The organism is Nonomuraea sp. NPDC003707, from assembly GCF_053587055.1.
In genome coordinates this window covers 170033-281021 of record NZ_JBSFNK010000014.1, presented here as the reverse complement: position 1 = coordinate 281021, position 110989 = coordinate 170033, and the positions used below count along the sequence as shown (strand labels likewise).

Genomic DNA, 110989 nt, shown 5'->3' with positions numbered 1-110989 from the left:
CACGCAACAAGGAGGACGCCCGGCGCCTGACCATCAAGCGCAACACGGTGGCCGTCGTCACCGACGGCTCGGCCGTGCTGGGCCTGGGCAACATCGGCCCCGAGGCCGCGCTGCCGGTCATGGAGGGCAAGGCGGCGCTGTTCAAACGCTTCGCCGGCATCGACGCCTGGCCGATCTGCCTCGACACGCAGGACGTCGACGAGATCGTCCGCACGGTGCAGGTGATCGCGCCCGGGTTCGGCGGGATCAACCTGGAGGACATCGGCGCGCCGCGCTGCTTCGAGGTGGAGCGGCGGCTGCGCGAGCTGCTCGACATCCCCGTCTTCCACGACGACCAGCACGGCACGGCGATCTGCGTGCTCGCGGCGCTCACCAACGCGCTGCGGGTCGTCGACAAGGACATCGCGACCGTCAAGATCACCATGGCGGGCGCGGGCGCGGCCGGCAACGCGGTGCTGCGCCTGCTGCTGGCCGCCGGCGCGCGCAACGTGGTCGTCTGCGACTACCTGGGCGCCGTCCACCGCGGGCGTGACGACCTCGACGAGTCGCTGCAGTGGATCGCCGACCACACCAACGCCGAGGGCTACTCGGGCGACCTGCGGGGGGCGGTCAAGGACGCCGACGTCTTCGTCGGCGTCTCGGCGCCGGGCATCCTGACGGGCGACGACATCGCGACGATGGCCAAGGACGCGGTGGTGTTCGCGCTGGCCAACCCGGAGCCCGAGGTGTCGCCGGACGACGCGCGCGAGCACGCGGCCGTGGTGGCCACGGGGCGCTCCGACTACCCCAACCAGATCAACAACGTGCTGGCCTTCCCGGGCGTCTTCCGGGGGCTGCTGGACGCGCAGGCCAACGGGGTGACGCAGGAGATGCTGCTGGCCGCGGCCGGCGCCCTCGCCGCCGTCGTCACGCCGGAGGAGCTGGGCCCCAACTACATCGTCCCCAGCGTCTTCCACCCCGACGTTGCGGGCGCCGTCGCGGCCGCGGTGCGCGAGTCGGCGGGTGGCCGGGCGCGCGGCTTCACCGAGGCATAACAAGCATCGTTCTTTACGGCGGAGCACGGGCGGCGCCAACCGCCGTCCGTGGCGTGAGAAGCATCGTTTTTTACGGCGGAGCACGGGCGGCGCCTACCGCCGTCCGTGGTTGAGGGGCCTCCAGGGGGACGGCCGCTGACCCGCACGTGGCCGGCCGCCGCTACGGCGATCCTTTGACCGGCTCCGTGGCACCCGCCCGTCCCGCCGCCGTGCTCCTTACGCCGGGTTCCACCGTGCGCCCGTCCCGCCGCCCGCGTTGCGCCGGGCTCCGCCGCACGGGCTGTTCGCCGCACCGCCGCGCGTGAAGTGGTCGCCGGACCCGGGGCCGGGAGGTGGGGTGTCAGGCGGGTTGGGTGGTTATGGCTGGGATGAGGTGGTAGCTCTCCTGGAAGACGAGGTTGTGGGCGTCGCCGGCGGCGATCGCGCGTAGCGTGTCGAGCTGGGCCTCGGCGTCCGCACGGCCGAAGACGTTCAGCGGCCAGTCCCCGACCGTGTTGCCCCGCAAATGCGGGTGGTGGAAGTCGCAGCCGTAGTGGGCGACGATCGCGATCGGCTGGTTGTGGGTGGCGCGCTGTTCCGGCCACGTCAGCGACCACATCGCGTTGAGCCCGCCCTCGCGCGACCGGGTGACCCCGCTGGCCACCACCTCACCGGTGCCGAGCAGCAGGTCGGCGTTGAGCTCGTCGAGGGCTCTGCGTGCCACCGGGTCGAGCAGCTCGGCCGCCGTGGCGAAAACGTGTTCCTTGTCCTCCCGCGTGACGGCCCCTCCGTGGTCGCCGTCACGCAGGTCGCGGAAGTGCCTGAGCAGGGCTTCGTTCATCGGAGTGCACATGACTACCCCCTGCCCAGATCCGGGTCAGGTGAGCAGGGCGGCGATGCGATCGCGCACGTCAGGCGTGTCGAGCCCGCGTACCGTCAGCGTCGTGCGGCGGCGTACGACGTCGTCCACCGTGGCCGCCCACTCGCGGTCGCGCGCGTAGACCGCCTGGGCCCAGATGTCGGGGCCGTCCGGGTGGATGCGCTCGCCGAGGGCGGGGTCCTCGCGGATGAGCCGGGCCAGGTCGAACGCGATCGACCCGTAGTGCGTGGCCAGGTGCCTGGCCACCAGCGGATCCATGCGCGCGCCCGGGTCGCGGTCGGTCCACAGCCGCAGGGCCACCGCGTCGGGGCTGGCCAGGCCCGGCAGGGGTACGGCGGGCAGGATGTCGGCCAGGTCGTCGCCCAGGGGCCGGCCGGGCAGGTGGGCGAGCGTGTCGAGGACGTGCCTGCCGATGTGGCGGTAGGTGGTCCACTTGCCGCCCGCGACCGAGAGCATGCCGCCCGCCCCCCTGGTCACCACGGTCTCCCGCTTCGCGGCCGTCACCTGCCCGGGGCCGCCGGGCAGGACGCGCAGCCCGGCGAAGGCGTAGGTGATGTCCTCGCGGCTGAGCTGGGCGTCGCGTACGGCGTGGCCGGCCTCGTCGAGGATCTGCGCGATGTCGGCCTCGGTGGCGCGCACCCCGCCCGGATCGCCCTCGTACGCCTCGTCCGTGGTGCCGAGCAGCAGGTGGTCCTCCCACGGGATGGCGAACGACACGCGGTACTTGTCGATCGGCGTGGTCAGCGCCGCCTTCCACGGTTCGTGGCGGCGCAGCACCAGGTGGGCGCCCTTGGACAGCCGGATGCTGGGCGCGGCGTCCGGGTCCTCCATGCGCCGCAGGTGGTCCACCCAGGGCCCGGTGGCGTTCAGGACGAGCCGGGCGGAGACCCCGAACTCGGCCCCGTCGAGCCGGTCGCGCAGGTCGGCCCCCGTGACCGTGCCGCCCGTCTTGCGCAGCCCGACGACCTCGGCGTGGTTGAGCACGACCGCGCCCGCGTCCGCGGCGGCCCGTACGGTCATGACCGCGACGCGGCTGTCGTTCATCTGGTGGTCGCCGTAGACGGCGGCGGCCCGCAGCCCCTCGGTACGCAGCGCGGGCACCTTGGCCAGCGCCTGGTGGGGCGTGATCACCTTGCCCATGCCGTCGCCGAACACCGACAGCGCCGAATACAGGAACACCCCCGCGCCCAGCTTGGCCGCCCCGTGCGGCCCGCCCTTGTAGATCGGCACCAGGAACGTCAGCGGCTTGACCAGATGCGGCGCGATGTCGGCGGCCAGGGCGCGGCGCTCGCGGTGGTTCTCGGCGACCAGCCGGACGTTGCCGGTCTGCAGGTAACGCAGGCCCCCGTGGACGAGCTTGGAGGAGGCGCTGGAGGTCGCGCCGGCGAAGTCGCCCGCGTCGACCATCGCCACCCGCAGCCCGGCCTGCGCGGCCATCCAGGTCACGGAGGTGCCGAGGATGCCGCCGCCGATCACGAGCAGGTCGTAGGCGGTGCGCGAGAGCTCCTCACGGGTCTGCGCGCGGTCTGCGGCGGTCGTCGTCGTCATTGCCATGCTCCCTACCTGTTGACCTACTGCTCGACCCAGTCGAGGGTCCGGGCCACGGCCTTCTTCCAGTTGCGGTATTCGTGCTCGCGCGCGGCCTCGTCGATGGCCGGGCGCCACTCGGCGGCCTTGTGCCAGTTGGCGCGCAGGCTGTCGACGTCGGGCCAGTAGCCGGTCGCCAGCCCGGCGGCGTAGGCGGCGCCCAGGGCGGTGGTCTCGGCCACCATCGGCCGGATCACCGGCACCGCGAGGACGTCGGCGAGGGTCTGCATGAGCAGGTTGTTCGCGGTCATGCCGCCGTCGGCGCGCAGCGTGGTCAGGTCGAGCCCGGAGTCGGCGTTCATCGCGTCGACCACCTCGCGGGTCTGCCACGCCGTGGCCTCCAGTACGGCCCGCGCGATGTGCCCCTTGGTGACGAACCCGGTCAGCCCCGCGATCACGCCGCGCGCGTCCGAGCGCCAGTGCGGCGCGAACAGCCCTGAGAAGGCCGGTACGAAGTAGCAGCCGCCGTTGTCGTCGACCGTCCTGGCCAGCGTCTCGATCTCGGCCGCGCTGGAGATCAGGCCCAGGTTGTCACGCAGCCACTGCACCAGCGACCCGGTCACCGCTATCGCGCCCTCCAGCGCGTACGTGGCCGGGCCCTCGCCGATCTGGTAGCCGACCGTGGTCAGCAGGCCGTGCTTGGAGACGACGGGCTCGTGGCCGGTGTTCATCAGCAGGAAGCTGCCGGAGCCGTAGGTGCTCTTGGTCTCGCCGGGCGCGAAGCACGTCTGGCCGAACAGCGCCGCCTGCTGGTCGCCGAGCGCCGAGGCGACGGGGACGCCCGCCGCGGTGCGGCCGTAGACCTCGGCGGACGGGCGGATCTCCGGCAGCATCGCGCGGGGCACACCCAGCGCGTCGAGCAGCTCGTCGTCCCAGGCCAGCGTGTGGATGTTCATCAGCATCGTACGGCTGGCGTTGGTCACGTCGGTGACGTGGCGGCCGGTGAGGTTCCACAGCAGCCAGCTGTCCATCGTCCCGAACAGCACCTCGCCGCGCTCGGCCCGCTCCCGCAGCCCCGGATTCTCGTCCAGCAGCCAGCGGATCTTCGGCCCGGAGAAGTACGTCGCCAGCGGCAGCCCGGCCTTCTCCTTGAACAGCCCCTCGTGCTCGGCCAGCGCCCGGGTCAGCTGATCTGTGCGGGTGTCCTGCCAGACGATCGCCGGGCAGACGGGCCGGCCGGTGGCCCGCTCCCACAGCACGGTGGTCTCGCGCTGGTTGGTGATGCCCAGCGCGGCGATCTGGCCGTCCTCGATGCCGGCGCCGCTGACGGCCTCGGCCAGCACGCCCTGCACGGCCTGCCAGATCTCGGCCGCGTCGTGCTCGACCCAGCCGGGCTTGGGGAAGATCTGGCGGTGCTCGCGCTGGGCGACGGAGATGATGTTGCCGGCCTGGTCGAAGACGATGCAGCGGCTGGAGGTGGTGCCCTGGTCGATGGCGGCGACGTATTGAGTTCGAGGCACGGGGTTCCTCGCTTGGTTCTGGTTCGGCAATGCCGAACGAATGCTATTTCCTGGTCTTAGGGATGTTCAAGTGAGCGGGTGATCGCGCGGGCGGCGTCCCGTACGTACGAGACGAACTCCATGTGCAGGGCGCCGCCGGGGGCCAGCCGCTCGACGGCGCCGCGGATGCCGATGGCGCCCACCACCAGGCCGCGCGGGTCCTTGATGGGCGCGGCGATGGCCACCTCGCCCTCGGTGAGTTCCTCCGTCTCGGAGGCCCAGCCGCGCGTCCTGACCAGGCCGAGCTCCTTCTCCAGCGCCGCGGGGTCGACGATCGTGTTCTTCGTGTACGGCTGCAGCGGCGGCGCGGGCGGCTCGCCGTACGGGTCGTGGGCGAGCAGGACCTTGCCAAGCGCGCTGGCATGGGTCGGCAGGTATGTGCCCACCTGGAGCGTCTGCATGCTGTCGTCGGGCCGGAACACGTGGTGGATCACCAGCACGTGGCCCTCGTGGAGGGTGCCGATCCAGGCGCTCTCCCTGCTGCGCCCCGCGAGGGCGTCGGCCCAGTTGATGGCGCGGGTGCGCAGCTCGTTGACGTCGAGATAGCTGCTGCCGAGATGGAGCAGCGTGGCGCCGAGCCGGTATTTCCCGCTCGCCGGGTCCTGCTCGACGAACCCGACGTGGACCAGCGTGCGCAGGATGCCGTGCAGCGTGCCCTTGGGCAGGCCCAGCGCCCTGGCCAGCTCGGCCACCCCGAGCTGGCGCGGCCCCGAGGCCAGCAGCCTCAGGATCGCGGCCGCCCGCTCGACCGACTGAATCGTCTCTCCCACAGCCCGCACCATAGCGCAGATTCGTTCGGTATTGCCGAACGGTCGAAGGGATGGAACCGATCTTCGCATGGCCGCGTCCAGAAGGTGGGGGAAATGCGCCGTCAATCCTTAATGGGATGACAGTTCCGTTAAAATGGAACGTTGCGACAAGGAGCGTAGATGGACCAACCTTCCCGTTCGGCGGGAACCGTGCGGCCAGGGGGCCGCACGGCGCGGGTGCGCGCGGCCGTCATGGAGGCCACGCAGGACGAGCTGGTCGAGCACGGCTTCCACGGCCTGACCATGGACCAGGTGGCGGCCAGGGCGGGCGTCGGCAAGACCACGGTCTACCGGCGCTGGGGGAGCAGGGCGGGCCTGGTCACCGATCTCATGACCGAGCTGGCCAACCAGTCCACGCCCCATGCTGACACGGGCGGCGTCGAGGCCGACCTGCGGGCCAACGCGCTGTCCGTACTGGGGGCGATCAACGACGGGCGGCTCGGCGCCACGTTCCAGGCGGTGATCGCCGCCGCCACCAGCGATGAGCAGGCCGCCGGCGCGCTGCGCGCCTTCTACCTGCGCAGGATCGCGGAGTGGGCCAACGTCGTGGACCTGGCGGTCAAGCGGGGCGAGCTGCCCGCGGGCACCGACGGCGCGGAGGTGATCCGCGCGATCTCCGCCCCGCTCTACTACCGGCTGGTGGTCACCAGGGAGCCGGTGACCAAGCAGGACGCGGAACGGTCCGTGGCGCGCACGCTGGCCGCCGCCAGGGCCGGCGCGTTCGTCGTGGAAGAGCCCTAGCTCACGGGGTCGAACGCGGCCAGATGGAGCCGTACCACCACAGGATGCCGCCCACCACGATCAGGCCGCCCGCCGTCGCCAGCTTCCCCATGAGGTCGGCGGGCGGGCCGGTGAAGGGCAGGTTGTCCAGGTGGTGGCCCCAGGGGCAGTCGTTCTTGACGCGGCTGGAGTCGACGAGCGTTTCCCGCTGCGGGTCGCCCAGCGAGTACGCCTCCACGTCCGCGGTGCTGCCCTTGGCCACCGTCACCTGCCTGACGATCGACTTGTGGGCCGGGATGGCCCCCTTCGCCACGCTGACCCCGTCGGCCTGGACGTCGAAGCGGGCGGCCTCCTGGGTCAGGTTGTGCAGGGTGACGTGCGCGCGCCCCGAACGGCAGTGAACGTCGTCAACCGTCATCGTGAACGGGTCGCCGTGATCCTCATGCCAGGGCCACGCCTGCGCGCTCTGGGGGAGGAACAGGACCGCACAGACCGGTAGTGCGGCCAGCACGAGACGTGTCCTGATATGCATGAGCTCCCCCCAACGAGTGATCTTTGCTACAGAAGGTGCCCAAGTGACCACGAAAAGTAACATCGACGCACTGGGGGAGCGCGAGCCTCGCGAACCCTTCATGATGGAGGTATGGCGGAAGCGATCTACGTCGGCGGTTTGTTGGTGGCGACGCCGCTTCTCGACGACCCCAACTTCCGGCGTAGCGTCGTGCTGATCCTCGAACACGACCACGACGGCGGCACCCTGGGGGTGGTGCTCAACCGGCCGAGCGACATCTCCGTGACCCAGGTGCTGCCCGTGTGGGATCCGCTGGTGACCGGGCCCTCCGTGCTCTTCGAGGGCGGGCCCGTGCAGACGGACAGCGCGCTCGCGCTGGCGGCGGTCCCCAGCGGCGAGGAGCCGCTCGGCTGGCGCAGGCTGCACGCGGGCACCCCGGCCGTCTCCAGGATCGGGACGGTGGACCTGGACGCGCCGCCCGAGATCCTGCAGGGGGAGATCGCGCAGATGCGCATCTTCGCGGGGTACGCGGGCTGGTCGTCGGGCCAGTTGGAGAGCGAGATCGCCGAAGGCGCCTGGTACGTGGTCGACTCGGAGGTCGGCGACACCTTCCACGCCGATCCCCGCGCGCTGTGGCGGCACGTGCTGCGGCGGCAGCCCGGCGAGCTGGCCTTCGTGGCGACCTGCCCGGACGACCCGACGATGAACTGACTAGCGGTCCCAGCCGGGCCGCAGCGAGCGCTCGGCCAGCTCGATCGTCTCCGCCATCCGCTGCGTGATCTCCGGCAGGCCGCTGTCGCGGCGCGGGCACTCGAAGCCGACGCGCAGGGTGCAGGCGGCGAACGCCACGATCAAGGGCGTGAGCATGTCCTCGTCGGGGTCCACGCCCCTGCGTGCGGCGATCACCTCGATGAGGCGGCGCTCGGTCGCCGCGCCCCTGGCCACGGACATGCCCACCAGCCTCGGGTGGTCCTCCATGAGCCGCCGCAGCTTCAGGAACCTCGCCCTGTCCTCGCCCGTTGAACCCTCCAGGTCGCCGACGACCGCGCGCATGGCGTGCATGAGCGAGGTGAAGGACGACTCATCCTCCGGGCGGGACGCCAGCGTCTCGAGCATGATCTCCTCGCCGTGGTCGTGGTGCCACAGCGCCAGGTGATCCTTGCTGTTGAAGTAGCGGAAGAAGGTGCGCGGGGAGATTTCGACGGCCCCCGCGATCTGCTCCACCGTGGTCGACTCGTATCCTTGTTCGAGGAACAGGTCGAGCGCGGCGTCGAGGATCGCCAGGCGCGTCTTCTCCTTCTTGCGTTCCCGTAGACCCACAGCAGTCACTCCCTCGAAACCTTTCTGTCACAGTGTGCCATAAGTCATACGACGACGAATAAAACTCGTTTGTCATTAGTCAGCGACTGTCATAGATTACCTGAGGCTTACGAGATCTATGCCCCGGTATGGGGCGGTTCGTGTACTTAGGGGGACTTCATGGCTCACGCGAAGGCGGTGGATGCGCCGTCATCGCACGGCCCGGTGAAAACGGGGGCCGGCGGCAATCCTTGGCTCGTGCTGCTGGCGGTCAGCTTGGGCGTCATCATGGTCATGCTCGACGGCACGGTCGTGGGCATCGCCAACCCGTCGATCCAGGCCGACCTCAAGGCCTCGCTGTCCGACCTGCAGTGGGTGACCAGCGGTTACCTGCTGGCCCTGGCGGTGTTCCTGATCACCGCCGGCAAGCTCGGCGACCTGTTCGGGCACAAGCGGGTCTTCCTGATCGGCGTGGCGGGGTTCGCCGTCTCCTCGGTGGGCATCGGACTCAGCGCCGAGCTGGCCGACATCATTCCCGGCCTCTCCCCGGTGGGCGCGCTGATCGCCCTGCGGGTGCTGCAGGGCCTGTTCGGCGCGCTGCTCCAGCCGGCCGCCCTGGCGCTGCTGCGTGGAGCGTTCCCGGGTGAGAAGCTCAACCAGGCCATGGGCGCCTGGGGTGCGATCATCGGCCTGTCCAGCGCCGCCGGCCCGATCGTGGGCGGCCTCCTGGTCGAGAACGCGAGCTGGGAGACGGTCTTCTTCATCAACGCCCCCGTCGGCCTCGCCGCCCTCGTCCTCGGCACCATCCTGATCAAGGACAACCGCGCGCAGACGCTGGCGCGGATCGACTGGCTCGGCGTGCTGCTGCTGTCCGGCGCGATGTTCTCGCTCGTCTGGACGATCATCAAGGCTCCGGAGTGGGGCTGGGGCGACAGCACGACGCTGACCTTCGCGGGCCTGTTCGTGGTGCTGATCGGCGCGTTCATCTTCTGGCAGAGCCGGGCGAGCCAGCCGCTGGTGCCGCTGTCGCTGTTCAAGAACGCCTCGATCTCCATCGGCACCGTGCTGATGATGATGGTCGCGTTCGCCATGTTCGGCGCGATGTTCTTCCTCGGTTTCTTCTTCCAGGGCGTGCACGGCCTGTCCCCGCTGGAGGCCGGCCTGCGCATGCTGCCGATGAGTGCCGGCATGATCGTCGCCTCGCCGCTGGCGGGCATGGCGATCGGCAGGCTGGGGCCGAAGATCACGATGGCCACGGGCCTGCTGATCACCGCGTTCTCGATGTTCCTCATGTCCCAGCTCAGCATCGACGCGTCGTTCATCGAGAGCGGCATCCCGTTCCTGCTGCTGGCCTTCGGCATGTCGCCGGTGTTCGTGGGCGCCACGGAGATCATCGTGGGCAACGCCCCGGTGAATCTGACCGGCGTCGCGGGTGGCTTGCAGCAGTCGGCCATGCAGGTCGGCGGCGCGCTCGGCACCGCGATCCTGGGCGCCGTGATGGCCGGTGAGATCTCCGACAAGCTGCCCGGCTACCTCGGCCCGGCGGCCCAGGCCATCCCGCCCGCCCAGCTGACGGGGCTGGAGAAGGCCGCCGCGTTCGGCTCCGTCCCGCCCGGCCTGCCGCAGCAGATCGGCGACGCCGTGCACAACGCCTTCATGGACGGCATGCACGTGGCCTTCCTGGTCAGCACCGGCATCGCGGTGCTGACGGCCGTACTGACGCTGTTCGTCAAGGCCGGCAGGAAGACCGAGAGCGCGCCCGTCCACATGGGCTGAGCCTGATTCCACGTACGGCCCTCGCCACGCGGCGGGGGCCGTATCGCTATATGGGGGACCTGGTCGTCGTCGGGCATAAACTCTGTGGGGTGAGCACGACGAAGATCCTCCCAGAGCAGGAGACCACGCCCCGGACGTCGCACGGCGACGGCGATCACGAGCGGTTCGCCCACTACGCGGACAAGCACAAGATCACGGAGAGCATGGTCACGGGCACGCCCATCCGGGCGCTGTGCGGCAAGGTCTGGGTGCCCAGCCGCGATCCGAAGAAATATCCGGTATGCCCGGAGTGCAAGGAGATCTACGAGGGCCTGCCCCCGGGTGGCGGCGACGGCGGCGACAACAAGCAGTGAGTGTTGCTGACCGGTAATCTCCCCAGGTCAAGCTACGGTCGGTAGCCATACCGGCTCGATACGTAGTGGGGGGATTGCATGGTCCGGCGCGTGACCGCCGTCTCGTTGGCATGTCTGCTCGCGGTCGGGTTCACGCCGCCGCTCCGTACCGAGGCGGCGCAGGCGTCGCGTTGCGCGGGCCACGTCCCCCGCAGGACGGGGCCGCGCTCGCCCAAGCCCGAAGACGTGGCCAAGGTCCTCGTCGAGCTGGGCAAGCGGCTCGCCGGCGTCACGACGCCCACCCAGGTCACCGTGCCCACGCGCGTGCACGTCATCACGCGCGGTGAGCGCAAGGTGACCGACGACGACGTCAAGGCCCAGATCGACGCGCTCAACTCCGCGTACGGCGGCACCTACGGCGGCGTCGACACCGGCGTGCGCTTCCGCCTGGATGGCATCTCGGTCACCGACAACGCCCTGTGGTTCAACGACCCCGTCGGCAACGAGCGGCCGATGAAGGTGGCGCTGCACCACGGCGGCGCCGACACGCTCAACCTCTACATCGCCCAGCTCAGCGAGCAGATGCTGGGCTTCGCCAGCTACCCGTACTGGTATGACGAGACGCCCAGGCTGGACGGCGTCGTGATCGACTGGCGCAGCCTGCCCGGTGGCGCGATGACCAACTACAACCGGGGCTTCACCGGCGTGCACGAGATCGGGCACTGGCTGGGCCTCTTCCACACGTTCGAGAACGGCTGCGAGCTGCCCGGCGACGGCATCGCCGACACCCCGATGGAGGCCCGGCCGACCGAGGCCTGCCCGGCGGACAAGGACAGCTGCGCGCAGCACCCCGGCCTGGACCCGGCGCACAACTTCATGGACTACGCGCACGACAAGTGCATGTCGGAGTTCACCGCGGGGCAGGCGGAGCGCATGCATCAGATGTGGGCGGTGTACCGGAACGCGACCACCCCGGCAGCCTAGATTTCCGGCAAATTACGATATGTAGGTGACAGGTCCAAAGGCACTCGACACTCCCTACGAATCCACCCGCATCCTCAGCCCCGAATACCGCGTCGCGACAGTCGGCATCGTGCTGACGATCACCCTGGTCGCCTTCGAGGGCATGTCCGTCGGGGTCGTCATGCCGGCGGTGGCCCACGAGCTGAACGCCCTCGACCTGTACGGGATCAGTTTCTCCGCCTTCCTCATCGCCAGCCTCTTCGCGAACGTGGTGGCGGGCCTCTGGTCGGACCGCCGCGGCTACCAGGTGCCGTTCCTGTCAGGGGTGGTGCTGTTCGTGGCGGGGATGGCACTGGCCGGGGCGGCGCACTCGGCGGGGATGTTCCTCGTGGCGCGGGCCGTGCAGGGGCTGGGCGCGGGCGCCTCGATCGTGGCGCTGCTCGTGATGATCGCGCGGGTCTATCCGGAGGCCCTGCGGCCCAAGGTCTTCGCGGCCGTCTCCGCCGCCTGGGTGGTGCCCGCCATGGTGGGGCCGGCCGTGGCCGGGTTCGTGGCCGTGCAGTGGGGCTGGCGGTACGTCTTCTACGGGATCATCCCGCTGGTCGTGCCCGCGCTGGTGATGCTCGTGCCCGCGCTGCGCATGCCGTCCTCCTCCCATGAGCCGTCCACCGGCCCGCGCTCCAGGCCGGTCGCGATGACGCTGGCCGCCACCGCCACGGCGGGCGGGGCCGGGGCGCTGCTGCAGGGCGTGGACCTCCTGCACAGACGTCCCGTGGTCGGGGCACTGGAGGCCGTCGCGGGCCTGGCGTTCCTGGTCTACGGGCTGTACCGGCTGCTGCCTCCCGACGCGCTGCGGTTCGCGCGCGGGCTGCCCACGACCGTGCTGATGCGGGGCTTCTTTTCAGCCGCCTTCTTCGGGGTGAACTCCTTCATCCCGCTCGCGCTGCAGGAGGTGAAGTCCTTCGACCTCAAGCTCGCGGGGATCGCGCTGACGACCGGGGCGCTGGGGTGGTCCGCGGGGTCGTTCCTGCAGAGCAGGCGGGAGGGGGAGGCGTACAGGCGGATCCGGCTGGGGGCGGGGTGCGTCACCGTCTCGATCCTGATCTGCATGCTGTGCGTCGTTCCCGGGGTGACCGGCTGGGTCGCGGTGCCCGCGTGGATCGTGGCCGGGTTCGGGATGGGGTTCGGCATGACCACGGTCAGCGTCACCGCGTTGCGGCAGTCCCCTCTGAACGAGCAGGGGGCGAACTCCGCCGCCCTGTCGGTCACGGACATGCTCGGGTCCGCCCTGGCGATCGGGGTCGGGGGCGCGCTGGTCAATCTGATCGGTCACGCCCCGGACGAGATCGCCACCGGGTTCGTCGTGATCTCGTTCCTCATGGCCGCCATCGCCCTCGGCGCCACGCTCCTCGCCGGACGCACCCGCTGATTTCCGCCCCTCCTGTCACACCGATCACGGTTCTCCTGACCATCGTCGCGCGGGGTGATAGGACAGCGGTCAGGGAGGTGCCATGGAGGATGACACCGAGGACGACCGCCGGGTCTGGCCGCCTCAGCCCGCTCCCAGGCATCGCCGTACTCCTCCGCGGTACGCGTGGGGCGCGCCCCACGAGGAGGAGTCGCGGCGGGGGCGCACGGGCCCTCTTGAGGCCGTGCCGGACCCCGACCCGGAGCCGGTACGGCGGCATGCCCGGTCCAGCGGTCCTGAGCCGGTCCGCGGCGAGCCCGACCCGCTGGACCTCGGGCCCGAGGAGTCGTGGAACCCGCAGATCCGCAGGACCGCCTCGTACGGCCTGGACCGCGAGTTCGAGCCCTGGGAGTCGCTTCCCCCGTCCGCGCGCCTCTACGGCTCTCCGGCGGACCCCGGGCGGCGCACGGGCGTGTCCGGGAGGACGCTGCGGCGCTGGGTGGTCGTGTCGGTGGCCCTGCTGGCAGGCGTGGGCCTGGTGGTGGGGGCGACCGTCGTGACGCTGCGGATCACCGCGCCTTCGGCGGAGAGCGGGCAGCTGAGCGACTCCCTGGCCAAGGTGTCGGTGGCGCTGCCACAGGGGTGGAGCCAGGCGCCGGTGCCGCCCGTGACGGGCTTCACCTCCGTGGCCAGGGACGGCGGCGGCGGGCTCGTCATGGCCAGGCCGGTCACAGGGGCCGTGGCGGACGCCAAGAAGGCCACGGCGGAGGCGGCGGAGCTCTACTCCCGGCTGCTGCTCAAAGGAGACCGGGTGACCGTCGTCGAGGACAAGGAGCTCCCCGGAGGGCACACCCGGGCGCTGCGGGCGGAATATCAGGATGTGGTCAACCGGCCGGCGTTCCTGAGAGTGACGCTTCTCACTCGCGCGGGCTCCGCGGTCATGCTCCTCGGGCTGCTCCAACCCGAGGAAACCGCACGCAGACAGGCCCTCGACACGGTCATGACGAAGATCAAATGACCCGCATAGCACGCGGGGAAGAGCTTGGCCAGAATCCTCAACTCACGGCACGTCTTGTCGGTCGGCCCGATTACTATCGGGTCACTGTGAGAGAGCGAAGCACACTAACCCCAGAGGTGATGCGGTGAGCACCTTCGCCGCGTCCCACCTTTCGCCTTCCTATCCCGACCGAGCAGCATGGGGCACCGCCCCCAAGCTCCGTGCGTGGCAGCAGGAGGCGTTCGACCTCTACTTCAGGCGCGAGCCGCGTGACTTCCTCACCGTGGCGACCCCGGGGGCGGGCAAGACGACCTACGCCCTGCGCATCGCCAGCGAGCTGATCGCCAACGGCGTGATCAGGTCGATCACGATCGTCACGCCCACCGAGCACCTCAAGCGGCAGTGGGCCGACGCCGCCGCGCGGGTCGGCATCGGCATCGACCCCGAGTTCAAGAACAGCCAGGGCACGACCTCGCGCGACTACACCGGGGTGGCGGTGACGTACGCGCAGGTCGCCATGCACCCCGCGCTGCACAGGGCGCGCACGGAGGCGCGCAAGACGCTGGTGATCTTCGACGAGATCCACCACGCGGGCGACGCCAAGTCGTGGGGCGACGGCGTGAGCGAGGCGTTCGAGCCCGCCACGCGCCGCCTCCAGCTCACCGGCACGCCGTTCAGGTCCGACGACAACCCGATCCCGTTCGTCGGCTACGAGGAGGACGCCGAGGGCCTCAAGCGCAGCGTCGCCGACTACTCCTACGGCTACGGCCCCGCGCTCGACGACGGCGTCGTGCGCCCGGTCATCTTCCTGGCCTATTCCGGCGAGATGAAGTGGCGCACGCGGGCGGGCGACGAGATCGCCGCGACGCTTGGCACGCCGCTCACCAAGGACCAGCTCTCGCAGGCGTGGCGGGCCGCGCTCGACCCGAAGGGCGACTGGATCCGCCAGGTCATGCAGGCCGCCGACCGGCGGCTCACCGAGGTGCGCAGGGGCGTGCCCGACGCGGGCGGCCTGGTCATCGCCACCGACCACGAGACGGCCCGGGCCTACGCCCGCCACCTGCGCAACATCACCGGCGAGGGCGCCACCGTGGTCCTCTCCGACGACCCCGGCGCGTCGAAGAAGATCAAGCAGTTCACGGCCTCGCCGGACCGCTGGCTGGTGGCCGTGCGCATGGTGTCGGAGGGCGTCGACATCCCCCGCCTGTGCGTGGGCGTCTACGCCACCTCCACCTCTACCCCGCTCTTCTTCGCCCAGGCCGTGGGCCGCTTCGTGCGGGCCCGCAAGCGCGGCGAGACCGCCTCGGTCTTCCTCCCCTCGGTGCCCACGCTCATGGGGCTGGCCAACGAGATGGAGGTCGAGCGCGACCACGTGCTCAACAAGCGGCCTCCCGAGGACGGGCTCGACGACAGCCTCCTGGAGCAGGCCAACCGCCAGAAGGACAATCCCGACGTCCTGGGCGACGAGCTCCCGTTCGAGACGATGGAGACGTCGGCCACGTTCGACCGGGTGCTGTTCGACGGCGGCGAGTTCGGCACGGGCGCGGCGGTCGGCTCGGCGGAGGAAGAGGACTTCCTGGGCCTGCCCGGGCTGCTGGAGCCCGACCAGGTGGCGACGCTGCTGCGCAAGCGGCAGTCCGACCAGCAGGCGGCCAGGCGCAAGCAGGAGGAGGAGCAGCCGCGCGAGACGCTGGCGCCGCACGAGCAGATCGCGGACCTGCGGCGCGAGCTCAACGGCCTGGTGGGCGCCTGGAACCACCGCACGGGTCAGCCGCACGGGGTCATCCACTCGGACCTGCGCCGCTCGTGCGGCGGGCCGCCGATCGCGCAGGCGACGGCGGAGCAGATCCAGGAGCGGATCGACACCATCCGCCGCTGGGCCACCCAGCGCCGCTAGCCGGCGCGCTCAGCCGAGCTTTCTGACGAAGATGCGGCACAGCTCGGGCCGGAGCTCGAGCCCGCCGTTCGGGTGGTAGACGACGTCGGTGGTCGCCACCTCGCCGTGCGGCCATTCGGCGTAGCCGCGGCGCTGGTACAACCTCAGGGCGTCGGGGTTGTCCAGGCCCACGCCGAGGGCGACCTGGTCGTGGCCGTCGGCCAGGAGCCGCTCCTCGGCGGCCCAGAGCAGCGCGGTGCCGATGCCCCGGTTGCGCATCCGGGGCACGACCTCCAGGTGCGTGAGCAGCGCCACGCCCGGTAAGTGGGTACGCAGCTCGGGCTCCTCCGCGGGCCCCAGCCACATGTAGACGTCGCCGACCGCCACCCCGCGCTCCCAGGCGACGAGCAGGGCCCCGTGACCGGAGTCCTGCCTGGCGAGCCGGTCGGTGAAGTAGCCCTCCTGCCCGAGCGAGTCGACCATCGCAGGGAGGTCCGTATGGACGGCCTGACGGATATCACGTGGCCCCACGGACGACAGATTCCCGGTTCGCCCACTTATGAATCAAATGAGGTCCACTGGCGCAATAGTGGTGCACCAGGTCTGACCAGCCATTTCATGGCATCGGCCACGCTCGGCCCGAGTTGCGGGATCCTGGCGAAGTGATCGGCCCACTGGTCGCGGTCCGCCGCCCACGCCTCCAGGTACTTGACGCAGAACTGCGGCGTGATGCGGTTGAGGCGGCCCAGCGCGGCCAGCAGGGACTCCTCCATGGCCCGGCGGCTCGTCGTCGCGTCCGGCGAGAGCTCCCTGACGCGGCGCAGCACGTCCTTGACGAAGTCGCCGCGCCTGGCGAGGGCGCCGACCCAGTACGCCGGATCGGCGGCGGCCTGCCAGCCCGTGCCCCCGCCCCCGTCGAGCAGCCAGTAGACGCCCTCGGCCAGCACGTCGCCGAGCTCCTGGTCCCGCGCGCGCATGGAGCGGTCGAAAGGGTCGTACGGGCGCTGCTTGACCATCCCCGTGACCGCGAGCGGGCGCACCGACTTCTCGCCCAGCAGGTAGAACCAGTCCTCGTTGTAGATGTTCGGGAAGAACGAGGGGCCGCGGGTCGTCTCGACGGCCAGGGCGCCGCCGCCCACGAACGACTCCTGATGCCCGCCGGTCAGCCGGTGGGCGTGGCACACCACCGAGTTGTCCGGGTAGCCGCCGATGTGCATGCCCACGGCGTCGTACGAGTCGAGCAGGGCGGCCGCGTGCGCGACCTCCTCGTGCCCGCCGACCTCGATGTCGTCGTCCAGGAAGACGATGCGCCGCCAGCCCATCAGGCGGGCCAGCAGCAGCCCCGTGTTCCGCTTGGCGCTGAGGTCGGTCGCGCGGGCGAACGGCGTGCCCTTCAGCAGGGCCGTGGTCGCGAAGTCCGGCAGGTTGAGCCGGGCCACGTTGTCGATGTCCACGGAGATGAACTGCAGGCCGGCCGGCATCAGGAGGAGGTCCGGTTTGCTCCACTTGCTGTGCAGGGTCACGAGGGGGCAGTCCAGGGCGATCGCCAGCCGGATCGCGTGGCTCAGCCAGACCGGGTGCCTGATGGTCGGCACGACGATGGCGTCGACGCGGCCGGACTTCGCGACTCGCGGGTAGACCTCGATCAGATCCCGGTGGGAGCCGTGGTGATGCTCCGATCCGACCTCAGTCCCCACGAGAGGGCTCCGACCACTCATGCAGCCGGAACGTGTTCAGGGTCCAATCAGGAGTGACGACCACGCGGTCCCTGATCCTGACGCGCGTGAGAATGCTGTAGGCCGCGGCGGTGCCGAAACGTGCCCGCAGATAGACGGCGTTGCGGTCGCGGAATCGCTCGTCGGTCAGGGCCCGCACCGCACCGTAGACGCCTCTGCCGTACATCCCATTGCAAATGGTCAACGTGCGCTCGACATTGTCGGGATTGACGCCGCGGTAGAAGAACCCGACGTCCTCAAGGAGTTGCAGATTATCGCCGGACCCGGCGGTGACGGTGTAGTGCCGGCGCGTGTCGCCCCCCTCGATGACCTCGAAATACGGACCCTTTTCCCCCTCCCAGTCGGGCACCTGCCGCACCGGGAGTTCTGCTTGCGCGAGCACCGCCCCGGTCACCGCGTTGTAGTCGACGCCGCCCAGGAGCACCACGTGCGTCGTCAGGTCGTCGGAACGCAGATCCTCGGTGGAGACCAGCTTCACCGGGCTGCGCGGATTCGCGGCCCGGAGATGGCCCCACAGCTCGAAGAGGGAGTCGAGGTCGGAGTACTTGTACAGCTCGATGTAGTCGGGGCTCGACGGGTCCGCGTACGGGATCTTGGTCCGGTCCTCCTCCGGGACCTGCGAGCAGATGACCGTGATCGGCTCCCCGTCCCGGAAGTGCCAGGGGCCGGCCTGGAGCGCGTCCCGCGCCGCCGGCTCGGCGTTCTCACCCGACGCCTGGGACTTCAGCGCGGCCTGGCGCAGCCGGTCCAGCTCGGCGAGCAGGTGGCGGTGGTCCTCGAGCTCGCCCGCCGTCAGGTCGGACACGGGGAGCACGCGTGCCGTCCCGTTGGAGATCGATCGCTTGGTCGCGAAGAACGCGGCGTACTTCTCCAGCCGGTGTAAGGGCGGGATCTTGCTCGCATGAGCCGACTCCCACGACGAGATCAGCGCGACGCTGACCTGGAACGCCTCGCGCAGCTGTGCCTGGGTGACGCGCCGGTCAGGCCAGTGGCTTTCGCGCAGCTCGCGCAGTCGGCGCGCCAGCGCGGAATTGACGCCGCTCATGCCAGCCCCATTGGTGTGAACTTCAGTAATCTCTAGTGAACATCAACCTGGCGGCGGAATCGATGAAGAATCCGCAGCTAAGGCCTAACAGAACAGCCAACGTGCACAAACGGGTGAGCACAAGAGCCATCAGTCTAACCATTCAGCTGTCACCGCCGTGTACGAATAGGGCGGTTCAGTCGGGGTAAACCTCTAATTGGAGAAGATTCACTGAAGTTAGCTGAATATGGGTGGAGGTGGTTCGTGGCGAGGGTCCGATGAGCCACACCCGGCAGGAGCGGCATCCCCATGCAGAAAGACAGCGGAACACCCCCGCGACGAGCCCAATCATCGGCGGAGGTGCCCGCGAGCGAGGTTTCTGTCAGAGCGCGTCTCCGCACCAGGGAAAACCTTCATGACCACACTAGTCCTCCACCTCTCGGTGGCAATACCAACATCAACCGATACCAGAGCCTTGACCCTCTTCCTCCTGACGGCCTTGATCACACTGGCAGCGGCGGCCATCCGCTGGATGGTGAAGCGGGCGAACGTCGTCATGGTGATCAGCGGCACGGGCGTCCTGGTGATCGTCCTGTCCGTGCTGCTCGCCGCCTACGTGATCACCTTCGGGACAGCCTGAGGGAGCCGTCGCGCGTGGCGCTCCGCCCCCCGGCGCTGCGCGTGCCGGTCGCGTGTGACGATGGGTGACTCTGTGCGTTTGGCCACAGAGCGGCGCTCATCTGTTAGAAACTCGACGGAAGAGGCAACAACCACTCTTGGCTTGTCTCGGGATACGCAGAAGGACTTTGCCCATGTCGTCTGAGGTCACCAGAAAGCCGATGCTGACCGTGACTTCCGGCCTCTCACGAAACGCCGTCATCCTCAAGCTCGAGGGCGAGCTCGACGTCAACGTCCTGCAGGTGCTGCGTGAGCACCTCGAACCCGTCTGGGCCCTTCCTCCCAGGCCCTTCCTGATCCTGGACCTGGGCGAGCTCTCGTTCTGCGACTCCATGGGGATGAACGAGCTCGTCGGCGTCATGCAGCGGTGCGAGTCCAGAGGGACCCGGCTGCTGCTCGGTGGGGTTCAGGGGGTCATGGCCAGGGTGCTGTCGATCACCGGGCTGCGGCACGCGTTCGAGGTCTTCGCCCGGCTCGACGACGCGCTGCGGCTCGCCGTGGCCAAGCCCTGACTACGTCTGGGGGATGCGCCGCCCGGTGCGGCCGTCGGTCAGGACGTAATCCGGCTTCTCCCGCAGGGGAAGCTTCAGCGCGGCCCGGCCGCTCTCGACGCGCACCGGCAGCGTGAACACGCGCTGGTGGTGGCCCGTGAGCGCGGCCGGGTGGCTGCCGACGTTGGGCCCCTCGTACAGCCATAGACGCAGTTTGCGCCCCTCGGCCCGGACCACGACCTCGGCCGCCCCGCACTCCTGCGGCGCCGCCGCCCAGGTCAGCACGATCTCGTGGGCCACCTTCGCCGAATGGGGGACCGGGACGCGCTCCTGGCAGGAGGCCACGAGGTTGGCCACGATCGCCGGAGGGGCGGGGGCGGGCCGCTCTTCGGCGCCCATCGCGATCGTCCCGCCTTCCAGCAGCGCCAGCGTGACGACCGCGGCCACCCGCTCGCCGGCGCTTCCCCGGACGAGCAGCCACAGGCAGAGAGGGCCGAGGACGAGCCAGGCCGCACCCAGGGAGATGGCCAGCATGAATCTACCTCCCGCGAAAAGGAGTTTGTGACTCTCCGTATTACTACGGCTCCGGAGGGGGTTCGTCCTCTTGAATATCACATGAACGCAGCGTTGCCTACCGCATACGCCTCGTGATCAATGGTGATCCCGGTCACCCCAGAACGGGCGCCCCCCGGAGGGTGGCGCCCGCGTCCTTCAGCGCCGCCAGCGCCGCCTCCGTGGTCGTCGGGGCCACGCCGGCCGTCAGGTCCAGCAGCACCCGCACCGCCAGCCCGTGCTTGACCGCGTCGAGCGCCGTCGCGCGCACGCAGTGGTCCGTGGCGATCCCGACCACGTCCACCTCGTGCACCCCGCGCTGCCCGAGCCACTCGGCCAGCGGGACCCCGTCGCTCGAAAGGCCCTCGAAACCGCTGTACGCGGCGGCGTAGGCGCCCTTGCTGAACACCTCCTCCACCTCCGCCACGTCGAACGACGGGTGGAAGTCGGCTCCCGGGGTCCCGGCCACGCAGTGCGCCGGCCACCTGGAGACGTAGTCGGGCGATTCGGCGAAGTGGTCGCCGGGCGAGATGTGGTAGTCGCGGGTCGCCACCACGTGGTCATAGCCGTGTTCGGCCATGTGGCGAGTGATCGCCGCCGCCACCTCCGAGCCGCCGGCCACGGGCAGGCTGCCGCCCTCGCAGAAGTCGTTCTGCACATCGACGATGATCAATGCGATCCCCATATTCAGCACTCTAATAACACGGCCCGCCGTCCGACCCGGCACCCCGCTGCCGCAGGGAGGGTCAGGCGAACTCCGTGGGGATGGCCGCGTACCCCCTGCCGAGGTGCAGGGCCTCCTGGGGGAGGGTGGCGACGGCGGCGGCGTGGCGCTCGCGGGCGGCGGGCAGGGGCTCCCTGCCCACGACCTGCCCGTCGCGCACCAGCTCGTGCAGCAAGGGGATGCCGCCTTCCGGGGCCAGGCCGCCGGTGGTGATCAGCTCGGTCTCCACGTTGCCCACGTCGTCCAGGAGCCGGTACGCCTGCTTGCGGCCCCCGCGCGACGGCTTGCCCACCGAGCGCTTGGCCACGGCCTCCAGCTTGCCCGTGGCCGTCTCCCTCGCCACCAGCTTGTACACCAGGGCCGCCGTGGGCACGCCGGACCCGGTCACCAGCGACGTGCCGACGCCGTAACCGTCGACGGGGGCGGCGGCGAGCGCGGCGATGGCGTACTCGTCCAGGTCGGAGGTGACCAGGATGCGGGTCTCGAAGGCCCCGAGCGCGTCGAGCTGCTCGCGCACCTCCTGCGCGGCGGCGGCCAGGTCGCCGGAGTCGATGCGGACCGCGCCCAGCTCCGGCCCCGCCAGCTCCACGGCCGTGCGCACCGCCTCGGCCACGTCGTACGTGTCCACCAGCAGCGTCGTCTTGCGGCCGAGCGAGGCGATCTGGGCCTCGAACGCGTCCTTCTCCGAGTCGTGCAGCAACGTGAACGCGTGCGCCGCCGTGCCGGCCGTGGGCACGCCGTAGGCGTACCCGGCCATGAGGTTGGAGGTGGAGGCGAAACCGGCGATGTACGCGGCCCGGGCGGCGGCCACGGCGGCGGCCTCGTGGGTGCGGCGCGAGCCCATCTCGATGATCGGCCGCTTGCCCGCGGCGTTGGTCATGCGGGAGGCCGCTGAGGCGATGGCGCAGTCGTGGTTCAGGATCGACAAGGTGAGGGTCTCGAGCAGCACGGCCTCCGCGAAGGTCCCCTCCACGATCATGATCGGGGAGGCGGGGAAGTAGAGGTCGCCCTCGCGGTAGCCGTAGACGTTCCCGGAAAACCGGTAATCGGCGAGAAACGCCAGAGTGTCGTCGTCGACGACCTGCCTCTTCCGCAAATAGGTGAGTTCTTCCTCACTGAAACGGAAGCGTTCTAGCTCGTCCAGGACACGTCCGGTCCCGGCGACAACCCCGTAGCGCCTGCCACCCGGCAGATGTCTGGCGAACACCTCGAAAACGGCGCGCCTGTGCGCCGCTCCGCTCCGGAGCGCCGCCTGCAGCATCGTCAGCTCATAGTGATCTGTGAGCAACGCAGTGCTCATGGTCATTGTCACGACTCGAAGACTACGGCCCAGATAGGGCAGACTCGGGGATGTGGGTAGCACCGCTCCAATCGCCGTTGAGCGTCCGTCATCGGACGTCCGGCCCGATCTGCCATGGGTGACCATCGTCTGGAACGACCCGGTCAACCTCATGTCCTACGTGACCTATGTCTTCCAATCGGTCTTCGGCTACACGAGAGAGAAGGCCGAAAAACTCATGCTGGACGTACACCACAAGGGCAAGGCCGTCGTGTCCAGTGGCACGCGGGAAGAGATGGAACGCGATGTGCAGATTCTCCACTCCTACGGCCTGTGGGCGACGGTCCAGCCGGACTCGGTCAAGTGAGGCACATGAGGTCAGTGAGGCGGCACGCGTGACATCGGGGTTTTCGTCGGGCAAGGGCGGCGTCGTCGTCGCGGAGTTCGAGGCCGCGGAGGTCTCGCTCCTGCGCTCGCTCGTGTCGATGATGCTGGGCATCGTGGAGCCGGGGCGGACCAGCGACGACCCGCTGGAGCGGGCGCTGGGCATCGGCGGGGGAGAGGCGCCGACCGACCCGGTGCTGGCCAGGCTGTTCCCGTCGGCGTACGAGGACGAGAAGGATTCGGCGGAGTTCCGCCGCTACACCGAGGCCACCCTGCGCGACGGCAAGCGGGCCGACGCGCAGACCGTCTTCGACACCGCCAGGTCGGGCCGCGCGGAGCTCTCGCCCGAGCAGGCCCAGGCCTGGCTGCGCTCGCTCAACGACGTGCGCCTGACGCTCGGCACCAAGCTCGACGTGACCGAGGAGGTCCACGACGAGATCGCCGTGATGTCCGAGGACGACCCCCGCTACCCGGCCTACCTCACCTACGACTGGCTGACCTACCTCCAGGACAGCCTGGTCCGGGCGCTCTGGTAACTTCCGGGCATGCTGTCGATCTCGCAGGAACTGGTGGACAAGATCGTCGCCCATGCCCGTGCCGACCACCCCGACGAGGCGTGCGGGGTGATCGCCGGCAGGAACGGTGTCCCCGAGCGGTTCGTCCCGATGGAGAACGCCGAACGCTCGCCCACCTTCTACCGCTTCGACTCCATGGAGCAGCTGCGCGTCTGGCGTGAGATGGACGACCGCGACGAGGAGCCCGTCGTGATCTACCACTCCCACACGGCCACCGAGGCGTACCCGTCGCGCACCGACGTCTCCTATGCCTCCGAGCCGGACGCCCACTACGTCCTGGTCTCCACGCGGGACGAGGACAAGGTGGAGTTCCGCTCGTACCGGATCCTCGACGGAGTGATTACCGAGGAAGAGGTAAGGTTTCTCCCATGATGGTCAGGCCGGTGCAGAGTTTCCTCTTCGCGCATACTCCTGCCGTCGTCGTCTACGACTGTCGCATGCGAGACCTGCAGCTCCACTGCCGCTAAGGCGGCAGCCCTGACGAGCAGGTTTCTTACCGGAAGATCCCGCGGAATCCGCATGTAGCCATCGGTGTTCTGCCGATGGGACGACGACCTGATCTGAGGAGACTGAGCGCGATGGCCATCGAGGTTCGCATTCCGACCATCCTGCGTAATTACACCGGCGGCGCCAAGGCCGTCGACGCCGAGGGCGCCACCCTCGAAGAGCTGATCAGCAATCTGGAGTCGCGCCACCCCGGCATCAAGGAGCGCCTGGTCGACGCGGGCAGCCTGCGCCGCTTCGTCAACGTCTACCTGAACGACGAGGACGTGCGCTTCCTGGGCGGCCTGGGCACGCCGCTGTCCGACGGCGACACGGTGACCGTGCTGCCTGCCGTCGCCGGCGGGTGACATGCGGTTCGACTCGCTGATCGACTCGGTCGGCCGCACGCCCCTCGTGGGGCTGCCGAGGTTGTCGCCCTCCGCCGACGTGCGGATCTGGGCCAAGCTCGAAGACCGCAACCCGACCGGGTCGATCAAGGACAGGCCCGCCCTGTGGATGATCCAGGAGGCCGAGAAGGACGGCCGGCTCACGCCCGGCTGCACGATCCTCGAGCCCACCAGCGGTAACACGGGCATCTCGCTCGCCATGTCGGCCAAGCTCAAGGGCTACAAGCTGATCTGCGTGATGCCCGAGAACACCTCGGAGGAGCGCCGTCAGCTCCTGCGCATGTGGGGCGCGGAGATCATCTCCTCGCCCGCGGCGGGCGGCTCCAACGAGGCCGTGCGCGTGGCCAAGGAACTGGCGGCCCAGAATCCCTCCTGGGTGATGCTCTACCAGTACGGAAACCCGGCCAACTGGCGCTCGCACTACGAGACCACCGGCCCGGAGATCCTCGAGGACCTGCCCACCGTCACCCACTTCGTGGCCGGGCTCGGCACGACGGGCACGCTGATGGGCGTCGGGCGGTTCCTGCGCGAGCGGGTGCCCGGCGTGCAGATCGTCGCCGCCGAGCCGCGCTACGGCGAGCTGGTCTACGGGCTGCGCAACGTGGACGAGGGCTTCATCCCCGAGCTCTACGACGAGTCCGTGCTGACCACCCGCTTCTCCGTGGGCTCGGCCGACGCGCTGCGGCGCACGCGCGAGCTGCTGGCCTCCGAGGGCATCTTCGCCGGAGTCTCGACCGGCGCGGCGCTGCACGCGGCGCTGGGCGTGGCCAAGAAGGCGGTCAAGGCGGGCGAGCGCGCCGACGTCGCGTTCGTGGTGGCCGACGGCGGCTGGAAATACCTGTCCACGGGCGCCTACGAGGGCACCCTGGAGGAGGCGGAAGAGCGCCTCGAAGGCCAGCTCTGGGCCTGACACAGCAGGAAACAGGCGGCCGGTCCACAAGGGGCCGGCCGCTTGTTCCGTTCGTCGCTCAGTTGAACAGGACCCGCAGCGAGAACGTCGCCTCGGTGTCGGTCTGCGTGCCGCTCATCCCGACGGCCCGCAGCACCTGGAGGTTGGCCTTGTCGTCGCCCTGCATGGACTTGAGGTAGAGGCTCTCCACCTTGTCCAGGTCCACGAAGACCGCGTAGTTGGCGTCGTCCGCGTTGGGGATCGCCGTCTGGAACGTCTCCGAGTCGCCCAGCGTGCCCTCACCGGCCAGCTGCTTGGCGTACTCGTCCGACGTCGCCACGGTGAAGACGCCGTCGCCGGCGACCTTGGCGATCTGCGGCGCGCCCTGCCCCAGCGCCTGCTGGACCTTGTCGACGATGGCCTGCGCCTTGGCCGGGTCGGTGACGATGCGCACGCCGCCCTTGATCTGGTCGCCGCCCAGGCCCTGGCTGTCCACGGCGAGCGTGAAGTTCTTGCCGAAGACCGTGGCCAGGTCGCCGGGCAGCTGAAGCCCGAGCTGGCTCTGCGCCTGCTCCAGCATCTGCTTGACCTCGGCGCCGCCGCTCGCCGCGGCCTGCTTCTGGATCTGGTCCCACTGCTTGGTGACCATCTGGTCGAGGCCGGAGATCGACACGGCGCCCGCCGTGGTGGCGGGCAGCGTGCCCAGGTTGGCCTTGGGCAGGTCACCCTCGGGGGTCATGCCCTTGGCGCCGCGCACGAGGCCGGCGAGCTCGACGTACGCGCTGTCGAAGCGCAGCGCGCCGGCGAACCTGGCGTCCTTGACCTGGTCCACGAGGGCGGCCTGCTCGGCCGGGACCTCCTTCTTGGCCACCTCCATGAGCCCGCCCATGTCGGCCCAGAACGACAGCACGCCCTGCTCGCCGACCGCGCCCATGTCGTCGCTGAACTCGGCGTTGTCGGCCAGGCTGCCCTCGGACTTCGCGAACTTGTCCGCCAGCGCCTGGGTCGAGCTCAGCAGCGCGTAGTCGTCACGGAAGGCGAGGCCGTACTTCTCGCCCTTCATCAGCTTGGCGATGCCGGCCTTGGCCTGCGCCTCGTCCTTGATCTGGACGGCCACCGCGAAGTCGGGCTCCTCCTTGCCCGACGGCACGGCGGCGAAGCCGACCCTGCTGCCCAGCCAGGGGTCGACGTCCTTGGCGAAGTCGACCTTGGAGTCGGAGTCGGAGTTGATCGTGTCGAAGAGCGCCTTGCGCGGGTCCTCGCCGGTGAAGGAGTCCTTGGTGACCGTGAACTTCCTGGCGATCTGGAACAGCGCCAGCTTCTGGTTCGCGGCCGGGTCCAGGTCGAGCCGGGCGTAGGCGATCGAGTTGGCGGGCAGGACCTCGTTCGGCTGCGTACCGCCGCCGCCGATGGCGCCCATGGCCCACACGGTGCCGCCGCCGAGCAGGATCACCGCGAGCGCGGCGGCCGCGGCGATGATCCAGGTCTTGCGGCCCTTCTTGGCCGGTTGCGCCGGGCCGAACCCCTCGGGCCCCTGCTGCTGCCAGCCGCTCTGGGCGTACTGGTCGTTCTGCCAACCTTGCTGCTGCTGTTCCTGCTGCCAGCCCTGGCCCTGCTGTTGCCAGCCCTGCTGCTCCTGCTGCCAACCCTGCTGTGGCTGCTGCTGTTGCCAGCCGCCCTGGGCCTGCTGGCCCTGCTGCTGGCCCTGCTGCCAGTTCTGCTGCTGGCCGTACGAACCCTGCTGGCCGTAGCCGGCGTCGTAGGTCGGCTGCTGCTGCCCGTACCCCTGCTGGGGGTCGTACGGCTGCTGCTGCTGTCCGTAGGACGCCTGCTGGCCGTAGCCCCCCTGCTGGTAGGGCTGCTGCGGCGGGTACGGCTGTCCCGATGACTGAGGCATCGTCGGGGGGTTCTCCGGCTGCTGCCCCTGGTTCCAGTTGTACGCCGTGGTCCGGTCAGGATCTTGGCCGTAGGGGGGATTATTCGCAGACATCACTCAACTCACAATGTGGACTTTTGACCACAGAGAAGTTAGCTGATGTTGCTAGACGGGCGCTTGCAATGTGCTGAAGTGAGATTCAGACTCTGCTGAGTTCCTTTCTGAGCGCATTGATGTGGACCTCGCCGCTTCCGTAGTCGACCACGCACGACCACGGCACGAATGTGCAGCCCACATAGACCAGGCGGGACAGCGAGCGGGAGAGCCAGGATGCGCGGCCCTGGTTCTCCCGGGTGAGGCCGAGCAGCAGCGGCGCGCGGCGGCTGGAGACGATCAGCCCGTAGACGGTGTGGCTCTTCTGGAGCTCGCCCCTGTGCTTGATCACGCGGATGTCGACCACGTGGCCGACCCATATCCCGTCGGAGTCCCAAACGGACTGACCGAGGAGTTCGGTGACACTTGCCATGATCGAACTTTCTCAACCGAATCATGTTTTCGCAGGTAGGCACGCTGATAGGGGGATGCCATAGACTATGCGGGCGCTAGAACATAATTCCGGAGTTGAGGCGGGCGCGGATGACCAAGTTCGACGAGGCGACTCAGGCGATCAGGATCGACGAGGGCACGTACGACGTGTGCCTCGACCCCGGATACGCCATCGGCGGCCCCCTCAACGGCGGCTACCTCATGGCCGTGATCCTGCGCGCGGCGGTGGACGCCTCGCCGTTCGAGCATCCGGTGAGCACGACGGCGCAGTTCCTGAAGGCGCCGGTCGCCGGGCCCGCGCAGATCAGGATCGAGCCGCTCAAGGCGGGCAGGACGGCCGCGTTCGCCAGGGCCACGCTCGTGCAGGACGACGTGGCGCACATCGAGGGGCTGATCACGACGGCCACGTTGCACGAGGTCGAGCCGATTTATGCCGAAAAATCGGCGTACGAGATGCCCAGCATCGAGGACTGCACCAAGCTCCCCGACCCCAAGCCCGAGTCGGGCATGAACCTGAACGCCCGGATGGAGCTGCTCTTCGACCCGCCCACGATCGGCTGGCTGAAGGGCGAGCCCTCCGGCAGGCCGGAGTCGCGGGCGTACTTCAGGATGGCCGAGCCGCAGGACCCGGACCCGTACGTGCTGGCGCTGGCCGTGGACGCGCTGCCGCCGGTGGTGTTCTCGGCGGGCGCGCGGGGCTGGGCGCCGACCGTGGACCTCACCTGGCACCTGCGGGCGCTGCCCGCCCCCGGCTGGCTCACGCTGCTCGGCAGCGGCCAGCTGGTCTCGGACGGCTGGTTCGACGAGGAGGTCGAGGTACGCGACTCCACGGGCCGCCTCGTGGCCCAGTCGCGCCAACTCGCCCGGGTCGGACGCGGCTGACCGGCCCGAATGTGACCAAGACAACACCCCCCGCACGCCGCCGTGTCGTACCTGTGAGCATTCTTACGCAGAGTTGATCGTGCAGGTCGCCTACCCTCTAGAGCGTGCCGGACGCGAGTATTGGGATCTTCGACAGCGGGGTCGGCGGCCTGACGGTCGCGCGCGCGATCATCGACCAGTTGCCCAATGAGTCCATTACGTACGTGGCCGACACGGCCCGTCAGCCGTACGGGCCGAAACGCATCGCCGAGGTCCGCGCCTACGCCCTGGAGGTGATGGACCACCTCGTCGACCACGGCGTGAAGATGCTCGTGATCGCCTGCAACAGCGCCAGCGCCGCCGTGCTGCGCGACGCCCGCGAGCGTTACGACGTGCCGGTCGTCGAGGTGATCCAGCCCGCCACCAGGCGAGCGGTGCGCGCCACCCGTACGGGCAGGGTCGGCGTGATCGCCACCAGGGCCACCATCGCGTCCATGGCCTACCACGACGCCTTCACCGCGGCGCCCGACGTGCAGCTCACCGGCGTGGCCGCCCCACGCCTGGTGGAGTACGTCGAGCGCGGGGAGACGATGAGCGACGAGCTCATCGAGGTCCTGGGCGAGTACCTGGAGCCCATCAGGGCCGCCGGGTGCGACACCCTCATTCTCGGCTGCACCCACTACCCGCTGCTCACCGGCGCCATCTCCTATGTCGTCGGCGACGGTGTCACGCTGGTCTCCAGCGCCGAGGAGACGGCCAAGGACGTCTACCGGATCCTGCACGACCGCGATCTGGCGGCAGGAGGCGAGGCCACCCCCCGGCACCGCTTCCGCGCCACCGGCGACTCCCTGCTCTTCGCCCGGCTCGGGCGACGGTTCCTGGGGCCGGAGATCGATGTGGTCGAAGTCGCACCAGTGGGGGGTACTACCTCTAACGGCCACTCGGCCGCGCCGGTGTCGGGACTGACGAGCGACGACACCGGATTCCGGCGGCCGGGTAGCGACGCGGAGCGTCGCATCGGGAAGGAGCCCACATGAAGGTGACCATCGTCGGGTGTTCGGGCAGCTTCCCCGGGCCCGACAGCCCCGCGTCCTGCTACCTCATCGAGGCGGACGGGTTCAAGCTGCTGCTCGACCTCGGCAACGGGTCGCTCGGCGCGCTCCAACGCCACATCAGCGTGTACGACGTGGACGCGATCTGCCTGTCGCACCTGCATGCCGACCACTGTCTCGACCTGTGCTCCTACCACGTGGTCCGCACGTACGGGCCCGGCGCGCCGTACCCCACCCTGCCCGTCTACGCGCCGGCCGACGCGCCCGCCCGGCTGTCGGCCGCGTACGGGATGCCGGACGAGCCGGGCCTGGAGACCGCGTTCGACTTCGTGCCGCTGGCGCCGGGCTCGTTCGAGATCGGGCCGTTCACGCTGACCGCCGGGCTGGTCAACCACCCGGTCGAGGCGTACGGCTTCCGCGTGACCGGCGGCGGCCGGTGCGTGGCCTACTCCGGCGACACCGGCGAGTCGAGCGAACTGGTGAAGCTGGCCACGGGCGCCGACCTGCTGCTGTGCGAGGCGTCGTTCGTGGAGGGGCCGGACCTGCCCGCCGACCTGCACCTGACCGGCCGCCAGGCCGCCCGGCACGCGGCCGAGGCCGGCGTCGGACGGCTCGTGCTCACCCACCTCGTCCCGTGGAACGACCAGGCCACCGTGCTCGAGGAGGCGATGGGAGGCGGTTTCGACGGCCCGATCGAGCTGGCCCGCAGCGGCGCGGTCTACGACCTGGCCTGAGCCTGGGTGAAGTCGCGCATGCGGGGCAACGGGGAGAACAGCAGCGGCACGAAGGTCAGCAGCCGGGCCCCCATGATCACCCACAGGGCCTCGCGCACCCCGATCTGCTGGGCCAAGAGCCCGCCGAACAGCGCTCCCAGCGGCATGATGCCCCAGGTCATGAACCTCACCGACGCGTTGACCCGGCCGAGCAGATGCTCGGGGGTCACGGTCTGGCGGTAGGTGACCTGGCCCACGTTCAACAATGTCGCGCTCCAAGTGAGCGCGATCGAAGTGATCGCGAAGCACACCACCCGCCAGTCGGCCTGCGTCATCGGCAGCAGCAGGCCGAAGGGCGAGCCCAGGATGACCGCCAGCCAGGTCATCCTGGCGGTGCCGTACCGCCTGGACAGCCAGGAGCCGGTGAAGCCGCCGATCAGGCCGCCGATGCCGCCCGACATGAGCAGCAGGCCGATGGTGCTGGGGGGCAGCTTGACCACCTGGGCCAGGAACAGCACCGACAGGCCGAGCACGGCGCTGGTGCACAGGTTTCCGGCCACCGTCGAGGTGGCTAACATGCGCAGCAGCCGGTCGCGCCACAGGAACGACAGGCCCTCGCGGATGCCGCGCAGCAGCGGAGTGCGCTCGGTGACGGCGGGCGGCTTGTCGGGGGCCTTGATCGTGCCCAGGAAGACCACCGAGGCGAGCGCGCCGAGCGCGGTGGCGAACAGCGTGCGCGGCGCCCCGAGCAGCTGCACCAGCGCGCCCCCCACGGCCGGCCCGGACAGGAACGAGCCCGACCGCACGATCTCCAGCTTGGAGTTGCCGTCGGTGAGCTGCCCGGTGCCGACCAGCTCCGGCAGGTACGTCTGGTCCGCCACGTCGTTGAAGACCTGGGCCACGCCGGCCAGCAGCGCGATGGCGAACATCAGGCCGATCGTCAGCAGCCCCAGCTCCGCGGCCAGCGGGATGCTGGCGAGCAGCAGGAACCTGGCCAGGTCGGAGGCCAGCATCACGCGCCGCCGGCGCATCCGGTCGACCCACACCCCCGCGGGCAGACCGATCAGCAGGAAGGCCGTCGTCTGCAGTGCTGACAGGACCCCGATCTCCACCGGACCGGCGTTCAGCGCGAGCACGGCCGCCAGCGGAAGCGCAACACGGGAGATATTCGCGCCTAGTTCACTGGCAACGTGCGAACTGAGGAACCGCAGGAAGTCAGGGTTACGCAACACCCCCGTTGTCATTGCGTAAGGATCCATGTGGCGGACACATTTGGTCAAGGGTGTGGTGGCGCGGAGATAGGGTGATCTGCATGTCCCGACAGGATGGCCGCAACCCTGACCAGCTTCGTCCCATAACCATCACCAGGCAGTGGCTTGCTCACGCCGAGGGATCGGTGCTGGTCGAATTCGGCAACACGCGGGTGCTGTGCGCGGCCTCGGTCCAGGACAGCGTGCCCCGGTGGCGAAGGGGCAGCGGCCAGGGGTGGGTTACGGCCGAATATGCCATGCTGCCCCGGGCGACCAATACTCGTAACGATCGCGAATCGGTCCGCGGCAAAATCGGCGGCCGGACCCACGAGATTTCCCGGTTGATCGGGCGTTCCCTCCGCGCTTGCGTCGATTACAAGGCGTTGGGGGAAAACTCCATTCTGCTCGACTGTGACGTGCTGGACGCCGACGGCGGCACCAGGACCGCCGCGATCACCGGTGCCTATGTCGCGCTCGCCGACGCGATCGCCTGGATGCGCGAGCGCCGGATGTGCCCGGGCGAGCCGCTGATCGGCTCGGTCGCGGCCGTGTCGGTCGGGGTGGTCGGCTCGGTGCCGCTGCTCGACCTCTGCTACACCGAGGACGTGGCCGCCGAGACCGACATGAACGTCGTGATGACCGGCGAGGGCAGCTTCGTCGAGGTGCAGGGCACCGCCGAGGGCGCCCCCTTCGACCGCGCGGCGCTCAACCAGCTCCTCGACCTGGCGACGGCCGGCTGCGAGGAGCTCACGCTGATCCAGCAGGAAGCCCTGGGCTCATGAGGATCGTGCTGGCCACCCGCAACGCGGGCAAGATCGCGGAGCTGCGCCGGATCCTGTCCGGGTTCGACATCGTCGGGCTCGAGGAGTTCCCCTCGATCGGCGACGTCGCCGAGACCGGCGTCACGTTCGAGGAAAACGCGCTGCTCAAGGCGCACGCCGTGGCTCAGGGGTCGGGGCTGCCCGCGGTGGCCGACGACTCGGGGCTCTGCGTCGACGTGCTGGGCGGCATGCCGGGCGTCTTCTCCGCCCGCTGGTCGGGGCGGCACGGCGACGACCAGGCCAACCTGGACCTGCTGCTCGCGCAGGTCTCCGACGTGCCCGCCGACAAGCTGACCGCGCACTTCGCCTGCGCCGCCGCGCTGGCGCTGCCCTCGGGGGAGTCCCGGGTGGTGGAGGGCGCGCTCCAGGGCCATCTGATCTCCGCCCGCCGGGGGTCCAACGGGTTCGGGTACGACCCGATCTTCGTGCCCGACGGCGAGGAGCGCACGACGGCCGAGCTGTCGCCGGAGGAGAAGGACGCGATCAGCCACCGGGGCCGGGCCTTCCGCGCGCTGGCGCCCGTCGTGCGCGATCTGCTCAGCTCGTAACCACCGTGTAAGAACCGCTCGGGGCCGGGCGGCGTAACGTCGGACTGTGCAGAGTAATTCGGTGGTGCCCGCCTGGGCGCGGGCCCTGATGGGGCTGGTGGCCGGGGGCGTGGCTCTCGGGATCGCGCAGCTCGTGGCCGCGTTCGCCGGGGCCAAGTCGTCGCCCGTGGTGGCGGTGGGCGACGCGACGATCGACCTGACGCCTGCTCCGGTCAAGGACTTCGCGATCAGGACGTTCGGCGAGAACGACAAGACGGTCCTCATCGCGGGCGTGCTGATCGTGGTGCTCGGCGTGATCGCGCCTCTCATCGGGACGCTGGCCGTCCGCAGGCTCGCCTACGGCTTCGCCGGGCTGGCCGTTTTCGCGGCGATCGGCCTGGCGGCGGTGCTGACCCGGCCGGAGGCCGGGATCCTGGACGCGCTGCCGACCTTGGTGGGGGTGGCGGCCGGCGCCTGGACGCTGGGATGGCTGGTACGACGGGCAGCAGGCGAGCCCCTCACCCTTCCGGCGTCCCCACCCGCCAACGCCACCCAGCCCCCCGGCACCGCCGCGATCGGGTCCGCCGGTGTCGCCGAGTCCGCCAATGTGACCGAGTCCACCGAGCCCACTGACGCCCCCCAGCCCACCGGCGCTCCCCAGCCCACCGGTGCCACCGAGTCCGCCGGTGCCAGGAGGGACGGCAGCGGTGAGGCCCGTGACGGAGTGGAGCGGCCTGCGGTCATGCTGGCCGGGGCGGACCTGTGGACGTTCGACCGGCGGCGGTTGCTGACCGGAGCCGCCGGTGGGGCGGTGGTCGCGATCGGCGGCGCCATGCTCGGGCAGGCGCTCGGCGGGCGGCGGGCCGTGGACGCCGCGCGGGTGAGGGTGGCGCTGCCCAGGCCCGCGACCCCCGCCAAACCCCTCCCGGCAGGCGCAGACCTCCACATCAGGGGCTTGTCTCCATTTATTACGAATAACCGGGACTTCTATAGGGTCGACACGGCGCTGGTCGTCCCCCAGGTGGATCCCAACTCCTGGACGCTGCGCATCCACGGCATGGTCGACCGGCCGGTCGAGCTCACGTACCAGGAGCTTCTCGGCATGCCGCTCACCGAGGCCGACGTCACGCTCACCTGCGTCTCCAACGAGGTCGGCGGCGAGTACGTCGGCAACGCCCGCTGGCTCGGCGTCCGCATGGCCGAGGTGCTGCGCCGGGCCGGGCTCCGGTCCGGCGCCGACATGCTCCTGTCCACCTCGGCCGACGGCTTCACCTGCGGCACCCCGGTTGACGTGGTCATGGACGGCCGCGACGCGCTGTTCGCGATCGCGATGAACGGCGAGGCCCTCCCCGTGGCCCACGGCTTCCCCGTGCGCCAGGTGGTGCCCGGTCTGTACGGGTACGTGTCGGCCACCAAGTGGGTCGTGGACATCAAGGTGACCAGGTTCGACCAGGACGAGGCGTACTGGACGCCGCGCGGCTGGGCGGCCAAGGGGCCCATCAAGACGCAGTCGCGGATCGACGTGCCCAAGTCGGGCGACTCCCTGAAGGCCGGGCGCGCCACGATCGCCGGTGTGGCCTGGGCGCAGCACACCGGGGTGGACGCCGTGGAGGTCAGGGTCGATCGGGGGCAGTGGCGGCAGGCGAGGCTGGCCCAGGTGCCGGGGCCCGACACCTGGCGGCAGTGGTCGATCGACTGGGACGCCACGGCGGGGGAGCACACGATCCAGGTGCGGGCGACCGACGCCGCCGGGCGTACCCAGACCGACCAGGAGGCCCCGCCCCCGCCCGACGGCGCCACCGGCTGGCACACCATCACGGTGAAGGTGACCTGAGTCCCGCTTGTCCCTGTTTCCGCAGGTACGGCCCATGGTTCTGGCGGAGAATCTTGCCGACTTCCCCTCCCTGCCATGGCGACCCCTCTACGATCGGTCGTCGAGCAGGACAGGGGGTAGGACGTGTTCCGCGAGCGCAAGCCGGGCGTCCGGTGGGTCCTTCCAGACGGACAGTACAACCCTGTGGTGGCGGAGGGGGTGCGGTGGCTCGACTACGAGCGCGCCGCCGAGACCGGCACCGCTCCCGCGCGCTCTTCGGGAGGCCCGGCCACCTTAGAGCCCGGAGCACCCGCCGACCCTCGAACCGGTCCCGATCCCCGATCCGACCGCGATCCTCAGTCCGACCGCGACCACCGGACCGGGGACCGCGATCCTCGGTCCGATCACGATCGCCGGACGGGGGACCGTGATCCTCGATCCGACCGTGACCACCGGACCGCGGATTGTGATCCTCGGTCCGATCGTGATCGCCGGTCCGAGCGTCCTGACATGTCCGATATGCCGGGGGACCTCCTCGACGCCGAGGAGGGCGACTGGTTCGACCGGACGCGCCGGCCGTCCAGGCTCGCCGACTCCAGGCCGTACGGGATGCCGGGTGGGCTCGCACAGCCGGATCCGCAGGTGGAGCAGGACCTCGCCGAGGCGCTGCGGCCCGGCGATCGCTTCCCCGACCCGCGCGGCACCTGGGTGCGGCTGATCAACGGCGGCGGGCCCGCCGACGACCCGTTCCGGGCCTCCAACGCCGCCGACTGCGCGCTGGCCGTGCTGTCCACCTGGCACGGCGAGCCCGCCGCGGCCGCGCCCAGATTCCCGGAGTACGACCGGATCGGCCGGCCCCTGCTGACCGGCGAGGAGGGGAGCCTGGCCAGGATCGAGCGGTGGGTAGGGCAGCGCTTCCAGTGCGCGGGGCAGGGGCGGCACGCCTATCCGATGATCGCGCGGCGGCTGCGCGACGCCGGGCACGGGGCCGCTGCCGCCATCGTGGTGCGCTGGCCCGGAGGCGGCTCCCACGCCTGGAACGCGGTGAACTACGACGGCGAGGTGATCTGGATCGACGCTCAGCGGGGGCACATGTCCGTCGAACCGGCCTATATGACGGTGACCGGGGTGTTCTGCGTGATTCTCGACCGGCAGGGATGGCCGCGATGAACCTCGACCAGGCCCGGGCGCTGGCCGAGGAGTACTTCAACGGCGTGCTGGCGTCCGACGAGGCGGTGCCGGTGGGGGTGCATGGGTTCCGCGACGGATATGTGGCGTGGGTACGCGAGCTCGAACCCGACGACCCGGCCACGCTGCCGGAGACGATCGGGGGCGGGTGCATCGTGATCGACCGCGCCACCGGTGAGGTGGTGGCCCGCCCGCTCCTCGACCCCGAGTCGGTCGCCGACCTCTGGCCCGGACGCACACCACGCTGAAGAGGCCGCAGCCCCGCGCACGAGAGGCCGGGGCTCCGCGCACGAGAGGCCGGGGCTCCGCGTACGAGAGGCCGGGGCCGCAGGGTCAGCCGGCGGCGAGCGAGCCGACGATCGAGGCGCGTGCCGCGCGGCGGGCCGGGAGCACGGCGGCCAGCACGCCGGCCGCCCCGGACAGCAGCACGAACAGCGCGATCTGCCCGGTGGGCACCGACAGGACGGCCCCGTCCAGCATCACCCTGATCGCGGCCCAGCCGAAGACCCCGCCGAGCACCACCCCCACCAGCGCTCCGATCAGCCCGAGCACCAACGCCTCGACGGACAGCATCCGGCGCAGCTGCGGCCGGGTCAGGCCCAGGGCGCGCAGCAGCGCCGACTCCCTGGTGCGCTCGTGGACCGACAGGGAGAGCGTGTTGGCGATGCCCAGAAGCGAGATCAGGATCGCCAGCCCCAGCAGCCCGGTGATGATCATGAGCAGCATGTCCAGCGTCTCGTCGAACTGGCCGCGTACCTCCGTCGAGCTGGACACCTGCACGGTCGGGTAGGCCGCGACGGCGGCGTCCACCACCTTGCGGGCCCGCTCGGGCGCCACGCCGTCCTTGATGTTGATCAGGACGCGGGAGTCGGCCAGAGCGCCGAAGTACGTGTCGAACGCCGCCTCCGCGACCATGACCGACGGCAGCGTCGACTGGGCCCCGTCGAGCAGCGCCACCACCTTCAGCGAGACGACCCCGGCCTCCTTGGTCTTCAGCGAGACCGAGTCGCCGAGCCGCACACCCCGCTCCGTGGCCACGTTGTCGGCCACCGCCGCCTGCCCGGGGCCGAAGCCCTTCATGGAGCCGGCGGTCACGGACGGGTCGATCGCCCCGCTGAACGTGCCGACCTCGAGCCGCCGGTCCGAGAATTCGGCTTTGGTGGCGCGCACCTGCGCCACGGAGGCCAGCTCCGGCCTGCCGCGCAGCTCCGTGGCCACGGACCGGGGGATGACCGCCTCGCGCTGCTGGCCGGCCAGCATGTAGTCGATCGGGAACTGGTCGTCCAGCTTGGCCGTCAACGTCAGCCTGGTGGACGCGGTGACCACCGAGATCAGCGTCATGAGCGTCACGCCGATGGTCAGCGCGACCGTGGTGGTCGCGGCCCGCTTGGGGTTGCGGCCCGAGTTGTCCACCGCGAGCCGTCCCGGCACCCCGAAGAGCCTGCCGGGGATCCAGCCGACCAGCGTGCTCAGCGGCTTGACCATCACCGGGCCCAGGATCAGCACGGCCAGGAACGTCAGCGCGCCCCCGGCCATGACGACGAAGAGCGAGACCTGCTGGCCGGGCGTGAGCGCGAAGACGCCGACGGCCGTCGTGCCGAGCCCCGCCACCAGGAAGAGCGCGGCGAAGACACCGCGTACGAGGCTCGCGCGGAACGTCTGCTCCTCGGCCTGGCTCCGCAGCGCCGCGATCGGCGCGACCCGGGTGGCCGACCTGGCGGGCAGCAGGGCCGCGCACATCGTGACCGCCAGGCCGACGGCCAGGCCGATCCCGATCGTGGCGGGGCTGAGGGTGACGGCCGCGTCCGTGGGCAGCGGGGCGTCGAACGAGGCCAGGACCGTCAGCGTGAGCGAGGCCAGGCCGTACCCGATGACCAGGCCGAGCGCGGAGGCGATCAGCCCCACCACCGTGGACTCCAGCACGATCGAGCCGAACACCTGCCCGCGCGTGGCCCCGATGCACCGCAGCAGCGCCATCTCCCTGGTGCGCTGCGCGACGAGGATGTTGAAGGTGTTGTAGATGACCAGCGCGGCCACCATCATCGCCACGACGCCGAACATCAGCAGGCCCAGCGTGAACATGCGGGTCTCCACCCCGGCCGCCCTGGCCAGGTCGTCGGCCAGCTCGCCGCCGGTCTTGACCACGTACGCGCCGCCCACGGCCGCCGCGACGGCCTGCTTCAGCCCGGGGGCCCGCCCCGCCACGTCGATCTCGCGGTAGCCCTCCGCGCCCGTCATCCGCTGCGCGGTGGCGGTGGTGAAGCCGACCGCGCCGGTGTAGGAGAGCTCCTGGTCCACGCCGGGGTCGAGCAGTCCGACCAGCCTGAACTGGTGCTTGCGCTGCTTGGCGTCGAGCACCGTGAGCGTGTCGCCGAGCTTGAAGCCCTGGGCCTTGGCGGTGTTCTTGTCGAGCACGGCGGCCTGGTCGTCGGTGCCGGGGCCGGTGCCCGAGACGATGTCGGTCCGGTCGAGCGGCCCCCGGACGATGGACAGGGCCGTGGTGGGGGCGTTCCCGACGGTCTTGCCGTCCTTGCCGAGCACCGGCGCGGTGGCACGGATCAGGCCCTGCGCCTCGGTGACGCCGTCCAGTGCGCGCACCTGTTCCAGGACGCGCTCCGGCAGCACCGCGCCGGGGCCCTTGGGCAGCACGGCCACGTCCACCTTGCCCGCGTCGGCCGTGACACGCTGCGCGAACCCGGCCTGCACGGTGTCGTTCAGCACGAACGTGCCCGCGATGAACCCCACTCCCAGCGTGATCGCCAGCGCGGTGAGCAGCAGCCGGAGCTTGTGCGCGCGCAGCCCGGCCAGTGCCGTCTTCAGCACCCCGTCACGCCCTTTCCAGCTGCACGAGCGTGTCCAGCACGGACTGCGGCGTCGGCGCGCCGATCTCGGTGACCAGCTCGCCGTCGCGCAGGAACACCACGCGGTCGGCGTACGAGGCGGCCACCGGGTCGTGCGTGACCATGACGATGGTCTGGCCCAGCTCGCGTACGGAGGTGCGCAGGAAGGACAGGACCTCTGCCCCGCTGCGGGAGTCCAGGTTCCCCGTGGGCTCGTCGGCGAAGATCACCTGGGGCTTGCTGATCAGCGCCCTGGCCACGGCCACGCGCTGCTGCTGGCCGCCGGACAGCTCGCTCGGCCGGTGCCCGAGGCGGTCCTTCAGCCCGACGGTCTCGATCACCCGGTCGAACAGCTGCTGGTCCGCCTGACGGGCGGCGATGTCCAGCGGCAGGCGGATGTTCTGCTCGGCGGTGAGCGTGGGCAGCAGGTTGAAGGCCTGGAAGACGAACCCGATCCGCTCGCGGCGCAGCAGCGTGAGCTGCCGGTCGGTCAGCCCGGTCAGCTCCACGTCGCCGATGTGCACGGTGCCCGAGGTGGCGGCGTCCAGCCCGGCCAGGCAGTGCATCAGCGTGGACTTGCCGGAGCCCGACGGGCCCATGATCGCGGTGAAGGCCCCGGTGGCGAAGGACACGTTCACCGCGCGGAGGGCGTGCACCTGGGCGTCGCCTTCGCCGTACACCTTGGTCAGATCTCTGGCCACCACCGCGGGCGGGGCCTGGCGCCGGGTATCGGTGAGCGTCACTTTCACTCCTTGTCGCGGTTTTTCAACGCGAACCACGCTAGGAGTGGAAAGTTCAGGATCTGTGGGACCTGCGGATGGACTTCGTGTAGGACTACAGATGACTCCGGTCAGACTTTCGGCCGATGACTTCCGGCCGATGACTTCCGGGTCGATGCGACGGCACGATCAGCCCGGCCTCGTACGCGTACACCACGACCTGGGCCCGATCCCGCAGCCCCAGTTTGGCCAGCACCCGCCCCAGGTGCGTCTTCACCGTCGCCTCCGCCACCTGCAGGCGGCCGGCGATCTCCATGTTGGACAGGCCGCGGGCCACCATGAGCAGCACCTCCCGCTCGCGCGGTGTCAGGTCGGCCGTCGCCACCGGGTCGTCCGTCGGGAGCTGCGCGGCGAACCTGTCCAGCATCCGCCGTAACGTGCTCGGCGACACCACCGAGTCGCCCGCGTGCACGATCTTGATCGCGTCGACCAGGTCGGCCGGCGGCACGTCCTTCAGCAGGAACCCGGCCGCGCCCGCCTTGACCGCGGCGAACGCGTACTCGTCGAGGTCGAACGTGGTCAGGATCAGCACCTTCGGCCCCTGGATGCGGCTGGTGGCCTCGACGCCGTCCATGACCGGCATGCGCACGTCCATGAGCACGACGTCCACCTCGATGGTCTCCAGCCGCTCCAGCGCCGCGGCGCCGTCGCCGGCCTCGGCCACCACCTCGATGTCCGGCTGGGCCGCGAGCACCATCCTGAACCCGGCGCGCAGCAACTCCTGATCGTCGACCAGCATCACGCGAATCACCCGGCCACCTCCTCTATGCCGCCTTGACCATGGGCAACCTGGCCAGCACCTCGAACCCGCCGCCCCGCAGGGGCTCCGCCGACACGGCGCCGCCGTACATGCCGACCCGCTCGCGCATGCCGATCAGGCCGTGACCGTCGGCGCTCCTGGGAGCCGCCGCGCCCCTGCCGTCGTCGGTCACGCGTACGACGAGCTCGGGGCCGCTGTAGTCGATCTCCACGAGCGCCTGGGCGCCCGGGCCGCCGTGCTTGAGCGCGTTCGTGAGGGCCTCCTGGACGATGCGGTAGACCGCGAGCTGCTGGCCCTCGGGCAGCTCGACGGGCACGCCGCCGACCTGGAGCCGCGCGGGCACGGCCGAGCCGCGTACCAGGTCCTCCAGCTGGCCGAGCCCCGGCTGCGGGGTGTAGTCGGTGCCGTCCTGCTCGCCCTCGCGCAGGACGCCGACCAGCCTGCGCATCTCGGCGAGCGCGGCGCGGCCGGTCTTGGAGATGGCCCGGACGGCCTCGCGGGCCTGCTCGGGATCGCTGTCGAGGGCGTAGCCCGCGCCGTCGGCCTGCACCACCATCACGCTGACGTTGTGGGCCACGACGTCGTGCAGCTCCCTGGCGATCCTGGCACGCTCGGCCGCGGCGGCCATCCTGGCCTGCTGGTCGCGCTCGCGCTCCGCCCGTTCCGCGCGCTCTTCGAGCCCTTCCAGGTATCGCCGGCGCGTGCTGGCGTACAGGCCGGTCAGCCAGACCGTCACCGTGAAGATCGAGGCGCTGAGGAACATCCCCAAGGTGGGCGTGTCCCACCTGGCCAGGGCCAGGAACACCCCCAGCTCCGTCACCAGGCCCGCGGCCAGGCTCCAGCGGAACGAGCACCGGTACGCCACCGCCCAGAGCGCGACCAGCACGGCGAGGTTGGCGGCCAGCGGGTTGACGCCCGCCAGCCACTGCCCGAAGCTGATCAGCGCGATCGCGGCGAACGAGGCGACCGGGCGGTCGCGCCAGAGCAGCGGCAGCAGCAGCACCGCCGAGAGGGCCAGATATCCGGCCACGCCGAGGTACGGGCCGACGGTCGCGGTCGGGGAGACGGTCGCGTACGGGATCGCCAGGATCGCGCACAGCGTGGCGAGCGGGGCGACCCGGAGGACGCCCGCCAGCTTCTCGTGGCGTCTCGACCACGCCCGCACCTTGCCGAACACACCATCACGATATGTACCGCCGTCTGACCGTTGTTCCGCCTGTAGGTGGAAGTGCGTCTACGACCCAGGTCTTACGTGGCGGGGAACAGGTCGGGGTCTTACGCCGGGCTTACGGTGACTTGGGCATTCTTGTCTCTGGGAGCGCCCCTCTAGTGGGCGAGTAAAGGGAGATCGTGATGGCGGATCATGATCGCGACGCCGGGTCGCGCGGTGAAGAGGAAGCACCGCGCGACCCGACCCCTGACGACGATCTTCACGATTCCGGGGCGCGGAGCCGGCTGAAGTACGGCGAGGCCCCTCCGGGCCCCGGATTCACCATGCCTCTCGCCCCGCCGCGGCATCCCGACTCCTACCGGGAGTTCTTCCGCCAGAAGCAGGCCCAGGTCCTCGGCGCCGGACTCATCGGCCTCGTGATCGGCGCCCTGCTGGGCGGCACCGCCGTGGCGGTGGTCAGCGGATTCGCGCACCGGGACGAGGTGCACGGGATGTACTGGCAGGAACCGGACCGGATGCCCAGGCGTTTCCAGGTGCCCGAGCGCCTCGACTCCGCCTGCGAGGAGAACGGGAAGGACCGCGTCTTTTGCAGCTGGGTAGTGCCGAAGGCCCCGCGTTCTGACGTCCCCCCGGCCCCGATCCCGGTCCCGACCAGCAGCGGCTAGCCATTCTTTTCGCCAGGCCCGCAAATCATTCGCATATCGGCCACTGTTTTCAGGGAAATGGCCGGTCCGGTGCACAGGTGTGCGGGCGGGGGGACTCGAACCCCCACGGTGTCACCACCAACAGGACCTAAACCTGCCGCGTATGCCATTTCGCCACGCCCGCGCAGCCCCCGCTAATGCGGGCCTGACACAGTTTAGCGCTCTCAATGAGGAAGAGGAGCGTATGTGAAGGCGGGCGCGGGCCCTGCGGGAGGGCCCGCCGGGGTGGTCAGCTCAGGCCGAGCTTCTTCTTGAGCCCGGCCACGTGGCCCGTGGCCTTCACGTTGTAGAGCGCCTGCTCCACCTTTCCGTCCGCGTCGATGACGAACGTCGAGCGGATGACCCCCACGACCTCCTTGCCGTACAGCTTCTTCGGGCCGTACGCGCCGTAGGCCTGATGCACGGTCAGGTCGGGGTCGGACAACAAGGGGAAGGTCAGGGCGTCACGTTCGGCGAATTTGGCAAGTTTTTCCGGTTTGTCCTTAGACACGCCGAGAACGACGAAACCTTCGGCCGTCAACTGGCCGAGGTTGTCGCGGAAGTCGCAAGCCTGCTTGGTGCAGCCGGGAGTCATCGCGGCAGGGTAGAAATAGAGGATCACCCGCTTGCCGCGGTAGGCGTCAAGCGAGACGGCCTCGCCGTCGGCGGTGGGTAGCGTGAACTCGGGCGCGGCGTCGCCGGGCGCGAGCTTGGTTTCGGTCAATGGGCCCTCCTGAGTTCCTTCCCGCCAACCTACCGGCCTGGCCGCCGTGCCGTACGGCGCGCCGACCTGACAGACTGATCAGCACCACGAACGACGGAGCTCGCACGGCACGCGGAGCGGGCGCGGCCACGCATGAGGCCGGGAGGAGAGCCATGGCTGACACCGATCCGGACGAGTTGGAGCGGCGGATCGCGCGGACACGCGCGGAGTTGGCGCAGACGGTCGACGCCATAGCCGACCGGGTGAGCCCCAAGCGGGTCGCCGAGCGCACGGTGTCCGACGTCAAGAGCAGGGCCACGCACTTCGTGGCGTCCGTGGGCGACGCGCTGGGGGTGACGTCGCGGCCGGTCGAAGCCGGCGAGCATCCCGATGAGATGTGGGAAGAAGAGCGGCCCGACCTGGCGCCGGTGCTGATCGGGATCGGCGCGGTGCTGGTCGTGGGGGCGGCCGTCATGCTCTGGCGCCGCCGCCGGCGCCGCTGACCCGCAGGGGGCTCGCCGGGGGTCGTCAGAGGAAGGTCCGGCCCTCGCCCCGGTACGTGGGCACCGACTCCACCAGTGTGTCGCCGTCGATGAGGTGGAGCGCGTCGAAGCGCTCGCACATCTCGCCCGCCTTGGCGTGCCTGAACCACACCCGGTCCCCGATCCGCAGGTCCTGGGCCGCCTGGCCGAGCAGCGGGGTCTGCACCTCGCCCGCCCCCTCGTCCCGGGCGTAGTGCAGCCCGGCCGGCAGGTACGGCTGCGGCAGGCGGCTCTGGCCCGGCGTGCCCGAGGCCAGATAACCGCCGCCGAGCACGGTCACGGTGTCCACGCTCGGGCGGCGCACCACCGGCAATGCGAAGAGCGCGGCCGGGTGCCCGGTGAAGCGGCGGTAGAAGTCGAACAGCCTCGGGTGGAAGAAGCCGGATCCGGCCGCCACCTCCGTGATGGCCTTCTCGCGTACGGTGCGCTCGACGGACCCGGTGCCGCCGCCGTTGACGAACTCCAGGTCGGTGATCTGGCGGACGGCGTTCACGATGCGGCCGCGCCTGAGGACGAGGTCCCTGGCCGAGCGGGCCTGCATGATGCGGACGGCGCGGGTGTAGGCGGCGTTCGCGGGCGGGTCGTCGCCGAGCCCGGCGATCTGGGCCTCGTACGCCATCAGCCCGGCCACCCGGAACCCGGGGCGCTTGGCGACGGCGGCGGCCAGGTCGGCGGCCTCGTCCGGCTCGCGGATCGGCGAGCGGAGCACCCCAGCCCGAAATTTCCCGCCAAAGGCGATATATCCGGCGTCGATGTCGATGCAGGTCCGGATCTCGGCCCGGGGGCTCACCCCGGCCACGGCCGCCTCGGTGAAGTCCAGGTGGGCGGTCGAGTCGATGGCCAGGGTGATGTGCCTGGCCGCGTTCTCGTCCCCGGCCAGTTCGGCCAGCGCGTGCCGGTCGGCCGTCGGGTAGGCCACCAGGATGTCCGTGAACCCGTGGGAGGCCAGCCACAGCGCTTCGGGGAGCGTGAAGGCCATGATGCCGCGGAAGCCGTCCATGGCCAGGATGCGTTCGAGCACGGGGCGGCTGCGGACCGACTTGCTGGCCACCCGGATCGGCTTGCCCGCCGCCCGCCGTACGAGGTCCGCCGCGTTGGCCCGCATGGCCGCCAGATCGAGGATCGCGAACGGCGGCTCGAGGACCGCTGTGGCGCGGTCATAGCGCTGGCGGTCGTCCATATGGGCAGCGTAACGGCATATCGGGCAAATGAATATGAGTGTTGTTCACCTTGTTGGCCGCCCCGTAATGTTCGGGCAAACGGGCGGCGGGGGCGCGGTTCCGGCCCCGGGGGACCCGTGTACGTGTGTCGTTGTGATGACCACGCTTCAGCAGACAGTCCCCGGCGCCGCCGTCCCCGCGCGGCACACCGGGCTGCGCCGGGCGAGCAGGGCGCTCAGGCCGGCGCGAACCCTCCCTGGAGCCCTCGTCGCGCTCACGCTGGCCGCCGGGCTGGGGGCGACGGCGGCCGAGATCGTGTCAGGGCTGCTCGGCCACCGGCTCGGCTGGGTCCCCGTGAACAGACTGGTCGAGCTCGCAAGCAGGACCACCTGGCCCGAGCTGGCCACCGCCGCCGCGGGCATGGTGGGCGCGGGCACGTTCATGCTGCTGCTGGCGATCGTGCCCGGTCAGTCGAGGCTGGTGCCGGTGGAGACGTCCGACCCGCGGACCGTCATCGGCATCACCCGCTCGGGCCTGCGCCGCACGCTCCGCGCGGCCGCCCAGCAGGTGCCGGGGGTGGACCGGGCCAGGGTACGGCTGCGCAGGAGCACCATCGAGGTCACGGTCATGACGGGGACGGAGAGCTCCGGCACGATGCTCAGGCAGGTCGGCACGGCGGTGGGCGACCGGCTGGCGGGCGTGGGCACGCTGGGCACGGGCGAGGTCGTGGTCCGGCTGCGCAGAAAGGGTGCCTGATGCCCGAACGCACCGAGAGGCCCCGGCCACGCGGAGAGGCGGCCTGATGCCCGAACGCACCGACGCGCAACGGACACCCCCGCGCGGCAAGGGGGCCGCGATGCGGCAGTACGCGGGCAACCGCGTCGGCCTGGCCATCGTGGGCGGCACCCTGCTGGGCCTGGGCATGTACGCCTGGCTCCGCGGCCACGGCCGCTTCTTCGACCTGCCCGCCACCGCCAAGGTCCTCCCGAACCAGGTCCGCCGGGTGCTGGCCGACGAGCCGTGGCCCCTGTGGGTGCTGGCCCTGAGCTTCCTGCTCCTGTCGCTGGTCTCGCTCCGCTGGCTCCTGCTCAGCCTCGGCTGGGGCCGCCGCGGCGCCCGCAACGGCACGGGCACCGCGATGCTCTTCGTCGGGCTGAAGGGCGTGGAAGGGCTGGGCCGGTCGGCGGTGCGGGTCACCGAGAACGGCCTGCGCGTCACCCTGACGTGCCCGTCCACCGCGGATGTCGGCGCGGTGGTGAGCAAGCTGGACCACGACATCGTCGGCAGGATCCGCCGCGAGGTCCGCGACGACGAGGCGAGCACCGTCGTTCGCCTGCACGTCCGCCGCTGACCCGGCGGCCGTCAGGGTGAGGTCAGCACTCGATCACGTTGACGGCCAGGCCGCCGCGTGAGGTCTCCTTGTACTTGTCCAGCATGTCCCGCCCGGTGTCCCGCATCGTCTTGATGGCACGATCCAGCGGCACGAAGTGGCGGCCGTCGCCGCGCAGGGCGATCCGGGCGGCCGTGATGGCCTTGTTGGAGGCAACCGCGTTCCGCTCGATGCACGGGATCTGGACCAGGCCGCCGATCGGGTCGCAGGTCAGGCCCAGGTTGTGCTCGATGCCGATCTCGGCCGCGTTCTCGACCTGCTCGGGCGTGCCGCCGAGGGCCTCCGTGAGGCCGGCCGAGGCCATCGAGCAGGCGGAGCCGACCTCGCCCTGGCAGCCCACCTCGGCGCCCGAGATCGAGGCGTTCTCCTTGAACAGCACGCCGATCGCGCCCGCCGTCAGCAGGAAGCGGACCACGCCCTCCTCGTCCGCGTGCGGGACGAAGCGGGTGTAGTACGTCAGGACGGCCGGGATGATGCCGGCGGCGCCGTTGGTGGGGGCGGTGACGATGCGGCCCCCGGCGGCGTTCTCCTCGTTGACCGCCAGCGCGAACAGCGCGACCCAGTCCATGGCCTGCAGCGGGTCCTTCTCCGCCGGCTCCGACTGCAGGCGGCGGTGGAGCTGGTTGGCGCGGCGCTTGACCTTGAGACCGCCGGGCAGGACGCCCTCCTTGGAGATGCCCCGGCGCACGCACTCCGACATGACCGCCCAGAGCCGCAGCAGGCCCGAGCGGATCTCCTCCTCGGTGCGGCCGAACGCCTTCTCGTTCTCCAGCATCAGCGCCGAGATCGACAGGCCCGTGTTGGAGCAGTGCTTGAGCAGCTCCTCGCCCGTGGTGAAGGGGTAGGGCAGGACGGTGTCGTCCGGCTTGATGCGGTCGGCGCCCGTGGCCTTCTCGTCGACGACGAAGCCGCCGCCCACCGAGAAGTAGACCTTCTCCCTCAGCGGCCCGCCGTCGGCGTCGTACGCGGTGAAGCGCATGCCGTTCGGGTGCTCGGGCAGCGAGATCTTGCGCTCGAAGACGAGGTGCTCGCCCACGACGAAGCGGATCTCGTGCGTCCCGTACAGCTTGACCGTGCCCGACTCGCGCATCTCGGCCAGGCGGCCGTCGATGGAGTCGACATCGACGAGCTCGGGCTTCTCGCCGGACAGGCCGAGCAGGACCGCCTTGTCGCTGCCGTGGCCCTTGCCGGTCAGGCCGAGCGAGCCGTACAGGATGGCCTCGACCCGCGCGACCCGGGAGAGCAGGCCGTCGTCGTGCAGCCCGCGGGCGAACTTGTGCGCGGCCGCCATCGGGCCTCCCGTGTGGGAGCTCGACGGGCCGATGCCGATCTTGAAGAGGTCGAAGACGCTGATCGCCATTGATGGCGCCTTTCATGCTGGTGCCGGGGCCCGTCGCAGGGCCCCGGCAAAAAGGTCAGGAATCGCCTGAGGTGAGTGCCTTGTACTCCTCGGCGGAGAGCACGTCCTCGGCGTCGCCCTCGACGCGCACCCGGAACATCCAGCCGTCGCCGTACGGGTCACTGTTGACCAGGCTCGGGTCGTCGACCACGGCCTGGTTCACCTCGACGATCTCACCCCCGACGGGGGTGTAGATCTCGTTCACCGACTTGGTCGACTCCACCTCGCCGACGGATTCGCCCGGCTCGACGCTCGAGCCGACGTCGGGGAGCTGCACAAAGACGACATCACCAAGAGATTCGGCGGCGAAGGCCGTGACGCCGATGGTCACGGTGAGGCCGTCGTCGAGGCCGGCCACCCACTCGTGCTCCTTGGTGTAGCCCAGGTCGTCAGGGATGTTGCTCACTTGTTCCTCCTGTAGAAGGGCAGCTCTACCAGGTCCATAGGTTCATGGCTGCCCCGGATGTCCACGGCCAGGCCTGACTCGGCCTCGGTGTCCACGTAGGCCATCGCGATGGGCCTGCCCAGGCTCTGGGAGGGCGCACCGCTGGTGACCTCGCCGACGACGGCGCCGTCTTTGGTGACCGGGTAGCCGTGGCGCGGCACCCGGCGTCCCCGCGCGACCAGGCCGACGAGCCGGCGCCGGGGCGGGTCGTCCTTGACCGCCTCGAGCGCCGACCGGCCGACGAAGTCGCCCGGCTTGTCGAATTTCACCACTCTGCCCAGCCCCGCGTCGAACGGGGTCAGCTCGACGCTCAGTTCGTTGCCGTAGAGCGGCATGCCGGCCTCGAGCCTGAGGGTGTCGCGGCTGGACAGGCCGGCGGGCTTGAGGCCGTGCGGCTCGCCCGCCGCCATGAGCGCGTGCCAGAGCGGCACCGCGTCCTGGTTGGCGACGAACAGCTCGAACCCGTCCTCGCCGGTGTAGCCGGTGCGGGCGATCAGCGCCTGCCGCCCGTCGACCAGGTCGGGCAGGCCCGCGTAGTACTTGAGCCCGTCGAGGTCGGCGTCGGTGAGCGTGGCGAGGATCTCCTGGGACCGGGGCCCCTGTACGGCGATCAGCGCGTACTGGTCCGACCGGTCCTCGACCAGCACGTCATACGCCTTCGACCGCTCAATCAGCTCTTTTGCCACTTTTTCGTAGTTCGAGGCGTTTGCCACGACCATGAACTCGTCGTCGTCGAGCCGGTAGACGATGAGGTCGTCGAGCACCCCGCCCCGCTCGTTGACGATCATCGTGTATCTGGCCCGCCCGGTCGCCAGCGCCGACAGGTGGCCGACCAGCGCGTAGTCGAGCGCCTGCCCGGCCTGCGGCCCGGTCAGGAAGATTTCGCCCATGTGGGAGAGGTCGAACAGCCCGGCCGCCTGGCGAACGGCGTTGTGCTCCGCGGACTCGCTCCCGTACCGGAGCGGCATGAGCCACCCGGCGAAGTCGGTGAGCGTGGCGCCGAGGCTCTCGTGAACGTCTCGTAGCGGTGTTGGTCGGGACATTTGTCGCACCTCTGGACAGGATTGGATGCCAGCATCCTCCCCCTCTGTCATCGATGCCTGAGAGCTTCGCCCGAGTTTTGCCGGACTTTCACCTTCGGCGAGGCCCCGTGGGCCTGCTTTCCAGAGGTCACCATAGGCCGTGCGGTCCTTTGCCTTGAGAGGTTTGCGGGGAGGGCTTGCTCCTTCAGGGACCCTGACCGGCTGTCAGGGTGCTCTCCCGCACGGTTTCGCCGGTGATGTCCGCCAGCCTAGTGCCGCGATGGGGTTGTTGTCGCGTTCTGAGGGCTCATGAACCACTCCGGGGGTCACCGACGTCGAAGGGGTATGAATCGGCGAACGGCGGCCCTCGGCCTGCTGACCACCCTGGCCCTGGCGGGCTGCGGCGCGTCGGAGGCGGCGGCCCCACCCCGGTACGAGGCCAGCCTGACGGTGCTCGAAGGCGGCGGTCACGGGCCGCAGCTGTGCATGATGATCATGGAGTCGCTGCCACCGCAGTGCAGCGGTCCGGACGTCGTCGGCTGGGACTGGAACAAGGTGGATCACGAGTCGCAGGGCGGCGTGAAGTGGGGCGACTACCGCGTCGTAGGCACCTGGGACGGCGCCCGGCTGACGCTGACCGAGCCGCCCGGCCCGTCCGCGAAGGCGGCCCCCGCTCGTCAGGTGGACTTCACCAGCCCGTGCCCGGCGCCGGAGGGCGGCTGGCGGCCCGTCGATCCCGCCAAGGCCACGCAGCAGGCGATGGAACAGGCGATGTCGCGGGCCGGCGCGGTCGAGGAGTTCGCGGGCGCCTGGATCGACCAGAGCTACATGGAGGGCAAGCCCGCGGAGTCACCCGAGGCCAACGACCCGCTGCGGCTGGTGCTCAACCTGAAGTTCACCGGCGACCTGTCCGGTCGCGAGGCGTGGATCCGCGAGGTGTGGGGCGGCGCGCTGTGCGTCAGCGGCGCGGCGCGCAGCGAGAGCGAGCTGCGGGAGATCCAGCGGCAGGTCGAGGCCGAGCTGGGCGGCGGTCTCGTCTCGGCCTCGACCAACGTGCTGCGCAACCAGGTGGACGTGCTGGTCTGGGCGGCCACCGACGAGCAGCGCCGCGGCATCGAGGCCAAGCACGGCGCCGGAGCCGTGGCGCTGGACGGCGTGCTCAAACCGGTGGCGTGAGGCGCTCCGGCTGATCAGCAGGCCTCGACGAGCGCCTCGAAGAGGGCGCCGTCCTCGGCCGCCTCGGGGTGCCACTGCACGGCCACGGCGAAGGGGGCCGAGTTCAGCTCGACCGCCTCGATCGTGCCGTCGCCGGCGGTGGCGGTGACCGTGAGGCCGGGCGCGAGCCGGTCGATGGCCTGGTGGTGGTAGTGGGGGACGGTCACGGGCTCCGTGCCCAGCGCCTTGGCCAGGCGGCTGCCGGGGACGGGCGTGACGGGCAGCGGGCCGAACCTGCCGGGGGCGGGGGAGTGGCCGGTGTGCCCCACGACGTCGGGGAGGTGCTGGTGGAGGCTGCCTCCGAGGGCGACGTTGAGCACCTGGAGGCCGCGGCAGATGCCGAGGTACGGCAGGCCGGCGTCGAGGGCCGCCGCGATAAGCCCAAACTCCGCCTGATCCCGAAATTTGCGGATATAGCCGGTTTGATCCCCAGGCTCCTGCCCGTACCGGGCCGGGTCGACGTCCCCGCCACCGGCCAGGATCAGGCCGTCCAGGCGGCCGACGACCTGCGCGGGATCGCCGGCCGGCGGCAGCACGATCGGCTGCCCGCCGGCGCGTACGACCTGCTCCACGTACATGTACGGCAGGAGCGCCACGGTCATGTCCCAGACCGTGAACCTCGCCGGCTCCACGTACGACGTGATGCCGATGACGGGACGCTGCACGATATGACCCCCGAGAAACCAGACCGGACCAGAGCTAGAGCGGCGTGACGTAGGCGCCGGAGATGCCCCCGTCCACCAGGAACTCACTACCCGTGATGAACGACGCGTCGTCGCTGGCCAGGAACGCCACCGCCGCCGCGATCTCCGAGGCCTCGGCGAAGCGCCCGACGGGGATGTGCACCAGCCGCCGCTGCGCCCGCTCCGGGTCCTTGGCGAACAGCTCCTGCAGCAGCGGCGTGTTCACCGGTCCGGGGCACAGCGCGTTCACCCTGATGCCCTCCCGGGCGAACTGCACGCCCAGCTCGCGCGACATCGCCAGCACGCCGCCCTTGGACGCCGTGTACGAGATCTGCGAGGTCGCCGACCCCATGACGGCCACGAACGACGCGGTGTTGATGATCGAGCCCTTGCCCTGCCGTCGCATGTACGGGATGGCGTGCTTGCAGCAGAGGTAGACGCTGGTCAGGTTCACCTCCTGGACCCGGCGCCAGGCGTCGATGCCGGTCTCCAGGATCGAGTCGTCGTCGGGCGGCGAGATGCCGGCGTTGTTGAAGGCGATGTCCACGCTGCCGTAGGTGTCGAAGGCGGTCCGGAACATCCTGACGACGTCGTCCTCGTCGGTGACGTCGGCCTTGACGAAGAGGCCGCCGACCTCGTTCGCGGCCTTGACGCCGGCCTCCTCGTCGACGTCCACGCAGACCACCTTGGCGCCCTCCTCGGCGAACCTGCGTGCCGTGGCCAGCCCGATGCCGCTGCCCGCGCCGGTGATGACGGCCACCCGATCCTGCAAACGCTGCACTTTCACTCCCAGGAGATGAAGACGTTCTTGGTCTCGGTGAACGCCGCGAGGGCGTCGGGGCCGAGCTCCCTGCCGAGACCGGACTGCTTGAAGCCGCCGAAGGGGGTCCAGTAGCGGACCGACGAGTGCGAGTTGACCGAGAGCGCGCCCGACTCGACGGCCCTGGCCACGCGTAGCGCCCGCCCGACGTCGCGGGTCCAGATGGAGCCGCTCAGGCCGTACGGGGTGTCGTTCGCGATGCGTACGGCCTCCGCCTCGTCTTCGAAGCGCACCACGGACATGACAGGACCGAAGATCTCCTCGGTGAAGGCCGGGTCGGTGAGCTCCGGCGTCAGCACGGTCGGCGGGAACCAGAAGCCCTTGCCCTCGGGGCAGGATCCCTGCAGGTAGGGGGTGCCCTGGACGAAACCGCGCACCCGGTCGAGGTGTTCGGCGCTGATCAGCGGGCCCATGTCGGTGCCCTCGTCGAGCGGGTCGCCGACCGTGACGCCCCGCACGGCCGCCGTCAGGCGCTCCATGAACTCGTCGTACACCGCGGCCTGGACGAGGAGGCGGGAGCGGGCGCAGCAGTCCTGGCCCGAGTTGTCGAAGACCGCGTACGGCGCCGTCCTCGCGGCCCTGTCGAGGTCCGCGTCGGCGAAGACGATGTTGGCGGACTTGCCGCCCAGCTCCAGCGTGACCCGCTTGACCTGCCGGGCCGCCTTGGCGGCGATCTCCTTGCCCACCTCGGTCGAGCCCGTGAACACGATCTTCGCCACGCCGGGATGCTCGACGAGCCGGGCCCCCGCGACCTCCCCTGCCCCAGGCAGCACCTGGAGCACCCCCTCGGGGAGGCCCGCGGCGAGGGCCAGCTCCGCCAGCCTCAGCGCGGTCAGCGGGGTCCATTCGGCCGGCTTGACGATCACCGTGTTGCCGGCCGCGAGCGCCGGGGCCACGCCCCAGGTCATGATCACCATGGGGAAGTTCCACGGCACGATGACGCCGACGACGCCCAGCGGCTCCTGGAACGTGATGTCCACGCCGCCCGGCACCGGGATCTGCTTGCCGTGGTTGCGCTCGGGGGCGCCTGCGTAGAAGTGCAGCACGTCGCGGACGTTGCCGGCCTCCCACCGGGCGTTCCCGATCGGGTGCCCGGAGTTGGCCAGCTCCAGCCGCGCCAGCTCCTCGCCGTGCTCGTCCACCAGGCCGGCGAACCTGCGCAGCAGCCGCGCCCGGTCCCCGGGCGACACCTCGCGCCAGGTCGCGTACGCGGCCCTGGCACGCTCCACCGCCCGGTCCACCTCGGCGGCGTCGGCCAGTTCGACGTCGGCGAGGACGTCCTCCGTCGCCGGATTAACGATCTTCATGTGCTTCTTTCACATCCGCTCGAAACCACGGAACAGCTCCCAATCCGTCACCGCCGCGTCGAACGCGGCCAGCTCCACGCGCGCGTTGTTCGCGTAGTGCTCGACCACGTCCTCGCCGAACGTCTCGCGGGCCAGTTTCGACCCCTCGAACAGCGCCAGCGCGTCCCGCAGCGTGTGGGGCACGCTCTCGGCGCCGGAGTCGTAGGCGTTGCCCTCGAACGCGCTCTCCAGCGGCAGCTCGTTGTCGATGCCGTGCAGCCCGGCCGCGATCAGCGCGGACACCGCGAGGTACGGGTTGACGTCGCCGCCCGGCACCCGGTTCTCCACGCGCAGCGACGGGCCGTGGCCGACGAGCCGGAGCGAGCAGGTGCGGTTGTCCACGCCCCACTTGACGGCCGTGGGCGCGAAGCTGCCGGGGACGTAGCGCTTGTAGGAGTTGATGTTGGGGGCGTACAGGAGGGTGAGCTCGCGCAGGCAGGCGAGCTGCCCGGCGATGAAGCGGGCGCCGAGCGGGGAGAGCCCGTGCGGCCCGTCGCCCGCCATCACCGGATCCCCGTCGCCGCCGCGCAGCGAGATGTGGATGTGGCAGGAGTTGCCCTCGCGCTGGTTGGGCTTGGCCATGAAGGTGATCGACCTGCCCTCCTGGGCGGCGATCTCCTTCGCGCCGTTCTTGTAGATGACGTGGTGGTCGCAGGTCCTGAGCGCCTCGTCGTAGCGGAAGGCGATCTCGTGCTGGCCCAGGTTGCACTCGCCCTTGGCGGACTCGACGTACAGGCCGGAGCCTTCCATGTTCTGGCGGATCCGCCGCAGCAGCGGCTCGATGCGGGCGGTGCCGAGCAGCGAATAGTCCACGTTGTAGAGGTTGGACGGTGACATGTCCCGGTAGCCGCGCTTCCAGGCGTCCTCGTAGCTGTCCTCGTAGACGATGAACTCCAGCTCGGTGCCCACGTACGCGGCCAGTCCCCGCTCGGCGAGGCGGGCGAGCTGTCTGCGCAGGATCTGCCGGGGCGAGGCGGTCACGTCGCCGCCGCCCTCCCAGGCGAGGTCGGCCATCAGCATGGCGGTCCCCTCGTGCCACGGCACCCTGCGCAGCGTCGCGAGGTCCGGCTTCATCACGAAGTCGCCGTAGCCCCGCTCCCAGGACGACATCGCGTAGCCGCCGACGGTGTTCATGTCCACGTCGACGGCGAGCAGGTAGTTGCACCCCTCGGAGCCGTGGTGCAGCACCTCTTCGAGGAAATAGCGGGCGGACAGCCGCTTGCCCTGCAGCCTGCCCTGCATGTCGGCGATCGCGAGGAGCACGGTGTCGATGCGCCCGAGCGCCACCTCGTCGCGCAGCTCGCTGACGGAAAGGAACCCGGTGCTCGATCGCTCGCTCACGCTATCCCCGCTCCGATCTGGTCAGAGGCGCTTTCCCGTTGATTGGGCTAGTCTTAGACCATTGATGTGTACGCGGGATCCGTTGTCAAGACCTGAGGACACGTTGGACGAGTCGGCGCGTTTGATGACGGTGTTGCGCCCGGTGCGGGCCGGCAACGCCTTCGAGGAGACGGTGGAACGGCTGCTCCAGGCCATCAAGCTCGGTGTGGTCCCGCCCGGCGACAAGCTCCCGCCGGAGCGCGAGCTGGCCGTGCGGCTCGGCATCAGCCGGGTCACCCTGCGCGAGGCGATCCGCGCGCTGTCGGACGCGGGCTATCTCGACGTGCGGAGGGGCCGCTACGGGGGAGCCTTCGTCACCTACGTTCCCCCCAAACCGGACGCGGGCGAGCTGCGGCAGGTCGTGGCGGAGATGGGCAGCGACGACCTGTCGGACGCGCTCACGTTCCGCCTGGCGGTGGAGTGCGGGGCGGCCCAGGTGCTGGCCGCGTCCCGCCTCGCGGAGGACAGGCGGGAGGTGCTGCTCCGCCGGCTGTCGGAGCTGAACGAGGCCCCGATCGAGGACTACCGCCGCCTCGACACGGCCTTCCACCTGTCCATCGCCGAGCTGACCGGCTCCACCCTGCTCGCCACGGCGTGCGCGGACGCCCGCTCGCGGGTGAGCGACCTGCTGAACGCGATCCCCATGCTCCAGGTCAACCTCGATCATGCCGCAAGCCAGCACCAGGCGATCGTGGACGCCATCCTGGCCGGGGACCCGGACGGGGCCCGCCGGGCGGTCACCGAGCACCTGGAGGGCACAGCTGCCCTTTTGCGGGCCTTCCTCGCTTGACGGTCTAGAAGGTGCAGGAGCCCTCGTACCATCTCTTTCTAGAGTCATGGGGAACTGGTTCGAGCACAACATCGTCGCTACAGGACGGCTGCCGCTGTTCTGTTATTTCGTCACGCTCATCGTGGCGTTCATCGCCACGCGCATCAACGTCCGCCTGATCAGGGCGAAGATCGGCTGGTTCCGCAACCTGAACGTGGGCGAGATGCACATCCACCACATCGTGTTCGGCGTCGTGCTGATGCTGGTCGGCGGGGTCAGCGGGCTCATCGTGTCCTCCGCCTCGCAGGTCGGCTACGCCGTCGCGGCCTCCGTCTTCGGCATCGGGTCGGCGCTCGTGCTGGACGAGTTCGCGCTGATCCTGCACCTGCACGATGTGTACTGGGAGGAGGAGGGGCGCACCTCGGTGGACGCGGTCTTCATCGCGATCGCCGTCACCGGCCTGCTCCTCATCGGCCTGCGTCCCCTGACCTGGGACTACGGCACCCTGGTCAACCCCGGCGCGCTCATCGTGGCCAACCTGGCGCTCGCCGTCGTCACCCTGCTCAAGGGCAAGATCTGGACGGGGATGGCCGGCCTGTTCGTGCCGCCGATGCTGGTGGTGGGCGCGCTACGGCTGGCCCGCCCCGGCTCCCCGTGGGCCCGCTGGTTCTTCGCCCAGCGCTCGCCGCGCAAGATGGCCAAGGCCATCCACCGGGAGGAACGGTGGCGGCGGCCGGCGATCAGGGCCAAGATCGCCTTCCAGGAGTTCCTCTCAGGGCGTCACGATCTCCCTTCCACGCGGCGCGGCCGTCGGCACACCTGAGCCGGATGACGGGGACATCGGCTACGACGACCCGGATGTGCCGGACATCGGCTGACCTCCGGCGATCATCGGGGTGAGCAGCGGGCGTTTGGCGGTGCGGCCGTCGCCGGAGGACCGGCCGCGGAGGCGGCGGCCGATCCACGGGCCGGCGAAGGTGGCCAGCCAGCGCAGCTCCGTCGACGCCGCGCGCCAGGCGCCCGGGGCGGGCAACGGCGTCAAAGGTGCCATCCACGTGTCGTCGCTGCCGGGCAGGTCCAGGGCGTGGGCGACGGCGGCGGCGAAGCGGGTGTGCCCGGCCGGGCTCGCGTGCAGCCGGTCGGCGCTCCACATCCGGGCGTCCGTGAAGTCGACCGCGAACGTGTCCAGCAGCGTGACCCCCGGGCGGGCGGCGGCGGCACGTACACGGGCGTTGAACTCGATCAGCCTGGGCCGGAGCGGGCGGGCCATCGGCGCGATCCTGGCGATGTCGGGGAAGGTCATGGTGACCACGTGCACGCCCTCGGCGGTCAGCCGGACGATCATTTCCTCCACGATGCCCGCCACTGTGGCGGCGTCGAAGCCGGGGCGGATGATGTCGTTCATGCCCGCCATGACCGTGACCAGGTCGGGGCGCAGCGCCAGGGCGGCGGGCAGCTGCTCGGCCTGGATCTCGGCCGCCTGGCGGCCGCGGACCGCGAGGTTGGCGTAGAGCAGGTCCGGGTCGGCGGCGGCCAGGTGCTCGGCGAGGCGGTCGGCCCAGCCGCGGTGGCCGGTGACGTCGTCGCCGTCCCCGAGGCCCTCGGTCTGGCTGTCGCCGATGGCGACATAACGCACGTAGGTCATCGCGTCGTCCTCTCCGCGTGGGCCGCGCGTTCGGTCAGGGTCCGGGCGGTCTTCAGGCACCAGTCGCGCATCTCGCGTTCCAGGCGGCAGCCGGCCAGGCAGGACAGGTAGGGACCGACGTTCTCGCCCCGGCGCAGGAACGTCTCCTCGTCCAGGTCACCGCGTATGCGCAGGAGGGTCTGCTCGAAGAAGGCGAGCCTGACCGCGGCCTCCTCCGCCCGCTCCCGGAGCTGCTCGATCACGGGCCCGGGGGCGACGTGATCCACGGCGTGCACCTTGACGGCGAGGTCGTCGCGGATGAGCAGGGGCTTGGGCGGGGTCGCGGCGAAGGCCGCCAGCTCGGCGGCCCCGGCCTCGGTGACCGTGAACACCCGTTTGTTGGGCCGGCCCGTCTGGACGACCTCCCGCCCCGCGATCAGCCCGTGGGCCTCCAGCTTGGTCAGCTCCGCGTAGAGCTGCTGAGGGGCGGCGTACCAGAAGTTGGAGACGCCGACGTCGAAGATCTTGGTGAGCTGGTAGCCGCTGTACTCGCCGCCGAGCAGGGCCGCCAGCACGGCATGCCTCAAAGCCATGAGTAGTCATGTCCATGAGTAGTCATGGACATGACTATAAAGGCGTAGATGTACGTACGCTAGAGGGTCGCCACCGAGCGGAGGGCCAGGCCCGCGCCGAGCAGCACCACCATCGCGGCCGTGCCCACCGGGGCCAGGCCCGAGAGCCTGGCGGCCAGGCGGCGGCCCGCCGAGGCGCGCTGTTCCAGGCGGTCCACCAGCTTGACCAGCAGGAGGCCGGTGGCGGTGAGGGTGGCGGCCATGCCGATGCCGTACGCGGTCACCAGCGCCACGCCGAACCAGGTGCGGCCGAGCGCGATGGCGCCGAGGAGCACGACGAGGGCCGACGGGCTGGGGACGAGCCCGCCCGCGATGCCGAGCCCCACCAACCCTGCCCGTTTTGTCGCCTCCGCGCCGTCGTGGCCATGCCCATGCCCGTGCCCATGACCGTGACCGTGCCCATGACCGTGACCATGCCCGTGTCCGTGGCCGTGCGGGGAGGTGCCGCGGCGGGCGTTCAGGAGGAGGCGGAAGCCGATGACGGCGATCAGCGCGCCGCTGGCCACCCCCAGCCACGCCAGCACGGACTCGCCCGCCAGCGCCGTGAACGCGCTCAGCAGCAGCCCCACCACCAGCACCCCGACCGTGTGCGTGGCCGTCACCGTCGCGCCCACCACGAGCGCGTCGCGCGGGCGTCCCCGCCGTCCGGCCAGGTACGCGGCCATGATGGTCTTGCCGTGCCCGGGGATCAGCGCGTGCCCGGCGCCCAGCACCACGGCCAGCCCGACCGCCAGCAGCCCGAGCGGGAGCGTCAGCGAGTCGGAGCCGATCAGCCCGGCGAACGTCCGGTCCAGGGCGGCCAGCGCGTCCCCGATTGGCCCGCCGATGCCGATCCCGCCGGACACGGTGCCACCGGGAGCGCCGGAGCCGCCCTGGCCGGGCAGGCCCGCGCCGGGTGCGACGGTCATCGTCGCGGTGCGCTGGTCGAGCGGATTCGCCAGCAGATCCTCGGGGTACGCGTGCAGCTCCTTGCTCACGCTCACCGACGGCACCGACGAACGGACCAGGCGCACCCCGTCGCCCACCGCCGTGATCTCCCGCCAGCCGATCCTGTCCTGCTCGAACCCGTCGGCGAACTCCACGGCCCCCGAGGCGCGGACTTCGGCCACGAGCCGGCAGGTCAGCCGGCTGGTCTGGAGGCCCCCTTGGCCGGGGGCGTAGGCGAAGGCGGAGCCGGCCACCCGCCACGGCACCGTCCGGCCCGCCACCGTGAGCCGCTGGGCGGCGGCCAGCGCGCCGCAGCGGCGGGCCGCGTACGAGGCGTCCACCTGCGGCTTGGCCTGCAGCGTGGGCAGTTCGGCCGCGTCCACGACGGCGAGGTTGCGCACGTCGGAGGGCGAGATCCGCAGCCCGTTGTAGTGGTTGACGGTGAAGTTGCCCAGCGGGTGCATCGCCACGGGCGCGGCCTTGGCCGCGGCGACCAGGACGACGCTCAGGCCCAGCGACAGCACCAGGCCCATCGCGACGGACAGCAGGCCGAGCCGGATGACTCTCATGAGAACCTCGCCAGTGCGGACAGTGTCGGGTCGAAGCCGGCGTCCACCTTGACGGACCGGCCCAGCGCCTGCTCGATCTTGGCGCGGTGGTACTTCAGCAGCGGGTTCTGCCAGCCGGTCGCCGTGGCCTTCTTGGCGTACGGCAGCGCCTCGGCCGGCTTGCCCGCCTTGAACAGGGCCCAGGCGAGGGCGTCGGCGGCGACGAGGTTCGGGTTGCGCGCGTACTCGGCCCTGGCGTGCTCGACCGCCAGCGCCGGGTCCCCGTGGTCGGCCTCGAACTCGGCCCAGGTCAGGTCGTCACGCACGCCCGCGGCCTGGAACAGCTTGCGCTGCGCCTTCAGCAGGGTCCAGTCGGCGGGCCGGCCCGCCTTGATCTGGGTCTCGCCCTGCTCGATCAGGTATTGGGGGAGCGGGAGGCGTTCGACGACGCTCTGGTAGAGGCCGAGCGCCTCGGTCAGCCGGCCGCTCAGCGCGGCGGTCCTGGCCTGGCCCGCGAGCGCCGGGGTGTAGCCGGGGTAGGACTGCAGGGCCTTGGCGTACCAGCCGGCCGCCGTGGCCAGGTCGCCGGAGTGGAGGGCCAGCTCGCCCAGGTAGTAGCGGGCGTAGGCGAGGTCGGCCGGCTGCCACGCGTCGTTCTGCGCCATTTCGAGGTACTTGCGGGCTCCGGCCCTGTCACCGCGCAGCTCGGCCGCGTACGAGGCGCGGGCGAAGGCCGCCACTCCGGGCCGCAGGCCCAGCATCTCGTCCACGGCCCGCCGCGCCCCGCGCAGGTCCCCGAGCTGGGTCCGCGCGTCGGCCAGCACGCCGTAGGCCGGGGCGCCGTACGGGTTGACGTCGATCGCGCGCTCGGCCAGCCGCACCGCCTCGGCGAAGTCGTGGCGCCCGGCGGCCAGCGCCGCCTGGCCGGTGAGCACCGCGTCGTCCTCGGCCCTCAGCTTGGCGGCCGTGGTGATCGCGCCCTCCGCCTTCGTGTAGTACGACGGGTCGCCGGTGATCCTGGCCTGGTCGACGTACTGGGAGGCGAGCTGGGCCCAGCCGCGGTAGTCGCCCGGCAGGCGCTTGAGCCGATCCTGCAGCGTCTCGGTGAACGGCTTGTCCGCCACCGGCCCCGGCGCGGGCGCCGCCGAGAACGAGAGGATCGTGAAGGTCATGGCCCCGATGAGGGCAAGCCCGGCGAATATCACGAAGGCACGCATGTCCAAGGCTCCAGGGTGCTGGGGAGTTGGCCGGCCGGCCGTGACGGGGAGCACGGCCGGCCGGCCTCATGTCGGCGGCAGACGGTGGGAGAAGGGTGGTCTGCCGCCGGGGGCTGACCGGCCCGCTTGGAGAGGGAGCAGGCCGGTCGGGGAGTCAGCGCTGGTTCACCGCGACATTGCTGGGCAGCGGGATGTACGGGAACGACTGGAGGATCGGCTTGTCGTTCCTGTCCACCTTGTCCGTCAGCCCGGGCACGAGCTTGCCGGTCACCGCGGCGCCGGCCACGGCCTGCAGCTCGATGTCCACGACGTCGTCGATGAGACGGCGGCCGTTCGGGAACCCCTGGAGGTCACCGGCCAGCACGCCGAGGCGGTTCGGGTCCTTCGCGGGCGGGATCGCCATGTTCAGCCGCAGCATCTCGGAGGGGCGCAGCTTGCCCGCGTCCTTGTTGAGCACCTGCGAGTTCAGGTCGGCCTTGATCGGGCCGTTCTGCTTGGCGATGCCGGTCAGGAAGATCTCGACCAGGTCGTTGCGCGGGGTCGCGGGGGCCTTGATGCCGTAGATGGCCTCCAGCAGCCTGGCCACCTCGGGGTCGATGACCCGCTTGACCAGCGGCGCCACATCGGCGTCCTTCTCCGGGGGCAGGGCGTTGAAGGCGTCCTTGAGCCCGGCGGGCGAGACGACCTCGTTCACCAGCGGGTTGCACAGGCGCGAGACCTGCACGTACCTGCTGCCGTTGAACTTGTCGGTGGTCGAGCAGACGCCGATCACCGGGTTGCGCTTGACGTCGCCCTTGAGCGCCAGCTCGGAGGAGGGCACCTGGAGGGCCACGCTGTTCACGTTGTAGCCCCGGGTGGTGTCCTGGCCGACCTCGGACAGGTTGCCGCCGTAGAGCAGGTCGAACACGCGCAGGTCCAGGAAGAACGCCTCGTCCGCCTGGCCGGCGAACGACTTGCCGCCGCCGGGCAGGCTCTTGATGGACTGGGCGCGCAGGGTGCCGTAGTCGGGCATCGAGGCCGGGCCGACGTTGCTCGGCGCGACGATGCCGTCGCCGACCAGCGTCCGGGTGCCGCTGGGAGTGATCTTCCTGAGCGTGTAGCGCTGGCGGAAGAGCAGGTTCGGGTCGTCGAGCGAGGTGACGGGGCCGTTGTTGTACAGGAACGTGGTGTTGCCGCGCTTGTCCTCGTTGCGGAACGTCCACTCGTACGTGATGTCGGGCCTGGCGTCGCCGTCGTTGTCGATCTTTATGTTGTAGCGGGACTTGGTGGCGAACGGGTAGAAGTTCGGGCCGCCGTGGGGCTCCTCGAACGGGATCCAGTTGGCCAGCAGGGTCACCGTGTCGGCCTTGTCAGGGCTCACGAACGCGTACACGTCCGTGTTGTCGTGCTGGGGGTCGCCCGCGATCATGGGAGCCTCGCGGTGCGAGGAAGCGATGCCGGAGTCGGTGCGGAGCACGGCCAACGACGACGCGGCGACAGCTGCGGCGAGGCCAAGTCCGACTAGAGCGCGCCGGTTGATCCGGAGCTCCATTTTCGGTCCTTTCGGAAGGGCTGATCGTTTACTGCGAGGTTCCGGCCGGGTTCCTCGACGCCCTATTCGTCCGCCGGACGCTTCCGGATGTCGTCTCCTCCTCAAGAATGAGGGTCAACGAAAGTTGACATACTTAAGTCGTCAATCTAGGTTGACCCTGTCGAAGTGGTGCGGATCGCGCGGTCCCGTTCGTTAGAGCAAGTCGAGACATGTCGTGGAAGGAGATGTGGTGGTCAAGGAGTTGCTCTCCCACGTCCGCCCGCACCGGAAGATCCTGATCCTGGGCGGATTACTGGGCTTGATCGGCTCGGCGGCGGGTCTCGCCATGCCGTTGCTGGCCAAATACGTCGTGGACGCGTTCGGCGAGACCGGCTCGATGGCCGCGCCGTTGCTGGGGCTGACCGCGGCGGTGCTGATCGGCGCGGTCGTGTCGGCCGCCGGAAGCTACCTGATGGAGCGCACGGGCGAGGGCATCGTGCTCGGCGCCCGGCGCAAGCTCGTCGACCGGATGCTGAGGCTCAAGGTCGCCGACGTGGACCGGCTCAAGCCCGGCGACCTGCTGTCGCGGGTGACGGGTGACACGACCTTGCTGCGGGCCGTGCTGACCAACGGGATCGTCGAGTCCGTCAGCGCCACGTTCATGCTGGTCGGGGCGATCATCATGATGGCGACCATGGACGGCGTGCTGCTGCTGGTCACGCTGCTCGTGGTGGTGGTGATCGGCGGGCTCGTCGCGCTGATCATGCCGAGGATCCAGCGGGCGCAGACCCATGCCCAGGAGGCCGTGGGCGAGATGGGGGCCGTGCTGGACCGGGCGCTGCAGGCGTACCGGACCGTCAAGGCCAGCGGCGCGGAGGAGCGGGAGATCGCGGTGGTGGGCGACGCGGCGGTGCGCGCCCGCGACCGGGGGCTGCAGGTCGCCGGGTGGACGTCGCTCGCGGGAGTGGCGACGTGGATGGCAGTGCAGATCGCGTTCCTCGCCGTGCTGGCCGTCGGCGGAGCCCGGGTCGCGTCGGGGACGCTGGAGGTGTCGTCGCTGATCGCGTTCCTGCTGTACCTGTTCTACCTGGTGCCGCCGATCGGGCAGCTCGTCCAGGGCGGCGTCCAGCTCCAGCAGGGGCTGGCCGCGATGAAGCGGATCAAGGAGATCGAGGACCTGCCCGCGGAGCCGGTCGGCGCCGCCGTCGCGGGGACCTCCGAGCCGGTCGGGGTGACGTTCAGGGACGTGGTCTTCAAGTACGGCGACGACCGGCCGACCGTGCACGACGGGGTCACCTTCGAGGTGCCGCCCGGCGGGCTGACCGCGCTGGTGGGGCCGTCGGGCGCGGGCAAGTCGACGGTGTTCGCGCTGATCGAGCGCTTCTACGACCACCAGAAGGGGCTCATCGCCATCGGTGGGCGCGACATCCGCGACTGGCCGCTGGGCGAGCTGCGGGCCGCCCTCGGGTACGTCGAGCAGGACGCCCCCGTGCTGGCCGGCACCCTCCGGGAGAACCTGCTCTTCGCCGCCCAGGACGCCACCGAGGACGAGCTGCGCCGGGCCGTCGCCCGCACCAGGCTCGACGACCTGGTGGACAGGCTGCCCGAAGGGCTGGAGACGCCGGTCGGGCACCGCGGCGTGCTGCTGTCGGGCGGCGAGCGCCAGCGCGTCGCCATCGCCAGGGCGCTGCTGCGCAAGCCCCGGCTGCTGCTGCTCGACGAGGCCACCTCCCAGCTCGACGCGGTCAACGAGCTGCGGCTGCGCGAGGTCATCGCCGAGGTGGCCACGGAGACGACCGTGCTGGTGATCGCCCACCGGCTGTCCACCGTGACGAACGCGGACCGGATCGTGGTCATGGAAGGGGGTGGCGTACGGGCGATCGGGACGCACGACTCGCTGGTCGGGGAGGACGAGCTCTACCGGGAGCTGGCGGCCACCCAGTTCCTCGTCAGCTAATCCATGTACTCTGCGGGTGACATATGTGAATGTTTTCATTCAGGAGGTCACGATGAGCCGCAGCGTGCGCGCGCCGCGAGGCACGACGATCACCGCCAAGGGGTGGCCGCAGGAGGCGGCGCTCCGCATGCTCCAGAACAACCTGGACCCGGAGGTCGCCGAGCACCCCGAGCAGCTGGTCGTCTACGGCGGCTCGGGCAAGGCCGCGCGTGACTGGGCGTCGTTCGACGCGATGGTCAGGACGCTGACGACGCTCGAGGGCGACGAGACCCTCCTGGTCCAGTCGGGGCGCCCGGTGGGCGTGTTCCGCACCCACGAGTGGGCGCCCCGGGTGCTCATCGCCAACTCCAACCTCGTGCCCGACTGGGCCAACTGGGAGGAGTTCCGGCGGCTGGAGGCGGCCGGGCTCACCATGTACGGGCAGATGACCGCCGGGTCGTGGATCTACATCGGCACGCAGGGCATCCTGCAGGGGACGTACGAGACGTTCGCGGCCGTGGCGGCCAAGCGCTTCGGCGGGTCGCTCGCCGGGACGATCACGCTGACGGCCGGGCTCGGCGGGATGGGCGGCGCCCAGCCGCTGGCCGTTACCATGAACGGCGGGGTGGCGATATGCCTCGACTGCGACCCGCGCTCGGTCACCCGGCGGATCGAGCACCGCTACCTCGACGTGGAGGCGTCGTCGCTGGACGAGGCGCTGCGGCTGGCGTACGCGGCACGCGACGAGCGCCGTCCCCTGTCCATCGGGGTCGTCGCGAACGCCGCGGAGGCCGTGCCCGACCTGCTCGCCCGCGGGGCCGAGATCGACATCGTCACCGACCAGACCTCGGCGCACGACCCCCTCATGTACCTGCCTCTGGGGATCGCCTTCGAGGACATGGCCTCGGAGCGGGACAAGGACCCGGCCGGCTTCACCGAGCGGGCCCGGACCTCGATGGCGCGGCACGTGGAGGCGATGGTCGGGTTCAAGGACGCCGGGGCGGAGGTGTTCGACTACGGCAACTCCATCCGGGGCGAGGCGCAGCTGGCCGGTTACGGGCGGGCCTTCGACTTCCCGGGGTTCGTGCCCGCGTACATCAGGCCGCTGTTCTGCGAGGGCAAGGGCCCGTTCCGGTGGGCCGCCCTGAGCGGGGACCCCGCCGACATCGCCGCGACCGACCGGGCCATCCTGGAGCTCTTCCCCGAGAACGAGGGACTCGCCCGGTGGATCAGGAAGGCCGGGGAGAAGGTCCACTTCCAGGGGCTGCCCGCGCGGATCTGCTGGCTCGGGTACGGCGAGCGGAACGTCGCGGGGGAGCGCTTCAACGACATGGTGGCCTCGGGCGAGCTGCAGGCGCCCATCGTGATCGGGCGCGACCACCTCGACAGCGGCTCCGTGGCCTCGCCGTATCGCGAGACGGAGGCCATGGCGGACGGGTCGGACGCGATCGCTGACTGGCCCCTGCTGAACGCCATGCTCAACACGGCCTCGGGGGCCGCCTGGGTGTCCATCCACCACGGGGGCGGGGTCGGGATCGGCCGGTCCATCCACGCCGGCCAGGTGACGGTGGCCGACGGGACCGCGCTGGCGGGGGAGAAGCTCAACCGCGTGCTGACCAACGACCCTGGGACGGGGGTCATGCGGCACGTGGACGCGGGTTACGAGGAGGCCGCCGACGTGGCCGCCGCCCGCGGCGTCCGCATCCCGATGCGCGAATCCTGACCCACCGCGCTTCCGCCACCCATCTGGTGGGGGTCGTGAGGGTGGTGGGATGAGAATGCGGGGTGGGAAGCGTTGGAGGTGGCGTGGCGGACGGATATCACGGTGGGCTGAGCGTGCTGCTGGATGGCCGGAGGCTGTCGCCCGTGCAGCGGAGGATCGCGCACTACCTCACCGAGCATCTCGATGAGGCGATCTTCCTGTCCAGCGTGGAGCTGGCCGAGCGGGCCGGGGTGAGCCAGCCGTCCGTGACCCGGTTCGCGATGGTGCTGGGGTTCGCCGGATACCCCGAGCTGCGGCAGGCGCTGCGCCCGCTCGTGCTGGGCGGCGCGACGGTGGCGGAGCCGCAGGAGAGCCTGCTGCGCGGGGCCATCGACTGCGAGATCCGCAACCTCGCGATCGTCAGGGAGCGGCTGCCGGCCTTCCCGCTCAAGGAGCTCGGCGAGCAGCTGGCCGCCACCGAGCCGCTGCCCGTCGTGGGGCTGCGGGTCTCCTGCGGGCTGGCCACCACCTTCGCCTACTACGCCCGCCGCATCCACCCCGACGTGCGGCTGCTCACGCACGGCGGGTCGGAGCTGGTCGACGGGCTGCACGCGGCCCGCAGGGCGGGCGCGGAGTGGGTGGTGGCCGTGGTCCTGCCGAGGTATCCGGCGGAGGCCGTGCAGGCGCTGGAGTACGCGGAGAAGATGGGGCTGCGGGTGGCGGCCATAACGGATAAGTCGGATTTTCCGGCGGAGGTCGTGCTGGACGCCCCCGTCGGCGACCGGCTCGTGTTCGACTCGCACGCGGCGCCGCTCGCCCTGGCCATGGCCCTGGTCGAGGCCATGGCCGACGCGGCGCCGCTGCGCACCCAGGCCAGGCTCGAGGAGTACGAGCGGATGACCGACGAGACCGGTACGTTCCTACCCGGCGATCCTGCGTAGCGAGCGCATCGACCAGATCGTGGTGAGCAGCGCAAGCACGATGAACACCGCGAACGCGATCGGGATCGACGGGTCCGACAACCGCCCGGCGAACAGCGCCCGCCCCGCCTCGACCGCGTGGTAGAGCGGGTTGATCGGAGCGAGCGTCTGCATCCAGCCGGGCGCGTACGAGATCGGGATGAACAGCCCGGCCAGCAGCATGACCGGCAGCATGAAGAGGTTGAGCGTCTGCGACATGCCGTTCTCGTCGCGTACGGTCAGCGCCAGCCCCTGGGACAGCCCCGAGGCGAACAGCCCGGTGGCGGCCATGAGCAGCAGCACCAGGACCAGCTCGACGGCCCCGATGCGCACGCCCATCGCGATGGCCACGACGAGCACGAGGATCGCCTGGCACACCAGCACGACCATGTCCTTGGCCACCCGCCCGAGCACGATGGCCGGCCGCCAGGCGGGGCTGACGGCGTACCGTTCGAGCGAGCCGTTGCGCAGGTCGGCGATCAGCCCGAACCCCGAGAACAGCGCCCCGAAGACCGCGATCATCATCATCGACGCCGGCGTGAACATCCGCAGCGCGTCCACCGTCGAGCCGCCCGGCGTCAGCGACTTCAGCAGCGGCGCGAACATGAGCAGGTACAGCACCGGCTGCATGATGCCGAACAGCGGCCAGATCGGGTTGCTGAACGACTTCTTCAGCTCGTAGCCGGTGAACAGGACGGTGTGGCGGATCATGAGGCGGCTCCGGTGTCGCGGAGGGAACGGCCGGTCTTGGCCAGGAAGACGTCGTCGAGCGTGGAGCGGTCGAGCGCGATCGAGCTCAGCCCCAGCCCCTGCTCCTCAAGGGCCCGCAGCAGCGCGGGCAGCGTGTGCTCGCCGTCGTCGACGTAGACGCGCAGCAGGTCCTCGTCGACGCGGGTCTCGCGGGCGTACGGCTTGAGCGTGTCCGCGGCCCGCTCCGGGTCGTCCACCCTGAGCGTGATCACGTCGCCGGAGACCTCCCGCTTGAGCTCCCCGGGGGTGCCCTCGGCCACGACCAGGCCGTGGTCGACGATCATGAGGCGGTCGCACAGCGCGTCGGCCTCGTCGAGGTAGTGGGTGCTGAGCAGCACGCTCGTTCCGGCCTCGCGCAGCTGCCTGATGCGGTCCCAGAGGTTGGCGCGGTTCTGCGGGTCGAGGCCGGTGGTGGGCTCGTCGAGGAAGAGCAGCGGCGGGTTGTGCACCAGCCCGATCGCGATGGCCACGCGCCGCTTCTGCCCGCCCGACAGGGTACGGCCGGGGCGGTCGGCCATCTCGGTCAGGTCGAAGCGTTCCAGCACCTCCGCGGTGGCCTGCTTCGGGTCGGCCATGGCGTGGATCTTGGCGGCCATCATGATCTGGGCCCTGGCGCTCGTGGTGTCTTCAACACCGCCGGCCTGGCTCACGTACCCGAGCTTGCGCCGGACGGCGCTGGACTCTTTGAGCAGGTCGTGGCCCGCGATGGTGGCCGTGCCCGCGTCGGGGGCGATCAGCGTGGAGAGCATCCTGATCGTGGTGGTCTTGCCGGCCCCGTTGGGGCCGAGCACGCCGAAGATCTCGCCTTGCGCGACCTCGAGGTCCACCCCGCGGACGGCCTCGACGGTCTGCGTGCCCTTCCTGCTCCTGGTGGTGAACGTCTTTCGCAGGCCCTGCGCCTGAATGATCATTGGGGGGTTCAGCTCCTTAGGGCAATTCGTCGGCCTCAACCCGTTCGATGGCCTTCTCGACCCAGTCGAGCTGGGCCTGGACCATGGCTCTGTTGAGATGGAGGTTCTCGTCGATGTGCTGGGGAGCGCCGTAGCGCTGCTTGGCGCCGACGGCATGTCCGAGGATCTCGACGCTCATTCTGAGCTGCTGCTTCCTGCTGTAAAGAGCCTGCAGGAGTTCTGGTTTGTCCAGCCGGTGCATGAACGTCAGCGCCACCTGGAACGGGTCGACGATGGGCTTGACCTCGTGCCAGGCGGTCAGCAACATCCGGTGGAACTCTTCGCGGCCGTGCTCGGTCAGCTCGTAGACGACCTTGCCGCCCTTGCCCGCCTCGACGACGGCCAGGAGTCCTTCGTCGGCCATCTTGCTCAGCCCGTGGTAGATCGACCCGAAGGCGACGTTCGCCCATTGGTCGGCGCCCATCACCTCCAGCCGCCGCCGGACCCCGTAGCCGTTCATGGGGCCGTCGAGCAGAGCGCCGAGGATGAGGATGCGCGTCGAAGCAGACATGAGTACAAGTTTGTATTCAAATTTGAGCATCCGTCAACATCAATAAACTGATCTCCATGAACGAACGACCGACTGCGCTGGTCACAGGCGCTTCGCGCGGGATCGGCGCGGCCGTGGCCGAGGCGCTGGGCCCCACGCACCACGTGATACTCAACGGCCGCGACGAGGAGTCGCTGGCCGCCGTGGCGGCCGGGCTGCCCGACGCGCGGGTCTGGCCGGCGGAGCTGACAGCGGTCACGGAGGCGGAAGTCGCCGGGATCGAACGGCTCGACGTGCTCGTGCACTCCGCCGGGATCAACCGGATGGGCCGGATCGCCGACCTGCCCGCCGCCGCGTGGCGCGAGACGCTGGAGGTGAACGTCGTTGCGGTCGCCGAGCTGACCCGGCTGCTGCTGCCCGCCCTGCGCCGGGCCGAGGGGCACGTGGTCTGCGTCAACTCGGGTTCGGGGCAGCGGGCCAACCCCGAGTGGGGCGCCTACGCGGCCAGCAAGTTCGCGCTGAAGGCGTTCGCCGACGCGCTGCGGCTGGAGGAGCCGCGGCTGAGGGTGACGACCGTCTACCCGGGCCGGACGGCCACCGACATGCAGCGCGAGCTGCGTAGCTACGAGGGCGGCGAGTTCGAGCCCGAGAAGTACCTGACGCCGCAGAGCGTGGCGCGGGCCGTGCTGGCCGCCGTCACCGCGGGCCCCGACGCCCACCTCACCGAGCTGACCCTCCGTCCCAGGGGAGGGCCTGTCAACTGAATGGATCCATTCACTACAGTGGGGCCATGCTTGAACCACTCGCGCACATAGGACGGGATCCGGCGACCGGGGGCTACGTCAGGGACGCCTGGTCGGCCGCTGACATGGAGCTACGCGAGTGGTTCGCGGGCGAGGCCGGGCGACGGGGGCTCGACCTGCGCGAAGACCGCAACGGCAACCTCTGGGCATGGTGGGGCGACCCTTCCGGCCGCCCCGGCGTGGTGACCGGGAGCCACCTCGACTCCGTACGGCAGGGCGGCGCGTACGACGGTCCGCTCGGGGTCGTGTCGGCCTTCGCCGCCCTGGACCTCCTGAGGGAGCGCGGGACCACACCGGCCAGGCCGGTCGGCGTGGCCTGCTTCACCGACGAGGAGGGCGCCAGGTTCGGGGTACCGTGCATGGGGTCGAGGCTGCTCACGGGCGTGCTGGCGCCCGAGCGGGCCCTCGCGCTCACCGACGACTCCGGCGACACGCTGGCCGACGTCATGACGAAGGCCGGGCGGGCGCCGTACGAGCTGGGGCGGGACGACGAGACGCTCGCGACGGTCGGCACGTTCGTGGAGCTCCACGTCGAGCAGGGGCAAGCGCTCGTCCACGAGGGGCGGCCGGTGGGCGTGGCCGCGGCGATCTGGCCGCACGGACGCTGGCGCTTCGACTTCCACGGCCGGGCCGACCACGCGGGCACCACCCGGCTGGCCGACCGGGACGACCCGATGCTGCCGTTCGCCCGCATGGTGCTGGCCGCCCGCGCGGTCGCGGCGCGCCGCGACGTGGTGGCCACGGTCGGCAAGGTACGCGTCTCGCCGGGCAACGCGAACGCCATCCCCGGCCTGGTCTCTGCCTGGCTCGACGCCCGCGGGGCGGACGAGGCCGCCGTGCGCGCCCTCGTCGCCGAGCTGACCGAGGAGGCGGGGGCCACGGTGCGGGAGGAGTCGTGGACGCCGGTCGTCGACTTCGACGTGCCGCTCAGGGACCGCCTGGCCAGGGTCGCGGGAGGCGACACGCCCGCGCCCGTCCTGCCCACGGGGGCGGGTCACGACGCGGGGATCCTGGCCTCGGCGGGCGTCCCGAGCGCGATGTTGTTCGTCAGGAACCCCACCGGCGTGTCCCATTCCCCCGACGAGCACGCCGAGCGGGCAGACTGCGAGGCGGGAGTCGTCGCACTCGCGGACGTGCTGGAGGACCTGTGCCGCTGACCTACTGGTGCGAACAGGCCTGGCTCCCCGGCGGAGTCGCGGAGAGCGTGCTCATCGAGGTCGAGGGCGAACGGATCGCGAGCGTCGGCCAGGGCCCGCCGGGCACGGCCGAGCGCCTGCCGGGGATCACCGTTCCCGGCCTGGCCAACGCCCACTCCCACGCCTTCCACCGCGCGCTGCGCGGCACCGCCCAGGAGGGCAAGGGCGACTTCTGGACCTGGCGCGAGCGGATGTACGAGGTCGCGGGGGCTCTGGAGCCCGACTCCTACCTCCGGCTGGCCAGGGCCGTCTACGCCGAGATGGCGCTGGCCGGGGTGACCTGCGTGGGCGAGTTCCACTACCTGCACCACGGGCCGGACGGCCGCCCGTACGACGACGCCAACGAGATGGGCCACGCGCTGGTCCGCGCGGCCCGCGAGGCGGGCCTGCGCATCGCGCTGCTCGACACCTGCTACCTGACCGGCGGCATCGGCGCCCCGCTCACCGGCGCGCAGCTGCGCTTCACCGACGGCGACGCCGAGCGCTGGGCGGTCAGGGCCGACGACCTGGCGGCGGCCTACGAGGGGCAGCCCGACGTGGAGATCGGCGCGGCCATCCACTCCGTGCGCGCGGTGCCGCCGGAGCAGATGCCGGTCGTGGCCGAGTTCTCCCACCGGCACGCGGGCCCCCTGCACATGCACGTGTCCGAGCAGCCGGCCGAGAACGCCGCCTGCGTGGAGATGTACGCGGCCACGCCGGTCCAGGTGCTGCACGAGCGGGGCGCTCTGGGGCCGCGCTCGACCGCCGTGCACGCCACCCACCTGACCGACGTGGACATCGAGCTGATCGCCCAGTCCGGCACGCACATCTGCATGTGCCCCACCACCGAACGCGACCTCGCCGACGGCATCGGCCCGGCCAGGGCGGCGGCCGACCGGGGCGCGCAGATCACGCTCGGCTCCGACAGCCACGCCGTGATCGACCTGTTCGAGGAGGCGCGCGGGGTCGAGCTGGACGAGCGGCTGCGCAGCGGCAAACGCGGCAACTGGAGCGCAGCCGACCTGCTCGCCGCCGCGACCGTCAACGGCCACGCCTCCCTCGGCTTCCCCGACGCGGGGCTGCTGGTGCCCGGCGCGTGGGCCGACCTGGTGTCGGTACGGCTCGACTCCGTACGGACTGCGGGCGCGGGCGGGCCGGAGGCCGTGGTGTTCGCGGCGACGGCGGCGGACGTGCACTCGGTGGTCTCCGGCGGCCGCCGCGTCGTCACGGACGGGCGGCACCGGCTCGGCGACGTCGGATCCCTGCTGGCAGAGGCGATACGGAGGGTGAGATGAGCACGACGCTGATCGACGGGATCGGCTCGCTGTACACCGGCGACCCCGAGCGCGAGGAGATCCCCGACGCGGCGCTGGTCGTGGCGGACGGCCTGGTCGCCTGGGCCGGGCCCGCCGCGGAGGCCCCCGACGCCGACGAGCGGGTGGACGTCGAGGGCCGCGCCGTCATCCCCGGCTTCGTGGACAGCCACGCCCACCTGATCTTCGCCGGTGACCGGACGGCCGAGTTCCAGGCCCGCATGTCCGGCGAGCCGTACACCGGGGGCGGCATCAGGACCACGGTCGCCGCCACCCGGCAGGCCGGCGACGCCGAGCTGGCCGCCCATGCGCGTGCGCTGGTGGACGAGATGCTGGCCCAGGGCACCACGACCGTCGAGATCAAGAGCGGCTACGGCCTGACCGTCGATGACGAGCGGCGCTCGCTGGAGATCGCCGCCGGGCTGACCGGCGAGACCACGTTCCTGGGGGCGCACGTCGTGCCCGCCGGCATGGACGCCGACTCCTACGTGCGGCTGGTCGCCGGGGAGATGCTCGACGCGTGCGCCCCGCACGCCAGGTGGGTCGACGTGTTCTGCGAGCGCGGGGCCTTCGACGGCGACCAGACCCGCGAGATCCTGGGCGCCGGGCTCAAGGCGGGGCTGGGGTTGCGGGTGCACGCCAACCAGCTCGGGGAGGGGCCCGGCGTGCGCATCGCCTGCGAGCTGGGCGCCGCCTCGGCCGACCACTGCACCCATCTGACGCCGGCCGACGTGGACGCTCTGGCGTCGTCGGACACGGTGGCGACGCTGCTGCCGGGGGCGGAGTTCTCGACGCGGTCGCCGTACCCGGACGCCCGGCGGCTGATCGACGCGGGGGCGACCGTGGCGCTGGCGACCGACTGCAACCCGGGGTCGTCGTTCACGTCGTCGATGGCGTTCTGCGTGGCGCTGGCCGTACGCGAGATGCGGATGACGCCGCTGGAGGCGATCAGGGCGGCGACGTACGGCGGGGCGCGCGCGCTGCGCCGTACGGACGTAGGCTGGCTACGGCCCGGGGCCCGTGCGGACCTCGTCGTGCTCGATGCCCCCTCCTATGTACACCTTGCCTACCGGCCCGGCGTCCCCCTCGTTCACCAGGTGTTTCGCGGCGGTCTCCTCCTTTAGGAGGACATCCAGAACCATCCCAGCGACGTACTGCTTTAGGGAATCTTTGCGTCTGGCCGCACGTTGGCCGGATATAGAACGCAGCTGCGGAACGAGGTGCCAGGGGATGGCAAGGCCTACGGGGAGTCGCACGCAGGAGCAGCACATCGCTGAGCGCGATCTGCTGGGGACATATCTGGCCGAAATCGGCCGGGTCCCGCTGCTCACGGCGGAGGAGGAGGTGGAGCTCGCCAAGCGGATCGAGGCGGGTCTCTTCGCCGAGCAGCTGCTCGACAGTGGGGGCTCGGAGCCGCGCATCGGGGACGCGGCCGACGAGGAGCTGGAGCGCCTGGCCATTTCCGGCCAGCGGGCGAAGGACGAGTTCATCCAGGCCAACCTGCGCCTGGTGGTGGCGGTGGCCCGGAAATACTCGGGGCGGGGGATGCCCCTGATCGACCTGGTGCAGGAGGGGAACCTGGGGCTGGTCAGGGCGGTGGAGAAGTTCGACTACCGGCGGGGGTACAAGTTCTCCACGTACGCGACGTGGTGGATCCGGCAGTCGGTGGGGCGTGCCATCCACGAGCAGGCCCGCCCGGTGCGCCTGCCCACGCACGCGGGGGAGCAGATGACGCGGCTGATGCGGGTCCGCCGCGACATGCTGGCGGAGTTCGACGCCGAGCCCACGGACGACGATCTCGCCGAGATCCTCGACCTGCCGATCGAGCGCGTACGCGAGCTGCGGCGCTGGGCCTCCGACCCGGTCTCGCTCCAGCTCGGGGTGGGCGACGAGGACGAGACGGAGCTCGGCGACATGATCGCCGACGAGACGTGGGCCGATCCCGAGCAGCAGGCCATCGACATCCTGGAGCGCGAGCGGCTGGACCAGTGGCTGACGGGGCTCGAGGGCGACACCAGCGAGATGCTGCGGTGGCGGTACGGGCTGGTGGACGGGCGCGAGCACACGCTCACGGAGGTCGGGGAACGCTACGGCATCGGCCGCGACCGCGCCCGCCGCATCGAACGCGACGCCCTGGCCCGCCTCCGCAAAATGGCCACCGCAGCCGCCTGACCGGCCCCACCCGGGGCCCGCGGGTTGCCCGGTTTGCCCGCCGCGGTGGGCGCCGGGCCCCGCTGTACCACGCCCCGCCGACGCGGCGCCTGGGAATGGCGGGCGCGGGAGGGCGTGGTGGTGTGGCACGTCGGTCGTAACGACGCTTGGCGTCGGGGTGCTTGGCCGGGGATGCCGTCGTCGCGGGCGTCGACCCTGGTGCGTGGTGCGCCGGAGCGGTGCCGCCGCGCTTTTGTTGCGCCGCGTCGGTGGGCCGGTGTGCGGTGGAGCCCGGCGCCTTCGACGGCGGGCGGCCCGCGTTGGGCGTTGGCCGAGGCGCTGGTGGACTTCAGTGCCGGAGGATGCGGCGGAGGAACTCTTCGACGGCGGCCACCGCGGTCGTGGGGTCGCCGCCGCGGGCCACCATCAGGGCGCTCTCGTTGACGGCCGCCAGCAGCATGTGCGCGTGCAGGTCCAGGAACTCGGCCGGCACCGCCCCCGTGGCCCCCAGCGCCGCCTTCAGCATCCCGAACGAGTAGCGCTCCTCCATGGCCCGCCACCGTTCCCAGCCCATCACCGCGGGCGCGTCGATGAGGACGATGCGCTGGATGACCGGGTCTCCGGCGAGTGAGATCCAGGCCAGCACGCCGGCGCGGAGGGCCGCCGCCGGGTCGGTGATGCCGCGGACGGCTGCCAGGATCTTGCCGCCGATGGCCGACTCCGTGGCCTCCAGCACCGCCTCGAACAGGGCGTCCTTGCCGGCGTAGTGGTGGTACAGCGCCCCCCGGCTCAGCCCCGACTCCTGCAGCACCACCTCGATGGAGGTGTCGTCGTAGCCCCGGTCGGCGAACAGCCGCGTGGCGATCGCCAGGACCCTGTCGCGGGTGGCCGCGCCGCGTTCCGCCTTGAGGTTCATGGACCCACTGTAGACAAACCGACCGTCAGTCGGTAATTTCGTAGACCGACAGTCGGTTTGTAATCTGCCCAAGGAGGGTCCCATGGAGGGCATCAGCTACGTCGACGTGGGGGACGGGCCGGTCAGCCTGTTCGTGCACGGCGTCGGCACCAGCTCGTACCTGTGGCGCAACGTCATCGCCGCGTTCCGCGACGAGCGCCGCTGCGTGGCCATCGACCTGCCGTTGCACGGCGGCAGCGCCCCGCGTGACGATCTGTCGATCCCCGCGCTGGCCGAGGCCGTCGAGGAGTTGTGTGAGGGGCTCGGGCTCACCGAGGTGGATCTCGTCGCCAACGACACCGGCGGCGCTGTGGCCCAGGTCTTCGCCGTACGGCACCGCGAGCGCCTGCGTACGCTCACCCTCACCAACTGCGACGTCCACACCAACACCCCGCCCGAGGCGTTCAAGCCGACGGTCGACCTGGCCGCCAGGGGCGAGCTGGCCCCGCTCACCGCGCTCGTCCTGGACCAGCCGGAGCTCCTGGCCCAGACCGCGTACGGCGAGGGCTACGAGCGGATCGACGATCCGGCGGCGCTGGTGGAGGCGTACCTGCGGCCGATCTTCGCCAAGCCCGATGGCGGCCGTGCCTTCGAGCGCCTGCTGACCTCCATCGACGCCAAGGACATGATCGCCATCGAGCCGCAGCTCACCGTGCTCACCGTGCCGACGCTCCTGGTCTGGGGCACGGGAGACGTGTTCTTCGACGTGAGCTGGGCCCGGTGGCTGCGGGACACGATCCCCGGCGTCAAGGAGATCGTCGAGATCGAGGGCGGGCGGTTGTTCTTCCCCGACGATCGGGCGGATGAGCTGGTGCCGCATCTGAGGCGGTTCTGGGCGCAGCCGTAAGATCGCCCCATGTATCTGGAGGCCGTGCGGCGCTACCCCGTCAAGTCGATGCTGGGGGAGGAGCTGACCGAGAGCGAGGTCACCGAGCGCGGGCTGGCCGAGGACCGTGCGCGGGCGGTGCTCGACGTCGCCACCGGGAAGATCGCCAGCGCCAAGAACCCCCGCCTCTGGCGCGGCCTGCTCACGATCGAGGGCGCCGGGGTCCCCGGCGACGAGGAGCTGTCGGCGCTGCTCGGGCGTGAGGTGCGGCTGATCGACGTGCCTCCGGAGGGCGCCGAGTTCGAGCGCTCGGTGCCGGAACGGGTGCTGGCCGAGGGCATCGAGGCGGAGGTCCCCCACACCGTCGGCACGCTCGGCGGCGCCTCGCCCGCCGGGACGTTCTTCGACTTCGCCCCGATCCACCTCATCACGACCTCCGCGGTCGCGCGGATCGGCGCGCTCGGCCCGCGTGGCACCGTCGAGGCCCTCCGCTACCGGCCCAATCTGGTGATCGGGACGGAGGCGGAGGGCTTCGTGGAGAACGACTGGGTGGGACGCGAGCTGCGCATCGGTGACGAGGTGGTGCTGGCGGTGATCGTGGCCAGCCCGCGCTGCGCGGTGCCGACGCTCGAACACGGGAGCCTCGGACGCGATGCCGACGCGCTGCGCACGGTGGCCAGGCACAACCGGGTGCCCGTGTTCGACATGGGGCCGCAGCCCTGCGCGGGGGTGTACGCGCGAGTGGTGCGGCCCGGGAGGGTCAGGAAAGGCGACCGGGTACGCCTGACGCGGCCTACGACGCCAGCGGCGTGAGGTACTTGTCCAGGTCGTCCAGGATCTTGCCGGCCGCCGTGACGCCGATTCCGGTCATCCAGATCTCGTCGTCCACGTTGTGCGCGTTGTCCGACTTGACCGCGCCGAGGTTCTTCCACAGCGGCCCGCCGGTGACCGTGGTCTGCGACTTGACGGCCGCCTCCCCGTACGCGGTGTAGAAGATCGCGTCGGCGTCCGCCTGGGCGATGTTCTCCTGGCTCAGCTTGCCGAAGCGCTTGTCGGCCTGGTCGGCCAGCTTCTGCGCCTCGGGCCGCTGGATGCCCGCGTCGCCCACCACGATGCCGCTGAAGGACTCGGGCCCGTACATGCGGATCTCGGTGGGCATGAACCGCACGATGCTCACCTTCAGCTTCGAGAACTTCGCGCCCACCTCCTTGGCCCGCGTCTCATAACCCGACAGCAGCTGCTGGGCCTGGTCCTTCTTGCCCAGCGCCTCGGCGTCGAGCAGGAAGTTGTCCTTCCAGGTGATGCCCACCTTCTCGGTGAACACGGTCGGCGCGATCTTGCTGAGCTTGTCGTAGAAGGCCTCCTGCCGGAACTTGCTGCCCAGGATGAGGTCCGGCTTGAGCGCCATGATGGCCTCGATGCTGGGGGCCTGGGTGGTGCCGACCGCCTTGGTGGCCGACAGGGCCGAGCCGAGGTAGGCGGGCCACTTCTGGTTCTGGGAGGCCTGCGCCGCGCCGACGGGCGCCAGGCCGAGGGAGACCATCGTGTCGAGTTTGTCCGTGTCGAGCACCACCACCCGCTTGGGGGTCATCGGCACCTTCGTCTCGCCCATGGCGTGCTTGACGGTCCGGGTCGGTCCCGCCTCCTGCGAGGACGTGGAAGTGCCGCAGGCGGCGAGGGCGAGGACGGGGAGCATGGCGGCGACGGCCAGGCGAAGACGCATTCGGCATTCCTTGATCGAAGGTTAGGCAAACCTAAGTATCTCACGGCTGATATTGCTGAGCCGAAATGGGAGGAGTGAGAACACCGAAACGCGTCCGAAACACCAGTGTGGCGAGATTCACGAATGTGAAACACGCCTGGTCGAGTCATGAAACCCCGGACGAACACGCTGTGGCCACACGTCACATGTAAGGAGGGTCGCGTCGTGAAGATCGATAGCGGCACCACAGCCTGGATGCTCGCGGCCACCGCGCTGGTGTTGCTGATGACTCCGGGTCTCGCTTTCTTCTACGGGGGCATGACCAGGGCCAAGAGTGTCCTGAACATGATGATGATGTCGTTCGGCGCCATCATCACGGTCACCATCGCCTGGGTGCTGTTCGGACACTCGCTGGCGTTCACCGACAACCCGAGCTCGGCGATCAACAACGTGGTCGGTGGCTTCGACGCACTCGGCCTGCAGAGCCTGGTGGACACGGCCACCAAGGACGACGGCACCGGCATGCCGAGCCTGGTCTTCTCCGCCTTCCAGCTGACCTTCGCCATCATCACCGTCGCGCTGATCAGCGGCGCGATCGCGGACCGGGCGAAGTTCGGGGCGTGGATCCTCTTCTCCATCCTCTGGGCGACGATCGTCTACTTCCCGATCGCCCACTGGGTGTGGGGCACCGGCTGGCTCAACACGATGGGCATCGAGGACTTCGCGGGCGGCACGGTCGTCCACATCAACGCGGGTGCCGCGGGCCTGGCCCTGTGTCTCGTGCTCGGCAAGCGCACCGGCTGGCGCAAGGAGCCGATGCGGCCGCACAACCTCCCGTTCGTGCTGCTCGGCGCGGGCCTGCTGTGGTTCGGCTGGTTCGGCTTCAACGCCGGCTCCGAGCTGGCCGTCGACGGCACGGCCGGCCTGGCGTTCATGAACACCCAGATCGCCACCGCGGTCGCCGCGGGCGCCTGGCTCGTCGTGGAGAAGATGCGCGACGGGCACGCCACCAGCCTCGGCGTCGCCTCCGGCGCGGTCGCCGGCCTGGTCGCCATCACTCCCGCCTGTGGTTTCGTGGACCCGTGGGCCGCGATGCTCATCGGCCTGCTCGCCGGTGTCCTCTGCGCCTACGCCGTCGGCCTGAAGTACAAGCTCGGCTTCGACGACTCCCTCGACGTGGTCGGCGTGCACCTGGTGGGTGGCGTCATCGGCGCCGTCTCGCTCGGCTTCCTGGCCGCGTACCCCTTCCTCGACCAGCAGAGCAAGGGCCTGTTCTACGGCGGCGGATTCGGCCAGCTGGGCCTGCAGGTGCTCGGCCCGGTCGCGGTCGGCGGCTACTCCTTCGTCATCACCTGGGTTCTCGGGAAGATCATCGACAAGACGATGGGCTTCCGGATCGCCGTCGACGACGAGCGCACCGGCATCGACGTCACCGCGCACGCCGAGACGGGGTACGACCTCGGCACGGTCTACGCCTCCGGCGTGACCTCCCCCAACGGGCCCACCGCCCCGGCAGCTAAGAAGGTGGACGCATGAGGCTCATCACGGCGATCATCAAGCCCTTCAAGCTCGATGACGTGAAGGCCGCACTGGAGCAGTTCGGCATCAAGGGAATGACGGTCAGCGAGGCGAGCGGCTACGGCCGCCAGCGCGGCCACACCGAGGTCTACCGCGGCGCCGAGTACCAGGTCGACCTGGTGCCGAAGGTCCGCCTGGAGGTCCTCGCCGAAGAGGATGACACCGAGGACGTGATCGACGTCATCGTCAAGGCGGCGCACACCGGCAAGATCGGTGACGGCAAGGTCTGGTCCGTCCCGGTGGACACCGTCGTCCGTGTGCGCACGGGAGAGCGGGGTCCTGAGGCCCTGTGACCCGGCGGGGCTCGGCCGAAACGACGGATCCACGGCGACGCCCGGACGACGGCGTCCGGGCTGAGCCCAGCGAGGGGCTCGGCAAGGGGGCAGAGCATTGAGGGGAGAGGCCCGTTCGTACGCCGCGGCCCGCAAGGAGCGGACCGCGGACACCGACCGCTGGCTCAAGGATCTCTTCCGCACGGCGAGCGACGGCGACCACGTCTCACTGGTCGCCGTCGGGAGCCTCGGGAGGGGCGAACTGGCACCAGGCAGCGACCTCGACCTGGTCCTGCTGCACAACGGCCGGGCCGACGTGGCCAGGATCGCCGACCGGATCTGGTATCCGGTCTGGGACTCCGCGGTCAACCTCGACCACTCCGTGCGGACGGTCGAGGAAGCGGTGACCGTCGCCAGGAAAGACCTCAAGGCCGTGCTCGGCCTCATCCAGGCCCGGCACGTGGCCGGCGACGCCGAGCTGACCAAGAAGGCCAGGGAAGCGGTGCTGGCCGAGTGGCGGGCCGACTCCCGGCGCCGCCTCGGCGAGCTGCGTGACGCGGCCGACAAGCGGGCGCAGGTGAGCGGCGAGCTGGCCTTCCTGCTCGAACCCGACCTCAAGGACGGGCGCGGCGGCCTCCGCGACGTCCAGGCCATGCAGGCGGTGGCGGCCGCCTGGGTCGCCTCGGCGCCCGGCCCCAGGGCGCGCGAGGCGTACGAGTTCATCCTCGACGTGCGGCACGCGCTGCACGTCGTCACCGCCCGCGGCACCGACCGGCTGGTGCTGCAGGAGCAGGACGCCGTGGCGGGGGTGCTCGGCCTGCTCGACGCCGAGGCGCTCATGCGCAGGCTCGCCGAGGCGGGCCGTACCATCTCCCACGCCTTCGACGGCACCTGGCGCACCGTTGACAGGCTCGTGTCAGGCCCCGCTCCCCGAGGCCGCCGCCCGCTGGCGGACGGCGTGGTCGAGCACGGCGGCGAGGTGGTGCTCGCCAGGGGGATCGACCCGCGCAAGGACCCCGTGCTGGTGCTGCGCGCCGCCGCCGCAGCGGCCGACTCCGGGCTGCCGCTCGCACCCGCGACGGTGTCCGTGCTCGCAGCTCAGTCGCCTCCCATGCCGGTGCCCTGGCCGGAGGAGGCACGCGACTCGCTGGTGTCGATCCTCGGCGCGGGCCGCGCCGCCGTGCCCGTGTGGGAGGAGCTCGACCAGGCGGGCATCCTTGTCAAGTTGCTTCCTGACTGGGAACGCGTACGCCACCGTCCCCAGCGCAACCCGATCCACCGCTTCACGGTCGACCGGCACCTGATCGAGGCCGCCGCGAACGCCGCCAGCCACACGCGCGAGGTCTCCCGTCCCGACCTCCTGCTGATCGGCGCGCTCCTGCACGACGTCGGCAAGGGCTGGCCGGGGGACCACTCGGCGACCGGCGAGGTCGTGGTCCGCGACATCGCCACCCGCATCGGCCTGCCCGCGCAGGACGTCGACACCCTCGCCACCGTCGTACGCCACCACCTGCTGCTGCCCGAGACCGCCACCCGCAGGGACCTCGACGACCCCGTCACGATCGAGAAGGTCGCCGCCACCGTCGGCACCCGTGAGGTCCTCGACCTGCTGGCCGCGCTCGCGGTCGCCGACGGCAACGCGACCGGGCCGGCCGCCTGGAACAGCTGGAAGGCCGGGCTCGTCGCCGACCTCGTGCGCCGGGTCAGGTCCGTGCTGGCCGGCTCGCCGCCGCCCAAGCCGCCGACCCTGTCGGCCGACCAGACCGCGCTCGCCCGGCACGGCGGCGGTGCCGTCCGCGTCAACGGGGGAGCCGTCACGGTCGTCGCCCCCGACCGGGTGGGGCTGCTCTGGAGCGCCGCCGGCGTGCTGTCCGCGCACCGGCTCATCGTGCGCTCCGCCTCGTCCGCCTCCGCGGGCTCCACCGCGGTGATCGAGTTCTCCGTCATCCCCGAGTACGGCTCCCCGCCCGACCCCGCGACGCTGGAGTCCGATCTCCGTCTCGTCCTTGCTGGCCGTCTTGACATCGAGCAGCGGCTGGCCCGCCGTGCGCGGGCCATGCGGCCGCCCCGGGTACCTGTGGCTCCACCTCGGGTGACACTGGTCGACGACGCCTCCGCGACCGCCACCGTGGTGGAAGTCAGGGCCCATGACAGGCCGGGGCTTCTGTGGCGTATTGGACGGGCGTTCGGCGAGTGTGGTCTTGACGTGAGGGCCGCTCGAGTGGAGACTCTCGGCGCGGAGGCGGTGGACGTCTTCTATGTCGTGGATCGCGCCGGTCGCCCCCTCAGCGATGCCGCGCAGAGGGCACAAGTCCGCGATCAAGTCCTGGCCGCACTGCGATAACCAACAGCACACGACTACCGGTCACATGTGTAACGATTGTGTCCGAAATGCCCGGTAAGTCAGAACCTGCGGATACCTTGTGGACGGCTTGAAGGCCCGTCGGGGACGGGACGATTGAGGGGTAGCGGAAGCAGTGACGGGGAACTCCGACAGCGGCCCAGCCGTGAAGCGGGACCGCGTAAAGCGGCCACTGCCACGCCTGGGCCTGAGAAACTGGCGCGTACGGTGGCGGCTCACCGCCCTGATCCTGGTGCCCACCATGGCCGGCGTCGTGCTCGGGGGAGCGCGAGTCGTCGGATCGGTGCAGAGCATCGGCGACTACGACCGCACGGCGACCGGGGCGGAGCAGGCGGCCCATATCCGCGACCTGCTGCAGGCGATCGGGCTGGAGCGTGACACGGGCGGCTGGATCGGCGCCAACCGTGCCATGCGCAAGAAGCTCGCCCAGCCGCTCGCGCAGCGCAAGGCCGCGGTGGACACGCTCGTCAAGACCGTGAACACCGACCTCGACACGATCGACGACTCGTACGGCCCCCGCATCGTGAAGGCCGCCCAGCAGGTGAAGTACGACCTGGGCCGGCTGCCGAGGATCCGCGCCGAGGGCCAGACCGAGACCATCCGGTACGACTTCCTCACCGACACCCTGCTCAAGCTGCACGACGAGCTGAGCCTGCTGTCCGACGACCCGCAGATCATCGGCCAGTTCCGCGCGCTGAGCGCGCTCGCCGCGGCCAAGGAGGAGGTCTCCCGGCAGCGCGTCCAACTGCTCCAGGCCTCCTACGACACCCAGCACGTGGACGCCAAGGAGGTCGAGCAGTTCATCGCCTCCAACGCCCGCGAGCAGAGCGACATCTCCCAGGTCGGCGCCGAGGCCGGCGTCGAGGTCGGGCTCCAGCTGTCCAAGGCGCTCACCTCGCAGCCCGAGTACGTCAACGTCCAGCTCACCAAGGCGCGCGCGGTCACGCTGGCCAGCGGCCGGGCGCCGGGCGCGCGGATCAGTGACAACCTGATCTCCGCCAACGGCAGCCGCGAGCAGTGGTTCAACGAGAACTCCGTGGCCATCGACGTGCTGCACGGCATCGAGCAGCAGCTGGCCGGCCAGGTGAGCCTGCGCAGCAAGGAGCTCCGCGAGTCCGAGATCAGCAGCGCGATCATCGCAGGGATCCTGATCCTGGCGCTGCTGCTGCTGGTCCTGCTGCTCACCGTGGCCATCGCCCGCTCCATGGTCACCCCGCTGCGCCGGTTGCGTACTGAGGCGCTGGAGGTGGCCGGCTTCCGGCTCCCCGACGTGGTGCACCGGCTGCGGGCCAGCGGTGACGCGTCCGTGGGCGAGGTACGGCCGATCGAGGTCGACGGAAACGACGAGATCGGCGAGGTCGCCAGGGCCTTCGACCAGGTGCACCAGCAGGCGGTGCGGCTGGCGGGCGAGGAAGCCGACCTGCGCAGCAACATCAGCTCGATGTTCGTCAACCTCTCGCGCCGCACCCAGACGCTGGTCGAGCGGCAGATCTCGCTGATCGACGGCCTGGAGAAGGGCGAGCAGGACGGCACCAGGCTGGCCGACCTGTTCAAGCTCGACCACCTGGCCACCCGCATGCGCCGCAACTCCGAGAACCTCCTCGTCCTGGCCGGCCACGAGGCCACCCGCCGGCGCAGCCAGCCGGCCAAGCTGGTCGACGTCGTACGCGCCGCGCTGTCGGAGGTCGAGGGCTACGAGCGCGTCCAGGTCAAGGTGCACCGGGCCACCTCGGTGCTCGGCAGCGCCGCGAACGACCTGGTCCACCTGGTCGCCGAGCTGGTCGAGAACGCCATCCAGTTCTCCCCGAGCAACACCCAGGTCGTCGTCACCAGCAGCCTCATCGAGGGCGGCGGCGCGCTGCTGTCGGTGAGCGACACCGGCATCAGCATGACCGAGGAGGAGCTGGCCGAGGCCAACCGCCGCCTGGCCGAGCCGCCCGTCGTGGACGTGTCGGTCTCCCGGCGCATGGGCCTGTTCGTGGTCGGCCGCCTGGCGCTGCGTCACGGCATCCGGGTCCAGCTCAGGCGGGGCGAGGGCGCCGGCCTGATCGCGATGGTGCTGCTCCCGCCCACGCTGATCGTCGACGGCACGCAGCAGCAGCCGCTGCCGCAGCGGCCCGCGTTCGGCGGCGGTACGGTGCCCACCCCGACGGGCCCGCCCGTGCAGAACGGGACGTTCAAATCGTTCGGCAGCTTCGACTCCTTCGACGGTGGCCGGCGTCCCAACGGACCCGCTCCCAGACACGGTTTCCAGACTTCCGAGAGCACGCCGCCGGGACCGCGCTCGTTCGACAGCGGGCCGTACCATTCGGACCCCGGCAGGGCGGGCGTGAACGGATTCACCGCCGACACCGACGGCGGCTCCTACCGCAGGCAGCCATCCTCGTTCGACTCCAACGTCTACCCGTCGCTCCCCAACACGGGCTCCTACCCATCCGGAAATGGCGCGTTCCAGACGCCTCCGCCGCCCCAGTCGTACCCCACGAACGACGTGCGCCGGCCCGACCCGACGCCCTCGGTCGAGGTGTCGCCGATGGAGCCGGAGCAGGAGGAGTTCCTGCCGATCTTCGCGGCGGTGGAGTCCGCCTGGTTCCGCAGGCCGCCGGAGGAGGCGGCGCCGCAGGTGACCGGAGATGGTGAGGACAAGCCCTCGCAAGCCGTACCCTCTGGGGAGGAAGCGTGGCGAACGGCGGCCGACGCCGGTTGGCGCGCGGCGGCCGCTGCCGCCGAGCCCAGCCTCGGCGGCATGACCGCCGCCGGGCTCCCGAAGCGCACCCCCAAGGCCAATCTGGTTCCCGGTACGGCGAACCAGCAGGCGCAGCCGCAGCAACCGCAGCGGCCGGCTCCGATGCCGCCCGTTTCGGCGGATCGGATGCGCAGCCGGATGGCCAGCTACCAGCAGGGTGTGCGACGGGGCCGCCAGGAAGTACGTGGACAGGAGGAACAGAGTGAGTGAGCGTCCCGCCGGGGAGGATGCGTGACAACCCTTAGCCACGAGGCGAACAGGTTCGACTGGCTGATCACCGACTTCGTGCGTAACACGCCCGGAGTCGCGCATGCCGTCGTCGTATCGGCCGACGGCCTGTGCCTGGCCGCCTCCGAAGGCTTCCCGCCGGACCGGGCCGACCAGCTCGCCGCGGTCTCCGCGGGCCTGCTGAGCCTGACCGTGGGAGCGTCCAGGGTGTTCGAGGGCGGCTCTGTGACGCAGACCGTCGTCGAGATGCAGCGCGGCCTGCTCATCGTCATGGCCATCAGCGACGGCTCCGTGCTGACGGTGCTCGCGGGCCCGGACTGTGACATGGGCCTGGTGGCGTACCAGATGACGCTGTTGGTGGACAGGGCCGGGCAGGCGCTCACGCCGGCCCTGCGGGCTGAACTCCAGGCCGCCAGGACCCGGTGATGTGATGGAACTGATGGGAGAGGGCCGTGTACGGCGTTGACGGAGCTGGGGACGAAGAGCCCCTGTTCCGTCCTTACGCGGTGACGGGCGGCCGATCCGAGCCGCGCTATCACCTCGCGATGGAGACGTTGATCTCGTCGATGTCGATCCCGGACGACGAGATGGCCATGCTCACCCCCGAGCAGGAGGCCATCATGCAGTTGTGCAGGTCGTTCCGGTCGGTCGCCGAGATCTCGGCCCTGCTCCGCGTCCCGCTGGGCGTGGCCAGGGTGCTCGTGGCGGACATGTCCGACGAAGGACTCGTCCGCCTGCACCAGCCACGCCTCAGCCAGGGACAGCCAGACCTCAACATGCTCGAAAGGGTGCTCAGTGGACTACGCAGGCTCTAGCCCCGGGCTGACGTCGACGAAGATCGTCGTCGCCGGTGGGTTCGGCGTCGGTAAGACGACGTTCGTGGGGGCGGTGTCCGAGATCCTTCCGCTCACCACAGAAGCGGTGATGACGGACGCGTCCGCGGGCATCGACGACCTCGGTCTCACCCCCAACAAGCAGACCACGACGGTGGCCATGGACTTCGGCCGCCTCTCGCTCGACCGCGACCTGATCCTCTACCTGTTCGGCACGCCCGGGCAGCACCGGTTCTGGTTCATGTGGGACGACCTCGTCCGCGGCGCCATCGGCGCGGTGGTGCTGCTCGACACCCGCCGGCTGGCCGACAGCTTCCCCGCCATCGACTACTTCGAAGAGGCGAAGCTGCCGTTCGTGGTCGGCGTCAACGGCTGGGACGGGCAGTTCCCGCACGCCGAACAGGAGGTCAGGGAGGCGCTCGCGCTGTCGCCGCACGTGCCGATCGTGCGTACCGACGCCCGCAACCGCGAGTCGGTCAAGGCGACGCTGATCTCGCTGGTGGAGCACGTCGTGCGGCTGCGTGCCGCACCCGTGCGCTAGCTCCAGGGGACGCTCTCCAGCGAGTTGAGCACCGGCACCAGCTGCTGCTCCTCGTAGGCGAAGTGGGCCTCCATCTCGCCGGCGATGCGCTCCAGCGTCGCCGGCCCGGGGGCCTCCCGCAGCTCGGCGACCAGCCCGGCGATCACCGCGTGCTCGGCGCGCAGCCGGTCGAGGGGCTCCTTCAGCTCGGGGAAGAGCTTCTCCAGGTGCGGGAACGCCACCCGGTCCTCGCCGTTGTGGTGGAAGATCATCGCGTCGCAGAAGGCCAGGCAGTGCGCCCGCAGGTCACCGGCGGGCGCCCCTTGGCGGACCTTGGCCAGCTCGCCCCTGAGGTGGTCGTGGATCCTGGCCAGCTCGTCCCCGAACGCCTCCAGCCGCTCGCGCTCGGGGTACAGCGCGATGACCGGGATGACGCGCTCGGTGTTTTGCTGGTACGTGGCGAAGGCCGGGTTGATCGCGGCCTGGCGGGCGTACAGGCGGTCGCGCTCCTCGCCTTCGAGCGGCACCGCCCGGGCCGCGAACCGGTCCTCCCCCAGCTCGACGACGACTCGCGGGTTGGCGAGCACGTTGTGGTACCAGGCCGGGTGGGCGGCGCCGCCCGCGTTGGAGGCGAACACCAGGACCCGCTCGCCGTCCCGCAGGTAGACGGCAGGGTTGGTGCGCCGCCGGCCCGTCTTGGCGCCCGTGGTGGTGAGCAGCACGAGAGGCGCGCCCTCGAACATGCCGCCCACCTTGCCGCCGTTCGCCCGGAACTCCTCGATCACCTGCTGATTGAAATCGGTCACGTCATATCCTTGGACGAGGCTTCGTATTTGCTTTGCAAGCAAAGCTAATTTAGACATCAAGGTGTTCGACATGTCAACAGACGGCTTGAGCGTGGACGACGGGATCAGGACGCTGCTGCTGCTGATGCCGCGGATGGTCGGGCGGGTCAAGCGGCTGGGGGTGCCCTCTGAGCTGCAGTCGTTGTCCCTGGCGCCCCGGCACCTGTCGCTGCTTGCCTACCTGCTGTTCGACGGGCCGATGACGGTGAACGAGCTGGCGGCCCGGCTGGAGGTGGCGCCCGCGACGGTCAGCCTGATGGTGGGGGATCTGAGCAGGAAGGGGGTGCTGGACCGGCGCGAGGACGACACGGACCGGCGCCGTACGATCGTGAGCATCGCGGACCGGCACCAGGAGTCGATCAACGAGTGGCTCGGCTACGGAGCCAAGGCCTGGCGCGAGGCCCTGGAGCCGCTCACGCCGGAGCAGCGGCGGATGTTCGTGGACACCCTGATGGCCTACGAAAAGGCCCTATCAGGCTGATCGGCGGCTTATGAGGGCCTCGACGCCGTCGAGGACGCGCTGCAGGCCGAACTCGAAGGCGTGCCCCGGGCTGTAGGCGGCGTTGAGCGCCTCGCCCGCCGCCTGGCCGACGCGCGCGGCCGTGGGGTAGCGGGCGGCGTCGGTGATCCGGCTGAGGAAGGGCGCGTGCGCGGCCCACCACTGCTCGTCGGTCATGCCCGTCAGGCTCTCGGCCTGCGCCGCCTCGACCGCGCCGCGTGCCGCCCCGTGCACGAACCCGGCGACCAGTGTGATCACCGAGTCCATCTCCAGGTCCGTCAGCCCGATGCCGTCCACGGCGCGCAGGTCGTAGTCGTACTTGGCGGTGACGTTGGGCCCGAGCACCGGGCGGCTCGACGCCACCTGCAGCAGCCACGGATGGCGCAGGTAGAGGGCCCAGCTCTCCCTGGCGATCTGCTCCAGCCGGCCCCGCCAGCCCCCGGGCACGTCCTGCGGCCTGGCCGCCTCGCCGTAGACGGTGTCGAGCATGACGTCGAACAGCTCGGGCTTGCCCGGCACGTACGTGTAGAGCGACATCGTCCCGACGCCCAGCCGCTCGGCCACGCGGCGCATGGACAGCGCCGCCAGCCCCTCGGCGTCGGCCACCTCGATGGCCGCGCGCACGATGCGGTCGACGCTCAGCTCGGGCTTGCCCTTGCGGCTGACGCGCTCGCTGGTGCGCCAGAGCAGCGCCAGGCTGCGCGCGGGGTCGCCCTTTCCCGGGTACTCAACGGTCACATCCGTACGGTACACCGTACGGTTGCCGCCCTGAACCGTATGCTGTACGGTACGGCGTACGGAATCAAGGGAGGGGACACGCATGCCGGCGGTGCTCGCGCAGGACCTGCGCAAGAAGTACGGCGAGAAGGCGGCGCTCGACGGGATCGACCTCGACGTGGGCCGGGGCACGGTCTACGGCCTGCTCGGCCCCAACGGCGCGGGCAAGACCACGACCGTCCGCATCCTCACCACCCTCCTGCGCGCCTCGGGCGGCCGCGCGGAGGTGGCGGGGTTCGACGTGGCGACCCAGCCCCGGCAGGTACGCCGCAGCATCGGCCTCGTCGGCCAGCACGCCGCCGTGGACGAGATCCTGACCGGGCGGCAGAACCTGGAGCTGTTCGGCCGCCTCCACCACCTCGGCCCGTCTCGGGCCCGGGCCAGGGCGGACGAGCTGCTGGAGCGGTTCGGGCTGGACCACAAGGGGCCGGCCAAGGAGTATTCGGGCGGCATGCGGCGCAGGCTCGACCTCGCGGCCAGCCTGATCCTGGCGCCGCCCGTGCTGTTCCTCGACGAGCCGACGACAGGGTTGGACCCGCGCAGCCGCACGGAGATCTGGCGCGCGGTGCGCGACCTCGTCGCCGGCGGCACCACCGTGCTGCTGACCACGCAGTACCTGGAGGAGGCCGACCAGCTCGCGGACCGGATCGCCGTGATCGACGCCGGCCGGGTGGTCGCCGAGGGCACGCCGGACGAGCTCAAGTCCAAGCTCGGCGGCGACCGGCTCGACGTGGTGATCCACGACCCGGCACGGCTCGACGAGGCCGCCGGAATCGTCCGCGGGGCGGCCTCGGGGCCGGCCGAGGTCGATCGGGACACCAGGCACGTGAGCGCGCCGGTGGGCGACCGGGTGCGGGCGCTCACGGAGGCGCTCGCGGCCCTGGCGGCCGCCGGGATCGAGGCCGAGGACGTGGCGGTGCGCCGCCCCACGCTCGACGAAGTCTTCCTGAACCTCACCGACCGCCGAGGGGGCGCCGTATGAGATGGGCTCTGGCAGACGGCTGGACCGTCGCCCGCCGCGACTTGATCCACTGGGCGAACCAGCCGATGACGGTGGTGTTCGGGATCCTCTTCCCCGTGGTGATCACGCTGGCCTTCGGCTATCTGTTCGGCGGCGCGGTCAAGGTGCCTTCGGGGGCCGACTACTTCGCCTTCCTCATGCCCGGCATGTACGGCATGACGATGCTCTTCGGTCTCAGCGCCACCATGATGGCCGTCGCCACCGACGTCTCCAAGGGCGTCACCGACCGCTTCCGCTCGATGCCCATGGCGCCTTCGGCCGTGCTGATCGGCAGGGCCGTGGCCGACCTGCTCAACTCGGTCCTGATCCTGGGCGGACTGCTGGTCTGCGGCCTGGCGGTGGGCTGGCGGCCGTCCTCGTTCCCGGGCGCGCTGGCCGCCGTGGGCCTGCTGCTCCTGCTGCGCTTCTCGCTGCTCTGGGTCGGCATGTACCTGGGGCTGCTGCTCAGGGATCCGGGCGGCGTGGTGGCGATCCAGGTGCTGGAGTTCCCGGTCGGCTTCCTGTCGAACGCCTTCGTCGCCCCTGACACGATGCCGGGCTGGCTGGGCGCGATCTCGGAGTGGAACCCGCTGTCGTCCACGGTGGCGGCGGCCAGGGAGCTCTTCGGGAACCCCGGCTGGGGCGGCGACTCCTGGGTGGCCCAGCACGCCGTCCTGATGGCGATGATCTGGCCGGTGGTGATCACCGCCGTCTTCTTCGTCCTGTCGGTACGCCTCTACCAGCGGCTCGACCGGTAGGGCGTCACTGCACCCGGTCGGTGAGGAGGGCGATGGAGCGCTGGGCCGAGCGGATGCGCCGGATCCGCTCCTCGTCCTCCCCGCCCAGCTCCAGCCCCTCCTCCGCGATCTCCCCGAACGCGGCGAACGAGGCCAGCCGCTGCCGCACGACCTTCTCGAAGGCGTCGTCCTCGATGCGGTAGTACGTGGTGCGCTCGCCCGGCCGGGTGCGCCGCCGGACGAGGCCGATGGAGGTCAGCAGGCGCAGGTTGGACGTCATGGACGCCCGGCTGGCCCCGATCGCGTCGGCGATCTCGCCGGCGGACTGCTCGGCGGGGGTGCAGATCAGCAGCCAGCCCAGCACGCGGCCGGTGATGGGAGCCAGGCCCCAGGCGTCGCCGCAGAAAGTCGCCACGCGCTCGACCCACTCGAGCATCCGCTCGCGGTCGTCGGAAGGAGCCATGGGTTCAGTTTAGGCTGAAACAACTGTCACCCATGCCACCTCGATCGCCGGGCCTCAGCGCGGGATCCAGTCCTTCCACACGATCTTGTTGTCCCGCACCCACCGCTCGGCGGCCTGCTCGGCGGTCATCTTCTCGTTGATCATGTCGCTGGCCACGGAGTTCTGGTCGTCGTTGGTCCAGGTGAAGTTGCGGACCAGCTCGTACGCCTTGCCGCCGGTCTGCGCGAACTGCTTGCTGACGATCTTGTCGAGCAGATACGGCGGGTAGTCGCACGCGACCCGCTTGGCGTCGTCGTCGCAGCCGAGAGCGTAGGGCGGCAGCGCCACCTTGACCAGTTTGACCTTGGTGAACAGCCATTGCGGCTCGTAGAAATACAGCAGCAGCGGTGTCCGGTTCTTGGTGGCGAACTCGGCCGCTTTGATCAGCGCCGCCTCGCTGCCCGAGTAGACGACCTTGTAATTGAGCCCGAGGTTCTTGATGAGAACCTCGTCATTCGTCACGAACGTCGGATCTCCGTCCAGAACCTGTCCGGCATTTCCGGTTTTGTCGGTCCGGAAAAGGTGCGCGTACTTATTGAGGTTTCGGTAGTCCGTAATGTCGGGGTATTTCTTCACCATCCACTCGGGGACGTACCACCCGATGATGCCCTGGTTCCCCGTGAGCCCGGCCGACAGAGCGACCTTCTTCTGCTCGATGAACTTCTTTTTCAGGTCGTTGTGACCCCAGTTCTCGACGATCACATCGACCTTGCCGTCCTCGAAATCCTCCCAGGAATCGCCCTCCTTCATGGGCCGCTTGTGCACCGAGTAACCCAGCTCGTGTTCGAGCAGGTACGCCAGCACGGCGGCCTGGGCCTCGTACCCGACCCAGCCGTGGATGTCGATGTTGACGACGCCCTTCGACACCTTGGCGGAGCCGGGCTCCTCGCCGGAGCAGGCGGTCGTCAGCAGCAGGGCCGCGACCAGCGGCCCGACGAGCTTGTTCGTTCGCAACATGAGGGTCTCCCGGTGACCGCGGCCCCGCCCGGGGCCGCGGTCAAGAGGGCGTCACTTGGGGATCCAGGCCTGCCACTTGGCGGTGTTGGCCTCGATCCACTTCTTGGCGGCCTGCTCGCCGGTCAGGCCGTTGTTGGTCATGTCGTTGGCGACCGCGTTCTGGTCCTCGTTGGTCCAGCTGAAGTTCTTGACCAGCTCGTACGCCTTGCCGCCGGTGTCCGCGAACTTCTTGCTGACGATCTTGTCGAGGTCCATCTCCGGGTAGTCGCAGGCGACCTTCTTGGGGTCGGCGTCGCAGCCGTCGGTCCAGGCCGGCAGGTTCACGCGGACCAGGTCCACCTTGTCGAAGAGCCAGTGCGGCGTCCAGAAGTAGAACAGCAGCGCCTTCTGCTGCTCCTGCGCCTGCGTGGCGGACTTGAGCAGGGCCGCCTCGCTGCCGCCGGTGACGACCTTGTAGTTCAGCTTCAGGTTCTTGACCAGGGCCTCGTCGTTGGTGACGTAGCTGGGGTCACCGTCGAGGAGCTGGCCCTTGCCGCTGGACTCCGAGGTCTTGAACAGGGAGGCGTACTTGTTGAGGTTCTTGTAGTCGGTGATGTCCGGGTACTTGTCGGCCATCCACTTCGGTACGTACCAGCCGATGATGCCCTTGTTGCCGGTGGAGCCGGCCTCGGCCGCGACCTTCTTCTCCTCGATGAACTTCTTCTTCAGGTCCGGGTGGCCCCAGTTCTCGATGATGACGTCGACGTCGCCGGTCTCGAAGCCCTCCCAGGCGAGCTGCTCCTTGATCTCGGGCAGCTCGACGTTGTAGTGGAGCTCGTTCTTCAGCAGGTACGCGACGACGTTCGCGCTGGCCTCGTAGCCCACCCACGGGTTGATCGCGATCTTCACGGTCCCGGTGGCGGCGCTCGATCCGGAGGCCGCCGGGGCGGCGGAGGAGCTGGGAGAGGTCTCGACCTTGGCCCCGCCGCAACCGACAGCGGCGAGTCCAAGGGCGAGGAGGCCTGCGAGCAGGCGAATCTTCATGTGGATTTCCTTTTTCGGGGGGAGGGGCGCCTGTCGGCGCCCTGCGTGATGCGGTCGAGCATGACGCCGAGCAGCACGGTCGCGATGCCGGCCACGAAGCCCATGCCGAAGTCGGGTCGCTGGGAGAATCCGACGACCACGTCGTAGCCGAGGGCCCCCGCCCCGACCAGACCGCCGACGACCACCATGGCCAGCGTCATCACGATGCCCTGGTTGGCCGCGAGCAGGATCGCCCGCCTGGCCATGGGCAGCTGCACCTTCCACAGGAGCTGGCCCGAGGTCGAGCCCGCCGAGGTGGCCGCCTCGACGACCGTGGCGGGCACGCCCTTGATGCCGTCCTCGACCAGCCGCACCACCGGCGGCACCGCGTAGATGACGGAGGCGAAGATCGCCGTGAACCGGGTGGTCTCGAACAGCGCCAGCGCCGGCAGCAGGTAGACGAACGCCGGCATGGTCTGCGCGGCGTCGAGTATGGGCCGCTGCACGGCCGAATATCGCGGTGAGCGGGCCGCGGCCACGCCGAGCAGCAGGCCGGCGACCAGCGTGACGAACACCGCGACGACGACCGTGGTGAGCGTCTGCATGGTGTGCTCCCAGACGCCGAGCAGCGCGATGGCCAGCAGGCAGACGAGCGCCGTCAGCGCCGCGCGTACGCCGCTCACCCGCCAGGCGACGGCCAGCACCGCCAGGGCGACCAGCCACCACGGGGACGAGGTGAGCAGCGTCTCCAGCGGGTTGAGCAGGACGCCGGTCGTGAGGTCCTTGATGAACGTGGTCACCCCGTACCAGCTGGTCTCGGCCCAGCGGACGGCGTCGTTCACCTCGGCCACGAAGTTGACCGTGAGGCCGTCCGGCCACGTCCTGGGCAGCACGGGGATGAGCGCGACCCCGGCCACCGCCAGCACGCCGGCGGCGACGAGATCGACCGTGCGAAGCCTGGCATGCGGCCCGCGGTGGGCGATCGCCATCATGGTCCGGTCGAGCAGCACCGCCATGATGACGATGGCCACGCCCGCCGGGAGCATGATGCCGACCTGCGCCCGCGACAGGCCGCGGATGATGTCGCCGCCCAGGCCGGGCGCGGAGATCAGGTTGGCGATGACGACCATGGACAGGGCCATCATGATCGTCTGGTTGACCGCCAGCGCCATCGTCGACCTGGCCAGCGGCAGGTAGACCTTGAACAGCGTCTGCCGGCCCGTCGCGCCCAGCGAGCTGGACGCCTCGACGGCCGTGGGCGAGACCTCGGAGATGGCCAGCGCGGTGATCCGGATGGCCGGCGGGATCGAGTAGATCATCGTCGCGATGGCCCCGGCCGGGGCACCGATGTGGAAGAACAGCGCGAGCGGCGCCAGGTACGCGAACGTCGGCATGATCTGCATGACGTCCAGCACCGGCGTGATCACCCGCCGGACGCGGCCCGAGAGCCCGGCCCAGACGCCCAGCGGGATCCCGATCGCCAGCGACAGCAGCACCGAGACCGCGACCAGGGCCAGCGTGTCGACGCTCGACTGCCAGAGCCCCAGGAAGCCGAACGCGCTCACCCCCGCCACCGCGGCCAGCCCGATCCGCCGGCCGCCCGCCAGCCAGGCCAGCGCGCCCATGACGCCGGTGATGCCGGGCCAGCCGAGCGCGTACAGGACGGACTGGAAGAGGCCGTACAGCCAGCCCACGAAGAGCCGGATGTAGTTGAGGAAGTACAGGAAGAGCGGGTTGTCGTTGCGGTGGTCGTCGATCCACTCGCGCAGGTCGGTGACGGCCAGGAACTGCGGCGCCTCCTTGTCGTGCGGCAGTGTCGCCGTGCCGCGGAAGACCAGGTACGCCACCACGAAGAGGACCGCCACCCCCGAGGGGGCCGCCCACTTCGGCAACCTCAGCCGGGAAGGCGTGCTGACGGTTGTGGAGCTCATGCCTTCACCGTGACGTCCGCGCCGGACAGGAAGGTCAGCAGGTCCACGCGGTCCACGACGCCCACGAGGTCGTCGCCGTCCACCACCCTGATGGGGCGGGAGGAGGCGGACGAGGCGCTGATGGCGTCCATGATGAGCGTGGTGGCCGGTAGGACGGGCCCGTCCAGCGGCTCGCCGGGCTCGGGCTCGCGGCAGATCCAGCGCAGCGTCAGCACGTGGCTCCTGGGCACGTCGCGGACGAAGTCGGCCACGTAGTCGTCGGCGGGCGCGCCCACCAGCTCCTCCGCGGTGCCGAGCTGCACGATCGAGCCCGCCCGCATGATCGCGATCCGCTCGCCCAGCTTCAGCGCCTCGGACAGGTCGTGCGTGATGAACACCATCGTCTTGCCGACTTCCCGGTGCAGGCGGATCACCTCGGCCTGCATGTCGCGCCTGATCAGCGGGTCGAGCGCGCTGAACGGCTCGTCGAACAGCATCACCTGCGGGTCCACGGCCAGCGCGCGGGCCAGGCCGACGCGCTGCTGCATGCCGCCGGAGAGCTGGTCGGGGTAGGCGTCGGCGTAGCCGTCGAGGCCGACGAGGGAGAGGATCTCCGCCGCCCGCGCGTGCCTGGCCGCCTTGGCGGTGCCCTGGATCTCCAGCCCGTACGCCACGTTGTCGATCACCTTGCGGTGCGGCAGCAGGCCGAAATGCTGGAAGACCATGCTGACCTGGTGGCGGCGGATCTCCCGGAGCCGGGCGGGGGAGGCGCGGCCGATGTCCTCGCCGCCGATCCTGATCTCGCCCGCGCTGGGCTCGATCAGCCGGGTGAGGCAGCGTACGAGGGTGGACTTGCCGCTGCCGGACAGGCCCATGACCACGAAGACCTCGCCCGGTCGCACCTCGAAGCTCACGTCCCTGACGGCGGCGGTGCAGCCGGTCTTCTCTCTCAGTGCGGTCTGGTCGAGATGCCTGTCCTCGCTGTCCAGGACTTTCTGCGCCCTGGATCCGAAGATCTTCCAAAGGCCCTCAACAGTGATGGCCGCGCTGTCGGGAGAATCCCCCACCCTCGCCTCCTTCTTTGACCGCCACAACATATGGCGCGATTAACGGAAATCTCAACGCCGTGACACTCCAGAGACCTCCATGCTCCTGTGGTGTTATGGGATTGGAACGTACTAAAGCCCCACATAGGGACATTCAACTCTTTAAAGGGTTATTTCCCGCTTTCCGATCATGAATCATGGAGCTCCAGGTTTTGGCACTTGAGTCACACGAGTCGCTTTTTGTAGCGTTATGTTCGGGTGGGCCACACTGCTGTGGGATGTGTTCTAATTGGCCGGCACTTAGCTGATTTCCCATGGGACACAGCCCCCTCAAATACGCCGATTCGGGCGAGGTGCGTTCGGTGACTACAGCGTTGGGTGAGAGGCAGGCCAGTAACGGCAACTGGCGGCTGAGCAATTGGCGCGTCCGCGCGCGCCTTGTCGCCCTCATCCTGATCCCGACGGCCGCCGCCGTCCTGCTCGGCGGCATCCAGGTGCTCGCCAGGACGTCCGCCGCCGGTGACTACGCGCGTACCAACCAGTTCGCCCAGCTCTCCGCCGAGCTGGGCGCGCTCACCCACCAGGTCGCGGCCGAGCGGGCCACGACCGCCTGGTACATCGCGCGCAACCGGCCGGCGGGCATGCTCTCCACGGTGCAGGCCCAGATGGACCAGGCCGACCTGGCCGTCAGGCAGGTACGCGGCACCGCCGGGCAACTGCTGACCGAGGTCAGCGGCCGTAGCGCCGACCAGCTCGAGAACCTGCTCAGCCGCCTGGACGACCTGACCGCCCTGCGCAAGCAGGCGCTGGAGGCCAACCTGCTGCCGGGCCCCGCCGTCGAGCTCTACACGACCGTGATCGGCGACCTGCTCTCCGTCCACAACGAGCTGATCAAGGACAGCGTGGACGACGAGCTGTTCCGCCAGACCCGCATGCTGAACGCCCTGGCCAGGGCGAAGGAGAGCGTCTCCTACCAGCAGGCGCTGGTCACCGCGGTGCTCGTCGAGGGCGCGTTCGACCAGGACCAGCTCAAGCGCTTCCTCGGCGAGCAGTCCAAGGAGCTGAACGAGCGCAAGGCGTACTCGACCGAGGCCACCGCCGACGAGCGCCGCTTCTTCGACGAGACCGTCAACGGCAGGTCCGCCGACCGCATGCTGTTCCTGCGCGAGCTGGTGCTGATCAGGAGCACGAAGGGGCTGCCGCTGCGCGGCCTCGACCTGAGCAAGCGCGACGACGCCAAGGAGTGGTTCGACGCGGCCAACGTGGTCGTCGACTCCATGCGCGAGGTCGAGGAGCGCCAGGCCCAGGGCATCGTGGCACGCAGCGAGGCGCTCAGCGCGGACGAGCGGCAGCAGGCGTTCGTGGCCGCGGGCGCCGTGCTCGCGCTGCTCGTGGCGGTCCTGCTCATCACCACCGGGGTGGCCAGGTCGCTCGTGCGGCCGCTGCGCCGCCTGCGCGGCGAGGCGCTGGAGATCGCGGGCAGGCGGCTGCCGGACTTCGTCCAGCACCTGCGCGAGTCCCGCGACGGCGCCGTCCAGGCCGAGGTCCCGCCCATCGGGATCTTCTCCAGGGACGAGGTCGGCGAGGTCGCCCGCGCGTTCGACGAGGTGCACCGCGAGGCCGTACGGCTGGCGGGCGACGAGGCCAAGCTGCGGGCGAACGTCAACGCCATGTTCGTCAACCTGTCCAGGCGCAGCCAGACGCTGGTCGAGCGGCAGCTCACGCTGATCGAGCGGCTGGAGCGCGGCGAGCGCGACGACACCAGGCTCGGCGACCTGTTCAAGCTCGACCACCTGGCCACCCGCATGCGCCGCAACAGCGAGAACCTCCTGGTCCTGGCCGGCCAGGAGGCGGCCCGCAAGTGGAGCGAGCCGGTCGAGCTGATGGACATCGTCCGGGCCGCGCTCGGCGAGGTCGAGAGCTACGACCGGGTCAGCATCCAGGTCCAGTCGGACGTCGCCATCGCCGGCCAGGCGGTCACCGACGTGGTGCACCTGCTGGCCGAGCTGGTCGAGAACGCGGTCTCGTTCTCCTCGCGGGACACCAAGGTCATCATCTCCAGCAGCCGCATCGACACCGGCTCGCTGATGTTGTCGGTCACCGACCACGGGATCGGCATGAGCGCCGAGGAGCTGGCCGAGGCCAACTGGCGGCTGGCGAACCCGCCCGTCGTGGACGTGTCGGTGTCGCGGCGCATGGGCCTGTTCGTGGTCGGCCGGCTGGCCCTGCGGCACAGCATCCGCGTCCAGTTGCGCATGCAGGACATCGGCGGGCTGACCGCCATGGTGCTGATCCCGCCCGCGCTGCTCACGGCCGTGTCGGGCGCGATGCCGGGTGCGGTGCCCGTGCCGGCGCGCATCCCGGTGCCCAGGCAGGCCCACCCGCCGACACCGGCCGCGCCCTTCCCGGGACACCCGTCCTTCGGGACCCTGCCGCCCGCCGACCCTTTTCCCGGGCCCCCGCGCGGGCCCTCGTACGGGCATCCGTCGCTGGACATCGTGCCCGCGGCGCCCGAGCCGTCGTCCTGGTTCAGCTCGTCTCAGGCGTACTCGGTTGAGCAGCTACCGCCGGACCTGGGCGGGCCGGCGGACTCCTACCCGTCGTTCGCCACCCCGCCGGCGCCGTCCAAGGACGAGGAGTTCCTGCCCATCTACTCCGCCGTCGAGGGGAGCGGCTGGTTCACCAAGACGACGCCCACGGCCGACCACCGCGACCCGGCCTGGTCCTCACCCGCCGATGAGGGCTGGCAGGCGGCCGGCGCGGCCGCCGAACCGGCGCAGAACGGCATGACCAACTCCGGCTTGCCCAAGCGGACCCCGAGAGCGAATCTGGTACCGGGCACCGCGAGTCCGAAACCCCCGACCGCTTCCGCTCCTCCGGTGTCGCCCGACCGGTTGCGCAACAGGCTGGCCAGCTACCAGCAGGGTGTGCGCAAGGGTCGCGCCGAGCTCGAGGAGGACTCATGAAGGAGCTCAGCCAGGCGGCCAGGGACATGAACTGGCTGGTCAGCAGCTTCGTCGACGAGGTCCCCGGCGTGGCGCACGCGGTGGTCGTGTCCGCCGACGGGCTGCCGATGGCGTACTCCAGGGGCTTCCCGAAAGACCGCGCCGACCAGCTGGCCGCGATCGCGGCCGGGCTCGTCAGCCTCACGCAGGGGTCGGCGCGCGTGTTCGAAGGCGGCGGGGTCACCCAGACGCTCGTCGAGATGGACCGCGGCCTGCTGCTGGTCATGTCGATCAGCGACGGATCCTGCCTGGCGGTGCTGGCCGCGCCCGACTGCGACATGGGCCTGGTGGCCTATCAGATGACGATCCTGGTCGAGCGCGCCGGGCAGGTGCTCACGCCTGCCGTGCGGGCGGAACTGTCGGCGGCGCGTCCGTAATGGATCCCGCTGCGGCCGGACAGACAGGGTGATGGGAGTAGACGTTGGCATCGTGGCACAACGATGAACCGGAGCCGGAGCGCAGCTCGCTCGTCCGGATGTACGCCGTCACCGGTGGCAGGACGACTCCTCGTACGGAGCTCGCCATGGAGGCCCTGGTATCGTCGGCCACCTCGGTACGACTCGGCATGACGTACACCCGTGAATATCGCGCGATCAGCGAGCTGTGCCGGCAGGTGCGCTCCGTGGCGGAGATCTCCGCGCTGCTGGGCGTTCCTCTCGGGGTGGCGAGGGTGCTGGTGGCCGATATGGAGGCGGATGGGCTGGTGAGGGTGTACCAGCCCCAGCTGGACGCGGGCCTTCCCGACAGGGGCCTGCTCGAAAGGGTATTGAGTGGACTTCGCAGGCTCTAGCCGGCTCACCTCCACGAAGATCGTCGTGGCGGGCGGGTTCGGTGTAGGGAAGACCACGTTCGTGGGCTCCGTGTCCGAGATCATGCCGCTGACCACGGAGGCGGTGATGACGGACGCGTCCGAGGGCATCGACGACATCGGGCTCACGCCGGGCAAGACCACCACCACCGTGGCCATGGACTTCGGACGGCTCTCGCTGGACCAGGACCTGATCCTCTATCTGTTCGGCACGCCGGGGCAGCACCGGTTCTGGTTCATGTGGGACGACCTCGTACGCGGCGCCATCGGGGCCGTGGTGCTGGTGGACTCGCGGCGGCTGGCCGACAGCTTCCCGGCCATCGACTACTTCGAGGAGTCCGGCATCCCGTTCGTCATCGGGGTGAACGGCTGGGACGGGGTGTTCCCGCACAGCGAGAGCGAGGTGCGGGAGGCGCTCACGCTCTCCCCGCACATACCGGTCATCCGCACCGACGCGCGGGCGCGGCCGGCGGTCAGGAACACCCTCATCGCGCTCGTCGAGCACGCGCTCGCCGCGCGGGCCCACTGACTACCGCGCCGACCACCAATTCCCGGCGACCAGCTCGGCCACCAGCGTCTCGGTGAGCAGGGCGACGTCCGGGTCGTCGTCGTGCGCGTACCTGACGGCGGCCCTGGCGTCCTTCACCTCGCCACCCACCGTGACCACCGTGGAGCCGCGCTCGCGCACCCAGTCCATGGCCTGCTCGGTGTAGCGGGAGCCGGGGTAGAGCAGCGCGCGGTAGTCGAGGGTCTTGGTGAGGTAGACGTCCACGTGTGCCCAGTCGCCCGTCTCGCACGCGTCGGCGGGCCGGCGCGGGCCCTCGCGGAACATCAGCGCCGACTGCTCGGCCGACGACAGCCGCTCGGCGGGGGCGACGGTGTAGACGCCGCGGTCGCCGTCCAGCAGCTCCATGGTCATGGGGAGCCACTCGTCCCTCCTGTCCAGGAGGTCCGTCGTGGCCTCGGCGGCCCGCTCCAGCAGCTTCGGCAGGTCGCGGCCCGTCCCGGTGAGGTGGGCCTCCAGGGCCAGGAGGAGGGCCAGGGTGTGCTGGAACGTACGGCAGGCGACGCCGCCGCGCTCCTCGCCCGCGCGCATGTCGACCACCAGGTCGGCCCGCTCGGCGAGAGGGGAGCCCTGGATGTTGGTGAGCGCCGCCAGGTAGGACGGGCCGCCCGTGTACCGTTCCACGGCGTCGAGGGTCTCCCTGCTCGAACCGCCGGCCGAGATCGGGACGACCAGGGTGTCCGCGGCGGCCGGGTAGGTGGCCTCCGCGGAGGCGTAGTCGGCGTACGCGTCCACGCCCGCCCGGCGCAGGCGCAGCGCCGCCACGCCCGCGGCGTACCGGGAGCTGCCCATGCCCAGGAAGAGCACCCGGGTCAGGCCCGAGGGGAGCGCCGCGAACGGGTTCTCCTCCCTCAGGGAGGCGGCCAGGCTCCTGAGCGCCGCCGGCTTGGCCTCCAGGTCGGACAGGTAGAGCTCGGAATTCACGTGATGTTCTCCTCTTGGTACCAGGTGCGCAGGACGCCCATGGGGGCGTAGCGCCAGCGGGGCAGGTGGCGGGCGGCGTAGATGAGCTCGCGGCACTCCTGCTCCACCTCGAACGGCCGGACCAGTCTCTCGTCGAGCAGGTCCGGCCGGTCCTTCTCGGCCAGGCGGGCCCTGTAGGCGGCCAGCAGCCCGGCGCGGGCCTCGGCTGCCCAGGCCGCCGCCGCGCCGGGGTCGGTGCCCCTCCGCTTGATCGCCACCTGGGCCACGTGCTCGATGCTCGTGGTGAGCTGGGCCACGTCCCTGGCGGCCGGCTGGCGCGGGTCGGCGTCGGCGACGGTGGGGTTGCCGTCGAAGTCGATCACCGCGTAGCCGTCCCGCCATTTGAGGATCTGTCCCACGTGCAGGTCGCCGTGGATCCTGATGCAGGGGCCGGTGATCGGCTCCTGGAGGGCGGCCAGCTCGCGCCGGATCGCCGGGGTCCGCGTGGCCAGCCACGCGCCGTCCTCGCCGTCCGTGAGCGCGAGCGCCTCCGCGAGCGCGGACTCCGCCCTGGCCGCCGTACCCGCGGCGCCGGGCTCCTGCGCGGGGGTGGGGAGCGTGGCGAGAGCGAGGTGCAGGTCGGCGGCGAGGCGGCCGAGGACGGGGGCGAAGTCCGTGGCGCCGGCCTCGGCCTCGTCGACGCACCACTCCCAGCCGTCGCGGGCCTCCGGAAGGTAGCCCGTGACCAGGGCCAGGAGCTGCTCGTTCCCGTCCACAGCGCGGGTCAGGGCCGCGTAAGGGGGTGCTGTGTCGTTGAACCCCGCCTCAACGAGGTGAGCGAAGACCTCTGGGGTGGGGTGGGGCAGGGGGACGGGTGGGGTGATCCACTTGACGACGACCTTCTCGTCGACGATCACCGAGTAGTTCGTCTGATCCACGTGCGCGCCGAACTCCCGCTCACCTGGGGCCCCAGTGTGGAGATCTCCAAGGCTGTACGAGAGGGTGGGCAGCGGGAGGAAGCGCCGCACCGCGAACGGCGGCGGCACCTCACCCTCCAGCAGCGGGAGAAGTGTGGCGCTGACACCCCGGTCTCGGGCCGTGAGGGGCCTCTCACCGAGAGAGAGCAGCCGATCTGCTATTGAATCCCAATTCAACTCGTAGACCAAACTTCCAGGTAGCAATGTCAGCAAAAGTCTTGCTCATGTTGATTTCCCCTGCAACACTCCTGCTCTGGTCTGCTGTGTCCGGTAAGGTCGCGCGACCCCTCAAAACTGCACAAAATCCAGAAGGAGTAGCGGCCGTGTCCCGTATCCGGTTCACCCGTCGTCTCCCGGTCGCTGTCACAGCGGCCGGCCTCGCGCTCGCCGTCGCGGCGTGCGGCGGTGAGTCGTCGACCAGCTCAGAAGGCACGACGCCGGCGGCGGCGGACCAGCTCAAGCCCAACGCGGACCTGTCGCAGCAGACGCTCCAGATCACCGTCTGGCCGGGCTACACCCCCGAGGAGCTGCCGGCGAAGGTCAAGGCGAAGCTCAAGGTCAAGGACATCAAGGTCGCCCTGCACGACACCAACGAGATCGCGATGACCAAGCTCACCGCCCCCGGTGACAGTGGCATCGACGTGGCGTTCGTGTCCGGCCAGTACGCCCAGGCGCTCAACGCGGCGGGCCTGCTGGAGCCGATCCACCCCGAGCTGATCCCCAACCTGGCCAACCTCTACCCGGAGGCCACCCAGCTCTCCTACGACAAGGGCAACAAGTACTCGGTGCCCTACACCTGGGGCACGACCGGCATCTGCTACCGCTCCGACCTGGTGAAGTCCGAGCCGACGAGTTGGAACGATCTGCTCAAGCCCCCGGCCTGGGCCGACAAGAAGGTCACCATGATGACCACCGAGCGCTGGCTCGCGCTGCCCGCGCTCAAGGCCCTCGGCTACTCGGTCAACACCGACAAGGACGACGAGATCGCCAAGGCCAAGGACCTCCTCGTCGCGCAGAAGCCCCACCTGCTCACCTACGACGACACCACGTTCGGCGACAAGCTGAAGTCCGGCGAGGCCGTCATGGTCGAGGCGTGGGACGGCTGGTGCCCGACCACGGACCCGAAGGGCAACATCAAGTTCAAGGTGCCGAAGGAGGGCAGCGACCTCTGGGTGGACACCATGGTGATCATGAAGTCCTCCAAGAACAAGGAGGCCGCGCACGCCTTGATCAACTACATCCTCGACCCCGAGATCCACAGCTGGGCCGCCGAGAACATCAACTACAAGGTCCCGAACAAGGCCGCCATGGAGCGGGTGCAGGTCGCCAAGGGCTCGCTGCTGGACATCAAGCCCGCCGAGCTGCTCAACGGTGAGTCGATCATCGACCTGGGCCAGGCGTCGACCAAGTTCACGCGCCTGTCGACCGAAATCACGGCGCAGCAGTAAAGCGGTGAAGTCTGAGGTCAAGGCCCGGCCGGCGTCCAAGGGACGCCGGCTGGGCGCGTTCGTTTTCCTGTCACCCGGCGTCACCTATCTGATCGTGCTGCTGCTGGTGCCGCTCGCGCTGGTGCTCAGCAACACGGTGTTCCAGCGCGGCCGCTTCGGCGGCGTCGTCTACGAGTTCACCACCGAGAACTTCGAGCGCCTGGTCGATCCGCTCTACCTCGGCGTGGTGGGCACCTCGCTGAAGATCGCGACCCTGACGACGCTGATCGCACTGCTGATCGGCTATCCGACGGCCTACCTGATCGCCCAACTGCCGCCGAAGTGGAAGACGGTGGCGCTGGTCGCCATCGTGCTGCCGTTCTGGACGAACTTCATCATCCGCGTGTACGCCTGGATCATCCTGCTGAGCGGTCCCGGCGTGGTCAACTCGCTGCTGGGCACGGACCTGGAGCTGCTCTACAAGCAGGGCACGATCGTCACCGGGCTGCTCTACTCGTACCTGCCGCTGATGGTGCTGCCGCTCTACTCCGCCATCGAGCGGCTCGACCCGCAGCTCAGGGAGGCCTCGGCCAACCTGGGCGCCTCGGCGTTCACCACCTTCAGGAAGGTCACGCTGCCGATGACGGTCCCGGGCGTGATGACCGGGTGCCTGTTCGTGTTCGTGCCGAGCTTCGGCAACTTCGTCATCCCCGAGATCCTCGGCGGCAGCAAGTCGATCATGGTGGGCAATCTGATCCGCGACCAGTTCCTGAAGGCCCGCGACTGGCCGTTCGGCTCGACGCTCGCGCTGGCGCTCATCGCGGTGCTGATCGTGCTGCTCATCGTGCAGGCCAGGGTGGCGCGCCGTGCGTAGGTCAAAGCTCCTGTACGTCCCGTTCTGGGCCACGTACGTCTTCCTGTACCTGCCGATCGTCGTGCTCGTCGTCATGTCGTTCAACTCCGGCAAGTCGGCGTACACGTACGAGGGCTTCAGCCTCAAGTGGTACGGCGAGCTGGTCAACGACAAGCTGGTCAGGGACGGCCTGGTCAACACGCTGATCGTGGCCACCGGCTCCACGGTGATCGCCACCGTGCTCGGCACGCTGCTGGCCGTCGGGCTGGCCCGGCACACCAGGTCCAAGACCCTGGACGCCATCGCGCTCATGCCGGCGGTCCTGCCCGACCTGGTGATCGCGATCGGCCTGCTGCTGTTCTACGGCCTGATCCAGCTCACGCTCGGCCTGTACTCGGTGATCCTCGCCCACGGCCTGTTCGCGATGGCGTTCGTGGCCGCGGTGGTGCGCACCAGGCTGACCAACTCCGACACCTCGCTGGAGGAGGCCTCGCGGGATCTGGGCGCGGGGCCGGTCACGACGTTCTTGAAGATCACGCTTCCGCAGCTGACGCCGGGCATCGTCGCCGGCGCGCTGCTGGCGTTCACGCTGTCGCTGGACGAGTTCGTGATCGCGTTCTTCACGATCGGCAACAGCGACCAGACGCTGCCGATCGTGATCTATTCGATGATCCGTTTCGGGGTCACCCCGAAGATCAACGCGCTGGCCGCGATCCTGCTCCTCGTGAGCTTCACGGCGGTGATCGCCGGGCAGCGCATGACGAAGATCGGGGAGAGACGTGCTCAGGATTGACGGGATCACCCGCAGGTTCGGGGAGGTCACGGCGCTCGACGAGGTGTCGCTGGAGATCGGCCAGGGCGAGTTCTTCGCCCTGCTCGGCCCTTCGGGCTGCGGCAAGACCACGCTGCTGCGCATCATCGCCGGGTTCGAGACGCCCGACCGGGGCACGGTGACGCTGGACGGCGAGGACCTGCTGTCCAAGCAGCCGAACCGGCGGCCGATCAGCCTCATGTTCCAGTCGTACGCGCTGTTCCCCCACATGACCGTGGCCAAGAACGTGGCCTACGGCCTGGAGCGCGAGCGGCTGCCCCGCCAGGAGGTGAAGCAGCGGGTCGGCGAGGTGCTGGAGACCGTCGGGCTGTCGGCGCACGCGGACCGCAAGCCCGCCCAGCTCTCCGGCGGCCAGCGGCAGCGGGTCGCTCTGGCGCGTTCCATCGTCAAGCGGCCCCGCCTGCTGCTGCTCGACGAGCCGCTGTCGGCCCTGGACAAGAAGGTCCGCGCCGACATGCAGCTGGAGCTCAAGCGGCTGCAGCACGAGGTGGGCATCACGTTCGTGGTGGTCACGCACGACCAGGAGGAGGCCATGTCGCTGGCCGACCGCATCGCGGTCTTCGACAGCGGCAAGGTGCGGCAGGTGGACGAGCCGATCGCGCTCTACGAGCGGCCCCGCACGGCGTTCGTGGCCGACTTCGTCGGCGCCAACAACCTCTTCCACGGCACGGCCAGCGGCCTCGACGGCATCAAGACCGAGGACTTCGGCATGCTGGCCGGCGCCCCGCTCGAAGAGCTCGAGGCGGGCGCCAAGGCGCTGCTGGCGATCCGGCCGGAGAAGGTCGAGCTGGCCGGCGAGAGCGCCACCCGCGGCCTCAAGGGCAGCGTCCTGGACGTCAGCTTCTACGGAGGCGTGTCGCACATCTCCGTGGACGTGCCGGGCCACGTCAAGCCGGTGCTGGTCGCCGTGCAGGGCGCGAGCACGGTGAAGGCGGGCGCGAAGGTCAAGGTGCGCTGGAAGGCCGAGGACGCGGTCATCATGGCGGTCGACCGGTGAGCTCAGCGGGCCAGGTCGTTGCCCGTGGCAGCGCGGGCGTACGAGAGGATCAGCTCGGCCGCCTCGGCCGGGCCGATCACCGGGTGCCTGGCCGTGATGCGGTAGCCGTACGCGTCCTCCAGCGCCACCAGGTTGCGGGCGATCGTCAGCGAGTCGGCGCTCAGCCTGAACACCCCCAGCGCGGCGCCGGTGTCCAGGACCGCCTGGTACATCGAGACCTGGCGGTCGTAGAGGGAGGTGAGCAGCACGCCGTAGACCCGGTTGCGGCCCGCGGCCCCGCCCAGCTCGTTGAGCAGGCGGACATCGGGGTCGAGCGACCCGGTCGGCAGCCCGGACTTGATCGTGAGCACCAGCTTCTCGACCGGGTCGGTGAGGGTGGTGAGCTGCCGCACGCGCTGCTCGTAGAAACGTTCCATGCCCGCGTGCTGCGCCTCGACCAGCAGCTCGCTGAGGTCGGGATAGTGGTAGAGCACCGCGCCGGAGGTCAGACCGGCCTCCTCGGCGACGTGCGAGAGCTGTACGCCGTCGATGCCGTGACGGATGATGGCTTTGCGCGCGGCCTCGATCAAGTCGATGCGCCGGTCACTACGGCTCTTACGCTGAGCCACCCCCACCGCCTTCACTCGTTTGGCTGCTGTTCAGTTAGCCGTGACCATAGTGCCCGTTACTTGACCTTCACGCTAGATCAGTTCTTGAATTCCTCTTCAAATTGATGAGTTTCCCCGGAGCCTCGATGTCTCTCACCATCCTGTTCATGCCGGAAAGCGCCTACGGGCCGACCAACAACTCGATCGGCATCGGCGACATCCTCCGCCGCCGCGGCCACCGCGTCGTCTTCGCCGCGGAGGCGTCGTGGAAGGGCAAGCTCGAAGCGCTCGGCTTCGAGGAGGACCTTGTCGACCTCGCCCCGCCGCCCGAGGACGCCGCGGAGGAGCAGGACCCGGGGCAGTTCTGGAAGGACTTCATCCGCGAGACCGCCCCCGAGTACCGCAAGAGCACTCTGGAGCAGCTCGACACCGTCACCAAGCCGATCTGGGACTCGCTGATCGACGGCGTGAAGTACTGCGAGCCGCAGCTCAAGGCGATCATCGAGCGCGTCAACCCCGACGTGATCGTCGAGGACAACGTGATCACGTTCCCGGCGCTGCTCACCGCGGGCAAGAAGTTCGTCCGCATCGTCTCCTGCAACCCGCTGGAGGTGCGCGGCGAGAACATCGCGCCGGTCTTCTCCGGCCTGCCGGCCGACGACCGCTCGGAGTGGGCGGCCTTCCGCGCCGAGTACGACCGCACCCACCGCGAGCTGTGGACCGCCTTCAACGAGTGGTGCGTCGAGCAGGGCACCGAGCCGCTGCCCGACCTCGACTTCATCCACGAGGGCGACCTGAACCTCTACGTCTACCCCGAGATCCTCGACTACGCCGACGCCCGCCCGCTCGGCGACTCCTGGCACCGCCTCGACTCCTCGGTGCGCGAGACGGACGAGGCGTTCACGCTGCCCTTCGAGCGCAGGAGCTCGCGACGAGAGAGCGACGGAGGAGCCAACGAGGAGCGAAGCGGGCGCGACCATGAGCTCGAGCGCCGCGACGAGGGCTCGCTGGTGTACTTCTCGCTCGGCTCGCTGGGCTCCTCCGACGTGGAGCTGATGCAGCGCGTCATCGACGTGCTGGCCACCACGCCGCACCAGTACATCGTCTCCAAGGGCCCGCTGCACGAGGAGATCAAGCTCGCCGACAACATGTGGGGTGCGGAGTTCCTCCCGCAGACCAAGATCATCCCACTGTGTGACCTGGTCATCACGCACGGCGGCAACAACACGACCACGGAGGCGCTGCACTTCGGCAAGCCGATGATCCTGCTGCCGCTCTTCTGGGACCAGTACGACAACGCCCAGCGGGCCGACGAGCTGGGCTATGGTGTCAGGCTCTCCACCTACACCTTCACCGACGAAGAACTGAAGGGCGCGGTCGAGCGGCTGCTCGGGGACACCGAGCTGCGTGCCCGGCTCGCCGCCGCGGGCGAGGAGATCAGGGGTCGCGACGGCCTGCGCAAGGCCGCCGACCTGATCGAGCAGCTCGGCCAGTGAGGACATGAATTTCCATGCGTGAACTGATCAACCCCGCCACCGGGCTGCCGTGCGCCGAGATTCCCGACACGCCGGTGGAGGGTGTCGCGGCCGCCGTCGACCGGGCCCGCGCGGCCTTCGAGGAGTGGTCGCAGACCACCCCGGCCGACCGGGCGCGGCTGCTGCTGCGGGTGGCCGACCTGGTGGAGGCCGACGCCGAGGAGCTGACCAGGTTCGAGGTGGAGGAGACGGGCAAGCCCGCGTCGGTGTTCAGGGACGGCGAGCTGCCGTTCGCCGCCGACAACCTGCGCTTCTTCGCCGGGGCCGCCCGTTCCCTCGAAGGCTCGGGCGCCGGTGTCTTCAGCCCCGGCTACACCTCGGTCCTGCTGCGCCGCCCCGTCGGGGTGGTGGGGTCGATCGCGCCGTGGAACTTCCCGTTCGTCATGGCCGTCTGGAAGGTCGGGCCGGCGGTGGCCGCGGGCAACGCCGTGGTGATCAAGCCGGCCCCTCAGACGCCGCGTACGACGTTGCGGCTGGCCGAACTGTTCGCCAAGGCGGGCGCGCCCGACGGGCTCGTCCAGGCGATCACCGGGGACGCCGAGGCCGGCCAGGCGCTGGTCACCCACCCGGGCGTGGACATGGTCAGCGTCACCGGCTCCACGGAGACGGGCCGGGCGGTCATGACCGGGGCCGCGGCCACGCTCAAGCGGGTGCACCTCGAGCTCGGCGGCAAGGCGCCCGCGCTGGTCTTCGAGGACGCCGACCTCGCGGAGATGGCCCGCGGGGTGGCGATGGGGGCGACGTACAACACGGGGCAGGACTGCACGGCCGCCACCCGCGTCTACGTCGCCCGCGAGGTGTACGCGGACGCGATCGAGGCACTGCGGGCAACTCTTGCCAAAATAACCGTCGGCGACCCCTGGGACCCGGCCACGGACATCGGCCCGCTGATCTCGGCCGCGCACCGGGACCGGGTGCACGGGTTCGTCTCCAGGGCCGGCGGGCGGGTGCTCCACGGAGGCGCCCCGATCGAAGGCCCCGGATTTTTCTACCCGCCCACGCTCGTGACCGACGTCGCCCAGGACAGCGAGATCGTCCAAGGTGAACTTTTCGGACCCGTGCTCGTGGCGCTACCGTTCGACGGCGAGGACGAGGCGGTCAGACTGGCCAACGACACGCGGTACGGTCTGGCCTCGTCGGTGTGGTCGCGTGACGTCTCCAGGGCCATGCGCGTCTCACACCGGCTCGATGTGGGCGTGACCTGGGTGAACGACCACCTGCCCATCGCCAGCGAGGCGCCGCACGGCGGGGTGAAGGGCAGCGGGTTCGGCAAGGACATGAGCCAGGAGGCGGTGCAGGAGTATTCGGTGACGCGGCACCTGATGGTGAAGCACGCGGCGCCGGTCGAGCGGGATTCGTTCCGGCCCGCCTGAAGACGTGTACGGCGATATGTTGCCCAAAGTGACCCTTTGGGCACGTGTGATGGGATATGTTCGGTTGGCCGATCTGGTACGGGTTGTGTTCCAATTACCCAGCCGGAACGAATCCCATGCGCCACACGCGTGTCTGATTTCTTTCGAGCACGTACCGGCGAGAGGTTGCGAGAGTCAGTGAGGACGAAAGACCCCAGGCACACGAGGTCAGGGGAGTACACAGGCGGACGTTTCCGGCTGGGGAACTGGCGTGTGCGCTCCAGGCTGGTCGCGCTGATCCTCATCCCCACGGTGGTGGGCGTGCTGCTCGCCGGCGTGCAGCTGGCCAACGCCATCGGCACCAACGCCGAGTACCGCCGGCTCACCCAGGTCGCCGAGCTGGTCCAGCGCATCGGTGCGCTCAACCACGAGCTCGGCAAGGAGCGAACGCTCACCGCGTGGTACGTCTCCGACCGCAGCAGAGGCCAGCGCCTCGTCCAGCTCAAGACGCAGCGGCAGGCGACGGACACGGCCAAGAAGCAGGTGCTGAGCGCGGCCAACGCCATCGACGCCGCGCACTCCGCGCGTGTCATCGAGGGCGTCGACAACATGCGCCGGTGGCTCGCCGGTCTCGACAGCCTCCGCGAGTCCATGGTCTCGAACGTGCCGCCGCGTGCCGCCATCAGCACGTACACCACCATGATCGGCGTCTTCTCCGCGATCGAGGGCGACCTGGGTTCCGGCGTCAACGACGACACCCTCCAGGGTGACGTGGCCGCGCTCGGCTCGCTGCAGCGGGTCAAGGAGGAGATCTCGCGCCAGCAGATCATCCTGATCGTGGCGCTCGTCCAGCGGAAGCTGGACAACGACGACCTGTCGGACTTCCTGGGCTCCTGGAACAAGCAGCAGGCCGAGCTGGCCGCCTTCGAGCAGGAGGCCGACTCCAAGGACCTGGAGGCGTACCAGAAGGGCGTCAAGGGCCTGCAGATCGACCTCGCCGACTCCATGCGCCAGCGCGCGCTCGCCCAGATGCGCGAGTACAACGAGATCCGGGACCTCGACGTCACCACCCGCCGCGACCTCGGCAACTGGTACGAGTCGACCACGCTGTCCGGCAACGCCATGCGCAAGGTCGAGGACGGCCTGGCCACCAGGATCGTGGCCAGGACCCGGGAGCTGAGCGACACCGAGCAGCGCAACGCGATCATCTCCGGTGCGGTGATCCTGGTCCTGCTGCTCCTCGTCCTGGTCTTCACCACCCGCGTGGCCGGTTCGCTGGTCCGCCCGCTGCGCCGGCTGCGTGCCGAGGCGCTCCAGGTCGCCACGACCCGGCTGCCCGAGACCGTCCGCGTGCTGCGCGAGTCCGGCGAGGGCGCGCAGGTGCCCGAGACGCCCTCGGTCGGCATCAACACCCGTGACGAGATCGGTGAGGTCGCGCAGGCCTTCGACGAGGTCCACCGCGAGGCGATCCGGCTGGCCGGCGACGAGGCCAAACTGCGGGCGAACGTCAACGCCATGTTCGTCAACCTCTCCCGCCGCAGCCAGACGCTGGTCGAGCGGCAGCTGCAGCTCATCGAGGGTCTGGAGCAGGGCGAGGAGGACGAGCAGCGGCTCGCGAACCTGTTCCGCCTCGACCACCTGGCCACCCGCATGCGCCGCAACAGCGAGAACCTCCTGGTCCTCGCCGGCCAGGAGGCCGCGCGCAAGTGGAGCGAGCCGGTGCCGCTGGTCGACATCGCCCGCGCCTCGCTGTCCGAGGTCGAGAACTACGAGCGGGTCCAGATCCAGATCCCGTCCGGCACGCTGATCGTCGGCCCGGCCGTCACCGACGCCGTCCACCTGCTCGCCGAGCTCATCGAGAACGCGATCTCGTTCTCCCCCCGCGAGAGCAAGGTCCAGGTCACCAGCACCCCCGCCGAGGGCGGCGTGCTCGTGTCGATCAACGACCTGGGCATCGGGATGAACCAGGAGGAGCTCTCCGAGGCCAACTGGCGCCTGGCGAACCCGCCCGTCGTGGACGTGTCGGTGTCGCGGCGCATGGGCCTGTTCGTGGTCGGCCGCCTGGCCCTGCGCCACGGCGTCCGCGTGCAGCTCAGCCCCCGGGAGACGGGCGGCCTGAGCGCGCTGGTCTTCATGCCGGACATGCTGATCAGCAACGGCCTGGGCGGGCCGCAGCAGGGCGGGCAGTACGAGGCGTTCACGGACTTCGACCCGAGCATGTTCGCGGAGCCGTCGCGGAACGGGTCCGCCTCCTACGGCGCGGCGCCCTCCGGCGACGGTCCCGAGCATGTGGTGGACACGCAGTGGCCGGGGTCGCTGCCGGTGCCGGGGAGCGGCAACTGGGCTCCCTTCGGCGGTGACCAGCAGGCGCCGTTCAACGAGCAGCCCGCCGCGTTCAACGACCGGCCCGCCGCAGATCGCCCGTTCGGTGAGCAGCCCTTCGGGGACCAGCCGTTCAGTGAGCCGCAGCCCTTCGGTGAGCAGCCGTTCGGTGAGCAGCCTTTTGGGGAGCGGCAGT

General features: G+C 70.3%; 110 protein-coding genes, 1 tRNA gene and 1 riboswitch (2 of these 112 cut by a window edge). Of the genes, 62 read left to right on the top strand and 49 right to left on the bottom strand.

All coding sequences use genetic code 11. The features are described 5' to 3' along the window. Nucleotides 1–1034: the 3' portion of an NAD-dependent malic enzyme gene (locus tag ACWDRB_RS33665; RefSeq protein WP_364266371.1), read on the top strand. Its footprint begins 376 nt before the window's first position; only the last 1034 of its 1410 coding nucleotides appear in the window; the start codon falls outside the window, past its left edge; it ends in the stop codon at nt 1032–1034. A 340-nt stretch (nt 1035–1374) separates the two neighbouring features. Here the strand turns inward: ACWDRB_RS33665 and ACWDRB_RS33660 are convergent, their stop codons facing one another. From ACWDRB_RS33660 to ACWDRB_RS33645, 4 genes are read right to left on the bottom strand one after another with little or no spacing between them, the layout of a single operon-like run. Then, a complete protein-coding gene (locus ACWDRB_RS33660; protein WP_350730072.1) occupies nt 1375–1854 on the bottom strand; it encodes a hypothetical protein in 480 nt (159 codons plus the stop codon). Between the two features lie 36 nt (nt 1855–1890). Beyond that, nucleotides 1891–3447 (bottom strand): glycerol-3-phosphate dehydrogenase/oxidase, encoded by a 1557-nt coding sequence (locus ACWDRB_RS33655; protein ID WP_355207317.1) that lies wholly within the window; start codon nt 3445–3447, stop codon nt 1891–1893. 17 nt (nt 3448–3464) lie between these two features. Continuing rightward, a complete protein-coding gene (glpK, locus tag ACWDRB_RS33650) occupies nt 3465–4940 on the bottom strand; it encodes a glycerol kinase GlpK (protein WP_449900500.1) in 1476 nt (491 codons plus the stop codon). A gap of 56 nt (nt 4941–4996) precedes the next feature. Further along, a complete protein-coding gene (locus ACWDRB_RS33645; protein WP_449900498.1) occupies nt 4997–5749 on the bottom strand; it encodes an IclR family transcriptional regulator in 753 nt (250 codons plus the stop codon). A 159-nt stretch (nt 5750–5908) separates the two neighbouring features. On the opposite strand from ACWDRB_RS33645, the gene ACWDRB_RS33640 reads away from it, so the two are divergent. Next, a complete protein-coding gene (locus tag ACWDRB_RS33640) occupies nt 5909–6529 on the top strand; it encodes a TetR/AcrR family transcriptional regulator (RefSeq protein ID WP_449900496.1) in 621 nt (206 codons plus the stop codon). Between the two features lies 1 nt (nt 6530). Here ACWDRB_RS33640 and ACWDRB_RS33635 read toward each other — a convergent pair whose 3' ends face one another. Further along, nucleotides 6531–7040 carry a hypothetical protein gene (locus ACWDRB_RS33635; protein WP_364266362.1) on the bottom strand — a complete coding sequence of 170 codons (510 nt, stop codon included), beginning with the start codon at nt 7038–7040 and terminating at the stop codon, nt 6531–6533. 111 nt (nt 7041–7151) lie between these two features. Here ACWDRB_RS33635 and ACWDRB_RS33630 point away from each other — a divergent pair, with 111 nt between their 5' ends. Then, complete coding sequence (locus ACWDRB_RS33630) at nt 7152–7730, top strand: YqgE/AlgH family protein (protein WP_350730081.1); 579 nt, start codon at nt 7152–7154, stop codon at nt 7728–7730. On the opposite strand, the gene ACWDRB_RS33625 is transcribed toward ACWDRB_RS33630, so the two are convergent. Beyond that, nucleotides 7731–8339, bottom strand: coding sequence for a TetR family transcriptional regulator (locus tag ACWDRB_RS33625; protein ID WP_350730083.1), 609 nt, complete (start codon nt 8337–8339; stop codon nt 7731–7733). Nucleotides 8340–8498: 159 nt separating this feature from the next. On the opposite strand from ACWDRB_RS33625, the gene ACWDRB_RS33620 reads away from it, so the two are divergent. From ACWDRB_RS33620 to ACWDRB_RS33595, 6 genes are all read left to right on the top strand, one after another. Further along, nucleotides 8499–10094, top strand: coding sequence for a DHA2 family efflux MFS transporter permease subunit (locus ACWDRB_RS33620; protein ID WP_449900492.1), 1596 nt, complete (start codon nt 8499–8501; stop codon nt 10092–10094). 89 nt (nt 10095–10183) lie between these two features. After that, complete coding sequence (locus tag ACWDRB_RS33615) at nt 10184–10447, top strand: DUF3039 domain-containing protein (protein ID WP_364840022.1); 264 nt, start codon at nt 10184–10186, stop codon at nt 10445–10447. Nucleotides 10448–10537: 90 nt separating this feature from the next. Beyond that, nucleotides 10538–11410 carry a zinc metalloprotease gene (locus tag ACWDRB_RS33610; protein ID WP_449900488.1) on the top strand — a complete coding sequence of 291 codons (873 nt, stop codon included), beginning with the start codon at nt 10538–10540 and terminating at the stop codon, nt 11408–11410. A gap of 25 nt (nt 11411–11435) precedes the next feature. Then, nucleotides 11436–12818 carry an MFS transporter gene (locus tag ACWDRB_RS33605; protein WP_449900486.1) on the top strand — a complete coding sequence of 461 codons (1383 nt, stop codon included), beginning with the start codon at nt 11436–11438 and terminating at the stop codon, nt 12816–12818. An 82-nt stretch (nt 12819–12900) separates the two neighbouring features. Continuing rightward, a complete protein-coding gene (locus ACWDRB_RS33600) occupies nt 12901–13815 on the top strand; it encodes a hypothetical protein (protein ID WP_449900484.1) in 915 nt (304 codons plus the stop codon). A 124-nt stretch (nt 13816–13939) separates the two neighbouring features. Then, nucleotides 13940–15691, top strand: a complete 1752-nt coding sequence (locus ACWDRB_RS33595; protein WP_449900482.1) for a DEAD/DEAH box helicase — start codon at nt 13940–13942, stop codon at nt 15689–15691. A gap of 9 nt (nt 15692–15700) precedes the next feature. Here ACWDRB_RS33595 and ACWDRB_RS33590 read toward each other — a convergent pair whose 3' ends face one another. The 3 genes from ACWDRB_RS33590 to ACWDRB_RS33580 all read right to left on the bottom strand — a co-directional run bounded on the left by ACWDRB_RS33590 (nt 15701) and on the right by ACWDRB_RS33580 (nt 18451). Further along, nucleotides 15701–16153 carry a GNAT family N-acetyltransferase gene (locus tag ACWDRB_RS33590; RefSeq protein WP_449900480.1) on the bottom strand — a complete coding sequence of 151 codons (453 nt, stop codon included), beginning with the start codon at nt 16151–16153 and terminating at the stop codon, nt 15701–15703. A 74-nt stretch (nt 16154–16227) separates the two neighbouring features. Then, nucleotides 16228–17367 carry a hypothetical protein gene (locus ACWDRB_RS33585; RefSeq protein WP_449900478.1) on the bottom strand — a complete coding sequence of 380 codons (1140 nt, stop codon included), beginning with the start codon at nt 17365–17367 and terminating at the stop codon, nt 16228–16230. Beyond that, the gene (locus ACWDRB_RS33580) at nt 17357–18451 is read right to left on the bottom strand and encodes a helix-turn-helix domain-containing protein (RefSeq protein WP_363962824.1); all 1095 of its coding nucleotides are present in this window, start codon (nt 18449–18451) and stop codon (nt 17357–17359) included. The genes ACWDRB_RS33585 and ACWDRB_RS33580 overlap by 11 nt, the downstream gene beginning before the upstream one ends. A 478-nt stretch (nt 18452–18929) precedes the next feature. Here ACWDRB_RS33580 and ACWDRB_RS33575 point away from each other — a divergent pair, with 478 nt between their 5' ends. After that, on the top strand, nt 18930–19070 hold the full coding sequence (locus tag ACWDRB_RS33575) for a hypothetical protein (RefSeq protein WP_350730099.1): 141 nt from the start codon (nt 18930–18932) through the stop codon (nt 19068–19070). 172 nt (nt 19071–19242) lie between these two features. Beyond that, nucleotides 19243–19620: an STAS domain-containing protein gene (locus ACWDRB_RS33570; RefSeq protein ID WP_449900475.1), complete on the top strand. Its 378-nt coding sequence runs from the start codon at nt 19243–19245 to the stop codon at nt 19618–19620. Here ACWDRB_RS33570 and ACWDRB_RS33565 read toward each other — a convergent pair whose 3' ends face one another. The 3 genes from ACWDRB_RS33565 to ACWDRB_RS33555 all read right to left on the bottom strand — a co-directional run bounded on the left by ACWDRB_RS33565 (nt 19621) and on the right by ACWDRB_RS33555 (nt 22181). After that, complete coding sequence (locus ACWDRB_RS33565; protein ID WP_449900472.1) at nt 19621–20133, bottom strand: hypothetical protein; 513 nt, start codon at nt 20131–20133, stop codon at nt 19621–19623. A gap of 133 nt (nt 20134–20266) precedes the next feature. Continuing rightward, entirely contained in the window at nt 20267–20836 is a 570-nt protein-coding gene (locus ACWDRB_RS33560) for a nicotinamidase (RefSeq protein ID WP_449900470.1), read from the bottom strand. Between the two features lie 61 nt (nt 20837–20897). Further along, nucleotides 20898–22181 carry a nicotinate phosphoribosyltransferase gene (locus tag ACWDRB_RS33555; RefSeq protein WP_449900468.1) on the bottom strand — a complete coding sequence of 428 codons (1284 nt, stop codon included), beginning with the start codon at nt 22179–22181 and terminating at the stop codon, nt 20898–20900. Nucleotides 22182–22227: 46 nt separating this feature from the next. Between ACWDRB_RS33555 and clpS the strand changes: the two genes are divergently transcribed. The 5 genes from clpS to ACWDRB_RS33530 all read left to right on the top strand — a co-directional run bounded on the left by clpS (nt 22228) and on the right by ACWDRB_RS33530 (nt 24913). Continuing rightward, nucleotides 22228–22521, top strand: coding sequence for an ATP-dependent Clp protease adapter ClpS (gene clpS, locus ACWDRB_RS33550; protein ID WP_185071427.1), 294 nt, complete (start codon nt 22228–22230; stop codon nt 22519–22521). Between the two features lie 28 nt (nt 22522–22549). Then, nucleotides 22550–23074 (top strand): DUF2017 domain-containing protein, encoded by a 525-nt coding sequence (locus ACWDRB_RS33545; RefSeq protein ID WP_350730108.1) that lies wholly within the window; start codon nt 22550–22552, stop codon nt 23072–23074. Between the two features lie 9 nt (nt 23075–23083). Then, nucleotides 23084–23485, top strand: a complete 402-nt coding sequence (locus ACWDRB_RS33540) for a M67 family metallopeptidase (RefSeq protein WP_350730109.1) — start codon at nt 23084–23086, stop codon at nt 23483–23485. Between the two features lie 206 nt (nt 23486–23691). After that, nucleotides 23692–23964, top strand: coding sequence for a MoaD/ThiS family protein (locus ACWDRB_RS33535; protein WP_185071430.1), 273 nt, complete (start codon nt 23692–23694; stop codon nt 23962–23964). Between the two features lies 1 nt (nt 23965). Continuing rightward, nucleotides 23966–24913 (top strand): PLP-dependent cysteine synthase family protein, encoded by a 948-nt coding sequence (locus tag ACWDRB_RS33530; RefSeq protein WP_350730110.1) that lies wholly within the window; start codon nt 23966–23968, stop codon nt 24911–24913. A 58-nt stretch (nt 24914–24971) separates the two neighbouring features. Here ACWDRB_RS33530 and ACWDRB_RS33525 read toward each other — a convergent pair whose 3' ends face one another. Next, the gene (locus ACWDRB_RS33525; protein ID WP_449900465.1) at nt 24972–26789 is read right to left on the bottom strand and encodes a DUF3352 domain-containing protein; all 1818 of its coding nucleotides are present in this window, start codon (nt 26787–26789) and stop codon (nt 24972–24974) included. 178 nt (nt 26790–26967) lie between these two features. Beyond that, nucleotides 26968–27294 (bottom strand): hypothetical protein, encoded by a 327-nt coding sequence (locus tag ACWDRB_RS33520; RefSeq protein ID WP_449900463.1) that lies wholly within the window; start codon nt 27292–27294, stop codon nt 26968–26970. A 110-nt stretch (nt 27295–27404) separates the two neighbouring features. Between ACWDRB_RS33520 and ACWDRB_RS33515 the strand changes: the two genes are divergently transcribed. The 3 genes from ACWDRB_RS33515 to ACWDRB_RS33505 all read left to right on the top strand — a co-directional run bounded on the left by ACWDRB_RS33515 (nt 27405) and on the right by ACWDRB_RS33505 (nt 29961). Continuing rightward, nucleotides 27405–28196, top strand: coding sequence for a thioesterase family protein (locus ACWDRB_RS33515; protein WP_449900461.1), 792 nt, complete (start codon nt 27405–27407; stop codon nt 28194–28196). A 104-nt stretch (nt 28197–28300) separates the two neighbouring features. Continuing rightward, nucleotides 28301–29212: a glutamate racemase gene (gene murI, locus ACWDRB_RS33510; protein WP_449900458.1), complete on the top strand. Its 912-nt coding sequence runs from the start codon at nt 28301–28303 to the stop codon at nt 29210–29212. Continuing rightward, on the top strand, nt 29209–29961 hold the full coding sequence (locus tag ACWDRB_RS33505) for an MBL fold metallo-hydrolase (protein ID WP_449900456.1): 753 nt from the start codon (nt 29209–29211) through the stop codon (nt 29959–29961). Before murI ends, ACWDRB_RS33505 begins: the two co-directional genes overlap by 4 nt. On the opposite strand, the gene ACWDRB_RS33500 is transcribed toward ACWDRB_RS33505, so the two are convergent. Next, entirely contained in the window at nt 29946–31184 is a 1239-nt protein-coding gene (locus ACWDRB_RS33500) for an MFS transporter (protein WP_364251015.1), read from the bottom strand. The two genes, ACWDRB_RS33505 and ACWDRB_RS33500, sit on opposite strands and share 16 nt — an antisense overlap. A 68-nt stretch (nt 31185–31252) precedes the next feature. On the opposite strand from ACWDRB_RS33500, the gene rph reads away from it, so the two are divergent. The 5 genes from rph (at nt 31253) to ACWDRB_RS33475 (ending at nt 35787) form a co-directional block, all read left to right on the top strand. After that, complete coding sequence (gene rph, locus ACWDRB_RS33495; protein ID WP_350730356.1) at nt 31253–31972, top strand: ribonuclease PH; 720 nt, start codon at nt 31253–31255, stop codon at nt 31970–31972. Continuing rightward, the gene (gene rdgB, locus ACWDRB_RS33490; protein ID WP_350730123.1) at nt 31969–32559 is read left to right on the top strand and encodes an RdgB/HAM1 family non-canonical purine NTP pyrophosphatase; all 591 of its coding nucleotides are present in this window, start codon (nt 31969–31971) and stop codon (nt 32557–32559) included. Before rph ends, rdgB begins: the two co-directional genes overlap by 4 nt. Before the next feature lie 46 nt (nt 32560–32605). Next, nucleotides 32606–34372, top strand: a complete 1767-nt coding sequence (locus tag ACWDRB_RS33485) for a molybdopterin-dependent oxidoreductase (RefSeq protein WP_449900452.1) — start codon at nt 32606–32608, stop codon at nt 34370–34372. 489 nt (nt 34373–34861) lie between these two features. Then, nucleotides 34862–35521 carry a toxin glutamine deamidase domain-containing protein gene (locus tag ACWDRB_RS33480; protein ID WP_449900449.1) on the top strand — a complete coding sequence of 220 codons (660 nt, stop codon included), beginning with the start codon at nt 34862–34864 and terminating at the stop codon, nt 35519–35521. Beyond that, nucleotides 35518–35787: a hypothetical protein gene (locus ACWDRB_RS33475; protein WP_350730129.1), complete on the top strand. Its 270-nt coding sequence runs from the start codon at nt 35518–35520 to the stop codon at nt 35785–35787. Before ACWDRB_RS33480 ends, ACWDRB_RS33475 begins: the two co-directional genes overlap by 4 nt. A gap of 85 nt (nt 35788–35872) precedes the next feature. Here the strand turns inward: ACWDRB_RS33475 and ACWDRB_RS33470 are convergent, their stop codons facing one another. The 4 genes from ACWDRB_RS33470 to ACWDRB_RS33455 form a co-directional block, all read right to left on the bottom strand. Then, nucleotides 35873–38362, bottom strand: coding sequence for an ABC transporter permease (locus ACWDRB_RS33470; protein ID WP_449900447.1), 2490 nt, complete (start codon nt 38360–38362; stop codon nt 35873–35875). A 4-nt stretch (nt 38363–38366) separates the two neighbouring features. Then, nucleotides 38367–39122 (bottom strand): ABC transporter ATP-binding protein, encoded by a 756-nt coding sequence (locus tag ACWDRB_RS33465; protein ID WP_350730133.1) that lies wholly within the window; start codon nt 39120–39122, stop codon nt 38367–38369. A 91-nt stretch (nt 39123–39213) separates the two neighbouring features. After that, nucleotides 39214–39909, bottom strand: a complete 696-nt coding sequence (locus ACWDRB_RS33460; RefSeq protein WP_449900445.1) for a response regulator transcription factor — start codon at nt 39907–39909, stop codon at nt 39214–39216. Between the two features lie 13 nt (nt 39910–39922). Beyond that, entirely contained in the window at nt 39923–41095 is a 1173-nt protein-coding gene (locus ACWDRB_RS33455; RefSeq protein WP_449900443.1) for a sensor histidine kinase, read from the bottom strand. A gap of 176 nt (nt 41096–41271) precedes the next feature. Here ACWDRB_RS33455 and ACWDRB_RS33450 point away from each other — a divergent pair, with 176 nt between their 5' ends. Beyond that, entirely contained in the window at nt 41272–41754 is a 483-nt protein-coding gene (locus ACWDRB_RS33450) for a hypothetical protein (RefSeq protein WP_449900441.1), read from the top strand. 80 nt (nt 41755–41834) lie between these two features. Here ACWDRB_RS33450 and ACWDRB_RS33445 read toward each other — a convergent pair. Both ACWDRB_RS33445 and bcp read right to left on the bottom strand, forming a co-directional pair. Further along, a tRNA-Leu gene (locus ACWDRB_RS33445) sits at nt 41835–41917 on the bottom strand. Nucleotides 41918–42022: 105 nt separating this feature from the next. After that, nucleotides 42023–42496: a thioredoxin-dependent thiol peroxidase gene (gene bcp, locus ACWDRB_RS33440; RefSeq protein ID WP_355207238.1), complete on the bottom strand. Its 474-nt coding sequence runs from the start codon at nt 42494–42496 to the stop codon at nt 42023–42025. Nucleotides 42497–42648: 152 nt separating this feature from the next. On the opposite strand from bcp, the gene ACWDRB_RS33435 reads away from it, so the two are divergent. After that, nucleotides 42649–42978 carry a DUF3618 domain-containing protein gene (locus ACWDRB_RS33435; protein WP_364250990.1) on the top strand — a complete coding sequence of 110 codons (330 nt, stop codon included), beginning with the start codon at nt 42649–42651 and terminating at the stop codon, nt 42976–42978. Between the two features lie 25 nt (nt 42979–43003). Here the strand turns inward: ACWDRB_RS33435 and ACWDRB_RS33430 are convergent, their stop codons facing one another. Beyond that, complete coding sequence (locus tag ACWDRB_RS33430) at nt 43004–44197, bottom strand: amino acid deaminase/aldolase (RefSeq protein ID WP_449900439.1); 1194 nt, start codon at nt 44195–44197, stop codon at nt 43004–43006. Nucleotides 44198–44333: 136 nt separating this feature from the next. On the opposite strand from ACWDRB_RS33430, the gene ACWDRB_RS33425 reads away from it, so the two are divergent. Then, complete coding sequence (locus ACWDRB_RS33425) at nt 44334–44933, top strand: DUF6286 domain-containing protein (RefSeq protein WP_350730145.1); 600 nt, start codon at nt 44334–44336, stop codon at nt 44931–44933. Between the two features lie 46 nt (nt 44934–44979). After that, complete coding sequence (locus ACWDRB_RS33420; RefSeq protein ID WP_449900437.1) at nt 44980–45528, top strand: hypothetical protein; 549 nt, start codon at nt 44980–44982, stop codon at nt 45526–45528. 22 nt (nt 45529–45550) lie between these two features. Here the strand turns inward: ACWDRB_RS33420 and ACWDRB_RS33415 are convergent, their stop codons facing one another. The 3 genes from ACWDRB_RS33415 to gcvT are packed head-to-tail and all read right to left on the bottom strand — an operon-like array spanning nt 45551 to nt 48454. After that, nucleotides 45551–46927, bottom strand: coding sequence for an L-serine ammonia-lyase (locus tag ACWDRB_RS33415; protein ID WP_449900434.1), 1377 nt, complete (start codon nt 46925–46927; stop codon nt 45551–45553). 55 nt (nt 46928–46982) lie between these two features. Beyond that, nucleotides 46983–47372: a glycine cleavage system protein GcvH gene (gcvH, locus tag ACWDRB_RS33410; RefSeq protein ID WP_364250975.1), complete on the bottom strand. Its 390-nt coding sequence runs from the start codon at nt 47370–47372 to the stop codon at nt 46983–46985. After that, nucleotides 47369–48454 carry a glycine cleavage system aminomethyltransferase GcvT gene (gcvT, locus tag ACWDRB_RS33405; protein ID WP_449900431.1) on the bottom strand — a complete coding sequence of 362 codons (1086 nt, stop codon included), beginning with the start codon at nt 48452–48454 and terminating at the stop codon, nt 47369–47371. Before gcvT ends, gcvH begins: the two co-directional genes overlap by 4 nt. A 132-nt stretch (nt 48455–48586) precedes the next feature. Further along, nucleotides 48587–48684, bottom strand: a riboswitch (glycine riboswitch). Nucleotides 48685–48778: 94 nt separating this feature from the next. Between gcvT and ACWDRB_RS33400 the strand changes: the two genes are divergently transcribed. Further along, entirely contained in the window at nt 48779–49609 is an 831-nt protein-coding gene (locus ACWDRB_RS33400; RefSeq protein WP_449900429.1) for a hypothetical protein, read from the top strand. A gap of 14 nt (nt 49610–49623) precedes the next feature. Here the strand turns inward: ACWDRB_RS33400 and ACWDRB_RS33395 are convergent, their stop codons facing one another. From ACWDRB_RS33395 to ACWDRB_RS33380, 4 genes are read right to left on the bottom strand one after another with little or no spacing between them, the layout of a single operon-like run. Continuing rightward, nucleotides 49624–50313 carry a gamma-glutamyl-gamma-aminobutyrate hydrolase family protein gene (locus ACWDRB_RS33395; protein WP_449900427.1) on the bottom strand — a complete coding sequence of 230 codons (690 nt, stop codon included), beginning with the start codon at nt 50311–50313 and terminating at the stop codon, nt 49624–49626. A gap of 34 nt (nt 50314–50347) precedes the next feature. Next, the gene (locus ACWDRB_RS33390) at nt 50348–51112 is read right to left on the bottom strand and encodes a 3-oxoacyl-ACP reductase (protein ID WP_350730157.1); all 765 of its coding nucleotides are present in this window, start codon (nt 51110–51112) and stop codon (nt 50348–50350) included. 2 nt (nt 51113–51114) lie between these two features. Further along, complete coding sequence (locus ACWDRB_RS33385; protein ID WP_449900425.1) at nt 51115–52458, bottom strand: aldehyde dehydrogenase family protein; 1344 nt, start codon at nt 52456–52458, stop codon at nt 51115–51117. 9 nt (nt 52459–52467) lie between these two features. Further along, on the bottom strand, nt 52468–53838 hold the full coding sequence (locus ACWDRB_RS33380; protein WP_449900423.1) for a glutamine synthetase family protein: 1371 nt from the start codon (nt 53836–53838) through the stop codon (nt 52468–52470). 124 nt (nt 53839–53962) lie between these two features. On the opposite strand from ACWDRB_RS33380, the gene ACWDRB_RS33375 reads away from it, so the two are divergent. Both ACWDRB_RS33375 and ACWDRB_RS33370 read left to right on the top strand, forming a co-directional pair. Beyond that, nucleotides 53963–54667: a FadR/GntR family transcriptional regulator gene (locus ACWDRB_RS33375; protein ID WP_397368816.1), complete on the top strand. Its 705-nt coding sequence runs from the start codon at nt 53963–53965 to the stop codon at nt 54665–54667. Between the two features lie 46 nt (nt 54668–54713). After that, nucleotides 54714–55469 carry a hypothetical protein gene (locus ACWDRB_RS33370; RefSeq protein WP_449900420.1) on the top strand — a complete coding sequence of 252 codons (756 nt, stop codon included), beginning with the start codon at nt 54714–54716 and terminating at the stop codon, nt 55467–55469. A 21-nt stretch (nt 55470–55490) separates the two neighbouring features. On the opposite strand, the gene ACWDRB_RS33365 is transcribed toward ACWDRB_RS33370, so the two are convergent. From ACWDRB_RS33365 to ACWDRB_RS33345, 5 genes are all read right to left on the bottom strand, one after another. Further along, nucleotides 55491–56291 (bottom strand): SGNH/GDSL hydrolase family protein, encoded by an 801-nt coding sequence (locus ACWDRB_RS33365; protein ID WP_449900418.1) that lies wholly within the window; start codon nt 56289–56291, stop codon nt 55491–55493. Beyond that, nucleotides 56288–56863 carry a PadR family transcriptional regulator gene (locus ACWDRB_RS33360; RefSeq protein ID WP_449900416.1) on the bottom strand — a complete coding sequence of 192 codons (576 nt, stop codon included), beginning with the start codon at nt 56861–56863 and terminating at the stop codon, nt 56288–56290. The genes ACWDRB_RS33365 and ACWDRB_RS33360 overlap by 4 nt, the downstream gene beginning before the upstream one ends. Nucleotides 56864–56922: 59 nt before the next feature. Then, on the bottom strand, nt 56923–58398 hold the full coding sequence (locus ACWDRB_RS33355; protein WP_449900414.1) for a nickel/cobalt transporter: 1476 nt from the start codon (nt 58396–58398) through the stop codon (nt 56923–56925). After that, nucleotides 58395–59594, bottom strand: coding sequence for a tetratricopeptide repeat protein (locus tag ACWDRB_RS33350; protein WP_449900412.1), 1200 nt, complete (start codon nt 59592–59594; stop codon nt 58395–58397). The genes ACWDRB_RS33355 and ACWDRB_RS33350 overlap by 4 nt, the downstream gene beginning before the upstream one ends. A gap of 154 nt (nt 59595–59748) precedes the next feature. Then, nucleotides 59749–61125: a DUF4331 domain-containing protein gene (locus tag ACWDRB_RS33345; protein ID WP_355207199.1), complete on the bottom strand. Its 1377-nt coding sequence runs from the start codon at nt 61123–61125 to the stop codon at nt 59749–59751. Nucleotides 61126–61354: 229 nt separating this feature from the next. Between ACWDRB_RS33345 and ACWDRB_RS33340 the strand changes: the two genes are divergently transcribed. From ACWDRB_RS33340 to ACWDRB_RS33330, 3 genes are all read left to right on the top strand, one after another. Further along, the gene (locus ACWDRB_RS33340; protein WP_449900409.1) at nt 61355–63061 is read left to right on the top strand and encodes an ABC transporter ATP-binding protein; all 1707 of its coding nucleotides are present in this window, start codon (nt 61355–61357) and stop codon (nt 63059–63061) included. Between the two features lie 52 nt (nt 63062–63113). After that, the gene (hutU, locus tag ACWDRB_RS33335; RefSeq protein ID WP_350730174.1) at nt 63114–64763 is read left to right on the top strand and encodes a urocanate hydratase; all 1650 of its coding nucleotides are present in this window, start codon (nt 63114–63116) and stop codon (nt 64761–64763) included. A gap of 83 nt (nt 64764–64846) precedes the next feature. Further along, a complete protein-coding gene (locus tag ACWDRB_RS33330) occupies nt 64847–65683 on the top strand; it encodes a MurR/RpiR family transcriptional regulator (protein ID WP_355207193.1) in 837 nt (278 codons plus the stop codon). Here the strand turns inward: ACWDRB_RS33330 and ACWDRB_RS33325 are convergent. From ACWDRB_RS33325 to ACWDRB_RS33315, 3 genes are read right to left on the bottom strand one after another with little or no spacing between them, the layout of a single operon-like run. Further along, a complete protein-coding gene (locus ACWDRB_RS33325) occupies nt 65663–66412 on the bottom strand; it encodes an ABC transporter permease (RefSeq protein WP_449900406.1) in 750 nt (249 codons plus the stop codon). The genes ACWDRB_RS33330 and ACWDRB_RS33325 overlap by 21 nt on opposite strands. Next, nucleotides 66409–67362, bottom strand: coding sequence for an ATP-binding cassette domain-containing protein (locus ACWDRB_RS33320; RefSeq protein WP_449900404.1), 954 nt, complete (start codon nt 67360–67362; stop codon nt 66409–66411). The genes ACWDRB_RS33325 and ACWDRB_RS33320 overlap by 4 nt, the downstream gene beginning before the upstream one ends. A 16-nt stretch (nt 67363–67378) precedes the next feature. Further along, nucleotides 67379–67912: a PadR family transcriptional regulator gene (locus ACWDRB_RS33315; protein WP_449900401.1), complete on the bottom strand. Its 534-nt coding sequence runs from the start codon at nt 67910–67912 to the stop codon at nt 67379–67381. Nucleotides 67913–67968: 56 nt separating this feature from the next. Here ACWDRB_RS33315 and ACWDRB_RS33310 point away from each other — a divergent pair, with 56 nt between their 5' ends. The 5 genes from ACWDRB_RS33310 (at nt 67969) to ACWDRB_RS33290 (ending at nt 73354) form a co-directional block, all read left to right on the top strand. Continuing rightward, complete coding sequence (locus ACWDRB_RS33310; RefSeq protein ID WP_449900399.1) at nt 67969–68655, top strand: SDR family oxidoreductase; 687 nt, start codon at nt 67969–67971, stop codon at nt 68653–68655. A 26-nt stretch (nt 68656–68681) separates the two neighbouring features. Beyond that, on the top strand, nt 68682–69851 hold the full coding sequence (locus ACWDRB_RS33305; RefSeq protein ID WP_449900396.1) for an allantoate amidohydrolase: 1170 nt from the start codon (nt 68682–68684) through the stop codon (nt 69849–69851). After that, the gene (locus ACWDRB_RS33300; protein ID WP_449900393.1) at nt 69842–71164 is read left to right on the top strand and encodes a formimidoylglutamate deiminase; all 1323 of its coding nucleotides are present in this window, start codon (nt 69842–69844) and stop codon (nt 71162–71164) included. The genes ACWDRB_RS33305 and ACWDRB_RS33300 overlap by 10 nt, the downstream gene beginning before the upstream one ends. Then, nucleotides 71161–72306 carry an imidazolonepropionase gene (gene hutI, locus ACWDRB_RS33295; protein WP_449900391.1) on the top strand — a complete coding sequence of 382 codons (1146 nt, stop codon included), beginning with the start codon at nt 71161–71163 and terminating at the stop codon, nt 72304–72306. Before ACWDRB_RS33300 ends, hutI begins: the two co-directional genes overlap by 4 nt. 106 nt (nt 72307–72412) lie before the next feature. After that, a complete protein-coding gene (locus ACWDRB_RS33290) occupies nt 72413–73354 on the top strand; it encodes a sigma-70 family RNA polymerase sigma factor (RefSeq protein WP_192790669.1) in 942 nt (313 codons plus the stop codon). Between the two features lie 328 nt (nt 73355–73682). Here the strand turns inward: ACWDRB_RS33290 and ACWDRB_RS33285 are convergent, their stop codons facing one another. Further along, on the bottom strand, nt 73683–74249 hold the full coding sequence (locus ACWDRB_RS33285; RefSeq protein WP_449900388.1) for a TetR/AcrR family transcriptional regulator: 567 nt from the start codon (nt 74247–74249) through the stop codon (nt 73683–73685). A gap of 82 nt (nt 74250–74331) precedes the next feature. Here ACWDRB_RS33285 and ACWDRB_RS33280 point away from each other — a divergent pair, with 82 nt between their 5' ends. Then, nucleotides 74332–75135 carry an alpha/beta fold hydrolase gene (locus ACWDRB_RS33280; protein ID WP_355207173.1) on the top strand — a complete coding sequence of 268 codons (804 nt, stop codon included), beginning with the start codon at nt 74332–74334 and terminating at the stop codon, nt 75133–75135. 9 nt (nt 75136–75144) lie between these two features. Continuing rightward, nucleotides 75145–75927: an MOSC domain-containing protein gene (locus ACWDRB_RS33275; protein WP_449900385.1), complete on the top strand. Its 783-nt coding sequence runs from the start codon at nt 75145–75147 to the stop codon at nt 75925–75927. Here ACWDRB_RS33275 and ACWDRB_RS33270 read toward each other — a convergent pair. Beyond that, complete coding sequence (locus ACWDRB_RS33270) at nt 75908–76837, bottom strand: ABC transporter substrate-binding protein (protein WP_355207167.1); 930 nt, start codon at nt 76835–76837, stop codon at nt 75908–75910. The genes ACWDRB_RS33275 and ACWDRB_RS33270 overlap by 20 nt on opposite strands. Before the next feature lie 204 nt (nt 76838–77041). On the opposite strand from ACWDRB_RS33270, the gene ACWDRB_RS33265 reads away from it, so the two are divergent. From ACWDRB_RS33265 to ACWDRB_RS33235, 7 genes are all read left to right on the top strand, one after another. Beyond that, nucleotides 77042–78352: an ammonium transporter gene (locus ACWDRB_RS33265; protein ID WP_363962868.1), complete on the top strand. Its 1311-nt coding sequence runs from the start codon at nt 77042–77044 to the stop codon at nt 78350–78352. Then, nucleotides 78349–78687: a P-II family nitrogen regulator gene (locus tag ACWDRB_RS33260; protein WP_185071480.1), complete on the top strand. Its 339-nt coding sequence runs from the start codon at nt 78349–78351 to the stop codon at nt 78685–78687. Before ACWDRB_RS33265 ends, ACWDRB_RS33260 begins: the two co-directional genes overlap by 4 nt. A 97-nt stretch (nt 78688–78784) precedes the next feature. Then, nucleotides 78785–81010: a [protein-PII] uridylyltransferase gene (locus ACWDRB_RS33255; protein ID WP_350730202.1), complete on the top strand. Its 2226-nt coding sequence runs from the start codon at nt 78785–78787 to the stop codon at nt 81008–81010. 163 nt (nt 81011–81173) lie between these two features. Next, on the top strand, nt 81174–83984 hold the full coding sequence (locus ACWDRB_RS33250) for a nitrate- and nitrite sensing domain-containing protein (RefSeq protein ID WP_449900380.1): 2811 nt from the start codon (nt 81174–81176) through the stop codon (nt 83982–83984). A 21-nt stretch (nt 83985–84005) separates the two neighbouring features. After that, nucleotides 84006–84428 (top strand): roadblock/LC7 domain-containing protein, encoded by a 423-nt coding sequence (locus ACWDRB_RS33245; RefSeq protein ID WP_185071483.1) that lies wholly within the window; start codon nt 84006–84008, stop codon nt 84426–84428. A 26-nt stretch (nt 84429–84454) separates the two neighbouring features. After that, nucleotides 84455–84817 carry a DUF742 domain-containing protein gene (locus tag ACWDRB_RS33240; protein ID WP_185071484.1) on the top strand — a complete coding sequence of 121 codons (363 nt, stop codon included), beginning with the start codon at nt 84455–84457 and terminating at the stop codon, nt 84815–84817. Then, a complete protein-coding gene (locus ACWDRB_RS33235; RefSeq protein WP_192790679.1) occupies nt 84798–85376 on the top strand; it encodes a GTP-binding protein in 579 nt (192 codons plus the stop codon). Before ACWDRB_RS33240 ends, ACWDRB_RS33235 begins: the two co-directional genes overlap by 20 nt. Here ACWDRB_RS33235 and ACWDRB_RS33230 read toward each other — a convergent pair. Beyond that, complete coding sequence (locus ACWDRB_RS33230; protein WP_449900375.1) at nt 85373–86161, bottom strand: nitroreductase/quinone reductase family protein; 789 nt, start codon at nt 86159–86161, stop codon at nt 85373–85375. The genes ACWDRB_RS33235 and ACWDRB_RS33230 overlap by 4 nt on opposite strands. A 70-nt stretch (nt 86162–86231) precedes the next feature. Here ACWDRB_RS33230 and ACWDRB_RS33225 point away from each other — a divergent pair, with 70 nt between their 5' ends. Next, the gene (locus tag ACWDRB_RS33225) at nt 86232–86681 is read left to right on the top strand and encodes a MarR family transcriptional regulator (protein WP_449900373.1); all 450 of its coding nucleotides are present in this window, start codon (nt 86232–86234) and stop codon (nt 86679–86681) included. Here the strand turns inward: ACWDRB_RS33225 and ACWDRB_RS33220 are convergent. After that, nucleotides 86673–87437 carry a TetR/AcrR family transcriptional regulator gene (locus tag ACWDRB_RS33220; protein WP_449900371.1) on the bottom strand — a complete coding sequence of 255 codons (765 nt, stop codon included), beginning with the start codon at nt 87435–87437 and terminating at the stop codon, nt 86673–86675. The two genes, ACWDRB_RS33225 and ACWDRB_RS33220, sit on opposite strands and share 9 nt — an antisense overlap. 82 nt (nt 87438–87519) lie before the next feature. On the opposite strand from ACWDRB_RS33220, the gene ACWDRB_RS33215 reads away from it, so the two are divergent. Next, complete coding sequence (locus ACWDRB_RS33215) at nt 87520–88458, top strand: ATP-binding cassette domain-containing protein (RefSeq protein WP_449900369.1); 939 nt, start codon at nt 87520–87522, stop codon at nt 88456–88458. Then, a complete protein-coding gene (locus ACWDRB_RS33210; protein WP_449900366.1) occupies nt 88455–89234 on the top strand; it encodes an ABC transporter permease in 780 nt (259 codons plus the stop codon). Before ACWDRB_RS33215 ends, ACWDRB_RS33210 begins: the two co-directional genes overlap by 4 nt. Nucleotides 89235–89238: 4 nt before the next feature. On the opposite strand, the gene ACWDRB_RS33205 is transcribed toward ACWDRB_RS33210, so the two are convergent. From ACWDRB_RS33205 to ACWDRB_RS33185, 5 genes are read right to left on the bottom strand one after another with little or no spacing between them, the layout of a single operon-like run. Further along, complete coding sequence (locus ACWDRB_RS33205; RefSeq protein ID WP_449900364.1) at nt 89239–89676, bottom strand: GbsR/MarR family transcriptional regulator; 438 nt, start codon at nt 89674–89676, stop codon at nt 89239–89241. 54 nt (nt 89677–89730) lie between these two features. Further along, nucleotides 89731–90672, bottom strand: coding sequence for an ABC transporter substrate-binding protein (locus ACWDRB_RS33200; protein ID WP_397368791.1), 942 nt, complete (start codon nt 90670–90672; stop codon nt 89731–89733). A 51-nt stretch (nt 90673–90723) separates the two neighbouring features. Then, complete coding sequence (locus ACWDRB_RS33195; protein WP_350730217.1) at nt 90724–91695, bottom strand: ABC transporter substrate-binding protein; 972 nt, start codon at nt 91693–91695, stop codon at nt 90724–90726. Continuing rightward, a complete protein-coding gene (locus tag ACWDRB_RS33190) occupies nt 91692–93605 on the bottom strand; it encodes an ABC transporter permease (RefSeq protein WP_449900359.1) in 1914 nt (637 codons plus the stop codon). The genes ACWDRB_RS33195 and ACWDRB_RS33190 overlap by 4 nt, the downstream gene beginning before the upstream one ends. Then, the gene (locus tag ACWDRB_RS33185; protein ID WP_449900356.1) at nt 93602–94681 is read right to left on the bottom strand and encodes a quaternary amine ABC transporter ATP-binding protein; all 1080 of its coding nucleotides are present in this window, start codon (nt 94679–94681) and stop codon (nt 93602–93604) included. The genes ACWDRB_RS33190 and ACWDRB_RS33185 overlap by 4 nt, the downstream gene beginning before the upstream one ends. Before the next feature lie 311 nt (nt 94682–94992). Between ACWDRB_RS33185 and ACWDRB_RS33180 the strand changes: the two genes are divergently transcribed. From ACWDRB_RS33180 to ACWDRB_RS33165, 4 genes are all read left to right on the top strand, one after another. After that, entirely contained in the window at nt 94993–97596 is a 2604-nt protein-coding gene (locus ACWDRB_RS33180; RefSeq protein WP_449900354.1) for a nitrate- and nitrite sensing domain-containing protein, read from the top strand. Next, complete coding sequence (locus ACWDRB_RS33175; protein ID WP_185071497.1) at nt 97593–98012, top strand: roadblock/LC7 domain-containing protein; 420 nt, start codon at nt 97593–97595, stop codon at nt 98010–98012. The genes ACWDRB_RS33180 and ACWDRB_RS33175 overlap by 4 nt, the downstream gene beginning before the upstream one ends. A gap of 98 nt (nt 98013–98110) precedes the next feature. After that, nucleotides 98111–98425, top strand: a complete 315-nt coding sequence (locus ACWDRB_RS33170) for a DUF742 domain-containing protein (RefSeq protein WP_355207361.1) — start codon at nt 98111–98113, stop codon at nt 98423–98425. Then, entirely contained in the window at nt 98406–98972 is a 567-nt protein-coding gene (locus ACWDRB_RS33165) for a GTP-binding protein (RefSeq protein ID WP_363962879.1), read from the top strand. The genes ACWDRB_RS33170 and ACWDRB_RS33165 overlap by 20 nt, the downstream gene beginning before the upstream one ends. Here ACWDRB_RS33165 and ACWDRB_RS33160 read toward each other — a convergent pair whose 3' ends face one another. Both ACWDRB_RS33160 and ACWDRB_RS33155 read right to left on the bottom strand, forming a co-directional pair. Beyond that, complete coding sequence (locus ACWDRB_RS33160; RefSeq protein ID WP_449900351.1) at nt 98973–99932, bottom strand: SIS domain-containing protein; 960 nt, start codon at nt 99930–99932, stop codon at nt 98973–98975. It lies immediately after the preceding gene. Further along, complete coding sequence (locus ACWDRB_RS33155) at nt 99929–100957, bottom strand: hypothetical protein (RefSeq protein WP_449900348.1); 1029 nt, start codon at nt 100955–100957, stop codon at nt 99929–99931. The genes ACWDRB_RS33160 and ACWDRB_RS33155 overlap by 4 nt, the downstream gene beginning before the upstream one ends. 254 nt (nt 100958–101211) lie before the next feature. On the opposite strand from ACWDRB_RS33155, the gene ACWDRB_RS33150 reads away from it, so the two are divergent. Genes ACWDRB_RS33150 through ACWDRB_RS33135 form a run of 4 tightly spaced genes read left to right on the top strand, consistent with a single transcriptional unit; the run spans nt 101212 to nt 104997 of the window. Further along, the gene (locus tag ACWDRB_RS33150) at nt 101212–102336 is read left to right on the top strand and encodes a polyamine ABC transporter substrate-binding protein (RefSeq protein ID WP_350730231.1); all 1125 of its coding nucleotides are present in this window, start codon (nt 101212–101214) and stop codon (nt 102334–102336) included. A 4-nt stretch (nt 102337–102340) separates the two neighbouring features. After that, nucleotides 102341–103189: an ABC transporter permease gene (locus ACWDRB_RS33145; RefSeq protein ID WP_350730233.1), complete on the top strand. Its 849-nt coding sequence runs from the start codon at nt 102341–102343 to the stop codon at nt 103187–103189. Continuing rightward, nucleotides 103182–103961: an ABC transporter permease gene (locus ACWDRB_RS33140; RefSeq protein ID WP_355207130.1), complete on the top strand. Its 780-nt coding sequence runs from the start codon at nt 103182–103184 to the stop codon at nt 103959–103961. Before ACWDRB_RS33145 ends, ACWDRB_RS33140 begins: the two co-directional genes overlap by 8 nt. Further along, nucleotides 103948–104997 (top strand): ABC transporter ATP-binding protein, encoded by a 1050-nt coding sequence (locus tag ACWDRB_RS33135; RefSeq protein ID WP_350730237.1) that lies wholly within the window; start codon nt 103948–103950, stop codon nt 104995–104997. Before ACWDRB_RS33140 ends, ACWDRB_RS33135 begins: the two co-directional genes overlap by 14 nt. 2 nt (nt 104998–104999) lie before the next feature. Here ACWDRB_RS33135 and ACWDRB_RS33130 read toward each other — a convergent pair whose 3' ends face one another. Continuing rightward, nucleotides 105000–105605: a TetR/AcrR family transcriptional regulator gene (locus ACWDRB_RS33130; protein ID WP_449900344.1), complete on the bottom strand. Its 606-nt coding sequence runs from the start codon at nt 105603–105605 to the stop codon at nt 105000–105002. A gap of 125 nt (nt 105606–105730) precedes the next feature. Here ACWDRB_RS33130 and ACWDRB_RS33125 point away from each other — a divergent pair, with 125 nt between their 5' ends. The 3 genes from ACWDRB_RS33125 to ACWDRB_RS33115 all read left to right on the top strand — a co-directional run. Next, nucleotides 105731–107080, top strand: coding sequence for a glycosyltransferase (locus ACWDRB_RS33125; RefSeq protein WP_449900342.1), 1350 nt, complete (start codon nt 105731–105733; stop codon nt 107078–107080). A gap of 14 nt (nt 107081–107094) precedes the next feature. Continuing rightward, nucleotides 107095–108492: an aminobutyraldehyde dehydrogenase gene (locus tag ACWDRB_RS33120; RefSeq protein WP_449900340.1), complete on the top strand. Its 1398-nt coding sequence runs from the start codon at nt 107095–107097 to the stop codon at nt 108490–108492. Between the two features lie 252 nt (nt 108493–108744). Next, nucleotides 108745–110989, top strand: the 5' portion of a protein-coding gene (locus tag ACWDRB_RS33115) for a nitrate- and nitrite sensing domain-containing protein (protein ID WP_449900337.1). It continues 1079 nt past the right edge of the window; only the first 2245 of its 3324 coding nucleotides appear in the window; it begins with the start codon at nt 108745–108747; its stop codon lies off the right edge, out of view.

Bases quoted from the DNA above. Each gene is read 5' to 3' on its own strand.
- ACWDRB_RS33660 (WP_350730072.1), bottom strand. From the start codon at position 1,854: ATGAACGAAGCCCTGCTCAGGCACTTCCGCGACCTGCGTGACGGCGAC.
- ACWDRB_RS33655 (WP_355207317.1), bottom strand. From the start codon at position 3,447: ATGGCAATGACGACGACGACCGCCGCAGACCGCGCGCAGACCCGTGAG.
- ACWDRB_RS33640 (WP_449900496.1), top strand. From the start codon at position 5,909: ATGGACCAACCTTCCCGTTCGGCGGGAACCGTGCGGCCAGGGGGCCGC.
- ACWDRB_RS33635 (WP_364266362.1), bottom strand. From the start codon at position 7,040: ATGCATATCAGGACACGTCTCGTGCTGGCCGCACTACCGGTCTGTGCG.
- ACWDRB_RS33630 (WP_350730081.1), top strand. From the start codon at position 7,152: ATGGCGGAAGCGATCTACGTCGGCGGTTTGTTGGTGGCGACGCCGCTT.
- ACWDRB_RS33620 (WP_449900492.1), top strand. From the start codon at position 8,499: ATGGCTCACGCGAAGGCGGTGGATGCGCCGTCATCGCACGGCCCGGTG.
- ACWDRB_RS33600 (WP_449900484.1), top strand. From the start codon at position 12,901: ATGGAGGATGACACCGAGGACGACCGCCGGGTCTGGCCGCCTCAGCCC.
- ACWDRB_RS33590 (WP_449900480.1), bottom strand. From the start codon at position 16,153: ATGGTCGACTCGCTCGGGCAGGAGGGCTACTTCACCGACCGGCTCGCC.
- ACWDRB_RS33580 (WP_363962824.1), bottom strand. From the start codon at position 18,451: ATGAGCGGCGTCAATTCCGCGCTGGCGCGCCGACTGCGCGAGCTGCGC.
- ACWDRB_RS33570 (WP_449900475.1), top strand. From the start codon at position 19,243: ATGTCGTCTGAGGTCACCAGAAAGCCGATGCTGACCGTGACTTCCGGC.
- ACWDRB_RS33565 (WP_449900472.1), bottom strand. From the start codon at position 20,133: ATGCTGGCCATCTCCCTGGGTGCGGCCTGGCTCGTCCTCGGCCCTCTC.
- ACWDRB_RS33560 (WP_449900470.1), bottom strand. From the start codon at position 20,836: ATGGGGATCGCATTGATCATCGTCGATGTGCAGAACGACTTCTGCGAG.
- ACWDRB_RS33555 (WP_449900468.1), bottom strand. From the start codon at position 22,181: ATGACCATGAGCACTGCGTTGCTCACAGATCACTATGAGCTGACGATG.
- ACWDRB_RS33540 (WP_350730109.1), top strand. From the start codon at position 23,084: ATGCTGTCGATCTCGCAGGAACTGGTGGACAAGATCGTCGCCCATGCC.
- ACWDRB_RS33535 (WP_185071430.1), top strand. From the start codon at position 23,692: ATGGCCATCGAGGTTCGCATTCCGACCATCCTGCGTAATTACACCGGC.
- ACWDRB_RS33530 (WP_350730110.1), top strand. From the start codon at position 23,966: ATGCGGTTCGACTCGCTGATCGACTCGGTCGGCCGCACGCCCCTCGTG.
- ACWDRB_RS33525 (WP_449900465.1), bottom strand. From the start codon at position 26,789: ATGCCTCAGTCATCGGGACAGCCGTACCCGCCGCAGCAGCCCTACCAG.
- ACWDRB_RS33520 (WP_449900463.1), bottom strand. From the start codon at position 27,294: ATGGCAAGTGTCACCGAACTCCTCGGTCAGTCCGTTTGGGACTCCGAC.
- ACWDRB_RS33515 (WP_449900461.1), top strand. From the start codon at position 27,405: ATGACCAAGTTCGACGAGGCGACTCAGGCGATCAGGATCGACGAGGGC.
- ACWDRB_RS33505 (WP_449900456.1), top strand. From the start codon at position 29,209: ATGAAGGTGACCATCGTCGGGTGTTCGGGCAGCTTCCCCGGGCCCGAC.
- ACWDRB_RS33500 (WP_364251015.1), bottom strand. From the start codon at position 31,184: ATGACAACGGGGGTGTTGCGTAACCCTGACTTCCTGCGGTTCCTCAGT.
- rph (WP_350730356.1), top strand. From the start codon at position 31,253: ATGTCCCGACAGGATGGCCGCAACCCTGACCAGCTTCGTCCCATAACC.
- rdgB (WP_350730123.1), top strand. From the start codon at position 31,969: ATGAGGATCGTGCTGGCCACCCGCAACGCGGGCAAGATCGCGGAGCTG.
- ACWDRB_RS33480 (WP_449900449.1), top strand. From the start codon at position 34,862: ATGTCCGATATGCCGGGGGACCTCCTCGACGCCGAGGAGGGCGACTGG.
- ACWDRB_RS33475 (WP_350730129.1), top strand. From the start codon at position 35,518: ATGAACCTCGACCAGGCCCGGGCGCTGGCCGAGGAGTACTTCAACGGC.
- ACWDRB_RS33450 (WP_449900441.1), top strand. From the start codon at position 41,272: ATGGCGGATCATGATCGCGACGCCGGGTCGCGCGGTGAAGAGGAAGCA.
- ACWDRB_RS33435 (WP_364250990.1), top strand. From the start codon at position 42,649: ATGGCTGACACCGATCCGGACGAGTTGGAGCGGCGGATCGCGCGGACA.
- ACWDRB_RS33430 (WP_449900439.1), bottom strand. From the start codon at position 44,197: ATGGACGACCGCCAGCGCTATGACCGCGCCACAGCGGTCCTCGAGCCG.
- ACWDRB_RS33425 (WP_350730145.1), top strand. From the start codon at position 44,334: ATGACCACGCTTCAGCAGACAGTCCCCGGCGCCGCCGTCCCCGCGCGG.
- ACWDRB_RS33420 (WP_449900437.1), top strand. From the start codon at position 44,980: ATGCCCGAACGCACCGACGCGCAACGGACACCCCCGCGCGGCAAGGGG.
- ACWDRB_RS33415 (WP_449900434.1), bottom strand. From the start codon at position 46,927: ATGGCGATCAGCGTCTTCGACCTCTTCAAGATCGGCATCGGCCCGTCG.
- gcvT (WP_449900431.1), bottom strand. From the start codon at position 48,454: ATGTCCCGACCAACACCGCTACGAGACGTTCACGAGAGCCTCGGCGCC.
- ACWDRB_RS33400 (WP_449900429.1), top strand. From the start codon at position 48,779: ATGAATCGGCGAACGGCGGCCCTCGGCCTGCTGACCACCCTGGCCCTG.
- ACWDRB_RS33385 (WP_449900425.1), bottom strand. From the start codon at position 52,458: ATGAAGATCGTTAATCCGGCGACGGAGGACGTCCTCGCCGACGTCGAA.
- ACWDRB_RS33375 (WP_397368816.1), top strand. From the start codon at position 53,963: ATGACGGTGTTGCGCCCGGTGCGGGCCGGCAACGCCTTCGAGGAGACG.
- ACWDRB_RS33370 (WP_449900420.1), top strand. From the start codon at position 54,714: ATGGGGAACTGGTTCGAGCACAACATCGTCGCTACAGGACGGCTGCCG.
- ACWDRB_RS33365 (WP_449900418.1), bottom strand. From the start codon at position 56,291: ATGACCTACGTGCGTTATGTCGCCATCGGCGACAGCCAGACCGAGGGC.
- ACWDRB_RS33360 (WP_449900416.1), bottom strand. From the start codon at position 56,863: ATGGCTTTGAGGCATGCCGTGCTGGCGGCCCTGCTCGGCGGCGAGTAC.
- ACWDRB_RS33355 (WP_449900414.1), bottom strand. From the start codon at position 58,398: ATGAGAGTCATCCGGCTCGGCCTGCTGTCCGTCGCGATGGGCCTGGTG.
- ACWDRB_RS33350 (WP_449900412.1), bottom strand. From the start codon at position 59,594: ATGCGTGCCTTCGTGATATTCGCCGGGCTTGCCCTCATCGGGGCCATG.
- ACWDRB_RS33345 (WP_355207199.1), bottom strand. From the start codon at position 61,125: ATGGAGCTCCGGATCAACCGGCGCGCTCTAGTCGGACTTGGCCTCGCC.
- hutU (WP_350730174.1), top strand. From the start codon at position 63,114: ATGAGCCGCAGCGTGCGCGCGCCGCGAGGCACGACGATCACCGCCAAG.
- ACWDRB_RS33325 (WP_449900406.1), bottom strand. From the start codon at position 66,412: ATGATCCGCCACACCGTCCTGTTCACCGGCTACGAGCTGAAGAAGTCG.
- ACWDRB_RS33320 (WP_449900404.1), bottom strand. From the start codon at position 67,362: ATGATCATTCAGGCGCAGGGCCTGCGAAAGACGTTCACCACCAGGAGC.
- ACWDRB_RS33315 (WP_449900401.1), bottom strand. From the start codon at position 67,912: ATGTCTGCTTCGACGCGCATCCTCATCCTCGGCGCTCTGCTCGACGGC.
- ACWDRB_RS33310 (WP_449900399.1), top strand. From the start codon at position 67,969: ATGAACGAACGACCGACTGCGCTGGTCACAGGCGCTTCGCGCGGGATC.
- ACWDRB_RS33305 (WP_449900396.1), top strand. From the start codon at position 68,682: ATGCTTGAACCACTCGCGCACATAGGACGGGATCCGGCGACCGGGGGC.
- hutI (WP_449900391.1), top strand. From the start codon at position 71,161: ATGAGCACGACGCTGATCGACGGGATCGGCTCGCTGTACACCGGCGAC.
- ACWDRB_RS33290 (WP_192790669.1), top strand. From the start codon at position 72,413: ATGGCAAGGCCTACGGGGAGTCGCACGCAGGAGCAGCACATCGCTGAG.
- ACWDRB_RS33285 (WP_449900388.1), bottom strand. From the start codon at position 74,249: ATGAACCTCAAGGCGGAACGCGGCGCGGCCACCCGCGACAGGGTCCTG.
- ACWDRB_RS33280 (WP_355207173.1), top strand. From the start codon at position 74,332: ATGGAGGGCATCAGCTACGTCGACGTGGGGGACGGGCCGGTCAGCCTG.
- ACWDRB_RS33275 (WP_449900385.1), top strand. From the start codon at position 75,145: ATGTATCTGGAGGCCGTGCGGCGCTACCCCGTCAAGTCGATGCTGGGG.
- ACWDRB_RS33270 (WP_355207167.1), bottom strand. From the start codon at position 76,837: ATGCGTCTTCGCCTGGCCGTCGCCGCCATGCTCCCCGTCCTCGCCCTC.
- ACWDRB_RS33260 (WP_185071480.1), top strand. From the start codon at position 78,349: ATGAGGCTCATCACGGCGATCATCAAGCCCTTCAAGCTCGATGACGTG.
- ACWDRB_RS33225 (WP_449900373.1), top strand. From the start codon at position 86,232: ATGTCAACAGACGGCTTGAGCGTGGACGACGGGATCAGGACGCTGCTG.
- ACWDRB_RS33215 (WP_449900369.1), top strand. From the start codon at position 87,520: ATGCCGGCGGTGCTCGCGCAGGACCTGCGCAAGAAGTACGGCGAGAAG.
- ACWDRB_RS33210 (WP_449900366.1), top strand. From the start codon at position 88,455: ATGAGATGGGCTCTGGCAGACGGCTGGACCGTCGCCCGCCGCGACTTG.
- ACWDRB_RS33205 (WP_449900364.1), bottom strand. From the start codon at position 89,676: ATGGCTCCTTCCGACGACCGCGAGCGGATGCTCGAGTGGGTCGAGCGC.
- ACWDRB_RS33200 (WP_397368791.1), bottom strand. From the start codon at position 90,672: ATGTTGCGAACGAACAAGCTCGTCGGGCCGCTGGTCGCGGCCCTGCTG.
- ACWDRB_RS33195 (WP_350730217.1), bottom strand. From the start codon at position 91,695: ATGAAGATTCGCCTGCTCGCAGGCCTCCTCGCCCTTGGACTCGCCGCT.
- ACWDRB_RS33190 (WP_449900359.1), bottom strand. From the start codon at position 93,605: ATGAGCTCCACAACCGTCAGCACGCCTTCCCGGCTGAGGTTGCCGAAG.
- ACWDRB_RS33185 (WP_449900356.1), bottom strand. From the start codon at position 94,681: ATGTTGTGGCGGTCAAAGAAGGAGGCGAGGGTGGGGGATTCTCCCGAC.
- ACWDRB_RS33175 (WP_185071497.1), top strand. From the start codon at position 97,593: ATGAAGGAGCTCAGCCAGGCGGCCAGGGACATGAACTGGCTGGTCAGC.
- ACWDRB_RS33170 (WP_355207361.1), top strand. From the start codon at position 98,111: ATGTACGCCGTCACCGGTGGCAGGACGACTCCTCGTACGGAGCTCGCC.
- ACWDRB_RS33125 (WP_449900342.1), top strand. From the start codon at position 105,731: ATGTCTCTCACCATCCTGTTCATGCCGGAAAGCGCCTACGGGCCGACC.
- ACWDRB_RS33120 (WP_449900340.1), top strand. From the start codon at position 107,095: ATGCGTGAACTGATCAACCCCGCCACCGGGCTGCCGTGCGCCGAGATT.